63 protein-coding genes, 1 tRNA gene and 1 pseudogene are annotated in these 80,818 nt (G+C 72.8%); 25 read left to right on the top strand and 40 right to left on the bottom strand.

All coding sequences use genetic code 11. The annotated features are described in order from the left end of the window. The 4 genes from A3Q37_RS29445 to A3Q37_RS29430 all read left to right on the top strand — a co-directional run. A partial coding sequence (locus A3Q37_RS29445) for a tetratricopeptide repeat protein (protein WP_255311978.1) occupies positions 1-1,153 on the top strand: 1,153 nt, incomplete at its 5' end. A gap of 2 nt (positions 1,154-1,155) precedes the next feature. After that, positions 1,156-2,655, top strand: coding sequence for a protein phosphatase 2C domain-containing protein (locus A3Q37_RS29440; RefSeq protein ID WP_065489095.1), 1,500 nt, complete (start codon positions 1,156-1,158; stop codon positions 2,653-2,655). Positions 2,656-2,674: 19 nt separating this feature from the next. After that, positions 2,675-4,036, top strand: coding sequence for a VWA domain-containing protein (locus A3Q37_RS29435; RefSeq protein WP_065489079.1), 1,362 nt, complete (start codon positions 2,675-2,677; stop codon positions 4,034-4,036). An 85-nt stretch (positions 4,037-4,121) separates the two neighbouring features. Beyond that, positions 4,122-5,465 carry an FHA domain-containing protein gene (locus A3Q37_RS29430; RefSeq protein WP_065489077.1) on the top strand — a complete coding sequence of 448 codons (1,344 nt, stop codon included), beginning with the start codon at positions 4,122-4,124 and terminating at the stop codon, positions 5,463-5,465. A 22-nt stretch (positions 5,466-5,487) separates the two neighbouring features. On the opposite strand, the gene A3Q37_RS29425 is transcribed toward A3Q37_RS29430, so the two are convergent. Continuing rightward, a complete protein-coding gene (locus A3Q37_RS29425; protein WP_065489075.1) occupies positions 5,488-6,492 on the bottom strand; it encodes a methyltransferase domain-containing protein in 1,005 nt (334 codons plus the stop codon). A gap of 287 nt (positions 6,493-6,779) precedes the next feature. Here A3Q37_RS29425 and A3Q37_RS29420 point away from each other — a divergent pair, with 287 nt between their 5' ends. The 4 genes from A3Q37_RS29420 (at position 6,780) to A3Q37_RS29405 (ending at position 14,583) form a co-directional block, all read left to right on the top strand. Then, positions 6,780-7,184, top strand: a complete 405-nt coding sequence (locus A3Q37_RS29420; RefSeq protein WP_006124491.1) for a globin — start codon at positions 6,780-6,782, stop codon at positions 7,182-7,184. A 202-nt stretch (positions 7,185-7,386) separates the two neighbouring features. Then, entirely contained in the window at positions 7,387-10,710 is a 3,324-nt protein-coding gene (locus A3Q37_RS29415; protein WP_065489073.1) for an FtsX-like permease family protein, read from the top strand. Position 10,711: 1 nt separating this feature from the next. Next, positions 10,712-13,570, top strand: a complete 2,859-nt coding sequence (locus A3Q37_RS29410) for a hypothetical protein (protein WP_065489071.1) — start codon at positions 10,712-10,714, stop codon at positions 13,568-13,570. Next, positions 13,567-14,583 (top strand): ABC transporter ATP-binding protein, encoded by a 1,017-nt coding sequence (locus A3Q37_RS29405; RefSeq protein ID WP_065489069.1) that lies wholly within the window; start codon positions 13,567-13,569, stop codon positions 14,581-14,583. Before A3Q37_RS29410 ends, A3Q37_RS29405 begins: the two co-directional genes overlap by 4 nt. 105 nt (positions 14,584-14,688) lie before the next feature. On the opposite strand, the gene A3Q37_RS29400 is transcribed toward A3Q37_RS29405, so the two are convergent. The 7 genes from A3Q37_RS29400 to A3Q37_RS29370 all read right to left on the bottom strand — a co-directional run bounded on the left by A3Q37_RS29400 (position 14,689) and on the right by A3Q37_RS29370 (position 23,446). Next, complete coding sequence (locus A3Q37_RS29400) at positions 14,689-15,420, bottom strand: hypothetical protein (RefSeq protein ID WP_065489067.1); 732 nt, start codon at positions 15,418-15,420, stop codon at positions 14,689-14,691. Beyond that, positions 15,417-15,839 (bottom strand): thioesterase family protein, encoded by a 423-nt coding sequence (locus tag A3Q37_RS29395; protein ID WP_006124496.1) that lies wholly within the window; start codon positions 15,837-15,839, stop codon positions 15,417-15,419. The genes A3Q37_RS29400 and A3Q37_RS29395 overlap by 4 nt, the downstream gene beginning before the upstream one ends. A gap of 5 nt (positions 15,840-15,844) precedes the next feature. Further along, entirely contained in the window at positions 15,845-17,509 is a 1,665-nt protein-coding gene (ettA, locus tag A3Q37_RS29390) for an energy-dependent translational throttle protein EttA (protein ID WP_079134174.1), read from the bottom strand. 125 nt (positions 17,510-17,634) lie between these two features. Next, positions 17,635-19,128, bottom strand: a complete 1,494-nt coding sequence (locus tag A3Q37_RS29385; protein WP_065489065.1) for a Cys-Gln thioester bond-forming surface protein — start codon at positions 19,126-19,128, stop codon at positions 17,635-17,637. Positions 19,129-19,326: 198 nt separating this feature from the next. Next, a complete protein-coding gene (locus A3Q37_RS29380) occupies positions 19,327-19,788 on the bottom strand; it encodes a single-stranded DNA-binding protein (RefSeq protein WP_065489064.1) in 462 nt (153 codons plus the stop codon). Positions 19,789-19,904: 116 nt separating this feature from the next. Continuing rightward, a complete protein-coding gene (locus tag A3Q37_RS29375; protein WP_065489059.1) occupies positions 19,905-21,806 on the bottom strand; it encodes a YfjP family GTPase in 1,902 nt (633 codons plus the stop codon). Beyond that, positions 21,803-23,446: an ATP-binding protein gene (locus A3Q37_RS29370; RefSeq protein WP_065489057.1), complete on the bottom strand. Its 1,644-nt coding sequence runs from the start codon at positions 23,444-23,446 to the stop codon at positions 21,803-21,805. The genes A3Q37_RS29375 and A3Q37_RS29370 overlap by 4 nt, the downstream gene beginning before the upstream one ends. Positions 23,447-23,752: 306 nt before the next feature. Between A3Q37_RS29370 and A3Q37_RS29365 the strand changes: the two genes are divergently transcribed. Further along, positions 23,753-23,825: transfer RNA gene (locus A3Q37_RS29365), tRNA-Arg, on the top strand. A gap of 111 nt (positions 23,826-23,936) precedes the next feature. Here A3Q37_RS29365 and A3Q37_RS29360 read toward each other — a convergent pair. The 4 genes from A3Q37_RS29360 to A3Q37_RS29345 form a co-directional block, all read right to left on the bottom strand. Further along, positions 23,937-24,695 (bottom strand): ABC transporter permease subunit, encoded by a 759-nt coding sequence (locus A3Q37_RS29360; protein ID WP_065489055.1) that lies wholly within the window; start codon positions 24,693-24,695, stop codon positions 23,937-23,939. Then, positions 24,692-25,651 carry an ABC transporter ATP-binding protein gene (locus A3Q37_RS29355; protein WP_065489053.1) on the bottom strand — a complete coding sequence of 320 codons (960 nt, stop codon included), beginning with the start codon at positions 25,649-25,651 and terminating at the stop codon, positions 24,692-24,694. Before A3Q37_RS29355 ends, A3Q37_RS29360 begins: the two co-directional genes overlap by 4 nt. Before the next feature lie 82 nt (positions 25,652-25,733). Then, positions 25,734-26,402: a response regulator transcription factor gene (locus tag A3Q37_RS29350; RefSeq protein ID WP_065489051.1), complete on the bottom strand. Its 669-nt coding sequence runs from the start codon at positions 26,400-26,402 to the stop codon at positions 25,734-25,736. A gap of 43 nt (positions 26,403-26,445) precedes the next feature. After that, a complete protein-coding gene (locus A3Q37_RS29345; protein WP_107471610.1) occupies positions 26,446-27,693 on the bottom strand; it encodes a sensor histidine kinase in 1,248 nt (415 codons plus the stop codon). Positions 27,694-28,042: 349 nt separating this feature from the next. On the opposite strand from A3Q37_RS29345, the gene A3Q37_RS29340 reads away from it, so the two are divergent. After that, entirely contained in the window at positions 28,043-28,918 is an 876-nt protein-coding gene (locus A3Q37_RS29340; RefSeq protein ID WP_065489048.1) for a peptidoglycan-binding protein, read from the top strand. A 121-nt stretch (positions 28,919-29,039) separates the two neighbouring features. Here A3Q37_RS29340 and A3Q37_RS29335 read toward each other — a convergent pair whose 3' ends face one another. Beyond that, positions 29,040-30,509, bottom strand: coding sequence for an FG-GAP-like repeat-containing protein (locus A3Q37_RS29335; RefSeq protein ID WP_065489047.1), 1,470 nt, complete (start codon positions 30,507-30,509; stop codon positions 29,040-29,042). A 263-nt stretch (positions 30,510-30,772) separates the two neighbouring features. On the opposite strand from A3Q37_RS29335, the gene A3Q37_RS29330 reads away from it, so the two are divergent. Continuing rightward, complete coding sequence (locus A3Q37_RS29330; protein WP_065489045.1) at positions 30,773-31,339, top strand: GNAT family N-acetyltransferase; 567 nt, start codon at positions 30,773-30,775, stop codon at positions 31,337-31,339. A 3-nt stretch (positions 31,340-31,342) separates the two neighbouring features. On the opposite strand, the gene A3Q37_RS29325 is transcribed toward A3Q37_RS29330, so the two are convergent. The 4 genes from A3Q37_RS29325 to A3Q37_RS29310 all read right to left on the bottom strand — a co-directional run bounded on the left by A3Q37_RS29325 (position 31,343) and on the right by A3Q37_RS29310 (position 37,528). Further along, a complete protein-coding gene (locus A3Q37_RS29325; RefSeq protein ID WP_065489036.1) occupies positions 31,343-31,810 on the bottom strand; it encodes a DUF1772 domain-containing protein in 468 nt (155 codons plus the stop codon). Positions 31,811-32,198: 388 nt separating this feature from the next. Further along, the gene (locus A3Q37_RS29320; protein ID WP_107471609.1) at positions 32,199-33,782 is read right to left on the bottom strand and encodes a von Willebrand factor type A domain-containing protein; all 1,584 of its coding nucleotides are present in this window, start codon (positions 33,780-33,782) and stop codon (positions 32,199-32,201) included. A gap of 186 nt (positions 33,783-33,968) precedes the next feature. Next, positions 33,969-34,877 carry an ABC transporter permease gene (locus A3Q37_RS29315; RefSeq protein ID WP_065489033.1) on the bottom strand — a complete coding sequence of 303 codons (909 nt, stop codon included), beginning with the start codon at positions 34,875-34,877 and terminating at the stop codon, positions 33,969-33,971. Beyond that, the gene (locus tag A3Q37_RS29310) at positions 34,874-37,528 is read right to left on the bottom strand and encodes an alpha/beta fold hydrolase (protein ID WP_176711532.1); all 2,655 of its coding nucleotides are present in this window, start codon (positions 37,526-37,528) and stop codon (positions 34,874-34,876) included. Before A3Q37_RS29310 ends, A3Q37_RS29315 begins: the two co-directional genes overlap by 4 nt. A 133-nt stretch (positions 37,529-37,661) precedes the next feature. On the opposite strand from A3Q37_RS29310, the gene A3Q37_RS29305 reads away from it, so the two are divergent. Beyond that, the gene (locus tag A3Q37_RS29305) at positions 37,662-38,087 is read left to right on the top strand and encodes a GNAT family N-acetyltransferase (RefSeq protein WP_065489027.1); all 426 of its coding nucleotides are present in this window, start codon (positions 37,662-37,664) and stop codon (positions 38,085-38,087) included. On the opposite strand, the gene A3Q37_RS29300 is transcribed toward A3Q37_RS29305, so the two are convergent. From A3Q37_RS29300 to iolC, 6 genes and pseudogenes are all read right to left on the bottom strand, one after another. After that, positions 38,009-38,674: a DUF4291 domain-containing protein gene (locus tag A3Q37_RS29300; protein WP_065489025.1), complete on the bottom strand. Its 666-nt coding sequence runs from the start codon at positions 38,672-38,674 to the stop codon at positions 38,009-38,011. The genes A3Q37_RS29305 and A3Q37_RS29300 overlap by 79 nt on opposite strands. 85 nt (positions 38,675-38,759) lie before the next feature. Further along, complete coding sequence (mmsA, locus tag A3Q37_RS29295) at positions 38,760-40,262, bottom strand: CoA-acylating methylmalonate-semialdehyde dehydrogenase (RefSeq protein WP_065489023.1); 1,503 nt, start codon at positions 40,260-40,262, stop codon at positions 38,760-38,762. A 74-nt stretch (positions 40,263-40,336) separates the two neighbouring features. Next, positions 40,337-42,265: a 3D-(3,5/4)-trihydroxycyclohexane-1,2-dione acylhydrolase (decyclizing) gene (gene iolD, locus A3Q37_RS29290; RefSeq protein WP_065489090.1), complete on the bottom strand. Its 1,929-nt coding sequence runs from the start codon at positions 42,263-42,265 to the stop codon at positions 40,337-40,339. A gap of 170 nt (positions 42,266-42,435) precedes the next feature. After that, positions 42,436-43,371, bottom strand: coding sequence for a 5-deoxy-glucuronate isomerase (iolB, locus tag A3Q37_RS29285; protein WP_065489021.1), 936 nt, complete (start codon positions 43,369-43,371; stop codon positions 42,436-42,438). After that, positions 43,368-44,279 carry a deoxyribose-phosphate aldolase gene (locus A3Q37_RS29280; RefSeq protein WP_065489018.1) on the bottom strand — a complete coding sequence of 304 codons (912 nt, stop codon included), beginning with the start codon at positions 44,277-44,279 and terminating at the stop codon, positions 43,368-43,370. Before A3Q37_RS29280 ends, iolB begins: the two co-directional genes overlap by 4 nt. 452 nt (positions 44,280-44,731) lie before the next feature. Further along, positions 44,732-45,736, bottom strand: a pseudogene (gene iolC / locus A3Q37_RS29275) (5-dehydro-2-deoxygluconokinase); the annotation flags it as partial. Positions 45,737-45,894: 158 nt separating this feature from the next. Between iolC and A3Q37_RS29270 the strand changes: the two are divergent. After that, positions 45,895-46,821, top strand: a complete 927-nt coding sequence (locus tag A3Q37_RS29270; protein ID WP_065489017.1) for a sugar phosphate isomerase/epimerase — start codon at positions 45,895-45,897, stop codon at positions 46,819-46,821. Between the two features lie 48 nt (positions 46,822-46,869). Here the strand turns inward: A3Q37_RS29270 and A3Q37_RS29265 are convergent, their stop codons facing one another. Beyond that, positions 46,870-47,394, bottom strand: a complete 525-nt coding sequence (locus A3Q37_RS29265) for a DinB family protein (protein WP_065489016.1) — start codon at positions 47,392-47,394, stop codon at positions 46,870-46,872. Positions 47,395-47,631: 237 nt separating this feature from the next. Here A3Q37_RS29265 and A3Q37_RS29260 point away from each other — a divergent pair, with 237 nt between their 5' ends. Next, positions 47,632-47,823, top strand: coding sequence for an AlpA family transcriptional regulator (locus A3Q37_RS29260; RefSeq protein WP_010064909.1), 192 nt, complete (start codon positions 47,632-47,634; stop codon positions 47,821-47,823). Positions 47,824-47,830: 7 nt separating this feature from the next. On the opposite strand, the gene A3Q37_RS29255 is transcribed toward A3Q37_RS29260, so the two are convergent. Together A3Q37_RS29255 and A3Q37_RS29250 are read right to left on the bottom strand one after the other, a co-directional pair. Then, a complete protein-coding gene (locus tag A3Q37_RS29255) occupies positions 47,831-48,586 on the bottom strand; it encodes a class I SAM-dependent methyltransferase (RefSeq protein WP_065489015.1) in 756 nt (251 codons plus the stop codon). 228 nt (positions 48,587-48,814) lie between these two features. Next, entirely contained in the window at positions 48,815-51,184 is a 2,370-nt protein-coding gene (locus tag A3Q37_RS29250) for an MMPL family transporter (RefSeq protein ID WP_065489011.1), read from the bottom strand. A gap of 158 nt (positions 51,185-51,342) precedes the next feature. On the opposite strand from A3Q37_RS29250, the gene A3Q37_RS29245 reads away from it, so the two are divergent. The 3 genes from A3Q37_RS29245 (at position 51,343) to A3Q37_RS29235 (ending at position 55,194) form a co-directional block, all read left to right on the top strand. Beyond that, positions 51,343-52,086 carry a TetR/AcrR family transcriptional regulator gene (locus tag A3Q37_RS29245; RefSeq protein WP_065489088.1) on the top strand — a complete coding sequence of 248 codons (744 nt, stop codon included), beginning with the start codon at positions 51,343-51,345 and terminating at the stop codon, positions 52,084-52,086. Between the two features lie 98 nt (positions 52,087-52,184). Beyond that, on the top strand, positions 52,185-52,502 hold the full coding sequence (locus tag A3Q37_RS29240; protein ID WP_065489010.1) for a heavy-metal-associated domain-containing protein: 318 nt from the start codon (positions 52,185-52,187) through the stop codon (positions 52,500-52,502). Between the two features lie 100 nt (positions 52,503-52,602). Next, the gene (locus A3Q37_RS29235) at positions 52,603-55,194 is read left to right on the top strand and encodes a cation-translocating P-type ATPase (protein WP_065489008.1); all 2,592 of its coding nucleotides are present in this window, start codon (positions 52,603-52,605) and stop codon (positions 55,192-55,194) included. A 499-nt stretch (positions 55,195-55,693) separates the two neighbouring features. On the opposite strand, the gene A3Q37_RS29230 is transcribed toward A3Q37_RS29235, so the two are convergent. The 4 genes from A3Q37_RS29230 to A3Q37_RS29215 all read right to left on the bottom strand — a co-directional run bounded on the left by A3Q37_RS29230 (position 55,694) and on the right by A3Q37_RS29215 (position 61,361). Further along, complete coding sequence (locus tag A3Q37_RS29230; RefSeq protein ID WP_006124608.1) at positions 55,694-56,992, bottom strand: citrate synthase; 1,299 nt, start codon at positions 56,990-56,992, stop codon at positions 55,694-55,696. Positions 56,993-57,207: 215 nt separating this feature from the next. Then, the gene (locus A3Q37_RS29225; RefSeq protein ID WP_065489006.1) at positions 57,208-59,433 is read right to left on the bottom strand and encodes an ATP-dependent RecD-like DNA helicase; all 2,226 of its coding nucleotides are present in this window, start codon (positions 59,431-59,433) and stop codon (positions 57,208-57,210) included. 74 nt (positions 59,434-59,507) lie between these two features. Next, positions 59,508-60,191: a response regulator transcription factor gene (locus A3Q37_RS29220; RefSeq protein WP_065489004.1), complete on the bottom strand. Its 684-nt coding sequence runs from the start codon at positions 60,189-60,191 to the stop codon at positions 59,508-59,510. A 36-nt stretch (positions 60,192-60,227) separates the two neighbouring features. Beyond that, the gene (locus A3Q37_RS29215; RefSeq protein WP_065489084.1) at positions 60,228-61,361 is read right to left on the bottom strand and encodes a histidine kinase; all 1,134 of its coding nucleotides are present in this window, start codon (positions 61,359-61,361) and stop codon (positions 60,228-60,230) included. A 217-nt stretch (positions 61,362-61,578) separates the two neighbouring features. On the opposite strand from A3Q37_RS29215, the gene A3Q37_RS29210 reads away from it, so the two are divergent. Beyond that, positions 61,579-62,181 (top strand): hypothetical protein, encoded by a 603-nt coding sequence (locus A3Q37_RS29210; protein WP_065489003.1) that lies wholly within the window; start codon positions 61,579-61,581, stop codon positions 62,179-62,181. Here A3Q37_RS29210 and A3Q37_RS29205 read toward each other — a convergent pair. After that, entirely contained in the window at positions 62,174-63,604 is a 1,431-nt protein-coding gene (locus A3Q37_RS29205; protein WP_065488999.1) for a DUF4157 domain-containing protein, read from the bottom strand. The two genes, A3Q37_RS29210 and A3Q37_RS29205, sit on opposite strands and share 8 nt — an antisense overlap. 144 nt (positions 63,605-63,748) lie before the next feature. Continuing rightward, positions 63,749-64,117, bottom strand: coding sequence for a hypothetical protein (locus A3Q37_RS29200; RefSeq protein ID WP_065488998.1), 369 nt, complete (start codon positions 64,115-64,117; stop codon positions 63,749-63,751). A gap of 180 nt (positions 64,118-64,297) precedes the next feature. On the opposite strand from A3Q37_RS29200, the gene A3Q37_RS29195 reads away from it, so the two are divergent. Both A3Q37_RS29195 and A3Q37_RS29190 read left to right on the top strand, forming a co-directional pair. Beyond that, on the top strand, positions 64,298-65,122 hold the full coding sequence (locus A3Q37_RS29195) for a helix-turn-helix transcriptional regulator (RefSeq protein WP_065488996.1): 825 nt from the start codon (positions 64,298-64,300) through the stop codon (positions 65,120-65,122). Beyond that, a complete protein-coding gene (locus tag A3Q37_RS29190; RefSeq protein ID WP_065488994.1) occupies positions 65,109-65,333 on the top strand; it encodes a DUF397 domain-containing protein in 225 nt (74 codons plus the stop codon). The genes A3Q37_RS29195 and A3Q37_RS29190 overlap by 14 nt, the downstream gene beginning before the upstream one ends. A gap of 4 nt (positions 65,334-65,337) precedes the next feature. Here A3Q37_RS29190 and A3Q37_RS29185 read toward each other — a convergent pair whose 3' ends face one another. The 4 genes from A3Q37_RS29185 to A3Q37_RS29170 form a co-directional block, all read right to left on the bottom strand. Next, entirely contained in the window at positions 65,338-65,988 is a 651-nt protein-coding gene (locus A3Q37_RS29185) for a peptidoglycan recognition family protein (RefSeq protein WP_065488990.1), read from the bottom strand. 96 nt (positions 65,989-66,084) lie between these two features. Then, the gene (locus A3Q37_RS29180; RefSeq protein ID WP_065488986.1) at positions 66,085-66,966 is read right to left on the bottom strand and encodes a lysozyme; all 882 of its coding nucleotides are present in this window, start codon (positions 66,964-66,966) and stop codon (positions 66,085-66,087) included. 274 nt (positions 66,967-67,240) lie between these two features. Then, positions 67,241-68,050 (bottom strand): MBL fold metallo-hydrolase, encoded by an 810-nt coding sequence (locus A3Q37_RS29175; RefSeq protein ID WP_065488984.1) that lies wholly within the window; start codon positions 68,048-68,050, stop codon positions 67,241-67,243. Further along, entirely contained in the window at positions 68,047-68,598 is a 552-nt protein-coding gene (locus tag A3Q37_RS29170) for a DinB family protein (RefSeq protein WP_065488982.1), read from the bottom strand. The genes A3Q37_RS29175 and A3Q37_RS29170 overlap by 4 nt, the downstream gene beginning before the upstream one ends. A gap of 424 nt (positions 68,599-69,022) precedes the next feature. Here A3Q37_RS29170 and A3Q37_RS29165 point away from each other — a divergent pair, with 424 nt between their 5' ends. Together A3Q37_RS29165 and A3Q37_RS29160 are read left to right on the top strand one after the other, a co-directional pair. Next, positions 69,023-69,397, top strand: coding sequence for an RNHCP domain-containing protein (locus A3Q37_RS29165; RefSeq protein WP_218064575.1), 375 nt, complete (start codon positions 69,023-69,025; stop codon positions 69,395-69,397). Positions 69,398-69,419: 22 nt separating this feature from the next. Beyond that, positions 69,420-69,839: an RNHCP domain-containing protein gene (locus tag A3Q37_RS29160; protein WP_065488979.1), complete on the top strand. Its 420-nt coding sequence runs from the start codon at positions 69,420-69,422 to the stop codon at positions 69,837-69,839. A gap of 78 nt (positions 69,840-69,917) precedes the next feature. On the opposite strand, the gene A3Q37_RS29155 is transcribed toward A3Q37_RS29160, so the two are convergent. Next, positions 69,918-72,257, bottom strand: coding sequence for an MMPL family transporter (locus A3Q37_RS29155; RefSeq protein WP_079138035.1), 2,340 nt, complete (start codon positions 72,255-72,257; stop codon positions 69,918-69,920). 169 nt (positions 72,258-72,426) lie between these two features. Here A3Q37_RS29155 and A3Q37_RS29150 point away from each other — a divergent pair, with 169 nt between their 5' ends. Further along, positions 72,427-73,320, top strand: coding sequence for an AfsR/SARP family transcriptional regulator (locus tag A3Q37_RS29150; RefSeq protein WP_079138034.1), 894 nt, complete (start codon positions 72,427-72,429; stop codon positions 73,318-73,320). 213 nt (positions 73,321-73,533) lie between these two features. Here A3Q37_RS29150 and A3Q37_RS29145 read toward each other — a convergent pair whose 3' ends face one another. The 3 genes from A3Q37_RS29145 to A3Q37_RS29135 are packed head-to-tail and all read right to left on the bottom strand — an operon-like array spanning position 73,534 to position 76,672. Next, positions 73,534-74,370 (bottom strand): sugar phosphate isomerase/epimerase, encoded by an 837-nt coding sequence (locus tag A3Q37_RS29145; protein WP_065488974.1) that lies wholly within the window; start codon positions 74,368-74,370, stop codon positions 73,534-73,536. Continuing rightward, positions 74,367-75,524 (bottom strand): dihydrodipicolinate synthase family protein, encoded by a 1,158-nt coding sequence (locus A3Q37_RS29140; protein ID WP_065488973.1) that lies wholly within the window; start codon positions 75,522-75,524, stop codon positions 74,367-74,369. Before A3Q37_RS29140 ends, A3Q37_RS29145 begins: the two co-directional genes overlap by 4 nt. Continuing rightward, on the bottom strand, positions 75,521-76,672 hold the full coding sequence (locus tag A3Q37_RS29135; protein WP_065488971.1) for a Gfo/Idh/MocA family protein: 1,152 nt from the start codon (positions 76,670-76,672) through the stop codon (positions 75,521-75,523). The genes A3Q37_RS29140 and A3Q37_RS29135 overlap by 4 nt, the downstream gene beginning before the upstream one ends. Positions 76,673-76,781: 109 nt before the next feature. On the opposite strand from A3Q37_RS29135, the gene A3Q37_RS29130 reads away from it, so the two are divergent. After that, positions 76,782-77,906: a LacI family DNA-binding transcriptional regulator gene (locus tag A3Q37_RS29130; RefSeq protein WP_065488969.1), complete on the top strand. Its 1,125-nt coding sequence runs from the start codon at positions 76,782-76,784 to the stop codon at positions 77,904-77,906. Positions 77,907-78,301: 395 nt separating this feature from the next. Next, on the top strand, positions 78,302-80,818 hold a 2,517-nt coding region (locus A3Q37_RS29125; protein WP_065488967.1), incomplete at its 3' end, for a type 2 lanthipeptide synthetase LanM family protein.

The following is an 80,818-nucleotide window of genomic DNA, read 5'->3' as shown; positions in this document are numbered from 1 at the left end:
GCTGGCCGCGCCGCCGACCCATGTACGGGGCTCCGCGCCGGGCGGGGCTCCGCAGCCGTACGCTCCCCCGGCGCACGCCCCGGTTCCGGCGCCCCGGGCCGCCGAGCAGGCCCCGGCCGGCCCGTACGCCACCGGCGCGTCGGCCGGACCGTACGTCCAGGTCGCCCCGGACGGCCCGGACGGCCTCGCCGGGGGTGTCCGGCTCGCCCCGTTCGACGCCCCGGCCACCGCGCTGGCGCTGCCGGTCCCCCGGGTCGACGCGATGGACCCGAACGCCGGTTTCCTCGCCGGTCTGATGGCCTCGGCCCCGGCCGAGCTGATCGCCGCCCTGCACACGGTCCCCGCGCCCTCGCTGGAGACCCGGCTGCGGGAGCTGCGGGCCCGGCTGGAGATGCGGGAGCCGGATTCGGCCGCCCGTGCGCTGACCACCCTGGAGGGTGAACACGCCGACGACTGGCGGGTCGTCTGGTATCGGGGCGTCACCTCGCTGGTGACCGGCGACCACGAGACGGCGGCGCTCTCCTTCGACGCGGTCTACGACGCGTTCCCCGGGGAGATGGCGCCCAAGCTGGCGCTCGGGATCTGCGCGGAGGTGCTGGGTCAGCTGGACAACGCCGCCGAGTACTACCGCCTGGTGTGGGCGACCGATCCGGGGTTCGTCAGCGCCGCGTTCGGCCTGGCCCGGGTGCAGATCGCGGCCGGTGAGCGGGGTGCGGCGGTGAGCACCCTGGAGTCGGTTCCGGAGGCGTCGATCCACTACACGGCGGCGCGGGTCGCCGCCGTCCGGGCGCGGCTGCGCGAGCGCTCGCACCGGGAACCGCTGCTGGCCGATCTGACGGCCGCCGGGGCCCAGGTGACCGCGCTGGAGGCCTTCGGTCTGGACCCGGTGCGCCACGAGCAGTTGTCGACGGAGGTACTGGGCAAGGCGCTGGACTGGGTACTCTCCGGTAGTCCCGGTGTCCCGGGACCGGGCGGACCGGACGCAGGTCCGCCGGGTGCACGGAAGCTGCTCGGCGCCGAACCGACCGAGCGGGGACTGCGGTTCGGGCTGGAGCGCTCGTACCGGATGCTCGCCCGGCTCGCGCAGCGGGGCGACGAGAGGATCGAACTGGTGGAGCGGGCCAACCGTTTCCGCCCCCGGACGTGGGTGTGAAGATGTCTCAGAGCCACCAGCAGCCCGCCCTGTCGAAGTGCCCCGGCTGCGCGGAACCGCCGGCCGCGGGCGACCTGTTCTGCGGGGCGTGCGGCTACGACCTCTCGGCCGTGCCCGCGCGCCCCGGTGACCGGCCCACGATGGCCATCACCGTGCCCCCGGCCGCCCCGGAAGCGTCCCCGGCCGCGTCGGGTGGTGAGGCCGTACGGTGGCCCGCCGCCGCGGAGACCGACAGCTCGGACGTCCCCGCGCCCGTGCACCGCCCGTCGGACCTGCCCGGGACGGACTCGGGCGGCAGGCCCCTCGCGGAGCAGGAACAGGAGCAGTCGCAGGAACAGGCCCGGGCGGCCCAGGGACAGGCCCGGGAGCGGGAACAGGCCCAAAAGCAGGCCCAGGAACAGGCGCAGGGGCCGGAGCCCGTCGGCGGGCCGGAGCCCTCCGCCGTTCCGGTGCGCCACGACGACCGGGCGGACCCGGCCGGTGCGGAGCACTCCGGTGACTTCGCGCTGGCCGCGCCCGACCCCCGTACGGCGGAGCACGCCGCGGCGGCCGCCGCTCCCGCCGCCGGGGGCAAGGTCTGTGTGGCCTGCCGCTCCGGCCGGGTGGACCCCGACGGCTACTGCGAGAACTGCGGGCACGCCCAGCCCCGCGAGCGCGACCACATGGAGCAGGAGCTCGACTCGGTGGCCGCGGTGAGCGACCGGGGCCTGCGCCACCACCGTAACGAGGACTCCTTCGCGGTGTCCTCGACCGCGCTGCCGGACGGTTCGCCCGCCGTCGTCGCGATCGTCTGCGACGGCGTCTCGTCGGCGAGCCGGCCCGACGAGGCGTCGGCCGCCGCCGCGAACGCCGCCAACGAGTCGCTGCTGGAGTCCCTGGCGCGCGGTACGCATCCGCAGCAGGCGATGCACGAGGCGATCGTCGCCGCGTCCGAGGCGGTCAACGCGCTCGCGCAGGAACCGGCCGGGGCGATGGAGCACGACGCGCACCGCCACCAGAACGCCCCGGCCTGCACCCTGGTCGGCGCGGTCATGGCGGGCGAGCTGCTGATCGTCGGCTGGGTCGGCGACAGCCGGGTCTACTGGGTGCCCCAGGACCGCACCCAGCCGACCGCCCGGCTCACCGAGGACGACTCCTGGGCCGCGCAGATGGTCGCGGCCGGCCTGATGAACGAGGCGGAGGCGTACGCGGACGAGCGCGCCCACGCCATCACCGGCTGGCTCGGCGCCGACGCGTACGAACTGGAGCCGCACACCGCCGCGTTCAAGCCGGACCGGCCGGGCCTGGTCGTCGTGTGCACGGACGGCCTGTGGAACTACGCCGAGTCCGCCGAGGAGATGGCCGCCGCGGTCCCGGCCGACGCCCAGGAACACCCGCTGCGCGGCGCCCAGGTGCTCGTCGGGCACGCGCTCGACGGCGGGGGCCACGACAACGTAACAGTGGCACTTCTGCCGTTCGCCATCCGGCCGCAAGGGGCAGGATCGGCCTGCGAAACCGTTTGAGCCTCAAGGAGCCGACCAGATGGCCAACTTCTCCAAGTCGCAGGTGCCGCAGTTCTCGGTCGACGTGTACCAGAACGAGTTCCTGCCCGAGGGCGGCCGTGAGGTCAACGCGATCGTCACCGTGACGTCGACCGGCGGCGGCACCACCGGCGGGATACCGCTGGCGGACGCGGCGCCCTCACCCTCGTACGGGGCGGGGCAGGGACCCGACGCGGCCGTGGTGCTGATGGTCGACTGCTCGGGCTCGATGGACTACCCGCCGACGAAGATGCGCAACGCGCGCGACGCGACGGCCGCGGCCATCGACACGCTGCGCGAGGGCACCCGGTTCGCGGTGGTCGCGGGGACGCATGTGGCCAAGGACGTCTATCCGGGCAACGGGCGGCTCGCGGTCGCCGACCCGCGGACGAAGGCCCAGGCCAAGGACGCCCTGCGGAAGCTGAGCGCGGGCGGGGGCACCGCGATCGGCACCTGGCTGCGGCTGGCCGACCGGCTGCTGAACTCCGCCGACGTCTCCATCCGGCACGGCATCCTGCTGACCGACGGCCGCAACGAGCACGAGTCGCCCGAGGACCTGCGGGCGGCCCTGGAATCCTGCGCGGGCCGGTTCACCTGCGACGCCCGCGGCGTGGGCACCGACTGGGAGGTGAAGGAGGTCACCGGCATAGCCGCCGCCCTCCTCGGCACGGCCGACATCGTCGCCGACCCCGCGGGCCTGGCCGCGGACTTCACACGGATGATGGAGAACGCCATGGGCAAGGAGGTCGCGGACGTGGCGCTGCGGCTCTGGACCCCGGTGGGCGTGGAGATCCGGTTCGTGAAGCAGGTCGCGCCGACCGTCGCCGATCTGACCGCCCGGCGCACCGAGGCGAACGCCCGGGCCGGGGACTACCCGACCGGTTCCTGGGGCGACGAGTCCCGCGACTACCACGTGTGCGTGCTGGTGCCGGAGGCCGGGATCGGCCAGGAGATGCTGGCCGCCCGGGTCTCGCTGATCCTGCCCGACGCCTCGGGCGCGGGCACGCCGCAGACGCTGTCGCAGGGGCTCGTACGGGCCGTGTGGACGGACGACATGGTGGCGTCGACCTCGATCAATCCGCAGGTCGCGCACTACACGGGTCAGGCGGAACTGGCACAAGTCATCCAGCAGGGGCTGGACGCACGCAAGTCGGGCGACTTCGACGGCGCGACGGCGAAGCTGGGCCGTGCGGTGCAGCTGGCGTCGGCGTCCGGGAACCAGGACACTGCGAAACTGCTTTCGAAGGTGGTCGACGTCGTCGATGCGGCGACGGGTACTGTGCGACTGAAGGCGAAGGTCGCGGAAGCGGACGAGATGACCCTCGAAACTCGCTCCACCAAGACCGTTCGCGTCAAGAAGTAGCACAGAACGATCACCCGCGGTCAAGACGCCGCGACCGACAGCATGCGGCCTCCGCGGCCGGAAGAGGAGAGGGGGAAGCGCCGACATGCCGACCTGCCCGAACGGACACCAGTCGGGTTCCGAGGACTGGTGCGAGGTCTGCGGACACCGCATGACGACCGGCGGTGCGCCCGCGGGCGCGGTGCCCCCGCCGCCTCCTCCGCCGCCCGCGCCCGGTTACGGCTACCCGCAGCCGGGTTCCGGCACCGGTGGCGGACAGCCCACCATGCAGGCGGAACTCTGCCCGCAGTGCCGTACGCCGCGTGAGGCGATGGCGCCGTTCTGCGAGGAGTGCCGCTGGAACTTCCTCACGAACACGGCGACCTCGTACACCCCGCTGGCCCCGCAGCACAGCGCGCCCAGCGGCCCGCCGCCCGGCCTCAACCTGCCGCCCGGCTTCCAGGCGCAGAACCCCGGCGGCCCCGGCGGCCAGCCCGGTCCCGGTGGTCCTGGTGGACCCGGTGCGCAGGGCGGTCCGCCCGGTGCGCCGCAGCCGCGTGACCCGTTCGACTACCAGGGCTCGCGGCCCTCGCAGATGAACCGTCCCGCCGAGCCGCTCACCCCCGAGCAGAACGGTCCGCAGGGCAACAGCGGTCCGCAGGGCAACGGCGGCCAGGGCGGGCCTCCGCAGGGGTTCCAGCAGGGTCCGCCGCCGTCCTCGTTCCAGCAGCAGGGCCCGCCGTCGACGCGTTCGCCGTTCGAGCCCCAGCAGGCCTCGCCCTTCGCGCCGCCGCAGCAGCAGCAGTCGGCGCCGCCCGCGCCTCCGCAGTCGCCGGGGCACACCGGCGGCGGGGACGACTGGATGCTGTCGCCGCCGTCCCAGGCGCAGTCGCCGCAGCCGCCCCAGCAGTTCCAGCAGCCGGGCCCCCACCAGGGCCAGCCGGGCCAGCAAGGTCAGGGCCAGGGCCAGCAGCACGGGCAGGACCAGGGGTACGACCAGGGTCAGCAGCACGGTGTGCCCGGCCAGGGCCGGCCGCCGCAGCCCGCCTCCTGGACCGCCGTGATCGCCCCGGACCGCGCGTACTTCCTCGCGATGATGCAGCGCAGCGGCCCCGAGGCGACCGGGCTGAACCTGCCCGCGTACTCCCCGGAGCAGCGCCTTCCGCTCACCGGCGGCCAGGTCACCATCGGGCGCCGCCGGCAGAGCACCGGCGAGTCCCCCGACGTCGATCTGTCGGTGCCCCCGGAGGACCCGGGCGTCTCGCACCAGCACGCGGTGCTGGTGCAGCAGCCCGACGGCGGCTGGGCGGTCGTCGACCAGAACTCCACCAACGGCACCACGCTGAACGGCGCCGAGGAGCCGATCCAGCCCTACGTCCCCGTACCGCTCCAGGACGGCGACCAGGTGCACGTCGGGGCGTGGACGACGATCACGGTCCGCCGGGACTGAGGCCGCCCGTACATCAGGCCGCTCACCGGCCGGCGGCGAGCGGCCAGGTGTACGGGCCCTGCGGGTCGTCGAGCCAGGCCCACTGGCGGCCCTGGCCGACCGTGATGCCGTACCTCTCCCGCTGCGGGCGCCCCTCGCGCTCCCAGAGGGAGAGGGCCTCGTGCGGATCGAGGGTCCCCGCGGTCAGCGTCAGGAGGAACCGGAACAGGTCGTCCCCGGCCACCCGGCGCGGCAGTCCGCCGAGGTGCGGCAGCCCGTCGTGCAGCGGCAGCGCCCCGCGCAGGGGCACGAAGTACGCCGGGGTGTGCAGGAAGTGCCCCTCGGCGCGCGGGCCGTGCGCCGTCGCGCGGACCTCCAGCAGGACCAGGCCGGTGGCGAGCGGCGCGAGGATCAGCGCCCCCGGACGGCACTGTTCCGGCCAGCTCCGCGGTACGGAGGGCAGGGTGCAGGTCGCGATGATCCGGTCGTACGGGGCGCGCTGCGGGTATCCCCGGGCCCCGTCGCCGGTGATCACCGTCGGGTGGTACCCGGCCGCCGCGAGGTGGTCGCGGGCCGACTCCGTGATCTCCGGGTCCAGATCGACGCTGGTCACGGCGGAGTCGCCGAGCCGGTGGGCGAGGAGCGCCGCGTTGTAGCCGGGGCCGGTGCCGATCTCCAGGACCGTGTGGCCGTCCCGTACGTCGAGGGCGTCGAGCATCAGGGCCATCAGGGACGGCTGGCTGGAGGACGAGACGAGTTCGCCGTCCTTGAGATGGGTGGCCAGCGCCCCGTCCGCGTACACGCCGTGCAGCCAGCGTGAGCGTTGTCCGGGGCCGGCGTCCTCGGCCCCGAGGCGTTCGTAGCCGCCGATCCCGTGCACGTAGAAGAACGGCACGAACAGATGGCGGGGCACCTCGGCGAAGGCGGTGCGCCAGGCGGGATCGGTGAGTCCGCCCCGCGCGACGATCTCCCGCACGAGGGCGTCCCGCGCCGCGTCGGCCTCGGCGTCGGGGGCGGACGGGAAGGGGCCCTGCCGGTGTGCACCCATGTCTCCACTGTCCTGCGCCGGGGCCGTGCGGGCGAGAGGGGAGAGCACGGTCCTGATCCCGGACGATGGTCAGGGCCTGCCGTCACATTCCCGTCGTCGCCCGAAGGGCGGCCGGGCGGCGCATGGTGCGTGCGATCGCAAGGCGCCGGAATGGTCTCGTAGCGGAGCTACTAGGGCATTTCGGCAACGCCGCGAGCGTGCGTGCCAGGCGTCGCCCGGCAGGCGGGAATGTGACGGCAGGCCCTAGGACTCCTGACCTCGGGCGGTGCGTCTGCGACCATGGACGGGTGACTGAGATTCCGCGCGACACGCTTCAGGAGCAGACCTTCTACGAGCAGGTCGGCGGCGAGGCGACCTTCCGGCGCCTGGTGCACCGCTTCTACGAGGGCGTGGCGGGCGACGAGCTGCTGCGGCCGATGTACCCGGAGGAGGATCTGGGCCCGGCCGAGGAGCGGTTCGCGCTGTTCCTGATGCAGTACTGGGGCGGCCCGCGCACCTACAGCGACCACCGGGGCCACCCGCGGCTGCGGATGCGGCACGCGCCGTTCCGGGTGGACCGCGCGGCCCATGACGCCTGGCTCTCCCATATGCGGGTCGCGCTGGACGAGCTGGGGCTCGCACCCGAGCACGAGCGGCAGCTGTGGGACTACCTGACGTACGCCGCCGCCTCGATGGTCAACACCGCGGACTGACCACACGAACCGGCGAGGCGAGCCGACGCGTGAACGTTCCGTGACCGGTTGCCTCCGGAATTCGACGCTCCACCTCCGGATAACGATCACGATCGCATCAAGGTGCGCCTGTAAGCGGTTACCGAAACCCAGGTGCCTCTGAAAGCATCACCGGTACGTCGGGGGGCGTGCGCATGCGGTGTTTCCGGGGCTGGGGGATCAGGTGACGGGTTTCGTCCTTCTGCGGGTGCGGGCTCATCGCCTGCTGCTCTCCGCGGCCGTCCTCGCCGTCCTGCTGACCACCTCCGTCCTGGCCGCGCTCACCGCATTTTCCGGTTCCGTGGGCGACGCGGCCCTGCGTCACACGCTCACGCACCGGTCGGCCGCGTCCGCCGCTCTCGTCGTGTCCGCTTCGGTGGGCCACGAGCAGCGCGCGGAGGCCGACGAGGCCGTCCGCAAGGCCGCCCGCGACGCCTTCGACGGGCTGCCCGTGACCGTGGGCAAGCTGGAGAGTTCGGGGTCGTACGCGCTACCGCGGAGCCTCCAGGACCCGGCCGCCCGGCGCGGCGAACCGGACCTCACCCACTTCTCCGCCCTCGATCCCGACCGGGTGCGGATCACCGAGGGCAAGGCGCCCGCCGCCTCCGACGGCAAAGGGCCCGTACAGGTCGCGCTGCCCGCTGTCGCCGCCGAGGCGCTGAAGCTGGAGCCGGGCGCGCGGCTCACCGTCACCGACCGGCTGCACGACGACCGGAAGCAGCGGGTCCTGGTCACCGGCGTCTACGAGGCCGCCGACCGGTCCGACCCGTACTGGCAGTTGGACCCGCTCGGCGGGCGCGGGGTGCGCAAGCTCGCCTTCACGACGTACGGCCCGCTGCTCACCGCCCCCTCGGTCCTCGCCTCGGGCGCACTCGCCGGCGGGCAGACGTCCTGGCTGGCGGCCGCCGACTTCGCCACGCTGACCACCGGCTCCATGGAGGGGCTGCGGGACGCGTCTGCGGGCGCGCCGAAGGCGCTGACCGCCGCACCGGTGTTCACGTCCGGTGTCACCGCGCGCATGCCGCTGCCGACCGTGCTGGACCAGCTCGACCGGGCGCTGCTGGTCTCCCGTTCCACGCTGATGATCGTCGCGGTGCAGCTGGTGCTGCTCGCCGCGTACGCCCTGCTGCTCGTGGCCCGGCTGCTGAACAGCGAGCGGGACGGCGAGCGTGAACTGCTGCGGGCCCGGGGCGGTTCGCGGGGCCGGATCACCTCGTTCGCCGCGATCGAGGCGCTGCTGCTGGCGGTGCCCGCCGCGGTGGCCGCCCCGCTGCTCGCGGGGCCGCTGACCGGGCTGCTGGCCGAGCGCGGCGCCCTGTCCCGGATCGGTCTGGAGGTCGGCGCGGCGTCGACCGGGACCGTGTGGCTGGTCTCCGCGGCCGTCGCGCTGGCCTGCGCCCTGGCGGTGGTGGCCCCGTCGCTGACGGCCGGGGCGGGCGGGCGCCGGACCCGGGCCGCTTCGCTGCCGGGACCGGTGCGGGCGGGCGCGGACCTCGGGCTGCTGCTGATCGCGGCGGTGGCGTACTGGCAGCTGGACCGGCAGGCCGGCGGCGGGGCGCTCACCGGCGACCGGGCGGGCAACCTCGGGATCGACCCCCTGCTGGTCACCGCCCCCGCCCTCGCGCTGCTCGCCGGAACGGTCCTCACGCTGCGGCTGCTGCCGCCCGCCGCGAGGCTCGCGGAACGGCGTGCGGCCAAGGGCCGGGGGCTGCCCGCGGCCCTGGCGGGCTGGCAGTTCAGCCGCCGCCCGTTGCGCGGCGCGGGCCCGGTGCTGCTGCTGGTCCTGTCGGTCGCGATGGGCATGCTGGCGATCGGGCAGAGCGCGTCGTGGAACCGTTCGCAGTCCGACCAGGCGGACTTCGGCTCCGGCGCCTCGGTCCGGCTGGTGGGCGGGCACGGCGGCGGCCCGGCGACGGCCGGGATGTACAGCGGCCTGGACGGGGTACGGAAGGCGGCCCCCGCCCACCGGACGACGGTGGAGGCCTCCGGAGGGCGTACGGCCGAGATCCTCGCCCTGGACACCGCCCATGCGGACGAGGGGATGCTGATGCGCTCCGACCTCGCCGGCGGAAGCCCGCGCCGGGTGTTCGACACCATCGCCCCCGAGCGGGCCGGGCGCCCCGGGCTCGTCCTCCCGAAGGACAGCACCCGGCTGAAGATGGACCTGCGGATCACCCCGGTGTCGCCGAAGCGTTCCGTCGGCGACACCGGCGGATCGCCGCCGGTGGTCACCGTGCTCCTGGAGGACCGCTACGGCCTCCCCTACCGGTTCCTGGCCGGCCCGGTGCCCGTGGACGGCCGCCCGGTCCCGGTGTCGTTCCCGGTGTCGACGGCGGGCGGTCTGGCCGTGACCGGCATCGAGGTGGACGACGAACCGCCGTTCGGCCGGGCGGAGACGCGCCGGATCTCGGTGAGCGACGTACGCGTGGTCACGGACTCCGGTTCCGAAGACCCCGAAGGCTCCGAACCCTCTGGAGGCACGGAACGCCCGGTGCCGGTTTCCGGTTCGGTGCGCTGGGACGCGTCGATGGCACTCGTCGACCGCGGTGACAGCCACCCCGGCAAACCCCCGGTGCGCAACGGCACATCGGGTCTGCCGGACTTCACGTACGACACCGGGGTGGGCGACGAGAGTGTCTGGGACCAGACCACCAGCACCCTGCGGATCACCGCCGCCCGGCCGAAGGCCGCACCCCTCAAGGCGGTCGCGACGGACGCCTATCTGAAGAGCGCGAACGCGAAGCTGGGCGACGAGATCGACCTCACCCTGGCCGGGAACACCGTCCGGGTGACCCTGGCGGATTCGGTGCGCCGACTGCCGACCACCGGGGCCGCCGAGCTGTCCGGCGCCGCCGACCCGGCGCAGAGCGGCGGCGCGCTGCTGCTGGACCTCAGGGCGGTCACCGAGGTCCTGTCCCAGCGGGCGACGGCCACCATCGAGGCGACCGAGTGGTGGCTGAGTGCCGCGCCCGGCGACGCCCCGAAGGTCGCCGCCGCCCTGCGCGCGCTGCCGGACACCGACCCGGCGCAGGTGCTGGTCCGGGCCGAGGCCGCCCAGCAGCTGGTGGACGATCCGCTGGGCGCGGGTCCGCAGTCGGCGCTGCCGGCCGTCGCGGTGGTCGCCGCCGCGCTGGCGGCGGTCGGCTTCGCGGTCAGCGCCTCGGGGTCCCGGCGTGAACGGGCGGCGGAGCTCGGCGTGTTGCGGGCGCTCGGCGCCCCGCGCCGCCAGCTGGCCCGGATGATCGCCGCCGAACAGGGCGTGCTGATCGCTCTCGCCCTGCTGATCGGGCTCGGCATCGGCACGGTGCTGACCCGGGCGGTCGTCCCGCTCATCGTCCTGACCGGGCAGGCGGACCGGCCCGTTCCGTCGGTGCTGGTCGAGCTGCCCGCCGGGCAGGTCGCCACGCTGCTGGCCGGGGTCGCCGCCCTGCCGCTCGTGATCGTCGCGACGATGGCGCTGCGCCGCGGGGATCCGGCGGTCACACTGCGCCACCAGGGGGACCACTGACATGAGTGACGGCAAGCGGGCGGCGAGCGCCCCCTGGATACGGACCCGGCTGCGTACCGCGCCCGGCGCGGCGGTGGCCCTGGCGGTGCTGGTGCTGGTGACGGCGTTCCTCGCGGCGGCGTTCCCGCGGGCCGTGGACGCGTACGAGACGAAGGGGCTGCGCCACGACATCCGGCGGGCCGACGCGGGGCGCAGCACTGTGGAGGTCGCCCGCCCGCAGCCCGGTCTCGAACTGCCGCAGGAACAGCGGGAGGCCGAGGCGCGGAGCCCGGAGCTGACGCGGGTCGGCAAGGCGCTGCTGAAGGCCCTGCCCGCACCGCTGCGCGCCGACACCTCGTCGCTCGCGTACGGCGTGCGCACCACGAAGCCGGTCGTCGCGAACGAGCCCTGGCTGCCGCGGCCCGAGGCGAAGCCGCCACGGCTCACGTATGCGGCGCAGTCGGGGCTGAAGAACCACGCGACGCTGTCCTCGGGCACCTGGCCTGCGACGCCGGGCGGGGTGACGGCGGACTCCCGTGCGGTGCAGGGCGCGGTCACCGAGGAGACGGCGGCCGAGCTGAAGGTGAAGGTCGGCGCTACTGTCGCGCTGCCCACCGCGACCCAGGAACCCATCACGGTGACGATCACCGGCATCGTGGCTCCGCGTGATCCGCAGGGCAGCTATTGGTCCACCGATCCGTTGCTGCGCAGCCCGTCGCTGGTCCCGGACCCCACGGACCCTTTCCCGGTGCACTTCTGGACCGGTACCGTCCTGCTGGCGGAGGACGCCGGTCCGGTGCTCCTGAGCACGGCCGCCGAGCCTGTCCTCTTCTGGCGGATCCCGCCCGACCCGGCAGGGCTGACCGGCCCCGACGGCGCCCGGCTGACGTCCGCCATCGCCTCGCTGGAGAGCGGCCCCGGGCTGCTGAAGGTGCGGGAGATCGCCGGGGACACGGCGGCGGTCCTCACCGGGCTCGGGCACATCGTGCAGGCCAACGCGCGGATGCGCGACGCGATCAGCCCCGTGATCGCGGTCGCCGCCCTCGGCATCGGCTCGGTGGCGGCCGTCGTCCTGGTGATGACGGGCGCCCTGATCGCCGCCCGCCGCAAGGCCGAACTGGCCCTGATGCGCTCGCGCGGCGGCTCGCTGCGCGGCATCGGCGGCAGGCTGCTCGCGGAGACCGCGGTGACGGTCCTGCCCGCGAGCGCGCTCGGCCTGCTCCTCGCGGTCCTGGCCGTGGGCGAGGGCCGCTGGTGGCCGGCGGCGCTGGCGGCGACCGGTGTCGGGCTCCTCGTCTGCGTCGCGCTGCCCCTGCGGACGACGCTCCAGCACATCCGGCCCGCCCTGCACGGCGCCCGCGAGGACATGGTGAGCGCCAAGCCCTCGCGTCGGCGGACCGTCGCCGAACTGACCCTGCTGGTGCTGGCGGTCGGCGCGGTGACGGCGCTGCGCCGTCGCGGTACGTCCGAGGGCGGCACCGATCTGCTGGTCAGCGGCGCACCCGTGCTGGTCGCGCTGATCGCGGCGCTGGTGCTGGTGCGGCTCTATCCGCTGCCCCTGCGGCTCGCCGCGCGTCCCATGGCCCGGCTGCGCGGGGCGATCGGCTTCCTGTCGCTGGCCCGCGCCGGACGTTCCTCGGCGGGCGGGGCGCTGCCGCTGCTGGCCCTGCTGCTGGCGCTGGCCACGGCGGCGTTCGGCGGCTCGGTGATCGCCGGGATCGGGGACGCGCGGGACGACGCGGCGCTGGCGGCCGTCGGCGCGGACGCCCGGGTCAGCGGCAAGAGCGAGCGGGCGACGCTGCCGGACGAGGTGGTCCGCGCGGTGGGCGGCCTGGACGGGGTACGGAGCGCGGCGCCGCTGCGGATCGAGTTCGGCGTGACCATGCCGGAGACGGCGGCCGGTGGCGGCGGTGCGGACGGCAGCGGTACGGATACGGGGTCGGGCGCGGACTCCGGTGGCGGCGACGCGGCCGGGGCGAGGGCCACGACCATGGTGGGCGTCGACCCGGCCTCGTACACCCGGCTGGCCCGTACGACCGGGCTGCCGGACTTCCCGAGCGGTCTGCTGAAGGCCGCCGGCCCCTCGGCACCGCTGCCCGAGGGCGCGAAGTCCGTACCGGAGCGGGTGCTGCCGGTCATCGCCTCCCCGGCGGTGGCGGCCCGGCTGGGCAAGGAACAGCACGCGGTCGACACACTCTCCGGGAACTTCAAGGTCCAGGTGGTGGGGACCGTCGAGCGGGTGGCCTCGCTCGCCTCCACGAACTTCCTGATCGTCAACTCCGCCTCCCTGGAGGAGCGGGCGCCCACCACGCTGCTGCTCACCGGCGCCCCCGACCCGGGGAAGCTGCGCGCGGCGGCCGACGGGAACGGCAAGGAGTTCGTCGTACAGCTGCGGTCCGAGGAGCGCGCGCGGTATGTGAACACCCCGATGCAGGCGGGGGCCGAGCGGATCTATCTGGCGGCCGTCGCGGCGGGCGCCGGATACGCGCTGCTGGCGGTTCTGCTGTCGCTGCTCCAGACCGCGCCCGAGCGCAAGACCCTGCTGGCGCGGCTGCGGACGATGGGGCTCACCACCGGGCAGGGCAGACGGCTGCTGGCCTTCGAGGCGACACCGCAGGCGCTGCTGGCGGCGGGCGGCGGCCTGTTCACCGGCTGGGCGACCATCGTCCTGCTCTCCCCCGGCATCGATCTGGTGCCACTCGCGCTCGCGGGCGTCGCCGGATCGGACACGAGCCCCGTCACGCTGCGCGCCGACCTCTGGTCGCTGACGCTCCCGGCCGCCGGGGTCGTAGCCCTCGCCGCCGCGGTCGCGGGCGTCCAGGCGTGGTGGACGAGCCGCCGCGGATCGATCACCGAACTCAGGGCAGGAGACTCCCGATGACCTCGTCCACCTCCACGTCCAGCGGGACGGCAGGCACGGCCGGTACCACCGAGACGACCCTCGCGGAGCTGGAGCGGCGGGCCGCGGCACGCCGGGACCGCCCCTCCTACGGGCACGACGCGCTGATCGCCTGCGACCGGGTGGTGCGGATCTTCACCACGGACGGGGTGGAGGTGCAGGCCCTCCAGGGGCTGGATCTGCTGGTCACCGAGGGCGAGTTGATGGCCCTGGTGGGGGCGTCGGGCAGCGGCAAGTCCACGCTGATGAACATCCTGGCCGGGCTGGACGTGCCGACGGCGGGCTCGGCGAAGGTCGCGGGGTGCGATCTGCTGTCGATGGGCCCGAAGGAACGGCTGCGCTACCGGCGGGACGTGGTCGGGTTCGTCTGGCAGCAGACCGCCCGCAATCTGCTCCCGTATCTGACCGCGATCCAGAACATCACCCTGCCCATGCAGCTGCGCGGCGGCGGGGGCAAGCGCGAACGGGCGGCGCGCGCCGAGTCGTTGCTCACCATGCTCGACATCGCGGACTGCCGCGACCGGCGGCCCCAGCAGCTGTCCGGCGGGCAGCAGCAGCGGGTGGCGATCGCGGTGGCGCTGGCCAACAACCCGTCCGTGCTGCTGGCGGACGAGCCGACCGGCGAGCTGGACTCGGCCACCGGGGAGCAGGTCTTCGCCGCGTTCCGGCGCGCCAACGAGGAGCTGGGCACCTCGATCGTGATCGTCACCCATGACCAGGCGGTCGCGAACGAGGTGCGGCGTACGGTCGCCATCCGCGACGGCCGTACGTCCTCCGAGGTGCTGCGCCGCACGGAGGTGGACGCGACGACGGGCCAGGAGTCGCAGGTGGCCCGGGAGTACGCGATGCTCGACCGGGCGGGCCGGCTCCAGCTGCCCGCGGACTATACGCAGACGCTGGGCATGGAGCACCGGGTGCTGCTGGAGCTGGAGCAGGACCACATCGGCGTCTGGCCGGACGCGCACGGGGCGTCGGAGGACGGCCCGGAGAAGTAGCGGGGCTGGCCGACGGGGGTCCAGCGGGTCCGGGCCGATGGGCCCGAGGCCGACGACGGGTACGGCTGCCTCAGCGCGCCCGCCCGTCGGCAGCGCCCTGCTGCCTCAGCCGCGCCCCACCGACAGGCTGAGCCCGCCGGGCCCGCCCAGGCCGCCGGCCGGGTCGCGGCGCAGCGCGATCGAGCCGAAGGGGGTCCGCAGCCGGAGCCAGCCGCCCGCGCCGCCGGTCGCGAGCAGCGAGACGGGGAAGCCGGGGTCGGGGCGGAGGAAGCCGAGGGACTGGGCGGCGTGCACGGCGCGCAGGGGCAGGTCCGTGGTGCCGACCGGCCGGGACCAGATCTCGCGGCCGATCCGGTCGCGCTCGGCGCGGGTGCGCGACTCCTCGGGCAGCGCCTCGTCCCGCGTACGGAATTCGGCGACGGCCTCGTCGAGGGCGGCGCGCAGGGCGTCGGGTCCTGGCAGTCCCGTCTGCTCCTGCCAGGGCCCCCGGGGCGGCAGGACGCCGGTCCAGGGCGGCCCGGTGACGGGAGCGGGCAGCGCGCCGCCCCGCTCCCCCGGGCCCTCGCCGACACCCTCCCCGGAGACGTCGAGGGACTCCAGCAGCTCGCCGGCCGACACCGTGACGTCGAGCGTCTCGGGGCGGGCCAGGCGGGCGGTGCGGATGGCGAGGACTTCGAAGGAGGGCGGGCGGCCGAACACGGCCAGCGCGTCGCCGCCGCCCGCCTGCAACCGGACCGCGGCGGCCCGGTCGTAGTGGAGCAGCCGGCCGAGGAAGGCGGCGAGATCCGCCGCCTCCCTCGGGTCGGCGAACAGCAGCGACTGCACGGGCACGGTCATGCCGCGGCGGGCTCCTCTGCCAGGTACTGCTGGAGGAAGAGCTTCTCCTCGGCGGAGATCCGCCGGGGCCGCTCCGCCGCCAGGTCGTACGGCACGACGACGGTCGATGCGCGTACGTACACCTGGTCGTCGTCCTTGATCTCATAGGCGATCGTCAGGGACGCGGCGCCTATCTTCGTGACCCACGACTCGACGGTCACCGGCTCGTGCCGGTGGACCAGCGGCCGTACGTAGTCGATCTCGTGCCGGGCCACGACGGACCCGCCCGAGAACGACGGGGAACCGTCCCCGGGCGCCAGCCGGAACATGAAGTCGATGCGCGCCTCCTCCAGGTAGCGGAGGAAGACCACGTTGTTGACGTGACCGAAGGCGTCCATGTCCGACCAGCGCAGGGGGCAGCTGTAGAGGTGACGGGCCAAGACGATCAGCCTCGCGTGAGCTTCTTGTACGTGGCACGGTGCGGGCGGGCCGCGTCCGGGCCGAGGCGGTCGATCTTGTTCTTCTCGTACGACTCGAAGTTGCCCTCGAACCAGTACCACTTGGAGTCACCCTCGTAGGCGAGGATGTGCGTGGCGACGCGGTCCAGGAACCAGCGGTCGTGGGAGATGACCACGGCCGCACCGGGGAACTCCAGCAGCGCGTTCTCGAGCGAGGACAGGGTCTCCACGTCGAGGTCGTTGGTGGGCTCGTCGAGGAGCAGCAGGTTGCCGCCCTCCTTGAGCGTCAGCGCCAGGTTGAGGCGGTTGCGCTCACCACCGGAGAGGACGCCGGCCGGCTTCTGCTGGTCCGGGCCCTTGAAGCCGAACGCGGAGACGTAGGCGCGGGACGGCATCTCGACCTGGCCGACGTTGATGTAGTCCAGCTCGTCCGAGACGACGGCCCAGAGGGTCTTCTTCGGGTCGATGTTGGCGCGGGACTGGTCGACGTAGGAGATCTTGACCGTGTCGCCGATCTTGACCGATCCGCTGTCGGGGGTCTCCAGGCCCTGGATCATCTTGAACAGCGTGGTCTTGCCCGCGCCGTTCGGACCGATGACGCCGACGATGCCGTTACGGGGCAGCGTGAACGACAGGTCGTCGATGAGGACCTTGTCGCCGAAGGCCTTCGAGAGGTTCTCGACCTCGACGACGATGGACCCGAGGCGGGGGCCCGGCGGGATCTGGATCTCCTCGAAGTCCAGCTTCCGCATCTTGTCGGCCTCGGCCGCCATCTCCTCGTACCGGGCGAGACGGGCCTTGGACTTGGTCTGGCGCCCCTTGGCGTTCGACCGCACCCACTCCAGCTCCTCCTTGAGGCGCTTCTGGCGCTTCTCGTCCTTGCGGCCCTCGACCTTGAGGCGGGCGGCCTTCTTGTCGAGGTAGGTGGAGTAGTTGCCCTCGTAGGGGATCGCGCGGCCGCGGTCGAGTTCGAGGATCCACTCGGCGACGTTGTTGAGGAAGTACCGGTCGTGGGTGACGGCGACGACGGCACCCGCGTACTTCGAGAGGTGCTGCTCCAGCCAGTTCACCGACTCGGCGTCCAGGTGGTTGGTGGGCTCGTCGAGGAGGAGCAGGTCCGGGGCCTCGATGAGGAGCTTGCAGAGCGCCACGCGGCGCTTCTCGCCACCGGAGAGGTTGGTGACCGGCCAGTCGCCGGGCGGGCAGCCCAGGGCGTCCATGGCCTGCTCCAGCTGGGCGTCCAGGTCCCACGCGTTGGCGTGGTCCAGGTCCTCCTGGAGCTTGCCCATCTCCTCCATCAGCGCGTCGGAGTAGTCGGTCGCCATGAGCTCGGCGACCTCGTTGAAGCGCTTGAGCTTGCCCATGATCTCGGCGGCGCCGTCCTGGACGTTCTCCAGGACCGTCTTCGACTCGTCGAGCTTGGGCTCCTGCATGAGGATGCCGACGGTGAAGCCGGGCGACAGGAACGCGTCACCGTTGGACGGCTGCTCCAGGCCCGCCATGATCTTCAGCACCGTGGACTTACCGGCGCCGTTGGGGCCCACGACACCGATCTTCGCACCGGGCAGGAAGTTCAAGGTGACGTCATCAAGGATCACCTTGTCGCCGTGCGCCTTGCGCGTCTTGCGCATGGTGTAGATGAACTCAGCCAAGAGAAACCGTCCGGCAGCAATAGAGGTGTGGGCAGATACACCCATCTTGCCTGACACCCGCCCCCGGACGGAAACCCGTCCACCCACCGGCACAGGAGCGCCGGTCACCTCGTGCGGGCGGGTGCTCACTCACCGTCGGTGTGGGGCTTCTTCCGGCGGAGGGCGAAGACCGCGCCGCCGCCCACGACGAGCAGTCCGATGGCGACGGCGGCGAGCATCGGGGTGGCGCTGGAGCCGCCCGTGGCGGCGAGGTCGCCCTCCAGGCCCGAGGAGGTGGAGCCGGTCGTGGCCGGGACGGACTGCTCGGCGCTCCGCGTGACGACGTCGTTGCCCGCGCCGCCCGCCTCCCGGCTCTCCTGCTCCAGGACGCTGCCGCTGGTGGCGCAGTCCAGCACCCCGGTGAAGGTGCGGCTGAACCCGGCGGGTCCGATGATGGTGAAGTCGTACGCCTGGTCCTCGGCGACGGGGACGGTGACCGTGCCGGTCTCCCCGGCGGCGACGGTGTGCTCCGTGCCGGCCAGCTCGAAGGTGAACGGCTCGTCGCCCCGGTTGACGGCCGTGACGTCCACGCCGCCCTTCGCGCAGTTCTTGCGGGCGGTCACCGCCGGGGCGGCGCCGGTCTCGGCCCAGGTGGCGGTCGCCCGGGCGGAGACCGTGGACTCGCTGGAACCGGCCAGGATCTGGGTCTGGGTGCGGCCCGTCCCCACGAAGGCCCGGCCGACCGGCACGGAGGTGGTGGCCTGGACCGTCAGCGACGCGGTGCCGTCGGCGGTGTCCTTCGGCACGGCGAAGTAGAGCCGGTCCCCGTCGGACGCCTCGGTGACCAGGGCTCCCTTCTTGTCGGTGACCCGGACGCCGCTGGCCGCCGCGTCCACCGGGGGCGACACCGAGACCTGGCCCGCGGCGGTGCGGACGGTCACGGGACCGATCGGTTCCCCGGCCCGGCCGGAGACGGCGGCCGGTTCCAGGGTCAGCGAGGCCCGCGGCTCCTTCGCCGGGCGCGCGCTGCGCTGGAGCCAGTCGGCGAGCTTCTCCGCCTGCTTGTCCGACGCGGTGACGTCGGCGTTGTCCGAGTAGCGCCAGATGGCGACCTGGGTCCCGGCGGCGGCGGTCCGCTCCGTCAGCGGACCGGTGCCGGCCGCCTCGGCGAGCGCGGCCAGGTCGTCGACCTGCGGGTAGGAGTGCTGAAGGATCCAGCGGATCTTCCCCGCGTTCCGGTTGGCGCCGAGCGAGGTCTCGGCCCAGGGGGTCTCCAGGTACTTCGCCTGGTCCTGGGTGGGGTTGTGGAGGTCGATGCAGTAGGTCTTGAGCTTGCCGCCGCCGTCCACGGTCATCTCGAAGAGTCCGGCGGGCAGTTCCTGGGCCCGGTCGGGCGCGCCGTTCTCCCCCGCGATGCGGAGCACGGCGCTGTCGAAGGTCTTCAGTCCGTCGAGCACGGCGGCCGCGCCGCCCTGGTGGCGTCCCGGGTCGTCGGCCGCCGCCGGTCCGGCGCCGACGAGCGCGGCGGCCGCGACGAGACCGGAGACCAGCAGCGCGGCGACCGGGCGGAGGATCCCGCGGCCGCGGTCCGCTCCTGTCGTGCCGGACGACGCAGCGGACGCTGAAGGCGCAGAAAACACAGAATTCCCCTCCGGGCGAGGCCCTCGCGCATGGTGCGCGTGTGGGGAATGCCTCGCCAGCAGACCCAAGTGACCCGTGAGCACTGGGAATCCTAAAGAACGGGCGGAGGCCGGTCCCCCGTACCGCCCTTCGCCAACCATTCCGAATCGGAATCGTTATCGCGGGATGCCACCCGAACACGCCGCCGAACCGTCTTTTCAGGACACTGCGGCCATTGCGCCGACCTCTTCCCGTTCTTTCGGCGACTCCTGTGTGTCGCCGTCCGTGATGCGCTCCGGACGCTCCGTCAGAACGGGTTCCATCCTGGGCGCCCGGCGGAAGGCGGCCGTCCCCCGGCTCAGGTCGTGGCCGACGGCGACGGCCTCGACATCGACGAACGTCCGCCGCTGACCGGCCTGTTCCTCCTCGCGGACCTTCAACCGGCCGTGCACGACGAGGGGTTCCCCGACCGAAACGGAACCGGCGAGATTCGCGGCGAGCGTCCGCCAGGACCAGACGGTGTAGAAGCTGGTGCGGCCGTCGGCCCAGAGCTGTTTCTCGCGGTCCCAGCGGCGCGGAGTGACGGCGAAACGGAATCGCGCCATTCCTCCGGTGGCCGTCTCCCGGAAGTCCACCGCCGTCGCCGCGTTACCCACCAGGGTCACCAAGGTCTCGTTCATTTTTTCCGCCCCCGCTTTCCTTGTCTTCCGCGTCGCACCGCGCGTACCTCGTCGTACGGCGGTGTGTACGGACTCCATGGTGGGGGCCGGAAGGAAATCGCGTCGGGGCCTGTGGACTACCGGCCGGTTGTGGAAAACTCCGTCACCGTCACGTACCGCTCGCGCACTTCCCGGTAGCGCACCAGCTCGGCCGCGACCGGGTCGAGGACCCTGGCCCGGCCGCAGCCGGCCGCCGCCTCGCGCAGCCGCCGCTCGGCGTCCTGCCCGTACCGTCTGGCCGGTCCCCGGATGGCCGCCGCGCAGGCCCACTCGACCAGCGGGCCGCCGACGACGCCGGCCAGCATGATGAGCGCGGGGGTGACGAGCCCCGGCTCCAGGACGCCGATGATCTGGCCGGCCAGCCACAGCCCGCCGAAGATCTGGAGGAGTGTCATCGACGCCTGGGCCAGCACCGCGGCGGGCCACCACTTCGGCCGGGGCGGCTTGGGCGGCCGCCCGCCGCCGAGCGGTGTGCCACCGAGCGATGCGCCCCCGACCGGTGCGCCGCCGAGCGATGCACCACCGACCGCGCCCCGCCCCGTCTCCGTACCGCCGCCGCCCCGCTTGGAAGCGCCCGGGGCCCCCGCCTTGACCGCCAGTTCGTCCAGCGCCTCGGGCAGCCCCTGCGCCCCGGTGAACGCGGCCTCCCGCACCGCCTGTGCCCAGGGTCCGGGCAGCCCGTCGGCGGCGTCGTCCGCGACGATCCGCACCGCCTGCTCGACCCGCTGCCGGGCCGTCAGCTCCTCCTCGGGCGGGGTGAGCGCCTGGCCCATCCGGTCCAGGCTGCCGGGCAGGCCCCGGTTCTCGTACCAGCGCCAGAGCCGCAGCCACGGCGTCCCGCAGGCCCGGCTCGCGTTGCGGCGCCACTCCCGCTCGGCGGCCTGCCCGGCGGCCGCCGCGCCGACGGCCTCGGCCAGCCGGTCGGTGAACTCCTCGCGGGCCCGCTCGCCGAGACCGGGCCGCCCATTGGCCACGTACACCGGGCGCAGCCGGGCCGCCGCCGCGTCGATGTCGGCGGAGAGGCGGCGGGTGGCGGCGGTGCGGTCGGAGACGAACCGGCCGATCATCTCGCGGAGTTCGGGGACCCCGTCGCCGGTGAGCGCGGACAGGGACATGACGGTGGCGCCGGGTTCGCCGTGCTCGCCGAGCGCGATGCCGTCCTCGTCGAGGAGGCGACGGAGGTCGTCCAGGACCAGGTCGGCGGCCTCGCCGGGCAGCCGGTCGGTCTGGTTGAGGACGACGAAGGTGACCTCCGCGTGTCCGGCGAGGGGGCGCAGATAGCGTTCGTGGAGGGCGGCGTCGGCGTACTTCTCCGGGTCGACGACCCAGATCACCGCGTCGACCAGGGCCAGCACCCGGTCCACCTGGTCGCGGTGTTCGGTGGCCGCCGAGTCGTGGTCGGGCAGATCGACGAGGACGAGCCCCTGGAGCGCTTCGTCGAACGCGGCGGGGCCCGGGTGGGGCCTGCGGCGCAGCCGTCCGGGGACGGCGAGGCGGTCCAGCAGCCCGGCGGCCCCGTCGGTCCAGCTGCACGCGATGGGCTGGGAGGTGGTGGGCCGGCGCAGCCCGGTGTCGGAGATCGGGGCGCCGGCGAGCGCGTTGAACAGGGTCGACTTCCCGCTGCCGGTGGCTCCCGCGATGGCGATGACCGTGTGCCGGGAGGAGAGCCGCTGCCTGGCCGCCGCCTCGTCCAGCACGCGGCCCGCCTCGGCGAGGGTGTCCCGGTCGAGCCGGGCGCGGGAGAGCCCGACGAGTTCGCGCAGGGCGTCGAGCCGGGTGGGCAGCGGTCCGTCGGCGGGGGCGTACGCCTCGACCTGCGGCTCCGCGTCGTCCCCGGCGGGCGCGGGCGGCGCGGTTTCCCCGGCCTCCCGGGCCTCGGCCGCCGCCGCACGCCGGGCGATGAGCCCGTCGTCCCAGCGCCCGTCCGGCTTCCCCGCGTTGTCGCCCTTGCCGTGGTCCTCGTCCGTGACGGCAGTCATCGCTGCCACCTCTCCTTCTGTAGTACGGAAAGCGCGGCGATCAGTTCGGCCTGGGGTTCTGGGGCGACGTCGAGCGCGTCGAGCGGGGCGAGGCGGCGTTCGCGTTCGCCGCCGAGGATCTGGTCCAGGGAGGCCGTCAGCTGTGCGCCGCCCTTGTCGCGGAGGCGCAGCGCGCCCTGGGCGCCGATGCGTTCGGCGAGCTGCTCCCCCGCCGTACGGGCGCGCCGCCCGCCGAGCAGGGCGGCCGCGAGGAGGGCGGCGACGCTCTCGGGGGCGGGTGCCACGCTGCGGTCGAGCTGGCGCACCTCCTCCTCGGCCAGTTCCTCCAGGACCCGGCGCCACCGGCGTACGGCGACGGCGATCCGCCCTTCGACGTCCTCGGCGGGACCCCAGCCCCCGGCCTCCCGCCCGGCGTCCTCGAACCGGAACAGGGCCCCGGCGGGTTCGCGGCGCCAGTGGGTGCAGATCTGTTCGTCGGCGGCGGAGACCGAGCACTGGAGCAGGGCCACCAGGCTGTCGACGAGGGCTTCGAGAAGTTCCTCGGGCGAGCTGTAGAGGGGGTAGCCGCGCCACCGGGTCCGCGCGTCCCCGGAGAGCACCGCCCCGTTCTTCAGCCGCCGGCGGATCCGGGTGGCCTCCTTGCCGTACGCCTCGTCGACCGCCGCGGTGAGCCGTACGGATGCGGCGTACTGGGCGGCGACGGCGGAGGCCAGGGCGGGCATCCGTACGTTGAGCGACTCGATGACGCCGGACGCGGTACGCCCCACCGCCTGCTGCCGGGCGGCGGGGTCCTGGGCCCGGTGGGCGAGCCAGGCGCGCAGCGGGGCGACGGCGCTGGTGGGGAGCAGTCCGCTGCCGCCGCCGGTGGACTCGGGCAGTTCGGGGATGGTGAACCGGGGTACGTCCCCGAGTCCGGACCGGGTCAGCAGGGCCGCGTACTGCCGGGACACCTCGGCGATGACCTGGTGGGGCACCCGGTCGAGGACGGTGACGAGGGCGGCGTCGTACTCCTTCGCGGTACGCAGCAGATGCCAGGGCACGGCGTCGGCGTAGCGCGAGGCGGTGGTGACCATGACCCAGACGTCGGCGGCGCAGATGAGTTCGGCGGCGAGGACACGGTTGCGGACGACGAGCGAGTCGATGTCGGGGGCGTCCAGGATGGCGAGCCCGCGCGGCAGGCTGACGGCGGTCTCCACCCGCAGAGCACCCTCGCCGTCCCCTCCGCGCGCGGCGAGGTCGTCAAGACCGTCCGGGTCGGGCGTCTGCCCCGGCGGCAGCCAGATCCGGGTGAGCTGCGGCAGCACCCGTACGCCCGCGAACCAGTGGTGGTCGTCCGGGTGGCAGACCAGCACCGGGGTCCGGGTGGTGGGCCGCAGCACCCCGGCCTCGCTGACCCGGCACCCCACCAGCGAGTTGACCAGGGTGGACTTCCCGGCCCCGGTGGATCCGCCGATCACGGCGAGCAGCGGCGCCTCGGGGTCCTTGAGACGTGGCAGGAGGTAGTCGTCGAGCTGGGCGAGGAGTTCGACCCTGGTCTGCCGGGCGCGTTCGGCCCCCGGCAGGGGCAGTGGGAGACGCACGGCGGCGACACGGTCGCGCAGGGCGGAAAGTGCGTCGATGAGCTGAGGCCGTACGTCCATGGTCACCACATGCGAAGAATGCCCAATTTTGGAGCCTTTTTGAAGCGTATAGACCCCTCTGCGCGGCGGTTCCACCCTCTGGACAGAGTCAGGACAGAGGGGACGAGTGGGGCAGGGGCATAACGAGTGCACAACACCCGGCGCGCAGTGAGCGAAAAGCGCTGCGGGAATCGCACCCACCTGCGATTATCGGTTCGCTTCACCGAACCTCCACATCGTGCCACGCAGGTGAAGCAACCGGGTCCAGGGGATCGGAGCCCTATCCTTGTCCCGGCACGGCCACGGAACCACCGATCAGGACTCCCGGCCCCCGTAGCTCAGTGGATAGAGCAGGCGCCTTCTAAGCGCTTGGCCGCAGGTTCGAGTCCTGCCGGGGGCGCACCGACCGCACGACCGTGAGGCCCTCCGCGCAGGAGGGCCTTTCGTCGGTCAGGGGGACGTTAGCGGGCCCGGCGTCATGGCGGCGTAAGCGACGGGGCCCCGGGCCTCTCTACACATCCCGCCGCCGGAGCAGCACCAGCGCCCCGAGCGTCAGCGCCGTCGTGTATCCGGCCACCAGGAGCAGGGAGGGCCAGGGGCCCAGGCTGCCCACCGTGTCGGCGGCGGCGTCCGAGGTCTGGGTGAGCTTCTCCAGGGCGGCCGTCGGGGAGAGACCGGCGATCCAGCGTTCCGCGTCGCCGAAGAGCGGGCCGAACAGGGACGGCAGGAGCAGCAGGCCGATCGCCGTGGTGACCGCCCCGGCGGAGTGGCGGATCAGGGTGCCGACGGCGAGGCCCAGCACGGCGGCCACCGCGAAAGACGCGGCGATCCCGAACAGGGCGGGCAGCGGCTCGCCCTGGGCGTACCGGCCCTCGGGCAGGAGGGCGTCCCCGACGAGGTAGGCGAGCGTGCAGGAGGCCAGGGCGAGGACGTACATCACGCCCGCCACCAGTGCGGCCTTGGCGGCGAGGACCGTGGAGCGGCGGGGGCGGGCCGCGAACGTCGTCCGGATGGTGCCGCTGCTGTACTCCCCCGTCACCACCAGCGCGCCCACCACCGCCGCCAGCATCTGGGCGACGACGGAGAGGGTGAGGCTGCCGCCCAGGACCGTGTCGTCGGACTGGAGGCTTCCGGTCGTGGCGACGAACACCGCGCCCAGAACGGGGAGTGCGGCGGTCGCCACCGTCGTCCACACCGTGGAGCGGACACTGCGGAACTTGATCCACTCGTAAGCCAGGGCCTGGGCCCCGGGAGCGGCTGTCGTCGTCATCGGACTGTCTCCTTCCGGCTGGGCGCGGCGGGACGGTCCTCGGTGGATCGGTCCTCGGTGCGGTACTCCACCGAGGATTGCGAGAGCGCCGTGTAGACCTCCTCCAAGGAGGAGTGGGCGGGGGTGAGTTCATGGACGGCGACGCCGTGGTCGCGGGCCAGGTCGCCGATGGCGGCGGCGTCCGGCCCTTCGACCCGCCAGCCGCCCATGGGTTCCAGGCGGACCTGCGCCCCCGCCGTCTCCAGCAGGGCCCGGAGCTTCTCCGGTTCGGGGGACCGTACGAGCGTGTGCGCGCGGGAGTTGGTCTCGATGAAGTCGCGCATGGTCGTGTCGGCGAGGAGCCGGCCCTGTCCGATCACGACGATGTGGTCGGCCGTCAGCTCCATCTCGCTCATGAGGTGGCTGGAGAGGAAGACCGTGCGGCCCTCCGCAGCCAGCGACCGCATCAGTCCCCGGATCCAGCGGATGCCCTCGGTGTCGAGGCCGTTGACCGGTTCGTCGAGGATCAGCACCTCCGGGTCGCCGATCAGCGCCGCCGCGATCCCGAGCCGCTGGCCCATGCCGAGCGAGAAGCCCTTGGTGCGCCGACGGGCCGTCTCCTCGGGCAGCCCGACCAGGTCGAGGACCTCCTCGACACGGCGGCGCGGGATGCCGTTGCTCGCGGCGAGTCCGGCCAGGTGGTGGTAGGCGGAGCGGCCGCCGTGGACGCCCTTGGCGTCGAGCAGCGAGCCGACCGCCCGCAGCGGTACGGGCAGGTCCGTGTAGGCCTTCCCGCCCACGGTGACCCGTCCCGCGCTCGCGGAGTCCAGGCCGAGGATCAGGCGCATGGTGGTCGATTTGCCGGCGCCGTTCGGGCCGAGGAAGCCGGTCACCCGGCCGGGCCGGACGGTGAACGACAGCCGGTCCACGGCGGTCCGTGCGCCGTAGCGTTTGGTGAGTTCCGTTGCTTCGATCATGCGGCCGACGCTACGAGCGGGGGCCCGACCGCGAATCCTCCGGCGGGAGCCGGTCCCTACTCCCGCCGGAGTAGGGACCGCTTCAGCCTTCGCCTGCTCTGACCAGGCCCGTTTCGTACGCCATCACCACCAGCTGCGCCCGGTCGCGGGCGCCCAGCTTGGTCATGGTCCGGCTGACATGGGTCTTCGCGGTCAGCGGGCTCATGATCAGCGCCCGGCCGATCTCCTCGTTGGACAGCCCGGCGGCGACGAGCGCCATCACCTCGCGCTCCCGGCCGGTCAGCACGGCGAGCCGTTCGGCGCCCGCCGCCTCGGGGGCCTTCAGCCGGGCGAACTCCTCGATCACCTGGCGGGTGACGGCGGGGGCGAGCAGGCTGCGGCCCGCCGCGACCGTGCGGATCGCGGAGCGCAGGTCGTCCGGTTCGATGTCCTTGAGCAGAAAGCCCGCGGCGCCGTGGCGCAGCGCCTCGAAGACGTACGCGTCGACCTGGTACGTGGTGAGCATGACCACCCGGACCTGGTCGAGCGAGCGGTCCTCGGCGATCCGGCGGGTGGCCTCCAGGCCGTCGACACCGGGCATCCGGATGTCCATCAGGACGACGTCCGGGCGGGTCGTCCGGACCGTCTCGACGGCCCGGGCCCCGTCGGCCGCCTCCGCGACGACGACCAGGTCGTCGGTGAGGTCGAGGAGGGCGCGGAATCCGGCCCGTACGACGGTCTGGTCGTCGGCGAGGACCACACGGACGGTCATGGCCCACTCCGTCCGTCGGTCATCGGGCCGCTTCCTCCGTCGGTCATGGGGACGCTCCTTCCGTCGGTGGTCCGGCTTCCGTCGGCGGACCGGCTTCCGTCGGTGGACCGGCTTCCGTCGGTGGACCGGCTTCCGTCGGCAGTTCGGCGCGGACGCGGAATCCGCCGCCCGGCACCGGGCCGTGACGGACGTCGCCGCCCACCGCGACCGCCCGCTCCCGCATGCCGATCAGGCCGAAACCCCGCTCCGAGTCCGAGGCGGCGGGCAGGCGCGCCGGTGGGCCCTCGTCGACCACCTCGACGGTCAGCCGGCCGTCGTCGCAGGTCACCGACACGGCCGCGTGCCGCGCCGCGGAGTGCTTCACCACGTTGGTCAGCGCCTCCTGCACGATCCGGTACGCCGTGGCCTCGACGACCGCGGGAAGCGGGGCGTCCCGGGTGTCCCGCCGCAGGCTGACCCGTACGCCGCCCGCCTCGACCCCCGCGACCAGTTCCGCCAGCTGGTCGAGGCGGGGCGCCGGGGCCGTGGACTCCGCCGCGCGCAGCACCGACAGCGTGGCGCGCAGCTCCCGTACGGCCTCCTTGCCCGAAGCCCGAACCTGGGTCATCGCCTGCCGCGACACCTCCGGCGCGGCGTCCAGCGCGTCGAGCGCCACACCGGCCTGCACGGTCATCGCGCTCACCGTGTGCGCGAGGATGTCGTGGATCTCCCGGGCGACCCGCACCCGCTCCTGGCGGACCCGGCGGTCGGCCTCCCGTTCGCGGTCCTCCTCGGCCCGGGCGGCGCGCGCCGCGTACTCCGCGAGCAGCTCCCGGCGGGTCCGCACGACCTCGCCCAGGAGCAGCGGGACGAGCGGCCAGACCATCTCCAGGACGGGCAGCCCCTGCGGGTTGACCACGTCCCGGCCGACCTTCAGCGCCACCAGGCCGGAGACAGTCGCCGCGATCGCCCCGGTCCACAGGGTGCGCCGGCGGTCCCCCAGCACCGCGACCGTGTACAGCGCCACGATCACCGGGAGGTTCAGCAGCTCGCCGATGTGCCCGTGCAGCGCCCACCCGGCGCAGGCCGCCCCGGTCACGCAGACCACCGGAACGGGCCAACGGCGGCGTACGACGAGCGCCGCCAGCGAGACCACGAGGAGGGCCCAGGTCAGCGCGTCGGCCTGCCGGTAGCCGGGCTCGTTGACGGCCGCGTCGGCGGTGGTGAACGCCCCCACCACCGCCACCACCAGCAGATCCGCGACGATCGGCGGCAGCGCCCGCACCCCGGCGGCCAGGCGGTCCAAGGTCATCACCCCCTCACGGTAGGAGGCGGAGCGTCCGGCCGCATACGCCCGCGGGAGTAGGCGGTACGTCCGATGTCCACGACCTTCGGGCAGGAGTTCGGACATACCCGGACGGGAGTTCGGGGTGCGGTGAAACCTTCCGCCCGGCGGGACGTTCGTGAGGGCGTAGGAGCGGGCAAATCGATCAGGTGGGCTCCGAAAGGCGGAATCCCCTCCCGCAGGACCGGCCCCCCGCCCCACCCCGTCACCCGGCGGGCATCCGCGACTCCGTGCCGCCGCCCGTCCACCCCGGTCCCGCCGCCCGCACACCGAAGCGCCCGCGTGAACCACGCACCATCAGGGAAAGGAGCGCCGCATGGCGACGCCGCTGTCCGCCGACAAGCTGCTCAAAGCCCTCCGCGACGAAGGCCTCCACGTCGTCGAGCACCGGAGCTGGCGTACCAACAACCGGAACCACAAGGGTCCCTGGGGCCCGACGCACGGGGTGATGATCCATCACACCGTCACCTCGGGCACCGCGTCCTCCGTCGAGCTCTGCTACAACGGCCACTCCGCCCTGCCCGGACCGCTCTGCCACGGGGTCATCGCCAAGGACGGAACCGTCCACCTCGTGGGGAACGGGCGGGCGAACCACGCCGGGCTCGGCGACGACGACGTCCTGCGCGCCGTCATCGCGGAGAAGGCGCTGCCGCCGGACAACGAGGCCAACACCGACGGCAACCGGCATTTCTACGGCTTCGAGTGCGTCAACCTCGGTGACGGGAAGGATCCCTGGCCGGCCGCCCAGCTGCTGGCGATCGAGCGGGCCGCCGCCGCCGTCTGCCGGGCGCACGGCTGGTCGCAGCGCTCCGTGATCGGGCATCTGGAATGGCAGCCGGGCAAGGTCGATCCGCGCGGCTTCACGATGAACTCGATGCGTACGCGGATCGGCAAGCGGCTGGGCGGTGCCCCGGACGGCCCCTCCAAGCCGCCGCCGAAGCCGACGTACGAGCCGTTCCCGGGGGCCGCGTTCTTCAAGGTCGGCCGGAACAGCCCTGTCATCACGGCGATGGGCAAGCGGCTGGTCGCCGAGGGCTGCGGGCGGTACACGGTGGGTCCGGGACCGGCCTGGTCCGATGCCGACCGGAATTCGTACGCCGCGTGGCAGCGCAAGCTGGGCTACACGGGCGCCGACGCCGACGGCATTCCCGGGAAGAGCAGTTGGGACCGGCTCAAGGTGCCCAACGTGTGACACCGGGAGGGCGGCCCGGCTCGCGCTCTCCGGAAGCTCCGGAAGCTCCGGAAGCTCCGGAAGCTCCGGAAGCTCCGGAAAAGCGTGTGCCGGGCAGCCGTACGAGGTGAGCCGTCTGCCGTCAGCGGTTGAAGCTGCTGCCCAGTCCCGCCTTCGTCGCCACCGTGCCCAGCGTCCCGTGCCCGAAGCTGAACGAGCCCTTGGCCGCCAGGCCGGAGGCGGTGGCCGGGAACACCCACAGGGAGCCCTCGCCCGCGTTCTCGCCCGGGGCGCCCACGGCCAGTTCGGTGCGGCCGTCGCCGTTCAGGTCGCGCAGGGACACCGCGCCGCCGAAACGGTCGTCCTTCTCCACGGCCCCGACGACATCCGGGGTGCCCTGGTTGAAGCCGTAACTGCCCTTGCCCGTGGGGCCGGTGGCGGTACCGGGGAGGACGACCATGCCGCCCGCGTCCGCGACCGTGCCCAGGTCCTCGCCGGGGACGCCCACCGCGATCTCGCCGTAGCCGTCGCCGTCGGTGTCCCCGATCGCCACGGACGCGCCGAAGCCGTCGCTGGGCTCGGCCGCGCCCGGAACGCCGGGCGAGTCCTGGTTGAGGACGACGGCCTCGGTGCCCTGCGGTCCGCTCGCGCCGCCCGGTACGTAGGTGAGCATCCCGCCCTTGGAGAGCGGCAGGTCCAGGTCGCTGTCGTACCCGTCGACGGCGCGCCCGACGGCGAGGTCGGCGTACCGGTCGTTGTTCACATGGCCGACGGCGATGTGCTCGCCGCCCTCCAGCCGGTAGCCGTCCTCACCCCTGACCACGGTGAGCTCGGCGCCGAGGCCGTCCGGGCCGCCGAGGCCGATCTCGATGCGCCGCTCGTCGTACTCGTCACCGCTGTTGGAGACGGCGGCGAGGTCGTCGCGCCCGTCCCCGTTCAGGTCGCCCGCCGCCAGGTCGAGGTAGCGGTGGTCGTAGCGGTTGGGGACCTCCGTGGTCCCGGCGGCGGCGCCGTCGCGGGTGAACGGTCCGGTGAGCGCGTACAGGTCGGCGTAGCCCGCCCCGGCGATGTCCGGTGCGCCGTCGCCGTTGAAGTCGCCGACGGCGAGCTGCCGGCCCATGCCCTCGTACTCCTGTCCGGTCAGCAGGGTCGCCCCGCCCGCCGGACCGTTGGGCCCGCCCCACAGGACGGTGATGTCGCCCGCTCCTGCGGCCGGGCCGATCTTCTCGCCGGGGGATCCGACGATCAGGTCCGCGTAGCCGTCCCGGTCGAGGTCGGCGGAGGCGACGGCGCCACCGAAGGCGTCACCGGCCTCCGGGGTGCCGGGCACGCCCGCCGAGGCCTGGGTGAACACCCGCTTCGCGGAGTCCTTGATTCCGTTACGGGAGCCGTAGGCCACGCCGACGTACCCGGCGCCCTTGAACCCCTTGACGGTCGCTCCGGGCGCGGCGAACGCCAGGTCCGGATAGCCGTCGCCGTTGAAGTCGGCGCGGGGGCCGTGGGGGTCGGGGGCGGGGGCCGGTGCGGCGTGGGCGGCGGCGGGCAGGGCGACGACTGCGGTGGCGAGGGTGAGGGCCAGGACCACACCGGTACCGAGTGCTCGGGATGTCACGGGGACTCCTTCTGCTGGAACGTTCGCCGCGGCGGTGGTGACGGGCCGACAGCCGGAAAGCGCTGTCCGTCCGTCGCCGCGGCGTGCTTGGCTGACACGGAATCGGGGGGGGGATCGAGTGGCCGCTCGTACCCGTTCAGACAGGCCCAGCGGGCGAAGGGTTGTGCCGGGTACGGCAGTTGGCGTGCCCGCCGCCCCCTAGGGTTTGCCCGCGGCACCGGTGAACTGCCGATGGTCCGCGATGAGAGCCGAGGGACGGTGTGATGACGACCGAGCTACGAACGGTGCAGGCCGGCGAGGTGATGCGGTACGCCGATGGCATCCGTGACGTGTACGCGAGCGCCTTCGCGGCCCCGCCCTGGAACGAGGATCCGGCGGAGGCCGGCGTCTACGCGGAACGGCTCGCCCGGGACGCGCTCCGGCCCGGGTTCACGGCGACGGTGGCGACGGCCGGAGGGACGGTAACCGGTTTCGCCACGGCCTGGATCACGCCGGAGGTCTTTCCGGCGGACCGGAGCTACGGGCAGGTCGCCGAAGCGCTGGGGGCGGAGCGTACGGGGGCGTGGTTGTGCGGGGCGCTGGAGGTGAACGAGCTGGCGGTGGCCCCGGAGGCGCACGGCGCGGGGCTGGGCGCGGCGCTGCTGGACGCGGTGACGGGGGCGGCCCCGGGCGGCCGTTGCTGGCTGCTGACCTCCGTACGGGCCGAGGCGGCTCTGCGCCTGTACGAGCGGACCGGCTGGCGGCGGGTCGACGCCCCCGTGCCGGGCAAGGCCGCCCTGGTGGTGCTGCTCGGGCCGCGCCATCCGGGGCGGGCCGAGGCGGGCGGGTGACTCCTACAGCGCGACCGCCAGCAGGGCGCACGCCACCAGGTTGAACGCCGTACGCACCTGGTGGAGGGTGTTCCACCGGGACTCGAAGGCCGCGCGCGCCGCGCTGTCGTCGCCGCCCTCGGAGGCGGCGAGGGCGTTGTTGAGCGGGATGTTGCCGGCGATGGTCACCAGGTGGCTGATGACCACGCAGATCAGCGCTCCCAGAACGGCCGGCCCCTCGGTCTCGCTGTGCTCGCCGAGGCCGGTGAAGAACGCGGCGGCGGGAAGCGCGACGACCCCGACGAACAGGACGAGGAAGATCGGCCCGGGGACCTTCTCGTTGAAACGGCGCATGGCCGCCGTGAACTGTTCGTCCGTCAGCTCGGCCAGGCCGGGCATGATCGCGATCAGGAAGGTCAGCATGAAGCCCGCGTAGAGGCCGTTGACGATCACCGAGAGCAGCAGGAACAGGGAGGTCATGGCGGACATCATGACCTGTAGCCGTCACCTGTACCTGCCTTTTCCCGAATGGGCGTACGAGTTGGGGTGGGCCGGGGGGCGGGGGCGGGCCGAGCCGGGGCCGAGCCGGACGGACCAGGAGCGAGCCGAGCCGAGCCGGAGCAGACCCGGCCGAGCCGGGGCGGACCCGGGCCGAGCCCGAGCCGGGGCCGGGGCCGGGGCCGGGGCCGAGCCGGGACGGGCTGGGAGCGAGCCGAGCCGGAGCGGACCGGGCCGAGCCGGAGCAAACCCGACCGAGCCGAACGGACCCGGGCCGAGCCAGGCGGACCGGGCCGGGCCGAGCCGAGGCCATCAGCGAGGCCGCCCAGCCCTCGCCAGGCGCCCCTGCCTCCAGCCCCCCGCCCTCTCCCCCGCTACCCCCTCACCCGATCTCCCCCTCGCTCGGTTCCGGCGCGCCGCCCGTGCCCGTTCCGCGCTTCAGCCGGTCCGCCTGGCCGATGGCCGTGGCCAGCTTCTCCACCGCGCTGTCCTCGGTGGACTCCGCCAGCCCCGATGCCCGGGAGGCGAGTTCGGCGAGGGCGGGTGCGCCGGGCAGGTCGCCTCCGCGCAGGCGGTCGGCGAAGTAGGCGGCCACGGCCGCGACCTGGAGCCGGTCGTTCTCGCCGCCCCACAGGGTTCCGTTCAGCGCCCCGGTCGTGGCGGTTCCGCTCTCCTCCCGGGCCTTGCGGGTCTTGGGGTCGAGCCAGCGCACCGTCGCCTTGGCCACCGTGCCGGACGCGCCCTCGCGCAGCCGTACGGCGTACAGAGCGGTCACGGTGTGGCCGGGGCCGACCTCGCCGCCGTCGACGCTGTCGTTGCGGAAGTCCTCGTCGGCGACCTTGCGGTTCTCGTAGCCGATCAGCCGGAACTGCTGCACGTTCTTCCGGTCGAACGCCACCTGGGCCTTGGCGTCGCGGGCCCGGATCTCCAGGTGGGCGGGCAGCTGGTCGACCAAGACCTTGCGGGCCTGGGTCTCGTCACCGACGTACGTGGTGTTGCCGTCGCCCTTGTTGGTGAGCTGCTCCATGAACGCGTCGCCGTAGTCGCTGCCGACACCGACGCCGAAGAGCGTGATGCCGTACTCGCGACGAGCCGAGTCGATCTTCTTCAGGATGCCCTCGGCCTCGGTGTCTCCGGTGTTGGCGAGGGCGTCGGAGAGGAGCACCACGCGGTTGGTGGCGCCTTCGCGGTGGCCCTTGACCGACTCCTCGTAGCCGAGGGTGATACCCGCCTCGACGTTGGTGGACTGGGCCGGCCGCATCTCCCCCACCGCGCCCTTGATCCGGTTCCGGTTGCCCTTGACACGGGTCATCGGCAGCCGGGTCTCGGCCTCGTTGCTGAAGGTGACCAGGGAGAGGGAGTCGTCGTCGCGCAGTTCGTCGGTGAGGATGTTCAGGGACTTCCTGACCAGGTCAAGCCTGCCGGTCTCGGCCATGGACCCCGAGATGTCGACGACGAACGTGAGAGCTGCGGGCGGCCGTTCGGCGGTGGGCGGCGCGGCCTTCGTGGCCAGGCCGACCCGCAGCAGCGACCAGTCGGAGGCTCCGGTTCCGCCGCCCGCGCCCTGCCCGGAGTTGATGCGCGCCCCGTCGACGTTGACCGAGAAACCGTTGCCCTCGGGCCGTTCGTACCCCTGGCGGAAGCTGTTGACGAACTCCTCGGGGCGTACGTCCTCGGCGGCGGGCAGCCTGCCGTCGCCGAGGGTGCGGCGCGCGTAGCCGTAGCTGGCGGTGTCCACGTCCAGGGCGAAGGTGGAGCGGTAGTCGGGCTCGGCCCGGCCCTCCCGCACCCGGTCCGCCTCGCTCTCCCGACTGCCCCGGCCGGGCGCCGGCGCGTCGGGAGCGGGGTGACCGCCGCCGGACACCCCTGGGGCATGGCTCCCCGAGGATTTCCGGTCGGCGGTGGCCCCGTCGCTTCCGCCGCCGCACGCGGTGAGCAGCATCCCGCCCGCCAGCAGGAGCGCCATCGCCCCGGCCCGCTTCCCCGTGCCACCACGTCGAACCAGCTGACTCATTCGTAACCCCCCACGTCGTCACGGTGTCCTCGACACCTGTGAATGTGACGTACGGGGCCGCCGACCGGAGTCGACGAAAGCGTTGCGGAACCATCTCGATGCGGCAACAGCGGGCGGGAAACCGACGGAACATCAGGTTCAGGACACGATGTCCTTACGACTGAACCCGCGGAAGGCCAGCGCGAACAGAATCAGGGCATAGGTCACTGATACGGCCGCGCCCTTGATCATGCCGCCCCACTCCAACTGCGGCTGGAGCGCGTCGGCCCAGGCGAACTGCCAGTGCGCGGGCAGGAAGTCGCGCCAGGAGCCGAGCGCGGTCACCGCGTCGAGCACATTGCCGACGATGGTGAGGAAGACCGCGCCGCCGACCGCGCCGAGCGGCGCGTCCGTCTTGGTGGAGAGCCAGAACGCCAGGCCCGCCGTGACCAGCTGGGAGACGAAGATGAACGCCACGACGATCGCGAGGCGCGGCACGGTGTCCCCGGCGGACAGGGCTCCCCCGGTCGGCAGTTTCAGCGGCCCCCACCCGTAGGCCGCCGTGCCCGCCGCCAGCGCGACGACCGGCAGCAGGACCATCGCGGCGAGGCTGAAGCCGAGCGCGACGACGAGCTTGGACCACAGCAGCCGTACGCGCGGCACCGGCGCGGCGAGCAGATAGCGCAGCGAGGACCAGCTCGCCTCGGAGGCGACGGTGTCCCCGCAGAACAGGGCCACCGGGATCACCAGCAGGAAACCGGCCGAGACGAACAGCGAGGTGGCCGCGAAGTTGGCGGCGGACTCGGTCGCCACGTCCATCAGGTTGATCCGGCTGCCGCCCCGCCCTCCGCCGCCGTCCTCGCCGTCCGGCGTGCCGCCGATGGCGAAGGCGATGATCAGGATGAAGGGGAGGGCGGCGAGCACCCCGCCCATGAGCAGGGTGCGGCGGCGGCGCAACTGCCGCATGGCCTCGACGCGGAGGGGAAGCGTCCGCCCGGCGCGGTAGCCCGCGGCCTCCGGGTGCTCGGTCGCCACCCAGCCCTCGGGCGGCTGGACGGGGGCGCTCATGCTGCTCCTCCGGAGATCAGGGTGAGGAAGGCGTCCTCCAGGCGGCGGTGCGGTCCGACGCCGGTGACGGGGACGTCGAGCCGGACCAGGTCGGCGACGAGCCGCGAGGTGGTGGCCCCGTCGAGGCGGACGAGGAGCCCGCGCCCGTCGTCGGTGCGGACGGCGGAGCCGATGCCGGGCAGGGCGGCGACCTTCTCCGCCAGCGGCTCGGACACCTCGTCGGCCGTGGTCACCAGGATCATGTCGCCGGACCCGGTGATCTCGGCGACCGGACCGGCCTGGACAAGCCGGCCCCGGTCCATGACGACCAGGTGGGTGCAGGACTGCTCGACCTCCGAGAGGAGGTGGCTGGAGACGATGACGGTCCGGCCCCCGGCCGCGTAACGGATCATCACGTCCCGCATCTCGCGGATCTGCGGCGGGTCGAGCCCGTTGGTCGGCTCGTCGAGGATCAGCAGGTCCGGCATGCCGAGCATGGCCTGGGCGATGGCGAGCCGCTGCCGCATGCCCTGGGAGTACGTCCGTACGGCACGGGCCAGCGCGTCGCCGAGGCCGGCGATCTCCAGGGCCTCGTCGATGTGGGCGTCCTCGGCGGGGCGGCCGGTGGCCTGCCAGTACAGGTCGAGGTTGGCGCGCCCGGAGAGGTGCGGCAGGAAACCGGCCCCCTCGACGAACGCCCCCACCCGGGACAGCACCGGGGCTCCCGGCCGGATGGCCTGCCCGAAGACGCGGATCTCGCCCTCGTCGGGGGTGATGAGCCCCATGAGCATGCGCAGTGTGGTCGTCTTGCCCGCGCCGTTGGGTCCGAGGAGCCCGAGGACCTGGCCCTTCTCGACGCGGAAGGACAGCTCGCGCACGGCGTACCGGTCGACGGACTTCGCGTACTTCTTGGAGAGCCCGGTGATCTGGAGCGGTACGTCGGTGAGTTCGGGGTCCGGGGCGGGCGTCGCGGTCCGCCGCCGGGCGGTGAGGAGCAGACCGGCCGCGATGACGAGGGCGGCGGCCGGGAGCCCCCAGGTCCACCACGGGAGGGGCGCGGCGGCGGTCGTGACGTCGGGTGCGGTGGGGACGGTCAGCGGTCCGTCGAGGGTCACGTTGTACGTGGCGGGCTCGGCCGGGGACGCGTAACCGAGGTCCGTCGCGGAGAAGACGAGGCGCAGCCGGTGTCCGGCGTCGAACTCGTGGTCCACGGCGGGCAGGACCAGTTCGACGGGCTTGCCCTGCTGGTCGGGGGTGATCCGGTAGGGGGCGACGAGCTGGTGGGGCAGGACCTGCTGCCTGCCGTCCGGCGACACGTCGTACACCTTGCCGAAGAGCACCGCGTCCCGGTCGCCGCTCGCCTTGACGCTCACGCGCACGGTGGGCGTCCCCGTGACGCGTACGGAGGTGTCCAGCGGGGCTGACTCGAACCGGCCGGACTGCCCGGGGAAGTCCAGCGAGAGCCCGACGCCGAGGGAGGAGAGCTGGGCGAGGCCGCCGCCGACGCCGGGCACGGCGGAGATGGCGGGCGGCGCGGATCCGGCCGGGTTGCGGAAGGTCTTCGTACCGCCGCCGAGCGCGATGTCCCGGCCGCCGCTGCGCAGCCCCGGGTAGGTGTCGCTGCTCGCCCCGCGCAGAAGGGCGGCGCCGTCGGTGGAGTCGACGCCTCCGGTACGGGTGACGCGGAAGGCGGGTCCGGTGGCGGTGCCGGTGTCCTCTTTCAGGTACCGGTCGAACCAGTCCCCGACGCGCCCTTCGACGCGTCCGGTCTCGCTGTCGCCGCCGTCGTGCCCACCAGAGATCCAGTCGACGGAGACGGGTGCGCCGTTGGAGCTGATGGCCTTCTGCATGGCGTCGGCCTGGCCGAGCGGGAAGAGGGAGTCGGACTGCCCCTGGAGGAGGAGCGAGGGGACCTTGATGCGGTCGGCGACGGCGGACGGCGACCGCTCGGTGAGCAGGTCGATCGCCTCCGCGTCGGGCTTGCCGCTGACGGCGACACGCTCGTACATCGCGCAGAGCCGCTTCTCGAACTTCTCGCAGCCGCCGCCGGTGGTGATGAAGATCCCTGCCCAGAGCTTCTTGAAGACCCCGTCGGGGAAGAGGGCGTCGGCGAGGTTCCAGTAGGTGATGACGGGCGCGATGGCGTCGACGCGCTCGTCGTGCCCGGCGGCGAGCAGGGAGACGGCCCCGCCGTAGGAGGCCCCGGTGAGACCGACCCGGGGATCGCCCTTGCCGTCCAGCTCCACCTCGGGCCGCTCGGCGAGCCAGTCGATGAGCCGGGAGACGTCCTTGACCTCGTGGTCCGGGTCGTTGAGGGAGATCTCCCCGCCGGACTTCCCGAACCCGCGCGCCGACCAGGTCAGCACGGCGTATCCGTCGGCGGCCAGCTTCTCGGCCTGGGCCCGTACGTCGTCCTTGCTGCCGCCGAACCCGTGCCCGATGAGCACGGCGGGCCGCTTACCGGAACCCTCGGCACGGAAGTACGAGGTGTCGATCGGCACCCCGTCCATGCGCAGGGTCCGGTCCTCGCGCCGCACGGCGGGCGCACCGTCGTCGGCGACGGCGGACCAGGTGCCGCCGCCCACGAGCACGGCGAGCGCGGCGCCGACCGCGGCCCACCGGCCAGGTGTACGGGGCAGCAGCCGCCGCCATCGAGCAGTAGGGGTCTCCATCCCTCGACCCTAAACGGAGGGCGCAAGCCGGTTGAGTGCCTCCAGGGTGACGTGCGCGGCCTCCCTGAGAGGTACGGTGCGCCTCCCCCGTACTCCGGACGCGGTACGGAATTCCAGCCCCCGGGAGGCCCTTGTGGAGATTCGCCCCGCTTCGACCGTCACGGAGCTCCTGTCCGCCGGCCACCTCTTCGACGCCCCGCCCCGCGAGGAGTGGGCGGCCCGCTTCCTCGCCGCGGACGGCCATGTGCTGCTGATCGCGTACGTGGACGGCGTCCCGGCGGGCTTCGTCTCGGGCATCGAGATGCTGCACCCGGACAAGGGCACGGAGATGTGCCTGTACGAACTCGGCGTCGACGACCCGTTCCGCCGCCGGGGCATCGGCGCGGCCCTGATCCGGGCGCTGGTGGACGTCGCCCGGGAGCGGGGCTGCTACGACCTGTGGGTCGGCGTGGAACGCGACAACGAGGCGGCGCTCGCCACCTACCGGTCGGCGGGGGCGACGGCGGACGGGGAGTTCGCGATGCTGGTGTGGGAGTTCGGGGGCGGGTCGGGGCGGTAGATCCCCGGCGCGGCGAGGTCGAGCGGCGTCTCCACCGGAAGCAGGGCGGCGGCCCGCTCCCGGTCCCCCGCGCGGACCGCCGCGTGCACCTCGCGGGCGAGCGGGGTGACATCGCGTACGGAGACGGTCCACTCGTCCGCGTACCGCCGGGACGCCTCACCGCTCAGCCCGAGTTGGAGGGAGCGGTACGGCAGCGGGTTCAGGTCGAGGTCGCGTTCGGGGTCCCACTGCACCCGGGCGGGGGCGGTGCGCAGGCTGCGCTGCCAGGAGGCCTGGTCCGGGTGCACGCCGCGTACGTAGTGGGAGAGTTCGGCGTTCGCGAGCGCCCATTCCAGACCGGCCCGCTCGATCTCGACGGCGAGGACGACCTCCTGCCCCTCCTTGGTGCCCCAGCCGCAGCGGTACATCATCCACAGGAAGCTGGGCTTGATCCAGGTCATCCGGTCCCGCTTCCACGCGGCGGGGAACCGCCCGTCGCGGGCGGCGGGCAGGCCGATGGCGGGCCGGTACGCCTGGTAGACGGTGACCGTCGTGGTGGTGTGGAGCGCGCGGATCCGGTGGCGGGGCGGGACGGGCGGGGTGTTCATGGGCCCCAGGACGCGGGAGACGGCAGCGCCCGGGCATCCGGATTTCGCCGGGTGCCCGGGCGGGCCGGGGGTGTCGGGGCGTCGGTCAGTGGTTGCGCGGGAAGCCCAGGTCGACGCCTGCCGGGGCGTCGGCCGGGTCGGGCCAGCGGGTGGTGGTGACCTTGCCGCGGGTGTAGAAGTGCACGCCGTCGTTGCCGTAGATGTGGTGGTCGCCGAAGAGCGAGTCCTTCCAGCCGCCGAAGGAGTGGTAGCCCACGGGGACCGGGATCGGCACGTTGACGCCGACCATGCCCGCCTGGATCTCCAGCTGGAAGCGGCGGGCCGCGCCGCCGTCGCGGGTGAAGATCGCGGTGCCGTTGCCGAACGGCGAGGCGTTCATGAGGGCGACGCCGTCCTCGTACGACTCCACGCGGAGCACACACAGGACCGGGCCGAAGATCTCGTCCTTGTAGGCGTCGGAGTCGGTGGAGACCTTGTCCAGGAGGGAGAGGCCGATCCAGTGGCCGTTCTCGAAGCCCTCGACCGTGTGGCCCGTGCCGTCGAGGACGACCTCGGCGCCCTGGGCGGCGGCGCCCGTGACGTACGAGGCGACCTTGTCGCGGTGGGCGGCGGTGATCAGGGGGCCCATCTCGGAGGTGGGGTCGTTGCCGGGGCCGATCTTGATCTTCTCGGCGCGCTCGCGGATCTTGGCCACCAGCTCGTCGCCGATCGCGCCGACCGCGACGACGGCGGAGATCGCCATGCAGCGCTCACCGGCGGAGCCGTACGCCGCCGAGACCGCCGCGTCGGCGGCCGCGTCCAGGTCGGCGTCCGGGAGGACGAGCATGTGGTTCTTCGCGCCGCCGAGCGCCTGGACGCGCTTGCCGTTGGCGGAGGCGGTGGCGTGGATGTAGCGGGCGATGGGGGTGGAGCCGACGAAGGAGACGGCGGCCACGTCGGGGTGGGCGAGGAGGGCGTCCACCGCGACCTTGTCCCCGTGGACGACGTTGAGCACGCCGTCCGGAAGACCCGCCTCCGCCGCCAGCTCGGCCAGCAGATTGGCCGCCGACGGGTCCTTCTCGCTCGGCTTCAGCACGAACGTGTTGCCGCACGCGATCGCCAGCGGGAACATCCACATCGGCACCATGGCCGGGAAGTTGAACGGGGTGATGCCCGCGACCACGCCCAGCGACTGGCGGATGGACGAGACGTCCACCCGGTTGGATACCTGGGTGGACAGCTCGCCCTTGAGCTGGGTGGTGATCCCGCACGCCAGCTCGACGATCTCCAGACCCCGGGCGACCTCGCCCAGCGCGTCCGAGTGCACCTTGCCGTGCTCGGCGGTGATCAGCGCGGCGATGTCGTCGCGGTGGGCGTCGAGCAGCGCGCGGTAGCGGAAGAGGACCGCGGTGCGCTGGGCGAGCGAGGAGGTGCCCCAGGTGGCGTACGCGGCCTTCGCCGCCGCCACGGCCGCGTCGACCTCCTCGGCGGAGGCCAGCGCCACCTGCGTGGTGACCGCGCCGGTGGCCGGGTCGGTGACGGGACCGTACTGGCCCGACGTGCCCTCCACTGTCTTGCCGCCGATCCAGTGGTTGACGGTCTTCGTCATGACGTACTCCTTCGGGCTTCAGGCTTCGGCCGGGCTTCGGGTCTTCGGCGCTCGATGCGGGCGCGGGGCCGGCTTCACAGGTGGCGGCGTCGGGCGGCGACCCGGCGGTCGTACTCCTCCCGGGCCCTCACCGCCGCCGGCCGGCTCGCGGTTTCGGCTACCGGAACATCCCACCACGCCTGCGCCGGAGGGGGGCCCGACACTGTGTCGGGCGTTTCGGTCTCGACGTAGACACAAGTGGGGCCCTCCGCGTCGCGCGCCTCGGAGAGGGCTTTGCGCAGGTCGTCGACCGTGGTGGCGCGCAGGACCCGCAGACCGAGGGAGGCCGCGTTGGCGGCCAGGTCGACGGGGAGCGGCGGGCCGGTGAAACCGCCGTCGGCGTCGCGGTGGCGGTAGGCGGTGCCGAAGCGTTCGGCGCCGACCGACTCGGAGAGGCCGCCGATGGAGGCGTACCCGTGGTTCTGGAGGATCAGCAGTTTGAGGGGGAGATTCTCCTGTACCGCGGTGACGATCTCGGTGGGGTTCATCAGGTACGTGCCGTCGCCCACCAGGGCCCAGACGGGGCGGGTCCGCTGTTGGGTTCCGGCGGCGAGCAGGACGCCGATCGCCGCCGGGATCTCGTAGCCCATGCAGGAGTAGCCGTACTCCACGTGGTACTGGTCGCGGGAGCGGGTCCGCCAGAGTTTGTGCAGGTCGCCGGGGAGGGAGCCCGCGGCGTTGATGAGGATGTCCTCCTCGGTGACCAGGGTGTCGAGCAGGCCCAGGACCTGGGCCTGGGTGGGGCGCGCGGTGGGGTCGGGGGTGGCGAAGGATGCCTCGACCCGTTCCTCCCACGCCTCCTTCGCGCCGGCGTACTCCGTCTCGTACGCCGGATCGACCCGGTATCCGCGTCCGGCGAGGGCGGCCGTGAGCGCCTCAAGGCCCGCGCGGGCGTCGGCGACCAGGGGGAGGGCGGCCAGCTTGTGGGCGTCGAAGGCGGCGATGTTGAGGTGGAGGAAGCGGACGGCCGGGTTCGAGAAGAGGGTGCCGGAGGCGGTGGTGAAGTCGGAGAAGCGGGTGCCGATGCCGATCACCAGGTCGGCGGTGCGGGCCAGGTCGTCTGCCGTGGCGGTGCCGGTGTGGCCGATGCCGCCGACGTCGGCCGGGTGGTCGTGGCGGAGCGCGCCCTTGCCCGCCTGGGTGGAGGCGACCGGGATGCGGGTCGCGGCGGTGAACGCGGCGAGCGTCTCCTCGGCGGCGCTGTGCCGGACCCCGCCGCCCGCGACGATGAGGGGGCGGCGGGCGGAGCGGATCGCCCGTACCGCCGCGTCCAGTTCGTGCGTGTCGGGGGCAGGCCTGCGGATGTGCCAGTCGCGCTCGGCGAAGAACTCCTCCGGCCAGTCGTACGCCTCCGCCTGCACGTCCTGCGGCAGCGCGAGCGTCACGGCCCCGGTCTCGGCGGGGTCGGCGAGGACCCGCATCGCCTGGAGAGCGGCCGGAATCAGCGCCTCCGGCCGGGTGATCCGGTCGAAGTAGCGCGAGACCGGCCGCAGACAGTCGTTGACGGACACGTCACCGGCGTACGGCACTTCGAGCTGTTGCAGTACGGGGTCGGCGGGCCGGGTCGCGAAGGTGTCGCCGGGCAGGAGCAGGACGGGCAGCCGGTTGATCGTGGCGAGGGCGGCCCCGGTGACGAGGTTGGTGGCGCCCGGGCCGATGGAGGTGGTCACCGCCTGGGCGGAGAGCCGGCCGGACTGCCGGGCGTACCCCACGGCCGCGTGCACCATGGCCTGTTCGTTGCGGCCCTGGAGGTAGGGCATGCGGTGTCCGGCCCCGTTTCCGGTGCCGTGGGCGGTTCCGCCGGGGCCGCCGCCCGCCGCCGCTTCCACGAGTGCCTGGCCGATGCCCGCGACGTTGCCGTGGCCGAAGATGCCCCAGGTGGCGCTGATCAGCCGCTGCCGGCGGCCGTCGCGCTCGGTGTACTGCCGGGCCAGGAAGGCGACCAGGGCCTGAGCGGTGGTCAGACGGCGGGTGGGGGCGGGGGTGTGGCTCTTCGGGCTCGCGGGACTGGCGGGGCTCGTGGGGCTGACAGGGGTCGCGGGGCTGGTGGGGCCGGTGGGGCTCGTATGGCTCGCGGGGCTGGCAGGGCCGGTGGGGCCGGCGGGGCTCGTATGGCTCGCGGGGCTCTTCGGGCTCAAGGCGTTACCTCCGGGCCGGGCGACGGATGCGCCGTGTAGAGCGGGAGTCTGGCGTCGATCGGCTCGTCCGGCCAGGTGTCGCGGATCCACCGGTGGTCGGGATGGTCGCGGATCAGCCAGGCGCGCTCCTCCCCCGGCCCGGCCATCACGTTCAGGTAGTACAGCGTCCGGCCGGGCGGGGCGATGGACGGGCCGTGCCAGCCGTCGGGGATGAGGACCACGTCGCCTGTACGGACTTCGGCGAGGACGTCCGTACCGCCGTCGCGCGACGGGGAGACGCGGTGGTAGCCGAGCCCGCCGTCCTGCACCTCGAAGTAGTAGATCTCCTCCAGTTCGCACTCCTCGCCCGGCACGTGCTCGTCGTGTTTGTGGGGCGGGTAGGAGGACCAGTTGCCGCCGGGGGTGAGGACCTCGACGGCGATCAGCCGGTCGCAGTCGAAGGTGTCGGCGGCGGCGAAGTTGTTCACCTGGCGGGAGCAGGTCCCGGAACCGCGCAGCTCGACGGGTACCTCCGGCGCGGGGCCGTAGCGAGCGGGGAGTCGTCGCTCGCACTTCGCTCCTGCCAGGGCGAAGCGGCCTCCTGCGCCGGAGGCGATCTGTGCGTGGGCGTCGCGCGGTACGTAGGCGAAGTCGGAGACCCCGCTGAACACGCTCTCCCGGCCCCGCAGTTCAAAGGTCTCACCTGCGATACGCACCGTACAGCCACCGGCCAACGGCAGGACGACCCATTCGCTGTCCCCGGTGACGAGCGTGTGAACACCGCCCGGTTCCAGCTCCAGCACCCGCAGGGCGGAACGGTCCCAGCCGGCCCGTCCGGGATCGATGTCGACGGCGTACGCCCCGGGCGCGGCGCTGCCGGCCGGCAGGTGGAACCGGTGCCGGTTGTGGTGCTGTCCCTGGCGCTGCCCCGGGTCGGGGTGATCCGTCGTCATGGCCCTTCCCTACCCGGCTGGAGCAGCGATACGGCGGTGTCGACGGCGGTCGTCACGTCCCCGTCGGCCGGATAGAGCAGCGAGCGCCCCACGACCAGCCCCCGTACGGTGGGCAGCCGCAGCGCGTCGCGCCACTTCCCGTACGCGGCGTCCTGGTCGTCGCCGACCTCGCCGCCGAGCAGGACGGCGGGCAGGGTGGAGGCCTCCATCGCCCGGCCCATGGCGTCGGGGTCGTCGGTGACGGGCACCTTCAGCCAGGTGTACGCGGAGGTCCCGGCGAGGCCCGACGCGATGGCGATGGAGGTGGCCACGGCGGCGGCCCCGAGGTCGTTGCGGAGGCGGCCGTCGACGCGGCGGCAGAGGAACGGCTCGACGAAGACGGGCAGCCGGTGGGCGGCCATCGCGTCGATGGTCCGGGCGGCGGTGTGCAGGGTGTCCAGCGAACCGGGGTCGTCGTGGTCGATGCGGAGCAGCAGCTTCCCGGCGTCGAACCCCTGCCGGACCAGGTCGTCGGGGCGGTAGCCGGTGAACCGGTCGTCGAGCTCGAAGGCCGCGCCCGCGAGGCCGCCGCGGTTCATGGAGCCCATGACGACCTTGTCCTCCAGGGCTCCGAGCAGGAGGAGGTCGTCCAGCACGTCGGCCGATGCGAGCACGCCGTCGACGCCGGGGCGGGAGAGGGCGAGGCAGAGCCGTTCCAGCAGCTCGAAGCGGTTGGCCATGGCGAGGGACCGGTCCCCCACGGCGAGCGCGCCGCGCGCGGGGTGATCGGCCGCGATGATCATCAACTGTTCGCCGGGCTGCCGGATCAGCCGCCGCCGCTTCCGCCGCGCGGCGGCCTCGGCAACGGCTTCGGGCCGCTCGGCCCGCAGCCGGACGAGCGCGGAGAGGGTGGGCGCGAACGGCGTCATGAGCCGGCTCCGGGGCGGGGGGTGTTGGGGGTGGCCGTGTCCGGGGCGAGGTGAGCGGCCTCCCCCGGGCCGGCCGGAGGGGCGGGGTGAGTGGCCGTGCCCGGGGCGGGCGGGGCTCCTCGGTGGGCCTCACCGCCCGGGGCGGGCGGAGTGCCCGGGGCGGCCGGGGTCTCCGGACGGGCCGCATCGCCCGGGGCGGCCGGAGCCCCGGGATGAGCTGCGGCGCCCGGGGCGCCCGGAGCCTCCGGAGCGGCCGCGACGCCCGGAGCGGGCGGAGCGCCCTGGTGGGCCGGGGTCTCCGGACAGGCCGCATCGCCCGGGGTGGCCGGAGTCTCGGGATGAGCTGCGGCGTCCGGGGCGGCCGGAGCCTCCGGAGCGGCCGCGACGCCCGGAGCGGGCGGAGCGCCCTGGTGGGCCTCACCGCCCGAGTCCGCCCCAGCCGCGAGGTTCGTCGTCACCGCACCCGCCGCCACGGCCTCCTCCACCTCCTCCGGGAACGGCATCGCGGACGAGCAGGCCAGCCGGGCGGCGACGATGGCGCCGGCCGCGTTCGCGTACCGTACGACGCGGTCCAGGGGCCATCCGGCGAGCAGCCCGTGGCAGAGCGCGCCCCCGAACGCGTCCCCGGCGCCCAGGCCGTTGACCACCTCGACCGGCAGCGGCGGGCAGTCGGCGGTGGTGCCGTCGCGGTGCACGGCGAGCACGCCCTTCGGCCCCTGCTTGACGACGGCGAGCTCCACCCCGGCCGCGAGCAGGGCCCGGGCCGCCGCGTACGGTTCGCGCTCCCCGGTCGCGATGGCGCACTCGTCGACGTTGCCGACGGCGACCGTGGCATGGGCCAGCGCTTCGCGGTACCGCGCGGGCGCCTCGGCGCTGTCGTCGCCCCCGTCCCAGAACATGGGCCGCCAGTCGAGGTCGAAGACGGTCGCCGTACGTCCTGGGGCGGCCGCCGAGCGGTCGGCCCGCGCGGCGGCGCTCTCGCTGCGGGCGCGGAGAGCGGCCAGCGTGGCGGACCGGCTCGGTTCGGCGCTGAGGCCGGTGCCCGTCATCCAGAAGATCCTGGCGTCGCGCACGGCGTCCAGATCGAGGTCCGGCGCGTGGATCTCCAGATCGGGGGCCTTGGGCCGCCGGTAGAAGTAGAGCGGGAAGTCGTCCGGCGGGAAGATCTCGCAGAAGGTGACCGGGGTCGGATACTCCGCGACGGCCGTCGCCCAGCGGGGGTCCACGCCGAACCGTTCCAGTTCCTGGTGGAGGTAGGCACCGAAGGGGTCCTGCCCGGTCCGGGTGATGACGGCCGTACGCCGTCCCTGCCGTGCCGCCGCCACCGCGACGTTCGCCGGAGAACCACCGAGGAACTTGCCGAACGTCTCGACCCGGGCGAGTGGTACCCCGACCTCCAACGGGTAGAGGTCAACCCCGATCCGCCCCATGGTGATCACGTCGTACGGCTCAGGCATTCCCATCCCTTCGCACCACCGCATCGCCCCGCCGGTTCGCCCGCCGGTGGCCGGCCGGTCCCAGGTCTAGCCCTCCGCCCGGAACCCTGTCAACATTTTGTCCGGACATTCGGACGAACCCTTGACACTCTTCCGCACGGGCCATGAGGCTGGGCGTTATGACCCCCTCCGTCCCCTCCTCGGCCCGCATCCGGATCGGCTCGGCTCCCGACTCCTGGGGCGTCTGGTTCCCCGACGACCCGCAACAGGTGCCCTGGCAACGCTTCCTCGACGAGGTGGCCGAGGCCGGCTACGCGTGGATCGAGCTCGGCCCGTACGGCTATCTGCCCACCGATCCGGCCCGGTTGGCCGACGAGACGCGCGCCCGGGGGCTCACGGTCTCCGCCGGAACCGTCTTCACCGGATTGCACCACGGCCCGGACGTCTGGGACCGGACCTGGGCGCATGTCGCGGACATCGCCGCGCTGACCCGGGCCATGGGCGCCGAACACCTGGTCGTCATCCCCTCCTTCTGGCGCGACGACAAGACGGGCGAGGTACTGGAGGACCGCACGCTCACCCCCGCGCAGTGGCGCGACCTGACCGCGCAGACGGAGCGGCTGGGGAGGGAGGTCCGGGAGCGGTTCGGGCTGCGGATCGTCGTCCACCCGCACGCCGACACCCACATCGCCACCGAGGAGGACGTCAACCGCTTCCTCGACGCCACCGATCCGGACCTCGTCTCGCTCTGCCTGGACACCGGGCACTACGCCTACTGCGGCGGCGACAGCGTCAAGCTCATCGAGACGTACGGGGAACGCATCGGCTACCTCCATCTCAAGCAGGTCGACCCGGAGGTCCTGGCGGCGGTGGTGGCGGACGAGGTGCCGTTCGGCCCGGCGGTGGCCCGGGGCGTGATGTGCGAACCGCCCGGCGGGGTCCCCGCCCTGGAACCGGTGCTGGACGCGGCGCGCGCCCTGGGCGTCGACCTGTTCGCGATCGTGGAGCAGGACATGTACCCGTGCCCGCCGGACAAGCCGCTCCCCATCGCACGCCGCACCCGGGAATTCCTCCGCTCCTGCGGACGGCCCGGCTCCCCCCTCTGAGCCCCGGGCCGCGGCCTCTTGGACCGAGGCCCGGAGTCCGACAGCGGGTCAGACCCCCGTACGTCCGTCCACGCGTTCGCGGATCAGGTCGGCGTGGCCGCAGTGCCGTGCGTACTCGCCGATCATGTGCGTGTAGATCCAGCGCAGCGTGACCCGCCCGCCCATGAACGGGCTGGTGTCGTCGAGCGCCCGCGCCGCGCAGTTCTCCCGGGCCGCCGCCACCTCTCCCTCCCACCGCGCGAGCGCCTGCGCGTAGGTGGCGTCCTCCGCGAGCTCCCAGCCCCCTTCGCGGCCCTGGCTTCCGTCCCCGCCTCCGGCCGGAGGGGCGAAGAACAACGGGGCGTCCTCCTCCGCGAGCACCCGGCGGAACCAGTTCCGCTCGACCTCGGCCAGATGCTGGAGCAGTCCGAGCAGGGTGATCGGCGAGGGCGCCGCCGACGCCTCGCGCAGGCCCTCCTCCGGCAGGTCGGCGCACTTCTGGGCGAGGGTCGCGCGGTAGAAGTCGAGCCAACTCTCCAAGGTCGTGCGTTCGTCGGCGTCCAGCGGGGGCATCGGGCGTTCGGCAGTGCTCATGCCTTTCATCGTGGCACCCGGGTCTGACAACGGCCGCGCCCTCACCGACGGCCCGTCACCATCAGCCGCTCTTCATCCTTTCTGTCACAGCAGTAACCGTTTCGGCACACATATCTCCGTTACGCGGGTTTTCCGTCACAGCCGGTCGACAGCCCCACCCCGCCTGTCGCCCGAGGTCGTTCAACCGGGCACAGGCTGAGCGATCGTCAGCTTGGGAAGTGCAGAGAGGTGTCACCGATGACGGACAGAACGCTCTGGTCCTACAAGGACATTGCCGCGCACATCCAGGTCCAGCCGGACACCGTCCGCTCCTATCGCAAGCACGGCCTCCTGCCCCCGCCCGACCAGGTGAAGAACGGCAAGCCGTACTGGTACGGAGACACCGTCCGCGCCTGGGTCGCCTCCCGCCCCCGCAACCGGGGCCGCTAGGGCCCCGCTAGCCCTGGCCGTCGGCCCTGCGGAAGAGGGCCGTCCAGAGGAACGGCTCCCCGAAGAGCGGGGATTCGGGTGTCTCGTCGTTCATCCGTCGCAGCTCGACCTCCGTCAGCCCGGAGAAGACGCGGCGCAGCTCGTCGTCCGTATAGGCGAGTCCGCCGTGCAGACCACCTGTCAGGTACAGCTCGGCGTCCGGCAGTTCCGAGCCCATTCCGCCCTCGCCGGCGGCGAAGCAGGTGAGCGCGAAGTGGCCGCCGGGTGCGAGGCAGCGGTCCAGGAGGGCGAGATAGCTGATCCGCCGGTGGGGCGGCAGATGGTGGAAGCAGCCCGAGTCGTAGATCAGGTCGTAGGGGCCGGTCAGGGCGGCCCCCTCCGCCGTCAGGGCGAACGCGTCACCGTGGTGGAACCTGAGGGAGCCGGCCCCCGCCTCCTCGGCCCGCTCCCGGGCCCAGGCCAGGGCCGCCGGGGAGAGGTCGACCGCGTCGACGTCGAAGCCGAGCGACGCCAGGTGGATCGCGTTACGGCCGGGTCCGCAGCCGAGTTCGAGCGCGCGCCCCGGGGCGATCCGCCCTTGCCGGAGATGGGCGTCGAGGTTCTCGTCGGGCTTGTCCGCGAAGAACGGCACCTCCCGTGAACGGTCCGCGTAGAACGCGTCCCACCAGGACGCCCCACCGGCCGTCCACCGGTCCGCCTCCGGAGCGAACAGGCCGTCCATCAAAGCCAATACGTCATCGGTCGTACGGACGTTCCGGTCCATCCGGGCCCCCTTTCCGTTGAGGAAATTTTAGGCCGGATGAACATGAAAGCCCAGGTCAGCGGCGCTTTGCCGATGCCGTCGGCGGGGCTGTGGAGCCTCCCTGGCGGGCGGAGGAACCGGGTCCCCGCCCGCCACCCGTTCGGCGGCGGGCGGGGCCCTCCTGTCGTGCCTGGAGGGCATTCCCCGCTTCCCCGAGGACCCTTTCCGGGCGACTTTCCCGCGCGGGTCTCAGCGTCGCGCCGGTTCGCCGATATCCCTGCTCGCGCCCGATATCTCCTCGGCCTCCGCCGCCGCTTGCGGGTCCCCCACGCCTCCCCGGTCTCCCGGATCCGGCGCAGCGGCGGGGGCGACGGCCGGGGCTGCCTCCCCTTCGCTCAGGCCGAACCTGCGGTGGAAGGCCCGCAGGGGCGCGGGGGCCCACCAGGTGGAGCGGCCCATCAGCTTCATCACCGCGGGGACCAGCAGGCTGCGCACCACCATGGCGTCCATCAGGACCGCGAGGGCGATGCCGAGCCCCAGCATCTTGGTGTTGGTGACCCGCGAGGTGCCGATGGCCACCATCACGACCGCGAGGATCACGGCGGCGGCGGTGATCAGCCCGCCGGTGTGCCGGAGCCCGAAGGTGACGGAGTGCTCGTGGTCGCCGGTGCGGTCGTACTCCTCCTTGATCCGGGATATCAGGAAGACCCCGTAGTCCATGGAGAGTCCGAAGGCCACGCAGAACATCAGGACGGGCAGCGTCGTCTCGATGTCACCCGTGCTGGTGAAGGCGAGCAGCCCGGAGAGATTTCCGTCCTGGAAGACCCAGACCACCGCTCCGAACATCGCGGTCAGGCTGAGGGCGTTGAGCACGACCGCCTGGAGCGGGATGAGCACGCTGCCGGTGAGCAGGAAGACCAGGAGCAGCGTCACGACCACGATGATCGCCAGGGCCCAGGGCAGCCGGTCGGCTATGGCGTCCTTGGAGTCGACGAGGACCGCCGCCGTGCCCGTGACCGAGGTGTCGAGGGAGGAGGCGGAGGGCACGGCCCTCAGGTCCCGTACGAGCTGCTGGGTCTCCTCGCCCACGGCTTCGCCCTTCGGCAGGACGCTGTAGTAGGCGACGGAGCCCTCGACGACCGGGCCGTCGACCCGCAGGACACCGGGGAGCTGTTCGATCCGGCTCTTCAGGTCCGCGTACTCGGTGCGCGACCCCTGCCCCTCGGCCAGCACCTCCAGGCCGCCGCCGGGGCTGCCGGGGAACCCTTCGCGGATGTGTTCCTGGACGACCCGGGACTCCGCGGAGGCCGGGAGCTGGCGGTCGTCCGCCGTGCCGAACTTGACCCCGAGGAACGGCAGTCCGAGGAGCAGGAGCCCGACGGTCGTGACGATGGCGAAGACGGGCGCCCTGCGCATCACCAGCGCGCCCAGCCATGCCCAGCCCCGGCCGGACGACGCGGCAGCGCCACCGGCGGAACCCACCCCGGGGCCTCCGGCCGCAGCACCCGCCGCGTCCGCCCCGGCCGTCGTGGCCGTCGCGGTCTTCTTCCGGCGGCGGAAGAGTCGGCGCAGGTCCAGCGAGTTGATCCGGGGGCCGAGCAGCATCAGTGCCGCGGGCAGCAGGATCAGTGCGGCAGCGGCGGCCAGGAGGACCACGGCGATCCCGGCGTAGGCGAAGGACCGCAGGAAGTACTGCGGGAAGACGAGCATGGCCGACAGGGACACCGCCACGGTCAGCGCGGAGAACAGCACCGTACGCCCGGCGGTCCGCAGCGTCGTGCCCACCGCCGTCCGGGTGTCCGCGCCGGTCGCCAGCTCCTCGCGGAAGCGGCGGACGATGAACAGGGCGTAGTCGATGGCGAGTCCGAGGCCGAGGGCCGTGGTGAGGTTCATCGCGAAGACCGAGACGTCGGTGAACTCCGTCAGCCCTCGCAGCACGGCGTTGGTGCCGAGGATGGCGACGATGCCGACAGCCAGCGGCAGCATCGCGGCGACGGCGCTGCCGAAGACCATGACCAACAGGACGAGCGTCACCGGCAGGGCGATCAACTCGGCCCGCAGCAGATCCTCCTGGATGATCGTCTGCATCTCGTGCTGCACGGCGACGGGCCCGCCGAGGGAGACCGTCACCGGCCCCCGCTCCCCCGCGAAGGCCGGGGCCAGCCGGTCGAGCGTCTCGCCCGCGGTCTTCTCGTCGCCGCCGATCCGGGCGGCGATGATCGCCTCACGGCCGTCCTCGGAGCGCAGGGCGGGCGATGCGGTCTCCCAGTAGGACCCGACGCCCGATATCCCCGGCTCGACCTTCAGCCGCTCCGTCAGGCGGGCGGCCTCGGCAGCCACCGCCGGGTCGTCGACGCTCGCCGAGCCGCTGTCCACCAGCAGGAGCAGATTGGGCTGCGAGGCGGGGAACTCCCGGGCCAGCACCTCCGTCGCGTACGTCGACTCGGAGTCGGGGGCCTGCCAGCCGCCGCTGCCCATCCGGTCCGCCACCCCGCTTCCGGCGAACACGGCGAGTGCGGTGATCACGAGCGCGGCCAGCAGCGCGAGCCGTGGCCGGGCGGTGACGAACCGGGTCCAGCCGCCGACCGGGGGCGGCGCGGAACGGTTGACTTCGGGCATGGTGCGGTGTCCCCTTCACCGAGACCCGGGCAGCGCAGGGCAGCATGGGTCGGTCGTTGCCGTTTATCGCGGCAAACACGAGTAGTCGCTCGCGTTTCTCTAGAATGCGAGCGACCACTCGCGTTTGTCAATCGCGTCATGAGAGCTGGGGATTGACCGTGCCGGAGGCCAAATCGAACAAGACCGCCGCCGAGGCCGCCGTCGAAGCGGCCACCGAGGCCGCCGCCGGGGCCACCACCGACGGGGCACCGGGCGCCGCCCGCCCGCGCCGCCGCCAGGCCCGCGGCGAGGCCCGGATCGCCCAGTTGCTCCGGGCCGCCGCGAGCGTCTTCTGCACCAGCGGCTACACGGCGTCCAGCACCAACGCCATCGCCCGCGAGGCGGGGGTGTCGCCCGGCACGCTCTACCAGTTCTTCCCGAACAAGGAGGCCATCGCCGTCGAGCTCGGCGACCGGCTGCTGGACCGCTGGCGGGACACCTACGGCGCCGCTTTCGACCAGAGCCATACGGAGCTGCCGCTCGACCGCATGCTGGACGCCATCCTCGACCCGCTCATCGCCTTCAACTGCGAGAACCCGGCGTTCTCCGTCCTGATGCACGGCTCGGAGATCCCCGGCCGGATCACCGAGGCGCACGACACGCTGCACGCCACGATGCTGACGCGGGTCGAATCGGTGCTCGCCGACTACCTTCCCGACATGCCCGCCACCCAGGTCCATCACATCGCCGAAATGGTCTTCATGGTCTTCAAGGCCGGGCTGGACCTGATCATGGCCAACGAGGGCGAGGAGCGCGCGGCCTACATCCAGGAGCTGAAGACGGTGATGTTCCGCTACCTGGCCCCCCTGGTCGGCGACGATGCGGGGTGCCCGGCGCCGACGGAACACATTGATACCCCCTAGGGGTATAGTATGGGTGAGGCGAGGACACCACGGGGGCCTCTCGGGTCCCACGCACCCCGCCGTACCGCCCGAAACGTGTTCGCGAAGAGGAGAACGTCATGACCGCCGAGACAGAGACCACGCCGTCCACCGGTTCCTGCTGCTCGCCCACCGGCTCCTGCCACGACGGCGCGGCCGACGTGCAGATCCAGCAGGCCGACTCGGTCACCGCCGTGTACCAGGTCAAGGGCATGACCTGCGGCCACTGCGAGGGGGCCGTGTCGGAGGAGATCTCCGGGATCGCGGGCGTCACCTCGGTCGCCGCCGTCGCCTCCACCGGTCTGGTCACCGTCACGTCCAAGGCCCCGCTGACCGAGGACGCCGTCCGTGCCGCCGTGGACGAGGCCGGTTACGAACTTCTCGGCCCGGCCGCCTGAGCGCCGGCCCTCGCCGCACCACCCGTCCGCCGTCGGGCCGGCCGCACCAGTCGATACTGGTGGGGTACGGCCCGATCTGCGTTTTCCAGGAGTTCCGGACATGGCCAGCACAGCAGCAGCCGACTTCCCGGCCGCCGACGCCTCCGAGGCCGAGCTCATGATCGGCGGGATGACGTGCGCCTCGTGCGCCGCCCGCGTCGAGAAGAAGCTCAACCGGATGGAGGGCGTCACCGCCACGGTGAACTACGCGACCGAGAAGGCTCGCGTCACCTTCGGGGAGGGGCTGAAGCTGGGGGATCTCGTCGCCACGGTCGAGAAGACCGGCTACACGGCCCGCCCCGTCGCCCAGCCGGTACGGAGGGCGGCGCCGGCGGGACCTGCTCCCGCCACGTCCGCGCCTCCGACCCGGACTCCGGCGACGCCCGCCGGCCCCACCCCTGACCTGCCGTCCGCGGCAACGCCCTCGGCCTCGGCAACGCCCGCCGGCCCCACCCCTGACCTGCCGCCCGCCGCAAAGCCCTCGACCTCGGCAACGCCCGCCGGCCCCGCCCCTGAGGCCGCCCGGGAGGAGGCCGCCCCGGACGCCACGCCGGAACTCAAGCCGGAGTCCACGCCGGATCCCGCGCCGGAGCTGACGCCGGGCCCCACCGCGGACCTCACCCCGGCGCCCTCCCCGGAACCCACCCCCGACTCCGCCGCCCAGGACCTGGAAGCCGAGCAGGAAGCCTCCCTCGTCGCGCTCCGGCAGCGCCTCGTCGTCTCCGCCGTGCTCGCCACCCCCGTCGTCCTGCTCGCCATGATCCCGGCGCTCCAGTTCGACTCCTGGCAGTGGCTCTCCCTGACGCTGGCCGCACCCGTCGTCGTCTGGGGCGGCCTGCCCTTCCACCGTGCCGCCTGGACCAACGCCAAGCACGGCGCGGCGACAATGGACACGCTGGTCTCCCTCGGCACGCTCGCCGCGTTCGGATGGTCGCTGTGGGCCCTGTTCCTCGGCGACGCGGGCATGCCCGGGATGCGCCACGGCTTCGACTTCACCATCTCGCGCGCCGACGCCACCTCGACGATCTACCTGGAGGTGGCGGCCGGAGTCATCACGTTCATCCTGCTGGGCCGCTACCTGGAAGCCCGTGCGAAGCGGAAGTCCGGCGCGGCGCTGCGGGCCCTGATGCACCTAGGCGCGAAGGACGTCGCCGTACTGCGAGGAGGCCAGGAGGTACGCGTACCGGCGAGCACGCTCGTCGTCGGCGACCGCTTCGTCGTGCGTCCCGGGGAGAAGATCGCGACGGACGGAACCGTGATCGAGGGCTCGTCCGCCGTGGACGCCTCGATGCTCACCGGTGAGTCCGTGCCCGTGGAGGTCACCACCGGCGACTCCGTCACCGGCGCCACCCTCAACGCCGGAGGACGCCTCGTCGTCGAAGCCACCCGCGTCGGCAACGACACCCAACTCGCCCGCATGGCCAAACTCGTCGAGGACGCCCAGAACGGCAAAGCCTCCGCACAACGCCTCGCCGACCGCATCTCCGCCGTCTTCGTCCCCATCGTCATCGCACTCGCCCTGGGCACCCTCGGCTACTGGCTCGGCAACGGCGCCGGACCCACCGCCGCCTTCACCGCAGCCGTCGCCGTCCTCATCATCGCCTGCCCCTGCGCCCTCGGCCTCGCCACCCCCACCGCCCTCATGGTCGGCACCGGACGCGGCGCCCAACTCGGCATCCTCATCAAAGGACCCGAGGTCCTGGAGACCACCCGCCGCATCGACACCATCGTCCTCGACAAGACCGGCACCGTCACCACCGGCCGCATGACCCTCCAGACCACCCACACCGCCCACGGAACCACCGAAACCGAAGCCCTTCGGCTCGCCGGAGCCCTGGAGAACGCCTCCGAACACCCCATCGCCCAGGCCATCGCCACCGCCGCGACCGAGACCACCGGCCCCCTCCCCACCCCCGAGGACTTCGCCAACATCCCCGGCCTCGGCGTCCAGGGCACCGTCGAGGGCCACGCCGTCCTCGTCGGCCGGCCCCGGCTCGTCGCCGATGCGGGCGTCCCTCTGCCTCCCGCCCTGTCGCAGGCCCTGGAGGAGGACGAGGCCCACGGACGTACGGCGGTCGTCGTGGCCTGGGACGGGGAGGCCCGGGGCGTGTTCGGGGTGGCGGACGCGGTCAAGGACAGCAGCGCGGCCGCCGTGGCCGAGCTGCGCGCCCTCGGGCTGGAGCCCATCCTGCTGACCGGCGACAACCGGGCCGTGGCGGAGGCCGTGGCGCGCGAGGTGGGCATCGACCAGGTCCACGCGGAGGTGCTCCCCGAGGACAAGGTGGAGGTCATCGAGCGGCTTCAGGCCGAGGGCCGGGTCGTCGCCATGGTCGGCGACGGGGTCAACGACGCCGCCGCGCTGGCCACGGCATCCCTGGGGCTGGCGATGGGCACTGGGACGGATGCGGCGATCGAGGCGAGCGACCTCACACTGGTTCGTGGAGATCTCAAGGTGACAGCTGACGCAATCCGCCTTTCCAGGCGTACGCTGGCCACCATCAGGGGCAACCTCTTCTGGGCCTTCGGGTACAACGTTGCGGCCTTGCCCCTGGCTGCAAGTGGCCTGCTCAACCCTATGATCGCGGGAGCCGCCATGGCGTTTTCGTCCGTGTTCGTCGTCACGAACAGCCTCCGGTTGCGTGCCTTCACGTAACTTCCACAAAGAGATTTAGATCACACCGATTTCAGGGTAACCATCCGGTGGGTTCGAGAGTCTTAGAGTGCGATTGCCAAGGGATGTCTTGGGGGACGTCCGACGGAGTGTCTTGGGGGACGCTCCTGATGGCATGCGTTGGCCGGGGCACGTGCACCGGGGAGCTTTGAGCGGCCCTCCCGTGCGTACGTACCCCGGCAGATCGCGGCACAACAGAACAACAGGAGCTACGGCTCCTTGCAGACGCCCGGCCGGATCCCGTGGGGGGAATCCGCTCCGGGATATGGGAAGCGCCCCGACCGTCGACCCGTGGGGGGATCGACGGCGGGGCGCTTCTCCCTTTCCGGCCCCGGGCCCCTGGCACCCGCACACGCCCCCGGAAACGCCGAATCGCCCCGGACACCGCGCTCTGTGCGAAGCGCGGTACGCGGGGCGAAGGCAGTCGGCCGAAGAGGCCGGGCACTACGGGGCGGACACGAGGTCCGGGCCGAGATCCGGGTCAGCGGCCCTCGACCGGGACGAAGTCGCGCAGGACCTCGCCGGTGTAGATCTGGCGCGGGCGGCCGATGCGGGAACCCGGCTCCTTGATCATCTCGTGCCACTGGGCGATCCAGCCGGGCAGCCGGCCGAGCGCGAAGAGCACGGTGAACATCTCGGTCGGGAAGCCCATGGCCCGGTAGATCAGACCGGTGTAGAAGTCCACGTTGGGGTAGAGGTTGCGCGAGACGAAGTACTCGTCGGAGAGCGCGTGCTCCTCCAGCTTGAGCGCGATGTCGAGCAGCTCGTCGGACTTGCCGAGCGCGGACAGCACGTCGTGGGCGGCGGCCTTGATGATCTTGGCACGCGGGTCGAAGGACTTGTACACCCGGTGGCCGAAGCCCATCAGGCGGACGCCGTCCTCCTTGTTCTTCACCTTGCGGATGAAGGAGTCGACGTCGCCGCCGTTGGCCTGGATGCCTTCCAGCATCTCCAGCACCGACTGGTTGGCGCCACCGTGCAGGGGGCCCCACAGCGCCGAGATGCCGGCGGAGATCGAGGCGAACATGTTCGCCTGCGAGGAGCCGACCAGACGCACGGTGGAGGTCGAACAGTTCTGCTCGTGGTCCGCGTGCAGGATGAGCAGCTTGTCCAGCGCCGAGACGACGACCGGGTCCAGCTCGTACTCCTGGGCGGGGACCGAGAAGGTCATGCGCAGGAAGTTCTCGACATACCCGAGGTCGTTGCGCGGGTAGACGAAGGGGTGGCCGATCGACTTCTTGTAGGCGTACGCCGCGATCGTCGGGAGCTTCGCCAGCAGGCGGATCGTCGAGAGGTGGCGCTGCTTCTCGTCGAACGGGTTGTGGCTGTCCTGGTAGAACGTGGACAGGGCGCTGACGACCGAGGACAGCATGGCCATCGGGTGGGCGTCGCGCGGGAAGCCGTCGAAGAACCGCTTGACGTCCTCGTGCAGCAGCGTGTGCTGGGTGATCTCGTTCTTGAACGCCGCCAGCTCGTCGACCTTGGGGAGGTCGCCGTTGATCAGCGTGTACGCGACCTCGAGGAACGACGAGCGCTCGGCGAGCTGCTCGATCGGGTATCCGCGGTAGCGCAGAATGCCCTGCTCACCGTCGAGGTACGTGATGGCGGATTTATAGGCGGCGGTGTTGCCGTACCCGCTGTCCAGCGTCACCAGGCCGGTATTGGCCCGGAGCTTCCCGATGTCGAAGCCCTTGTCGCCGACGGTGCTGTCGATCACCGGGTAGGTGTACTCGTCATCGCCGTACCGCAGTACTACAGCGTTGTTGGTGTGCTCGCTCACGTCATCCCTCACCGACGTAGTGCCTCTTCTTCGAGGTGCCCTGACTGTCTTCCACCCTCCCCCATTCGGCTCAGGAGAGTGCACTCGGGGTCGTCCATTGGACCTACTGGCGGCACTGAGTGCCGCCAACTTACTCATCCTGCCCCCTTGACGCCGGTTCCGGAAGACCTCCGTGATGTTTCCCACCGATTTGATCGATCATTTTTGTGCAGGGGTCACGAGAAGTCTTCGCCGGAGCCGCCCCGGAGCCGGAAATCCAGTGCCGTACAGCGTCTGCCTGCGGAAACAGTGCGGACCGCCTGGCCGATCGCCTTACGGGACCCGACCAGCACGACGAGCTTCTTCGCGCGGGTCACGGCGGTGTAGAGCAGGTTGCGCTGGAGCATCATCCAGGCACTGGTGGTGACGGGGATGACGACGGCCGGGTACTCGCTGCCCTGGGAGCGGTGAATCGTCATGGCGTACGCGTGGGCCAGCTCGTCCAGCTCGTCGAAGTCGTAGCCGATCTCCTCGTCCTCGTCGGTGCGGACGGTGAGCTTCTGTTCGTCCAGGTCGAGGGCGGTGACGACGCCGACGGTGCCGTTGAAGACGCCGTTCTCGCCCTTGTCGTAGTTGTTGCGGATCTGGGTGACCTTGTCGCCGACGCGGAAGACGCGGCCGCCGAACCGCTTCTCGGGGAGGTCGGGGCGGCCCGGGGTGATGGCCTGCTGGAGCAGCCCGTTCAGATGGCCCGCGCCGGCCGGGCCCCGGTGCATCGGGGCGAGGACCTGCACGTCACGGCGGGCATTGAGGCCGAACTTGGCCGGAATGCGGCGGGCCGCGACATCGACGGCGAGTCTGCCCGCGTCCTCCGTCTCGTCCTCCACGAAGAGGAAGAAGTCGCTCAGCCCCTCGGTGAGCGGGGGCTGTCCGGCGTTGATGCGGTGCGCGTTGGTGACCACGCCGGACTGCTGGGCCTGGCGGAAGATCCGGGTGAGCCGTACGGCGGGGACGGGGCCGCCCTCCGCGAGGAGATCGCTCAGCACCTCCCCCGCGCCGACCGAGGGCAGCTGGTCCACATCGCCCACCAGGAGGAGGTGGGCACCGGGTGCCACCGCCTTCACGAGCTTGTTGGCGAGCAGCAGATCGAGCATGGAGGCCTCGTCGACGACGACCAGATCGGCGTCGAGCGGACGGTCCCGGTCGTACGCCGCGTCCCCGCCCGGCTTGAGCTCCAGCAGCCGGTGCACGGTGGAGGCCTCGGCCCCGGTCAGCTCGGAGAGGCGTTTGGCGGCGCGCCCGGTGGGGGCGGCGAGCACCACCTTGGCCTTCTTCGCCCGGGCCAGCTCGACGATCGACCGGACGGTGAACGACTTCCCGCAGCCGGGGCCGCCGGTCAGGACGGCCACCTTCCGGCTGAGCGCGAGCCGTACGGCCTCCTCCTGTTCGGGCGCGAGCGAGGCCCCCGTACGCGTGGCGAGCCAGGCCAGGGCCTTGCCCCAGTCCACGTCCTGGAAGGCCGGCATCCGGTCCTCGCCGGTGTTCAGCAGCCGTCTGACCTGCCCGGCGAGGGAGAGCTCGGCCCGGTGGAAGGGGACGAGGTAGACGGCCGTGATCGGCTCGCCGCCCTCGGGCGACGGCACCCTCTCCCGTACGACGCCCTCCGGGTCGGCGGCCAGTTCGGCCAGGCACTCGATGACCAGCCCGGTGTCGACCTGGAGCAGCTTGACGCCGTCCGCGATGAGCCGTTCCTCCGGGAGGTAGCAGTGCCCCTGGTCGGAGGACTGGGACAGGGCGTACTGGAGCCCGGCCTTGACCCGCTCGGGGCTGTCGTGCGGGATGCCGACGGCCTGGGCGATCCTGTCGGCGGTGAGGAAGCCGATGCCCCAGACGTCGGCGGCCAGCCGGTAGGGCTGGTTCTTCACGACGGAGATCGAGGCGTCCTCGTACTTCTTGTAGATGCGGACGGCGATGGAGGTGGAGACGCCGACGCCCTGGAGGAAGACCATGACCTCCTTGATCGCCTTCTGTTCCTCCCAGGCCGCCGCGATCATCTTCGTGCGTTTGGGGCCGAGGCCGGGGACCTCGACGAGCCGCTTCGGTTCGTTCTCGATGATGTCGAGGGTGTCGACGCCGAAATGAGTGGTGATCCGGTCGGCCATGACGGGCCCGATGCCCTTGATCAGCCCGGAGCCCAGATAGCGGCGGATGCCCTGGATGGTGGCGGGCAGCACGGTGGTGTAGTTCTCCACGGTGAACTGCTTGCCGTACTGGGAGTGCGAGCCCCAACGGCCCTCCATCCGCAGCGACTCACCGACCTGCGCGCCGAGCAGCGCACCGACCACGGTGAGAAGGTCGCCGCCGCCGCGCCCGGTGTCGACGCGGGCGACCGTGTACCCGTTCTCCTCGTTGGCGTAGGTGATCCGCTCCAGGACCCCTTCGAGGACGGCCATGTTGGACATGACCCGACGCTACCGGGTGGCGCTGACAGTGCGGTTCGGGGGCGGGATTCCCACCTGGGGGAATCCCTGGCGCACTACTCCTGTGGGGCCGGGTCGGCCAGTCCGTTCTCCCAGGACCAGGCGGCGATGCCCACCCGGTTGCGGACCTTCAGCTTGGCCTGGACGTTGGCGATGTGAGTCTTGGCCGTGCCCGCCGTGATGAAGAGCTTCTCGCCGATCTCGGCGTTGGTGAGGCCCTCGGCGACCAGCCGGGCGATCTCCTGTTCCCGGGCGGTGAGAGGCGACGGATCCGGGGGCGCCACCGGGCCGCGGGCGGCGGGGGCCAGGTCCCGGAGCAGCCGGACCGTGATCTGGGGGCTGATGAGCATGTCCCCCGCCATCGCCGCCCTGACCCCTTCCAGCAGCAGCCCGGGGCCCGAGCGCTTGAGCAGGAAACCGCAGGCGCCGTCGCGCAGGGCCGTGCGTACGTAGTCGTCGTGGTCGAAGGTCGTGACGACGAGGACGCGCATCGGGTCGCGTACGCCGGGGCCCGCGAGGCGCCGGGTCACTTCGAGACCGTCCAGGCCCGGCATCCGGATATCGGCGAGGACCAGGTCGGGCCGCAGGGTGCGGGCGAGGTCGACGGCTGTGAGGCCGTCGGCCGCCTCGCCGACCACGGTCATGTCGGGCTGCGAGCCGAGGATGAGCCGGAACCCGCTGCGGACGTCCTCCTGGTCGTCCGCGATCAGGATGCGGGTCGGGCCGAGGGGTGTCGTCATAGGGTCCTCTCCGTCGTCATGGGGCGTGCTCCCTCGTCATAGAGTCTTCTCCGTCGTCATGGGGTCCCCGTCCATGAGCGGGGCGGCCGGCAGGACGGCGGTGAGCTGCCAGCCGCCGTCGCCGTGGGGCCCCGCCGAGAGGGATCCGCCGAGAGCTTGGGCGTGCTCGGTGAGCGCGGGGAGGCCGAGGCCGCCCCGGGAGGCGCGGCGGGCCGGGGCGAGGCGACCCGAGGAGCGGGCTGCGGGACGGGCAGCGGGGTCGGTGCCGCTGTCGTTGGTGATGCGGATCTCCACCGTGGTGGCCGTGGGTGTGAAGGCGACCGTGGCGCGGGGTGCGTCGGGGGCGTGCCGGCGGATGTTGGTCAGGCCCTCGACGACGATGCGGTACGCGACCGAGCCCGCCTCGCGCGAGAGCCGCTCCGCGACCGGACCGGGCAGGTCGAGATGCGCCTCGGTGGCCCCTGCGGCGGTGAAGTCCTTTATCAGGAGGGGAAGTTGGGACACGTCGGGGAGCGGTTCGATGGCGGCCGTCTCCGGACCGTGCAGCATCCGCACCGTCCGGTCCATCGAGGCCAGGGCGTTCAGGCCCGCCTTTTCGATACGTTCCAGGGCGAGCACCGCGTGGGAGGGGTCGGTGGCGGCGACGAAGCGGGCCGCCTGGGCCTGGACGACGATCCCGCTGATGTCGTGGGCGACGAAGTCGTGGAGGTCCCGGGAGAGTTGAAGGCGCTGTGCGCTGCGGGCCTCGGCCACCGCGCGCCGACGGCGCAGTTCCTGGCGGCGGGGGTAGGCGCCCGCCGCCACCGCGGCGGCCACGGGAAGAAGCCAGGAGGTAGCGATCCCGATGGATTCCAGAAAGGACTCACCGGTGACCAGCGGCAAGGGCCAGAGGGTCACCGCGAGGGCGGCCGGTGGGAGGGCCCACGCGAGGTGGGACACCCGCGACCAGCGGGTGACCGCGGCCACGAGTACCAGCAGGAGGGCGGCCTCCGCCAGCTTCCAGCCGGCAGCCGGTCGCGGCAGGCCGAAGCTGGTGATCAGGGAGAGGGCCGCGCACACCGCGGCCGGGAGGGCGAGGCGGCCGAGCCGCTGACGGACCGCGGTGCGGCGGCAGGCGACGGCCCACACCAGTGAGCCCGCCGCGGCGAGCGACGGCAGGGCGCCGAGCATGACGGCCGGGCCGGTTGATTCCCCCATACCGATCAGCGTACGGGGACGGAACGGGCCGGGCTCTCTGCCGAACAGCACAGAACGGCCTTTCCTCGGTGCGGACTTCGCGCGGCTCTGTGCCGATCGGCGGATGGGATCGAGGGCGGCGGAAGGCGAGGCTTGAGCCGTTCGCCCGACCACGGCAACACAAGCACCCTTCAGAGCAACGGAGTTCGCCATGCCCGACACCGCGAGCAGACCGGGGCGGCGGCCCGCCGTGTCCGGCACCCCGGCCACCGGGATACCCGTCACGTCCGCGCCCCGAGTCCCCCGTTCCATCCGCCTTGCGGCACACGCCGCCGCACTGACCCTGGTGCCGTCCGGGCTGTGGCGCGTCGCCGTCGCCCTGGGCTGGGACTCCGGATTCACCGAGGAAGACCTGAGCCCCGGGAACTTTCCCGGCATCACATCCTTCTACCTCATCGGCGTCACCCTGCTGACCGAGGCGATCGGCCTGCTCACCCTGGGCCTGATCCAGCGATGGGGCGAGGAAATCCCTTACTGGGTACCGCTTCTGGGCGGTCGGCGGATCCCTGTCCTGGCGGCGGTGATCCCCGCATCGACCGGCGCGGCGCTCGTCACTCTCATCACGATCTCCGGCGCGTTCAACTGGAACGACGCGGACAACATGGGTGCCGCCGGTTCTCCCGAAGGCGTCCACTACTGGGTGATGACCGCCTGCTATCTGCCGCTGCTGGCCTGGGGGCCGCTGCTGGCGGTGGTGACGGCGGCGTACTACTACCGTCGAAGCGGGGCCAGGCGGGTCGCCTTCGTCACATGAGCTTCCGGCGGCCGGTCTCACTCCTGAGGCCGCCCACGTTGATCGGCTGGAGGATGACGGTGATCGCGCCGGCGGAGAAGTGCCGCACCGGGCCGCCGGTGTTCCGCCCGTGGAAACTGTTCGGCAGCGCGTGCCCGTTGGTCGGGTCCGTTCCCGCCGTATACATGTCGATGATGCCCTCGTGGCCCTGACGGGCCTTCGCGTCGTTGCCGTCCGCGGCCTGTTCCACGGTGATGCGGTCGTCGCCGTCCACCGCGACCACGGCCGCCACGTGGTAGGGCCACCCGCTGGCGTTGGCGGGCCGCTCGTGGTCGCCCTGCCACGCGGTCTCCACGATGGCGAACGCCTGGCCGGGGACCGGCCGCTCCTCGCCGTTCGCGTACGGGCCGCCGGGGCGGGCCGCCGCGTAGGCCTGGGCGCCCGCCACGTTCTCCTGGTCGCCCAGGCCGAACTGGGCACCGCCCAGGGCGAATGCGCTGGCGTCCTGCCCGAGGGCCAGCCGCTGCTGGTGCATGATCTCCTCGGCCGTGTGGGCGCAGTCCGCGAGGAAGGACGTCGTCGGCTCGTACTCCACGTACGTACGGCCCCCGATGGGACCGCTCTCCCCGGTCGGCTTGCAGTACCGGGGCGCCGGGGCGCCCTCCAGGACCCAGATGACGGTGGTGTCCTCTCCCGGCGTGAGCACCATGAGGTAGAGGCCGTTCGCCGAGAGCCGTACGTTCCCCAGCTCGTCGGTGTGCCCCTCGGAGAAGCGCTGGACGGCCGTCGCACCGGCACCGTGTGCCGTGTGCCGGGCGCCCTGCTCGCTCCGGTCACCCTCGGGGCTCTGCTCGGGTGTCCGCCTCATCACCCGGACCGCGTTGGCCTCGGCCTCGCGCTCGAAGCGGTCGCCGGGGTCGGAGACGCTCAGCCCGGACCCGTTGTCCGTACCGGCCACCGGGCCCTGACGCTGCTGGATGACGTGCGTCAGCTCATGGGCGAGCGTGTGCTTGTCGCCGCCGCCGTCACCGATGACGACGTGGTTGCCGGAGGTGTAGGCACGGGCCCCCACCTCGGCCGCGGAGGCGCGGGCCGCCGAGTCGGTGTGCAACCGGACGTCGGAGAAGTCGGAGCCGAGCCGGGACTCCATCTCCTCGCGCAGCGGTGCGTCCAGCGGTCTGCCCGGCGCGCGCAGCACCTCGTGCACGGTGGAGCGCTGGACCGGCTCCGCGGCGGGCTGCCCGTGACCGCAGTCGGGGCCGTGCCGGTGGCGGTCGCGCTGGAGCATCCGGAGGACGGCGGCGTTACCGGTGGTGCGCTGGAGAGCGAGAAGCGTGTCGGGCGCCCGGCCGCCCGGGGCCGCCGCCTCCCCCGGCCGCTCGGCGGCGCCCCTGGCGGGGCGCTGCGGCTCCTTCTCGTTCTCTTTCGGCTCGTGCGCGCGCATGGACTTCCGCTCGTAGGACTCGTTCGGCAGGGCTGTGTTCTTCCTGCCTACCCGGTGCGGCGGTCGCGGGTAAGGGCTGTACGGGACACGGTGTGGTGGCCCGTGGGGGCAACGCGCCCGGCCGGTGGGCCCGGGAGCGGCCACTCACGGAGAGTTTTCGTCCGGTTTGCCCTCCTCCTCGCTCGGTTCGGGCCGGTCCGGCAGGAGCGCGTCCAGCCGCGAGCCGCGGCTCTCCGCGACGCGCACGATCTGTTGCAGCGACTCGGTCAGCCGGCCCGCCAGAAAGCGGACCTGTTGCCCGGTGGACCCGTCGTCGGCCAGCAGGTCGACGGCGTGGCCGAGCAGTTCGTCCGCCATGTCGAGCTGGATACTTTCGACTTCGTCGGCTTTCCGCGAGACATAGCCGATGCCGTCCCCGACGACGTAACAGGGCTTCCCGCCCTCGCCCGTCCACGGCAGCAGCCGCATCGCGGAGATTGCGGCCCGGTCGGTGTGTTCGCTGCTCACGTTCATGCCGTAACCGGCTTCGGGAGCCGGGCGATGGCGCGCTTCATGTCAGCCTGCTTTCTGGGGGTGACCATGCGGGGGTTTCTCTTTCCGTAGCGAACCCATCACAGAGTGACGTCGTTCGTCGCTACGCTGCCAGGGGATCGGGGATGACAGCGCGTCCGTCAAGACGGGGAGTTGGACTGCATGGGCACGAAGCAGGGGCCGCGTACGCCGAGGCAGAAGTACGGCGAGGAGCTGCGGCTGCGGCGTATCGCGGCGGGGCTGACGCAGGAGGCCCTGAGCGAGATGGTCGTCTGCTCGCCGACCCTCATCAGCCATTACGAGGCGGGGCGGCGGCTGCCGAGTCCGGAGGACGCACGGCGGATCGACAAAGCTCTCGGGACGGACGGGTTCTTCGAGCGGTGGCTGGAGGACCTGGAAACGAAGTACGACAAAAACTTCGCCGCCGTCGCGGAGTTGGAGCAGCAGGCGGTGCTCATCCAGCAGTTCGCACTGACACTCGTTCCCGGACTGCTACAGACGGACGACTATGCGCGGGCCCTGTTCGAGGCGTACCGCCCCAACCACCGGAAGGAGGATATTGACAAGGAGGTCGTCATTCGAACAGAGCGTGCCCGCGTGCTCGACGGCCCGCTGAACCCAGTGCTGTGGACGCTTCTGGACGAGGCTGTGCTGCGACGGCGGGTCGGTGGTCCGCAGGTGATGGCCACACAACTGCGGAAGGTCGCAGATCTTGCCGAAGCGGGGCGACTGCGGCTGCATGTACTGCCGTTCGAGGCCGGAGCGCATTCTCTTCAGCAGAGCCTGCTGACGCTGATGAGCTTCGCGGACTCGGCCCCGGTGGCGTACGTCGAAGCCTTCCAGACGGGCAACCTGATGGATGATCCACGCTTGGTGGCGTCCAGCCGCACGGCCTACGATCTCGCTCTGGGCGATGCGTTGTCGCACCAGGAGTCGGTGGTCCGCGTGCGGACCGCAGCGGAGGAGCACGAGCATGGTCACCAATAGGCGGAGCGTCGCGGACCCCTCCACCCTCACGGGCTGGTACAAGTCCAGCTACAGCGGCGGGAACCAGGGCGAGTGCCTTGAGGTCGCCCGTGGCCACGCCGCCGTCCCCGTCCGCGACAGCAAGGCCGCCGACGGCCCGGCCGTCGTCTTCTCCGCCGACGGCTGGTCGTCCTTCGTCACCGCGCTCAAGGGCGGACGCCTCTCCGCCTGATCGCTCAGCCCATGCTCGCCGCGACCTCGCTCCGGAGCTGCGGCAGCTTGTCGTGCAGGATGCCCGGGCAGAGGGTGTCGCCGAAGTCCTTGTGTCCGTACAGGCGGCTGGGCGCGATGCCGTACTGGTGGCAGACGTACGCGCAGAGTGCCACCAGGACCTCCCACTGGGCCTGCGGTGGCTGGGCGCCGTCGTGGTACGCGCCCTCGTTGGCGATGCCGATGCCCTGGTCGTTCTGGCCGGACGTGTGGGCGCCGAGGACGAAGTCGCTGCCGCCGCGCAGGGTGGTGAGGCTGCGGTGGCGGCCCTCGGTGATCCAGCCGCCCCGGCTGATGAGGAAGTGGTAGCCGGTGTCGGTCCACCCGTTCTGGTCCATGTGCAGGTCCTGGACCCAGTGGGCGTGGCGGTGGGCCTGGGCGCGGGAGACGTCGGAGGTATTGGCGCTGACCGTGTGGTGCACGATGATCTTCGTCGGCCGTTTTCCGACCAGGCTGATGGGAGTCTGCGGCGGGCGGGCCTGCCACTGGGCCGTGCCGTCGATGTCCGGTTCGACGACGGTGGGGAGGGCGTGGGCCGTGCCCGGTAAGGCGGCTGCGGCCAGGCCGCCGGCGCCGGCGAGCAGGATGTGGCGGCGGGAGGGCTGGGGAAGGTTCACGGCGGGCTCCTGGGGGGGGTAGGGCGGGCACACGGTGGGGGGTGCGGCCGGGTGAGCCGCCGACGGGCTCACCCGGCCGCCGCCCGATCGGGCCGGCTACGGCGTGTTGTTGGCGAGGGCCTGGAGCCGGGCGAAGCTGCCGTTGAACTTGTTGCGGTCCACGTCGCCGGAGACTCCGCCGACCCGGCCGGTGGCCGAGTACTGCCAGATCGTCCAGGTGGGGAAGCCGGCGGGGATGGTGGGGCTGGCGGTGCCCCAGTGGGCCACCCAGAGCGGGGACTTGGCGGCCATGCCGGTCCAGCTGCCGGTGCAGGTGTTCCACCAGCTGGCCGTCGTGTAGATGACGACGTCCCGGGTGGTGCGGGACTTGTACGTGTTGTAGAAGTCGTTGATCCACGTCCGCATCTGGGTCGTGGAGAGGCCGTAGCACATGGCGCCGTACGGGTTGTGCTCGATGTCCAGCACACCGGGGAGGGTCTTGCCGTCCTGGGACCATCCGCCGCCGTTGCTCGCGAAGTAGCCTGCCTGCGTCGCCCCGTTGGAGACGTCGGGCCGGGCGAAGTGGTACGCGCCCCGGATCAGGCCGGCGTTGTAGGAGCCGGTGTAGTTGGCGTTGAAGCTGCTGTCCTTGAAGCTGGTGCCCTCGGTGGCCTTCATGTAGGCGAAGTCGATGCCCGCGGCCTTGACCGAGCCCCAGTTGATCGACCCCTGCCAGTGGGAGACGTCGATGCCCTGGACACCGCTGGTGTCCATCGGGGTGATCCCGCCCGCCGCCGAGGACGCGGGGCCCTGCTCGATGCGGGTCCCCGCACCCATCCACGCCTGTCCGGACCGGACCGGCTGGTCGGGTGCGGGCGGCGCGGCGGCGGCCGTGCCCGTTCCGGTGAGGATCAGCGCCACGGCACTGCCGAGAGCGCCGGCCAGCACAGCGCCTCGGGGTCTCTTGAGTCGGCGGGACGGAGAACGGTACGCGAGCATGGCCACCTCCGGGCACGTTGACGAGGACGGGATGCGCACGGCATGGCATCCGAATGGCATCCGATAATCGGATGCCATGCACATGTCACGAGTAACGCACGGGCACGGAAAGGCGTAAAGGGGCCTTTTGGTCTAGACCTGTGTCGCCGCTCTTCACCTGCGAGAACGTGCCGAACCGGCGAAAATTTTCATTTCTGAAGGCTGTGGCCGCCGTTGACCGACGCCCTGGCCCGGCTCGCGGAGTTGCGGGGCTGATCCCGGCCGGAAGGTCGCCTCAGCCCACTGTGAAGGAGGCTCCGGGCGTGGCGTACTCGACCGGGCCCGCGTAGCGTGTCGCGGCTCGGGACACCGCCTGTTCCGGGGTGACGAAGCGGCCGACGTGCGTCACGATCAGCCGTTCCGCGCGGGCCGAGCGGGCGGTGTCGCCGGTGTCCTCCGGCGTGTGGTGCACCTGTTCTTCCCCGGTGTCGGGCCCCCGGTCGCTCTCGGCCTCGCAGAGCAGTACGTCACACCCCTCGGCCAGGTTCGTCAGAGCGGGGCAGGGCGCCGTGTCCCCCGAATACACCAGCGACCGGCCGGCCGATTCGATACGTACGGCGAAGGCGGGGATACCGTGCTCGACCGCCCTGCTGGTCAGGGTGAGCTCCCCCACCCGTACGCGGTGGCCTTCGTGCAGTTCCTCTACGGCGAAGGCGGACTCGACCGGGCTGCGCGTCCCGGTGTTGGTGAGGAAGTGGGCGAGCCGGTCCGCCGTGCCCGGCGGGCCGTACAGCGGGATCGGGGCCGTGAGCCGGATGTCGGCGAAGAGCAGGCCGTAATAGGCGGTGAGGAGGTCCGCGCTGTGGTCGGCGTGCAGATGCGAGATCCATATCGCGTCCAACTCGTCGAGCCGGACATGCCGTTGCAGCTCGGCCAGCGTCCCGCTGCCCGCGTCCACCCAGACGCGGGCGCCGCCTCCCGACACCAGGTAGCCCGAACACGGGTTGTCCACGGTCGCGTAGGGGGTCGCGCACCCCAGAACGGTGAGCCGGAAGGGCCGTCGGTCGTCGGTCGTCGCCGCGCCCCGGGCGAGGTCCCGGCTCATCCCGGGTCCTCGCCCGTCAGGCCGTCGACCGACTCGCGGATCAGGTCGGCGTGGCCGACATGGCGGGCGTACTCCTCGATGAGGTCCAGAAGGATGCGGCGCAGGTTCGGGCGTTCGCCGCTGCGGGTGACGAAGGCGCCGAGCTGGTCCAGGCCCTCGCCGGTGCTGAGTGCCTTGTCGACGACGGCCCGGGAGCGGGCCGCCGACTCCCGCCACAGGGTGCGCAGGTGCTCCGGGGTGTCCTGGGCGGCGGTGCGGTAGGCCCAGTCGGGGTCGTTGGCCCAGTCGACCGTGTTCCACGGCGCGCCTACCGGGACGCCGAGCCAGAGGCGGGCGAAGTGGCTGTCCTCGACATGGGCCAGGTGCTTGAGCAGGCCGCCCAGGGTGACCGAGGACGCGCCGACCGTGGCCCGCAGTCCGGCCGCGTCCAGGCCGGAGGTCTTCCAGGCCAGCGTGGCCCGCTGGCGTTCCAGCGCGCCGAGGACGGCCGCCGCCTCCGTACCGGCGAGGGGAGGTTCGGGCCACTCTTCCGCTGTGCTCTCCGTCATGGCGGCAGATCCTAACGAACTGCCCCGGCCGCCTCGGCGGCGGACAGTGGGCGGGAGCAGGCGACGAGCGGGGGCCTCGGCAGTTCGGTGACGTCCTTATTCGGTGGCTGGTGCGGCGGTCCCCTTGTTACGGTGCTCGCGCCTCGACCGCGGGACCGACCGCGGGTGACCTCTGGGCGTAAGCCCTGGAAAGCAGTTGATGTATGCCCCGGCCAGTGACTCCGAGCCTCCCTCGTCGCGCCTGTGGCGCCGGGGTGACCGGGTCCGACCGTCCGCGGCCGCCGTACGCGACCGACTGCTGACACCTCACGGCAGGCTGCCGTCGCGCAGCCGTCCGGCCCCGCTCCCCGTACGCCCCTGACACGAGGGGTGCTCGGTACTTCCCTGCTGCTTCGTTCCTCATTCTTCGGCAAGGAGTATCCGGGTGTCTCACGACAACCCCCAGCACCGCTCAGCCATGTCCTCCCTGGACACCTTCACCTGCGTCCGCTGCGGACTGACCGTCGCCGCGTACGCACCCGACGGCAGCCGGCGCAACCACTGCCCCAGCTGCCTGCACTCGCAGCACCTCGTCGACCGCGTCGAGGGCGGCCGCTCCGACTGCGAGGGCCGGATGACCCCGATCTCCATCGCGGTGCTGCGCACCGGCGACTGGATGGTCGTCCACCGCTGCACCCGGTGCGACGAGCTGACCTCGAACCCGGTCTGCGGGGACGACAACCAGCTGATCCTGATGCGGATGGCCGTACGTCCGCTGGCTCAGCCGCCCTTCCCGCTCGAAGCCTTCGGTGACCTGTGAACCGGGCGACCGGGAGGCTCCGATGACGCGGCGCAGGCCCCGGCGGACCTCAGGGCGCCGGCCGCAGCGGGCCAAGGACGTGCTGCACGGACCGGCCGGGGCGCGCGGTGACGCGTTCCGGTGCGTCGGCTGCCGGCTCGACGTCCCGCTGGCGGCGCCGGGCACCGCTCACCGTAATCACTGCCCGTCCTGCCTGGTCAGCCTGCATGTGGACGGCCGCGTGCCGGGTGACCGGGCGGCGGGGTGCCGTGGGCGGATGGTGCCCCTGAGCCTTTCGGTGCGGCAGGACGGGGAGTGGATGCTCATCCACCACTGCCTCGCGTGCGGACGGCTCAGCGCCAACCGCATCGCGGGCGACGACAACGCGCTGGCGCTCATCCGGCTGGCGCTGCGACCGCTCGCGGACGCGCAGATCCCCGTGCGGGCGATGCTCGCACTGTGATCCCGGGGCCGCCCGGCAACACCGCCGGGCGGCCCTCGGGGCGGGGCCCCGGGCCGCCACCTCCTGGGTCCTCGCCCGTCAGACCCTCGTCTCGGCGGTCTCTTCGGTCTCCGTGGCCGGGTCGCGGTCCCCGGTGGGCCTCGGCTCCGACTCGGAGAGGCCCCACCGGCGGTGCAGTGCGCGCAGGGGCTTCGGGGCCCACCAGTTGGCCCGGCCCGCCAGGCGCATCAGGACCGGGACGAGGACCGCGCGGATCAGGGTGGCGTCGATCATGATCACCGCGACCATGCCGAGGCCCAGCATCTTCAGGAAGACGACGCCCGAGGACGCGTACGTCGCGAAGGACGCGGCCATGATGACCGCGGCAGAGGTGATGAGCGGGCCGCTGCGTTCCAGGCCCGTCGCCACCGCGCCGAGGGTATCGCCCGTGCGGTCGTACTCCTCCTTGATCCGCGACAGCATCAGCACCTCGTAGTCCATCGACAGCCCGAAGGCCACACAGAACATCAGGATCGGGATGCTCGGTTCGATCGTGCCGGTCGGGGTGAAGCCGAGTACCCCGGACAGATGGCCCTCCTGGAAGATCCAGACCAGGGCCCCGAACATCACGCCGAGGCTCAGCGCGTTGAGCAGCGTGGCCTTCGCGGGGAGCAGCAGGCTGCCGGTCATCAGGAACAGCACGAGGAACGTGACCGCCAGGACCAGACCGAGGACCAGCGGCAGGCGGTCCACCAACTGCGAGCGGAAGTCGGCCAGTTCCGCCGGGTAGCCGCCGATCCGGACCTCAACGGGCCGGCCTCTCCGAAGGTCGTCGCCGCCCGCGGCCGTCGTGCGGATCTCCGACAGCAGGCGGTCGACGTCGTGGTTCAGGCCCTCGTGGGTGGCGACCACGGAGTACCAGGTGTCCTCCTCATGGCCGAACCGGTCGGCGGCGGCCCCCGGTTCGGCGATCCTGTTGCCGTCGGCGTACGAACCGGTGAGCGCGTCGACCTGGTACACCTCGGGGATGCGGGACAAGGCGACCGCCGTGGCCTCGATCTCCTCGCCGTTCGCGGCCGTTCCCGGCTGCCCCCGCCGCAGTACCTGGATCGCGTCCATCTCCTCCGCCGCGAAATTGTCGCGGATCTCCTGCTGCACGATCCGGCTGGACACCCCCTCGGGCAGCACCCGTTCGTCGGGCGTGCCGAAGGTGAGGCCGAGCACCGGGGCCGCCAGGGCCAGCAGGACCACCAGGGCCGGGACGCCGTAACGGAGCGGGTGTCGCATCATGCGTAGTGCTGTTCGGTGCCACCAGCCGCTCTGTGTACGGGAGTTGGCCTCCTTACCCTTGCGGGCGACCCGGTCGCCCAGGCGCGCCAGTGCCGCCGGAAGGATCACCAGGGCCGCGAAGACCGCGGTGAGTACGGTGCCGACGCCCGCGTACGCGAAGGAGCGCAGAAAGGGGAACGGGAACAGGAGCAGGCAGGACAGCGACACCAGAACCGTGAGGCCGCTGAACGTGACCGTGCGGCCCGCACTGCCCACCGTGTACGCGACCGCCTCGGGCACGGGGCGGCCCGAACTCAGCTCCTCCCGGAAGCGGTTGATGACGAACAGGCTGTAGTCGACGCCGAGTCCGATGCCCATCACCAGCGCCAGGTTGGCGGCGAACGTCGACACCTCGGTGACGTACGTGACCAGGTGCATCAACGCCAGCGTGGTGATCACCGAGAACAGGCCCATGCCGAGCGTCAGCGCCGCGGCCGCGAACCGGCGGTAGATCGCGAAGAGCAGCAGCAGGACCAGCGGGAACACGATCATCTCGGCCCGCAGGAAGTCCTGCCGGGACTGCTCGGCCACCTGGCGGAAGATCTCATCGCCGCCGCCCACCCGGACCGTGAACAGCTCCTCGTCCCGGGTGAAATCCGGTGAGATCGTGGCGAGTTCCGTGCGGGCCTCGGTCACCGTGCCGGCCATCCTGGCGATGATCAGGGCCTGTCTGCCGTCCAGGCCGCGCAGGGTGGGCGAGCCGTCGCGCGACCAGTACGAGGCCACGTCGGCGACACCGTCGCGCCGCGCCAGCTCCTCCTCCAGCGCGCGGGCCCCGGCGGCCACCGGTTCGTCGTCGACCGTGCCCTGCCGGGCCGTGACCATGAGCAGCACGCTGGGCGTAACCTCGCCGAACTCCTTCTCCAGGACCGCCCGGGTGTCCACCGATTCCGAACCCGGGCTCTCGAAGCGGCTCAGGACGAGACGGTCCATCGCCCCGGCGGCGAGCACCAGACCCACGACGGTCAGGAGGATGCCGATACCGGTCATCAGCCGGGAGCGGGTGGCGGTGAGGTGTCCCCAGCGGCGGAGCGCGGGCGGTCTGTCGTCGGTCGCGGGTCTGCCCTCGCCGGGTTTCTGGTCCTTGCGGCTGCGGTCATCGCGGTGCATACGGTCTTCTCCGGGGGAAGCGGCGCTCGTTCGCCGGGCACGGTGAGCTGCGTCCCGGCCACCTTCACGTACGCCGCTGGACGGAACGCTGGACGATGCGCTGGAGGGAGCGGAGCCGCACCGTAGCCTGAAAGCGGGAACGAGGCGTTCACGGCGTTCAGGGGGAGACATGTCAGGTGTGCTGCTGCGTCGCGGCCGGGACGAGCCCGCCCCGAGACCTGGGCGGGCGGCGCCCGACGGCCTCGATCCGTCGCGCCTGACCATCCGGCTCTTCGGGCCCCTCGTCGTCAGCCGCGGGCCCACTCCCCTGGAACTCGGCCCGCCCAAACAGCGGGCCCTCCTCGCGGTGCTGCTCCTGCGGCCCGGCATGGAGACGGGGGTCGACCAGCTGACCGAGGCCCTGTGGGGCCAGGAGTACCCGGCGTACGCGAAGAACCTCATCCAGAAGTCCGTCTCGGGGCTCCGGGCCCTGCTGCAACCGGGCACCGCCGACGGGCCGGGCGCGGAGATCGCCTGGTCGGGGGGCGGCTACCGGCTCGACGTCGGGGACGCGGACGTCGACCTCTACGCCTACGAACGGCTCGCCGTCGCCGGTCTCGCGGCCGCCCGCGACCGCCGGCTGGAGCGCGCCGCCGACCTGCTCGAACAGGCTCGCATCATGTCGACGGGGCCGCTCGTGGAGGGGCTCGACGGGCCGATGATGGAGCGGGAACGGCTCTTCCGCCAGGAGCGGTTCCTGACGGACATGGAGGTCCTGGCCGAGGTGGAGATGGAGCTGGGCCGGCACCGCTACGGCGTGCCGCTGCTGCACTACGCCGCGCACAAATACCCGATGCGCGAGCGGTTCGTCTGGCTTCTGATGCTCGCGCTCCACCGCTCGGACCGGGGCAACGAGGCGCTCGTCGTGTACGCCGGGCACCGCGCCCGCGTCGCCTCGGAGCTAGGGTCCGAGCCGGGGCCCGCCCTGCGCGCCCTGCACGCGCGGCTCCTCGCCCAGGATCCCGGGCTGATGACCCTGTCCACGCTGCGCGAGACCGGCCGGGAAGCGGGAAGCCCTGCGTGAAACCGGCCGTAAGGAGCGCCGCGCGAGGCAGACGCACAAAGCGGAATGGGGCCCGGCCTCGCGGCCGGACCCCCCTCGCTTTCCCCTCCCGTCGGGCCTTCCCGTTCCCCCCGGACCCCTCCCCGGAAGTCCCGACGCCATGTGTGACCCGGGAGGGTACCCAAAGGTTGCAGTCCTTTGCGATCTCTTTACCTTCGGCCGGGTGCGGGGCTCTCAGCAGGCATGTCGCACATAGCGTTCCGCCACTTCCGCCAGGACCTCCGCCCCGTCGCGGGCCCACAGCGCCTCGTTGAAGATCTCCACCTCGATCGGGCCGTCGAAGCCGGCTGCTTCCACCGCGCTCCGGAACGCCCTGAAGTCCACACTTCCGTCGCCCAGTTGCCCCCGGCCCAGCAGAACTCCCGCCGGGAGCGGGGTGATCCAGTCGGCCAGCTGGAAGGAGTGGATACGGCCGCCGGCGCCCGCACGGGCGATCCGGTCGAGCGCCTGGTCGTCCCACCACAGGTGGTACGTGTCCACGACCACCCCGACCTGTTCGGCCGGGAAGCGTTCGGCGAGGTCCAGGGCCTGGGCGAGGGTGGAGACCACGCAGCGGTCGGACGCGTACATCGGGTGCAGGGGTTCGATCGCCAGCCGTACGCCTCGCGTCGCGGCGTACGGGGCGAGCACCGCCAGCGCCTCGGCCACGCGCTCGCGGGCCCCGTGCAGGTCGCGGCTGCCGGGCGGGAGGCCGCCGGAGACCAGGACCAGGGTGTCGGTGGACAGGGCCGCCGCCTCGTCGATCGCCTCCCGGTTGTCGTCCAGGGCGCGGGCGCGTTCGGCGGGGTCGAGGGCGGTAAAGAAGCCGCCCCGGCAGAGGCTGGTGACGGTGAGCCCGGCGTCCGCGAGGAGCCGTGCCGTGCGCTCGACGCCGTACGCCTGCACCGGGGCCCGCCACAGGCCGACCTTGCCGATGCCCGCCTTCACGCAGCCCTCGGCGAGCTCCGGCAGCGACCACTGCTTGACGGTCTCCTGGTTGATGCTCAGACGTGCCAGATCGCCGTTGGTCATCGGGTGCCTCCGTGGACGGCGAGCAGCGCGCGCATGCGGTGTGCGGCCAGGTCGGGATCCGGGAACAGGCCGAGGCCGTCGGCCAGTTCGTACGCCGTCGCCAGATGCGGCAGCGAGCGGGCCGACTGGAGTCCGCCCACCATCGTGAAGTGGTCCTGGTGGCCGGCCAGCCAGGCGAGGAACACCACGCCCGTCTTGTAGAAGCGGGTGGGCCGCTGGAACAGGTGACGGGACAGCTCGACCGTGGGGTCGAGGAGGGCCCGGAAACCGTCCACGTCCCCCGTGTCCAGCACCCGTACCGCATGCGCCGCCAGCGGGCCCAGCGGGTCGAAGATGCCCAACAGGGCGTGGCTGAAGCCGCGTTCGTCGCCCGCGATCAGCTCGGGGTAGTTGAAGTCGTCGCCCGTGTAGCAGCGCACCCCGCCCGGGAGGCGGCGGCGGACGTCGATCTCGCGGGCCGCGTCCAGGAGGGAGATCTTGATGCCGTCGACCTTGTCCGGGTGTTCGGCGATGACCTTGAGGAAGGTGTCCGTGGCCGCGTCGAGGTCGGTGCTGCCCCAGTAGCCCTCGAGCGCCGGGTCGAACATCGGGCCCAGCCAGTGCAGGATCCCCGGTTCCGACGCCTGGCGCAGGAGATGGGCGTACGTGGCGAGGTAGTCCTCGGGGCCCCGGGCGGCGCGGGCCAGAGCGCGCGACGCCATGAGGATCGGCTGGACGCCGTGCGCCTCGGCCAGGGCGAGTTGTTCCTCGTACGCGGCCCTGACCTCGGCCAGGGTGGGCGCGACGCCGTTGTCGGGCAGCTGGTCGGTGCCCACGCCGCAGGCGATCCGGCCGCCCACCGCCTTCGCCTCGGCGGCCGAGCGGCGGATCAGTTCGGCCGCGCCCGCCCAGTCCAGGCCCATCCCGCGCTGCGCGGTGTCCATGGCCTCCGCGACGCCCAGGCCGTGCGACCAGAGGTGGCGGCGGAAGGCGAGCGTGGACTCCCAGTCGACGGCCGCCGGATCGTCCGGGCCGATGTCCGCGTACGGGTCCGCGACCACGTGCGCGGCCGAGAAGACCGTACGGGAGGAGGGGGCGCCGGCGCCCGGCGTCAGGTCGAGCGGGGTGGCGCGGGGGGTGTACAAGCCCTGGGGCAGTGGGACGGCAGCCGTCACAGCGTCAGCTCCGGGATGTCGAAGCGGCGGCCCTCGGCGGACGACTTCAGCCCCAGCTCGGCCAGTTGGACGCCCCGGGCGCCGGCCAGCAGGTCCCAGGTGTACGGCGCGTCCTGGACGACATGGCGCAGGAACAGCTCCCACTGGGCCTTGAAGCCGTTGTCGAACTCCTGGTTGTCCGGGATCTCCTGCCACTGGTCACGGAACGATTCGGTGACCGGCAGGTCCGGGTTCCAGACGGGCTTGGGCGTCGAAGAACGGTGCTGTACGCGGCAGTTGCGCAGGCCCGCCACCGCCGAGCCGTGCGTGCCGTCCACCTGGAACTCCACCAGCTCGTCCCGGTTGACCCGGACCGTCCAGGAGGAGTTGATCTGCGCGACGGCCCCGCCCGCCAGCTCGAAGATGCCGTACGCGGCGTCGTCGGCGGTCGCCTCGTACGGCTTGCCCTGCTCGTCCCAGCGCCGCGGAACGTGCGTACGGACATGCGCGGTTACGGAGGTGACCTGGCCGAACAGTTCGTGGAGCACGTACTCCCAGTGCGGGAACATGTCGACGACGATGCCGCCGCCGTCCTCCGCGCGGTAGTTCCACGAGGGGCGCTGGGCCTCCTGCCAGTCGCCCTCGAAGACCCAGTAGCCGAACTCCCCGCGCACGGACAGGATCTCGCCGAAGAATCCGCCGTCGATCAGGCGCTTCAGCTTGCGCAGGCCCGGCAGGAAGATCTTGTCCTGGACGACCCCGTGCTTGATGCCGGCGTCACGCGCGAGGCGGGCCAGGTCGAGGGCCCCCTCGACGTCCGTCGCGGTCGGCTTCTCCGTGTAGACGTGCTTGCCCGCCGCGATCGCCTTCTTGATCGCCTCCACCCGGGCCGAGGTGACCTGGGCGTCGAAGTAGATCTCGACCGTGTCGTCCGCGAGCACCGCGTCCAGGTCCGTCGACCACTCGGTCAGACCGTGGCGCTCGGCGAGTTCCTCCAGGGCGTGGGCGCGCCGGCCGACGAGCACGGGCTCGGGCCACACCACCTCGCCGTCGCCGAGATCCAGGCCCCCCTGCTCGCGGATCGCGAGGATCGAACGCACCAGGTGCTGCCGGTGTCCCATGCGTCCCGTGACGCCGTTCATGGCGATGCGCACTGTCCTGCGTGTCACGAAGTTCCCTCCATACAGCCGTAGCAAGCGCTTTCTACGAAAGATGACGCTAGCCTGCCGACAGCGGCCGGACAAGAGGGGGCCGCACGTGACCTCACGGAGGACAGCGATGACAGTCACCCTGGCGGATGTGGCGGCCCGCGCCCGGGTGTCCCCGGCCACCGTCTCCCGTGTGCTGAACGGCAACTACCCGGTGGCGGCCTCGACCCGGGAACGGGTCCTGCGTGCGGTGGACGACCTGGACTACGTGCTCAACGGCCCCGCCAGTTCGCTCGCGGCGGCCACGTCCGACCTGGTCGGCATCCTGGTCAACGACATCGCCGACCCCTTCTTCGGGATCATGGCGGGGGCGGCGCAGACGCAGATCGGCGGCCCCGGGGACGGTTCGGGGCGGGCGGGCGGCGAGAAGCTGGCCGTCATCTGCAACACGGGCGGCTCCCCGGAGCGCGAGCTGACCTATCTCACGCTCCTCCAGCGCCAGCGCGCCGCCGCCGTCGTCCTCACCGGCGGCGCGGTCGAGAATCCGGCGCACCAGGCCGCGATGTCGGCGAAGCTGACGAAGCTGGCGGACGCGGGCACCCGGATCGTCTTCTGCGGGCGGCCCCCGCTGCCCGACGGGGACGCGCTCGTCGCCGCCCTCGCGTTCGACAACCGGGGCGGCGGCCGCCGCCTCACCGAGCACCTGATCTCGCTCGGCCACCGCAGGATCGGTTACGTCGCCGGGCCCCGGGAACGCACCACGACCCGGCACCGGCTGGAGGGCCACCGGGAGGCGCTGCGCGCGGCGGGGCTCGACGCGCTTCCGGCGGGAGGCGACGCGGGCGGTACGGCGGCGGGCTCCGGCGGGCGGGGGGCCGGCGACGACGACCCGCTCGTCGTGCACGGGCCCTACGACCGGCGCTCCGGGTACGAGGCCACGCTCGAACTCCTGCGCAGGGCACCGGACGTGACCGCGATCGTGGCCGCCAACGACACCGTGGCGCTGGGCGCGTGCGCGGCGGTCCGGGACCAGGGGATGCGCATCCCGCAGGACATCTCGGTCGCGGGCTTCGACGACCTGCCGTTCTCGGTGGACGCGGTACCGGCCCTGACGACGGTCCGGCTGCCGCTCTTCGAGGCGGGCGCGCGGGCGGGGCGGCTCGCGATGGGCAAGGAGAACCCGCCGCCCGGTGGCATCGCGACCATCGCGGCCGAGCTGATGATCCGGGGGTCGACGGCGGCGCCGAGGGGGTAGGGGGCTGGGGGGTTGGGGCTTGGGCCCCCAGGCCCCGGCGGCGGGCCCTGAGCTGGTCCGGGCGGCCCCTCCCTGAGCCGGTCCGGGCGGCCCCACCCTGAGGCGGTCCGGGCGGCCCCCGGCGTGCCCGGTGCGGGGCGAACGGCCGCCACTGCCGGGCCGGTGTGCGGCGGCCGCCGTCGGGCCCGCCGGCCGTTCGCCACCGCCGGGTCCGGCGTCCCGCCGCAACCGCCATGCCCGGTGGGTGTTCCCCTGCTGTGGGGGCCCGGGGTCCCTGCGGGCCGGAGGGCGAAAGATGGGGGCGACTCCCCCATGTGCCCGTACCCCCTCCCCCGCCACGATGGTCACGGGCGGTCCGCACGGGGCCGGGCCGGGGCCGGGGAGGTGCGGGGCGCGTGGCGGAGAAGAACCTGATCGACAGAGGTACGAGCCGTCGCCCTGCCCCCGCCGTCCCCGCCTCCGCCCCCGCCGTCTCCGTCGTTTCCCTCGACGGTACGGGCGGCGAACCCTGGTGGCTGCCCGGTGTCGTCGGGGGCAGCACGTCCGGCGAACCCGCCTGGGCGGCCTTCGCCCGGGAGGCCGTCGCCGCCGCCCCGCGTGACGTTGTGGTCGCCGACCGCGCGTACCCGGGGCTCAGCGGCTTCGGGCCCATCGTCGCGCCGTTCGTCGAGGCGGCCGCGGGCAGGCTCCGGGACGCGCTGGCGGACGGGGGGCCCGAGGGGGACGGGAAGCCCGTCCTCGCCGACTTCCGGCGGCAGTTGACCCGGCGGCTGGCCCGGATCGCGGCGCGCACCCTCGTCACCGAGCTGCACGAAGCCCGGCGGCTCGGGCGGTTGAGCGGGGACGGGCCCGAGGAGCGCTTCCGGGACTTCGTCGCGGTGACCGCTCGCCGGGACGGGCTCGACCGGCTCGTCACCGGGTACCCGGTGCTGGCCCGCCTCCTCGCGACGGCCTGCCTCAACACGGCTGACGCCTTCGCCGAGTTGATCGCGCGGCTCACCGCCGACCTGGATCTGCTGGCCCCGGCAGGGGTGTTCGGCGACCGGACCGGAGCACTCGGCACCTCCACGGGTCCTGGGGCACTCACCGGGGTCGAGGCCGGTGCGGGTGACAGCCATCGCGGGGGCCGGTCCGTGATGCTCCTGCGGTTCGCCGACGGTACCCGGCTGGTCTACAAGCCGCGCCCGCTCGCGGCCCACCGGCACTTCAACTCCCTTGTCGAGTGGTTCGGTTCGCTGCCGGGCGCCCCCGAGCTGCGGGTGCTGCGCGTCCTGGACCGGGGGGACTACGGCTGGGCCGAGTTCGTCGAGGAGCGGCCCTGCGCCTCGGCGGCGGAGACCCGGCGGTTCTACCGGCGCCAGGGTGCGCTGCTGGCCCTGCTGCACGCGCTGGACGGTACGGATCTGCACCACGAGAACCTGATCGCCTGCGGACCGCACCCGGTGCTGGTCGACGTGGAGACCCTGTTCCACCCGCCGCTGGGGCCCGCCCGTTCCGCCGATCCGGCCGCCCGGGCCCTGCACGACTCCGTCCACCGGGTGGGCCTGCTCCCCCAGTTGCTCGTCGGGGACACCACCGCGCTCGACATGTCCGCCATCGGCGGGGGCCGGGCCGCCTCCTCCCCCATCGAGACCGCCGACTGGGCGGACGCCGGGACCGACCGCATGCGGCTGGTACGGCGAGCCGGGCGGTTCACCGAGTCCGCCAACCGGCCCCGGCTCGGCACCGAGGCCGCCGACCCCTCCGCGTACACCGAAGCCCTCTGCGACGGCTTCCGCGCCGGGTACACGGCGATTCACGACCACCGCGACGAACTCCTCTCCACGGATGGGCCGTTGCGGCGGTTCGCCGGGGACGAGGTGCGCGTCGTGCCCCGCCCCACCTGGACGTACACGACGCTGCTGGACGAGTCGACCCACCCCGATCTGATGCGGGACGCCACCGAACGGCACCGGGTGCTGTCCCTGCTGCGCACCCCGCTCCTGGGTGTGCCCGCGCTGCCCGGCGTGGAGGATGAGGAGATCGCGGAGCTGTGGCGCGGTGACGTACCGGTGTTCGCCACCCGGCCGGGCTCCACGGAGCTGTGGAGCGGTACCGGCCGTACGGTCGCGGGGCCGGCGCCCGACCCGTCCGCGCCCGCCCCGTCCGCATCCGCCCCGTCCGCGCCCGCCCCGTCCGCGTCCGACGCCGCTCTCACCGGTCTCGCGCGCGTCGAGGCGAAGGTGCGCGCGATGGACACCGTCGACCGCCAGGACCAGGAACGGATCATCCGGACCGCCATGGTCAGCACCTCCCCGCAGCCGCCGCACCGGCCCGGTCCGGACGGCCGGGCGCGGAGTGCGGCGACCGCGCCGGAGCCGGAGCAACTGCTGTCCGCCGCACGGTCGGTGGGCGACCAGCTCGTCTCCCTCGCCTACCGGCACGAGGGCCGCACCAACTGGATCGGGCTCGAACTGCTCGGCGAACGCTACTGGCGGCTCACGCCGATGGCGGCGGATGTCGCGGGCGGCTACACCGGACCCGCCCTCTTCCTGGCCCAACTCGCCGCGCTCACCGGCGTATCCCGGTATGCCGAGGCGGCCCGCGAGGCGCTCGCCCCGGTCCCGGGGCTGCTGGACGCCCTGCACGGTCGGGCCGACGAGCTCGGGACCCTGGGCTCCGGCGCGTACGCGGGCCTCGGCGGCATCGCGTACGCGCTGACCGAGGTGGGCACGCTGCTGGGCGACCCGGAGGTGCTGGACCAGGCCGGTCCGGCCGTCCGGCTGAGCTGCGCGGCGAACGCGGCCGAGGACGGGTACGGGGTGCGCGGCGGGGCGGCGGGCGGGCTGGTCGCGCTGCTCGCGGTGTACCGGGCCACCGGCCGCCCGCAGGCCTGGTGGGGCGCGGTGCGCTGCGCCGACCGGCTCGCCGCC

Source organism: Streptomyces sp. PTY087I2, assembly GCF_001687325.1.
Taxonomy (GTDB): Bacteria; Actinomycetota; Actinomycetes; order Streptomycetales; family Streptomycetaceae; genus Streptomyces.
The sequence above is the reverse complement of the archived record's forward strand: the minus strand, read 5'-3'. Positions and strand labels throughout refer to the sequence as shown.

Coding starts and splice junctions, on each gene's coding strand:
- A3Q37_RS29440 (WP_065489095.1), top strand. CDS start 1,156: ATGTCTCAGAGCCACCAGCAGCCCGCCCTGTCGAAGTGCCCCGGCTGC.
- A3Q37_RS29435 (WP_065489079.1), top strand. CDS start 2,675: ATGGCCAACTTCTCCAAGTCGCAGGTGCCGCAGTTCTCGGTCGACGTG.
- A3Q37_RS29430 (WP_065489077.1), top strand. CDS start 4,122: ATGCCGACCTGCCCGAACGGACACCAGTCGGGTTCCGAGGACTGGTGC.
- A3Q37_RS29425 (WP_065489075.1), bottom strand. CDS start 6,492: ATGGGTGCACACCGGCAGGGCCCCTTCCCGTCCGCCCCCGACGCCGAG.
- A3Q37_RS29410 (WP_065489071.1), top strand. CDS start 10,712: ATGAGTGACGGCAAGCGGGCGGCGAGCGCCCCCTGGATACGGACCCGG.
- A3Q37_RS29405 (WP_065489069.1), top strand. CDS start 13,567: ATGACCTCGTCCACCTCCACGTCCAGCGGGACGGCAGGCACGGCCGGT.
- A3Q37_RS29400 (WP_065489067.1), bottom strand. CDS start 15,420: ATGACCGTGCCCGTGCAGTCGCTGCTGTTCGCCGACCCGAGGGAGGCG.
- A3Q37_RS29380 (WP_065489064.1), bottom strand. CDS start 19,788: ATGAACGAGACCTTGGTGACCCTGGTGGGTAACGCGGCGACGGCGGTG.
- A3Q37_RS29375 (WP_065489059.1), bottom strand. CDS start 21,806: ATGACTGCCGTCACGGACGAGGACCACGGCAAGGGCGACAACGCGGGG.
- A3Q37_RS29370 (WP_065489057.1), bottom strand. CDS start 23,446: ATGGACGTACGGCCTCAGCTCATCGACGCACTTTCCGCCCTGCGCGAC.
- A3Q37_RS29360 (WP_065489055.1), bottom strand. CDS start 24,695: ATGACGACGACAGCCGCTCCCGGGGCCCAGGCCCTGGCTTACGAGTGG.
- A3Q37_RS29355 (WP_065489053.1), bottom strand. CDS start 25,651: ATGATCGAAGCAACGGAACTCACCAAACGCTACGGCGCACGGACCGCC.
- A3Q37_RS29350 (WP_065489051.1), bottom strand. CDS start 26,402: ATGACCGTCCGTGTGGTCCTCGCCGACGACCAGACCGTCGTACGGGCC.
- A3Q37_RS29345 (WP_107471610.1), bottom strand. CDS start 27,693: ATGACCTTGGACCGCCTGGCCGCCGGGGTGCGGGCGCTGCCGCCGATC.
- A3Q37_RS29340 (WP_065489048.1), top strand. CDS start 28,043: ATGGCGACGCCGCTGTCCGCCGACAAGCTGCTCAAAGCCCTCCGCGAC.
- A3Q37_RS29330 (WP_065489045.1), top strand. CDS start 30,773: ATGACGACCGAGCTACGAACGGTGCAGGCCGGCGAGGTGATGCGGTAC.
- A3Q37_RS29325 (WP_065489036.1), bottom strand. CDS start 31,810: ATGATGTCCGCCATGACCTCCCTGTTCCTGCTGCTCTCGGTGATCGTC.
- A3Q37_RS29320 (WP_107471609.1), bottom strand. CDS start 33,782: ATGGCGCTCCTGCTGGCGGGCGGGATGCTGCTCACCGCGTGCGGCGGC.
- A3Q37_RS29315 (WP_065489033.1), bottom strand. CDS start 34,877: ATGAGCGCCCCCGTCCAGCCGCCCGAGGGCTGGGTGGCGACCGAGCAC.
- A3Q37_RS29310 (WP_176711532.1), bottom strand. CDS start 37,528: ATGGAGACCCCTACTGCTCGATGGCGGCGGCTGCTGCCCCGTACACCT.
- A3Q37_RS29300 (WP_065489025.1), bottom strand. CDS start 38,674: ATGAACACCCCGCCCGTCCCGCCCCGCCACCGGATCCGCGCGCTCCAC.
- mmsA (WP_065489023.1), bottom strand. CDS start 40,262: ATGACGAAGACCGTCAACCACTGGATCGGCGGCAAGACAGTGGAGGGC.
- iolB (WP_065489021.1), bottom strand. CDS start 43,371: ATGACGACGGATCACCCCGACCCGGGGCAGCGCCAGGGACAGCACCAC.
- A3Q37_RS29280 (WP_065489018.1), bottom strand. CDS start 44,279: ATGACGCCGTTCGCGCCCACCCTCTCCGCGCTCGTCCGGCTGCGGGCC.
- A3Q37_RS29270 (WP_065489017.1), top strand. CDS start 45,895: ATGACCCCCTCCGTCCCCTCCTCGGCCCGCATCCGGATCGGCTCGGCT.
- A3Q37_RS29265 (WP_065489016.1), bottom strand. CDS start 47,394: ATGAGCACTGCCGAACGCCCGATGCCCCCGCTGGACGCCGACGAACGC.
- A3Q37_RS29260 (WP_010064909.1), top strand. CDS start 47,632: ATGACGGACAGAACGCTCTGGTCCTACAAGGACATTGCCGCGCACATC.
- A3Q37_RS29255 (WP_065489015.1), bottom strand. CDS start 48,586: ATGGACCGGAACGTCCGTACGACCGATGACGTATTGGCTTTGATGGAC.
- A3Q37_RS29250 (WP_065489011.1), bottom strand. CDS start 51,184: ATGCCCGAAGTCAACCGTTCCGCGCCGCCCCCGGTCGGCGGCTGGACC.
- A3Q37_RS29240 (WP_065489010.1), top strand. CDS start 52,185: ATGACCGCCGAGACAGAGACCACGCCGTCCACCGGTTCCTGCTGCTCG.
- A3Q37_RS29235 (WP_065489008.1), top strand. CDS start 52,603: ATGGCCAGCACAGCAGCAGCCGACTTCCCGGCCGCCGACGCCTCCGAG.
- A3Q37_RS29225 (WP_065489006.1), bottom strand. CDS start 59,433: ATGTCCAACATGGCCGTCCTCGAAGGGGTCCTGGAGCGGATCACCTAC.
- A3Q37_RS29220 (WP_065489004.1), bottom strand. CDS start 60,191: ATGACGACACCCCTCGGCCCGACCCGCATCCTGATCGCGGACGACCAG.
- A3Q37_RS29215 (WP_065489084.1), bottom strand. CDS start 61,361: ATGCTCGGCGCCCTGCCGTCGCTCGCCGCGGCGGGCTCACTGGTGTGG.
- A3Q37_RS29210 (WP_065489003.1), top strand. CDS start 61,579: ATGCCCGACACCGCGAGCAGACCGGGGCGGCGGCCCGCCGTGTCCGGC.
- A3Q37_RS29205 (WP_065488999.1), bottom strand. CDS start 63,604: ATGCGCGCGCACGAGCCGAAAGAGAACGAGAAGGAGCCGCAGCGCCCC.
- A3Q37_RS29200 (WP_065488998.1), bottom strand. CDS start 64,117: ATGAACGTGAGCAGCGAACACACCGACCGGGCCGCAATCTCCGCGATG.
- A3Q37_RS29195 (WP_065488996.1), top strand. CDS start 64,298: ATGGGCACGAAGCAGGGGCCGCGTACGCCGAGGCAGAAGTACGGCGAG.
- A3Q37_RS29190 (WP_065488994.1), top strand. CDS start 65,109: ATGGTCACCAATAGGCGGAGCGTCGCGGACCCCTCCACCCTCACGGGC.
- A3Q37_RS29180 (WP_065488986.1), bottom strand. CDS start 66,966: ATGCTCGCGTACCGTTCTCCGTCCCGCCGACTCAAGAGACCCCGAGGC.
- A3Q37_RS29175 (WP_065488984.1), bottom strand. CDS start 68,050: ATGAGCCGGGACCTCGCCCGGGGCGCGGCGACGACCGACGACCGACGG.
- A3Q37_RS29170 (WP_065488982.1), bottom strand. CDS start 68,598: ATGACGGAGAGCACAGCGGAAGAGTGGCCCGAACCTCCCCTCGCCGGT.
- A3Q37_RS29160 (WP_065488979.1), top strand. CDS start 69,420: ATGACGCGGCGCAGGCCCCGGCGGACCTCAGGGCGCCGGCCGCAGCGG.
- A3Q37_RS29155 (WP_079138035.1), bottom strand. CDS start 72,257: ATGCACCGCGATGACCGCAGCCGCAAGGACCAGAAACCCGGCGAGGGC.
- A3Q37_RS29150 (WP_079138034.1), top strand. CDS start 72,427: ATGTCAGGTGTGCTGCTGCGTCGCGGCCGGGACGAGCCCGCCCCGAGA.
- A3Q37_RS29145 (WP_065488974.1), bottom strand. CDS start 74,370: ATGACCAACGGCGATCTGGCACGTCTGAGCATCAACCAGGAGACCGTC.
- A3Q37_RS29130 (WP_065488969.1), top strand. CDS start 76,782: ATGACAGTCACCCTGGCGGATGTGGCGGCCCGCGCCCGGGTGTCCCCG.